Here is an 88880-nt window from a genome sequence, read left to right as displayed (position 1 = left end):
GAGACAGCACCACGACGCCCGCCGTCGCTCCCCCCAGGCTCTCGCCTGGCTGGCCCTGCTCGTCGCCAGCGTGTTCGAAGTCGGCTACGCCCTGAGCGTCAACGGCAGCGAGGGCTTCACGAACCCCACTTGGTCCATCGTCGCCATCGGGTTCTTCCTCCTCACACTGCTCTTCCTGAGCATCGCGCTCAAGCGCATCGATGTCGGGATCGGCTACGCGGTCTGGGCCGGGCTGGGCGCCGTGGGCGCCGCGCTCCTCGGTCCCGTGTTCTTCGACGAGACGATGACACCGGCAAAGGGGTTCTGGCTCGCCGTGATCGTCGCCGGTGTCGTGTGGCTCAAGCTCGCCGACCGGCCGAAGCGCGACACCCCCACAGCACCATCAGTCCTGTGAACCGCAGCGTCGTCCGCGGTCGACCATCCGGACCGGTTCTGGGCCTGAGCGGATATCACGAGGGCGCTTCCCCCTCCCGGAGGGGGAAGCGGAGGAGAACGGGGATCATCAGCCCGGAGGGCGCATCCACGGCGATGCCGATGTTGATGCGTTCGTGAAGGAGCGCCTGCCCACGGCCTTCGTCCGAATAGGTGGCGTTGATCTCGGGATGCTCTGCGAGGGCGAGTGCCACGGCGCGCACGAGGAAAGCGTTGACGGAGAGCTTCTCTCCGGAAGCCGCGATCCCATGATTGGCTTCGCGCCGCATATCCAGGAGCGCATCGACGTCAGCCGTCGTGGTGACGGTGAATGTCGGGATCGCTGCGCTCTCGGTGACCCCAGCCCGGCGCACCCCCTGACGCCTCGGATCTCACGATCGTCGTGGGCGGTGCGCCGTCCCCTCCGAGAGAAGGTGCTGGTGTGCGAGTCGACGCAGGGCGAGCATCAGCGGCTCGTAGAGGGCGGTGCCGAGCACCGAGTAGGAGATCGCGCGTGGAAGCGACATCTCCGAGAGCGGACCGACCTCCTCGAGGGCGACAGCCCGCATCGCATCCGCATAGCGGCGCAACGTTCCCGGGGTGGTATCGAGTCCCGCATGCTCGAGGGCGCGGATGGCGTCTTCGAGCTGTGGGACGGCGCTGAAGGCGGGATCATACGTGAGGCCGAGAGCCTCGATCACCGCCTGAGCGCGGGGATACTCGTCACGATCCCCGTTCACGTACGGCGGGAGCGCCCCGATGGCTCGACCCAGCACCGCGACAGGATCGAGATCCGGCTCATCGATCAGAGCGAGAATCTCCTTGACGCGACCGAGGGGCAGGCCGCGAACATCCGTCAGCGCTGAGATCAGTCGCAGGCGGGCGAGATGGTCGTCACCGTACTCCGCGCTCGTCGCGGAGGTCACCTCCCCCCGGGGGAGCATGCCCTCCCTGATGTAGAACTTGACCGTCGCGATCGACGAGCCGCTGCGTTCCGCCAACTCCGAGATGCGCATTCCTGCCTCTTTCTAGACGGACTGGACATTTGGATAGTTTAACTGTCTACTTAACTGGATACCACAACTATCCGAGGGAGCTCGATGTGGACCCGATCCTGACCGTCGTCGCCGGAGCGACGATCCTCACCGTCGTCGGAGTGATGTCCGGCGGCACGTTCCTGTTGCGGATCGCCGCCGGAGGCCTTCCCTTCAATGACCTGCAGAAGACCTTCTTCCGGGCCGGCCACGCGCATGCGGGGGTGCTGATCATCCTGGGGCTCGTCAGCGTGCTGCTGCAGAACGCGGCGGGAGTGACGAGCGATTGGCGATGGGCCGCCGTCGGAGTGCTCGCCAGCGCACTGCTCATCCCTGCCGGCTTCTTCCTCTCTGTGCTCGGACGCGACCCGCGGCGGCCCAATCGGCTCGTGGCACTCCTCTGGATCGGCGTCGTCGTTCTCGCTGCCTCGCTCGTCGCGGTCGGGCTCAGCGTGATCTGCGCGGGCGTCGGATCGCTGGCCTGAGGCGTCGTCATGGAACCGCTCCTCACCCTTCTGGCCGTCACGGCCCTTCTGCTCCTGATCGGCGCCCTCGGTGTGCGGGGGCTGCGCCGCCTCCCCGCAGCGCTCCGCGGCGGACTGTCGGCGATGTTCCTCCTCACCGGGGTCTCCCACTTTGCGGGCATGCGTGCGGAGATGATCGGGATGGTTCCCGATACCCTTCCCGCACCGGAGCTCATCGTCACCCTCACGGGCATCGCAGAGTTGGCAGGGGCGATCGGCCTGCTCATCCCACGGCTCTCCCTCATCGCCGCGGCCGCGCTCACCCTCCTGCTCGTGGTGATGTTCCCCGCGAACGTCTCGTATGCGCTTTCCGGCGCCCCGCTGCCCTGGTACGACCAGCTGCTGTGGCGAACCCTCATGCAAGCGGTGTACATCGCGGCCGGCGTCGTCGTGACGCTCGAGCGATATCACGCGTGGCGTGCCTCCCGGCGGCCCCAGCGGGCCGCTGCGGTCGGCCACGCGGACGGTGCGCGATCCGAAGCCGTCTCATGAGTTCCGACGACGCCTTCCGCCCGACTGCCGAGGCGGTGACGGCGGCACTTGCCGACGCGTTTGCGGACGACCCCTGGGCTCGGTACGCCCTCGGGTCACCGGGTCATCGAAGACAGCGCGCGTTGGCGCGCCTGATGAGCGTTCCCGTGTCGTGCGCACGTCTGTGGGGCGGAGTCGTGGCCACCCCGTTCGAAGCCTCGGACGATCGCGTCGACACCGGAGGGTCTGCGACTCATCGCCGAGGTCAGGTCGCCGCTGTGGGCGCATGGGTGCCGGCGTCGGCTCGACACGTCGGTCTGCGGACGGCGCTTCGGGTGCATGCTCTGAGCCTCCCGTTCGAGGTGGGATTCTCCACGATGGGTCGTCTTCGGCGTGATGATGCAGAGGTCACCCGCATTCTGGACGCGCATCTCACGGATCGGGATGCCTACCTGTGGGTGCTGGGAGTACGACGCACGGCGCAAGGCCGAGGAATGGGGCGCCGTATCGTCGACCGCGTCCTGAGCGACGCAGCCGCCTCGGGACATCGACGCATCGTGCTGCACACCGACACTTCCGGAAATGTCGAGATCTATCGTCGGATGGGATTCACGCTGGTCGACGAACAGATGCGGGACTCGCAGTTGCGATGTCATGTGCTCGCGATGCAGATCGGTGGCTAGCGTTCCGTCGGGCTGGCGCTGATCCTCCACCCGGAGTGAGGGGACGTTGCCGCCGATCTCCTCCACGTCGCGTCCACGAGGATGTGATCCTGGAGCCGTTCGATCGTGACGCGCAGACTTCCTCGTCCCTCGACGTCGACGCGATCGGCGAGATCGCCGTCCCTGCGCGTCACGATGAGCATGCGCACGGTTCGGACGCGTTGCAGGACGGTCACGCGCATCGCGCTCTTCTCGGGGCTTGCCGCGATGCAGTCGAGCACGAGATGGCCGAGTTCGTCAGCCGCCTGAGGATCGTCGATCTGAGCGTCCTCAGCATGCAACTCGAACTCGATCTGCCGTCTCCGTGCGTCGGCGAGCGCCAGGGCGAACCATCGACTCATGAGCGTCGCCGTCTGCGAGAGGGCGCTGATCTGCCGGAGGAAGGTCTCCTCGTCTCCGCAGCGCCGGCGCGTCTCCGGATCGTCTGGCGAGATCACCCCCGCGGCGATCTCCTGCAGCAACTCGAGCGAGCCATGCAGGCCGGAAGCGCTCCACTGCATCTGAACCTCCGTTGCCGCCTCGTGAGCGGCCGCTTCTCTCATTGCTCGATCCATGGTCTTCTGCGCGTGCGCGATCTCCACCTCAATGGATCGGAACTTGCGCAGGAGGATGAACCACATCGCGAGCAGGGCGACCGTGGGTGCCTCGAGCAAGAGGATCTCTGCATACCGACTCGTGTCGACGACACCCATTCCGAGGATCAGCATGCTCGCGACCTGCACGCCGACGGCGAGGAAGAAGGAGGAGAACGTCCGGCCGGAGGCATGGATGAGCACGGGAAGGACGGTGAGCGACACCGCTGGGAACAGATACGGAGCGTCGTTGCCGTAGCCGACGGATTCGAGCGCGCACCAGTTCGCTGCGGGGATGGCGACAAGCATCAGCGCAATCTGCCAGACAGGGAGTAGCCGATCGAATCGGCTCGAACTCCAACTGGCGCCGGCGAATGCGAGGAGGGCTCCGAGGAGCAGATAGGTGGCAAGGCTGGGCTCTCCCGGGCTGACGATTTCGAGGGAGATACCGATGGCGATCGCGTGAAGCGCCCAGGCGATGGACATCTTTCGCGTGAAATGACCCAGTGGCCGGACCTCGCCGCTCGGTGCTGCGGCTTCGGTCGGGGGACTCAGAGAGCAGGACAGCTGGACGGTCGTCCCCTCTCCGATCGCGGCGTCGAGTGCAACGGCGAGGCCCTGGAGCTCGCCCCGCGCGACGATCGATTCTGCGATCCCACGCTCGTCGATACTGGCTCGATCGAACCCACAGCCGTCGTCTGAGATCTTCACTCGCAGTTCGTCGTCGATGTACTGGGCATCCACGATGACGTGGTCGGCACCGGAGTGCTTGGTGGCATTGCGGACCGCCTCGGACGCGCACCCGCACAGGGCGTCGAGCACGGGTACCGGCAGCAGTGCTTGGAAGCGACGGAGATCGTCTCCCGACATCCCTGTCCAACGCACGGGGAGGCCGATTCGGTCGAGGTCCGTGAGGCTGGGCCTGGCCTGCCGTCCCGCGGCAGTGCTTCGCTGGAAGTTCCGGATGCGTTCCAGATCACGCCGGCATCGCTCCTGCCCTTCTTCGGTGTTCGTTCCCTGTGGCTGCTCCCGTGCGAGGGCTCCGAAAGTGTTCACGATGGTGTCGTGAAGGACCCTGACGTATTCGGCGGCCATTTCCTTCGAGGTGCGTCGCCGCACGACGCGGGCTTCCTCTTCGATCGCGGCCTTCTTCTGTCGGTCGAGAGATCCGGCGATCCCCCGCAGGAAGAAGATGAAGATCGCCGCGTTGACGATCAGGATGAGGTTGGTGATCAGCGAAGCGCTCAGCACCGCGCGATCCCACGTCGGGTGGGCGACGACGATCAGGGCCGCCGGGGTCGCGGCGAGCATCCCGGACACGAGGATCGGCCAGATGCCCGGCCGGAGCATGATCGGAAGAATCACGGTCCACGCGGTCAAAGGGATCAGCGCCCCGAGAAGCGGATCGTTCGGATCCATCGCGACGACGTAATAGAAACCGAGAGCGACGTAATAGGTCAGGATCAGCACCATCGGCAAAGATCTCAGCAGCAGAACGATGACTGCGGCGATGATGACGGCGCCGGCGACGAGCAACGCTGCGACCTTGGGCACGGCGAGCTCCGAGACGAGCGCCGCGACCAGCAGCACGAGCTGCACCAGAACGATGCCTGCGAGCTGGGCGCGACGCATCGCCCGAGCGAGGCTCGAACCGATCCAGCCTTCGTGATCGCTGAGTCCGCTCGGACGTGGCGCCCGAATTCGCACGAGCGAGCCATCACCTGGCGTTTCGGTGACCCCGGTCATGGGGAGATCCTTTCACGGTGGACCAACGGTGGATGGCCCGTCCGGCGAAGTGGCCGGACGGGCCATGGCGACGACGTTCCCCTGTGTCATCGGACACATCGGAGCGATTCCGATGTCTCTCTCTTCAGTTGTCGCATGTCTCCACCCTCCCCAGAATGGAGTCATGGGTGCCGGCATCGGAGCGGCCTCAGAGGGGGCGGCCGCTCCGACACCGACGCTTCAGCTCACCGGTGTACGTCGCCGACGGGAGATCAGCAGGAAGCCGCCTCCCGCGAGCAGCAGCAGGGCGAGAACCGGGATACCCCAGGCCAGCTCCCCACCGGTGGTGGCGAGCGATCCGACCGTGGTCCGTTCGTCGTCCCTCGCCTGGACGGGGTCGCCGCTGGGCGGGTCACCCGTCACCGTGGCGAGGTTGTGAACACTTCCGCGATCACGATCTGCACTCGTGACCGTGTAGTCCGCGGTCGCGGTGACGGATTCTCCCGGAGCAAGAACTCCGGGCTCGCTCGGCCAGGAGCCGTAGGTGATCGCCGACAGGCCCTGGAGCTTGTCGACGATCTCGACACCCGAGAGGGTCACGTTGCCGGTGTTGGTGACGAGGAACGTGTAGTCGATCTTGTCACCGCTCAGCGTGCCGGTCTTGACGATGCCGATCGCAGCGTGCTGCGGGAGAGGCGTGTTCACCTCGTCATCGTCCCGGACCGGGTCTCCCGTGGGAGGGGCTCCGGTCACGAATGCGTGGTTGTCCACGCTGCCCGCATCGACGTCCGCCTGCGTCAGCGCGTAGGTCGCCGTCGCGGTCACGGACTCACCGGGTGCGAGCACTCCGGTCTCTCCCGGCCAGGCGTACACGATCTCCGAGAGGCCCTTCAGCTCATCACTGATCGACACATCGGTGAGCGTGACGTTGCCCGTGTTCGTGGCGGTGAAGGTGTACTCGATGGTGTCGCCGACCGTCCCGGCACCTCCGTCCGCGAGTGCGCCGTCCTTGACCAGCTCGATGGCCGGGTCCTCGGGGAGCGTCACATCGGCGTCATCGGCATCCGTGACCGGAGGGCCGGTCGGAGGGTTGCCGGACACGGTCGCAGAGTTCTGGATGATCCGGTTGTCCCGGTCGGACTCGGTGACCTGATAGACCGCTGTGGCCGTTGCCGACTGCCCCGGCTCGAGCACGCCAGGCTCAGCCGGCCACGAGTATTCCAAGCTCGACAGCCCTGGCTTCGCGTCACTGATCACGACGTCGGTGAGTGTCTGGTCACCGGTGTTGGTCGCGATGAACGTGTATTCGACGGTGTCGCCGACGGCGCCGGTCGCTCCATCTGCGAGTTTCGCGGTCTTCTCGAGGTCGATCGCGGGTGCGGGCGCGACGGCGCAGTTCTCCCCGACGAGAGTGAGCAGCACATCGGCGAGGTCGCCGAAGTTGGTCGCCAGGTAGTCGCTGCCCTCGGTCGGACCCGAGATCTGCGACATGTGCTCGCGGAACTCGTCCATGTTGCTGATGTTGTCGGTCAGCCCGACTCCCACGACGCGGGTGCCCGCAGCCTTGAGCGCATTGGCGGAGTTCACCGCTGCAGTGATCGTGGCGGTGTTCGTCGAGCTCCCCGGGCCCTGAGCAGGGCTGCTGAACTGAGTGGGGTTGCCGTCCGTGACGAAGAGCAGTGCGTCGTATACCTCGGACGAAGCGTCCACGGCAGCGAATGCGCGATCCCAGTTCGTCCCGCCCTGAGCCGACGCAGGACGTTGGATGCCCTGCACCCAGCTGGTCACCGACGCCACGCCGGCACCGTCGAGGGTCGTCAGCGGCAGAGGGGCGTTACTGCCACCAGCTGTCGCCGGCGCGTTGGACGCGAAGTTGTGGAGCGATACCCTCACCGGGTACTCGCTCAGTGTCTGGGCGAGCTCTGCGACACCGTCGCGCATCTGCTGCAGCTGCGTGTCGTCCACCGAGTTCGACAGGTCCAGGCTCATCGCCAGATCGAGCTCGCACTGCGCGGGCATGGGTGGGTTCGGAGCCGGTGGGGTCGAGGACTCCACGGCATTCGCCGCACCTACGGCGCCGAAGGTCATCAGCGAAGCCACGATCGCCGTCGCGAGAGACTTCTTCCCCCGACTGTCGACCATGCGTCGGCTTCGACCGGGCCTCACCCCCTCTGAGCGATCCGAGCCGCGAAGGCCCCATCGGTTCTTCTCGTGCACGTCTAGTCCTCCCACCTGGCCACGAGACTCCCCGAGCCTCATGACGTCGATCGATACGAGGGACACACGTCGATTCGCGGCCTCCCTCATCTCCGAGCCAATCGCGGGGAGAGCAGTCGCGATCGCCGCAGATGAGAAATGACCACTCCGCGTGGTCATTCAGCTCGGAAATGACAACCCATCGTGGTCACGAAGACGTTGAGTCCAGGCGAATCAAGCGAGCGAGACGACACTGTGGGTCCGGCATCATTCGATGCCGGACCCACAGTGAACGAGCGGTCGAGAGCGGCTCAGCTCCCGGAGCGCGCTCGACGCATCCGGAGGAGCATCGCCCCGAGCAGGAGCAGGATTCCCGCTGCTCCCAGAGCGGCGACGGGAATCGTGGCCCCGGTGGCGGCGAGCTGCCCTGCCGACTGTTCCGGGTTGTCGGGCTGCGTCGGTTCCGGCTTGTGGGGCTGCGTCGGCTCCGTCAGGGCCTCTTCGATCGTGACCGTCTGCGCAGCGTCGTCGATGTCCTCGTGGACAGCGACCGGGTCACCCGTGGTGTCGCCCACGTACAAACGCTCGAACGCCACGAGAATCTCACCCGCGTACCCCTCGGGGATCACGAACGACACATCGACGCTGCCATCGGCCGTGCTCGGAGTGAACGTCGTGGACCCGGTGATACCGGTCGCCGTGCCGTCCGCCTGACGGATGAGCTCACCCGTCAGGATGTACTCCGTCCCCGGGATCAGATTCTGATACGCGACCGTGTCGATCACCGAGCCGCCATTCCATGGCAGCACCCGGTCCCCATCCGCCGAGTCCACCAACGACGTCCCGATCGCAGGGACCGGGAGAGCCGCCCACCCGACGGTCGCCTGCGCCGTCGTCGCCGTGTCGCTCGGGGTGACCAGGATCATGGTCTGCGCGTGATCGGCTTCGGTCGGTGTTCCACCGGTGACAGTGGGAACGGTGATGATCTTCCCCGTGTTGCTCGAGCCGTCGGCAGTCACAGTCAACGTGGCTGAGCCTGCCGTGCTCGTACCTCGGAGATCGAGGAAGAGTTCCTGTCCGTCGACCACAGCGTCCACGTCGATCGGGTTCCCCGCCGCATCGGTGATCGCCGCATCCGGGTCGCTGGCAACCGACACCGTCGGCTGGTCGGTTGCGACGACGAACGGTCCGATCAGAGAGTCGGCCGTCTGTGATGCGGCAGGTGCCGACACCGATGCCGTCACCTCGAGGTCTCCCGGTGTGAGGCCGGGAGAGGCGTTCGCGCCGTTGACCAAGTGCCAGTAGGCGTCTTCGGAACCCTGCGTCTCGAAGGGCCAGGACGCGTCGAAGGTCAGATCGGTGTAACGCCAGACCGCGTACTGCGTCGCCTCGATCGCGTCGTCGCGGGAGATGCCCGGAACGCCGGCAGCCGCGCCGAACTCCTCGAGGGAGAGAGCCGGATAGCTGTGGGCCAGCACCCAGAGGACCTTGCCCTGAACAGCGGGGTCCGTGAAGTAGTTGCTGCCGACGTAGTCGCTGAAGTCACCGACCTGTCCCGTAGCCCCGGTCCTGGCGGTGATCTGATTCTCCACGCAGTAGGCCCAGTACAGCGGATCACCGACCTGCGCGTCTCCCGGCCACAGCGGGTACATTCCCGTTCCGGGGTACCCCTGCTTGCCGCCGATGAAGACGGTGTCGCCCGTCTCCAGATCCACGGCTGGCGCGGCTATGGCGGCCATCGGGGCAGCAAGCACGCCGAGTGCGACCGCTGCCGTTGCGATCCAGGCCCCCGTCCTGGCCATTCCCCGTCTTCTCCTGCTGTGCGTCACCATCATGGCCTTCGTTCAGATTCTGCTCGACTGTGAGATCAGACATCGCGCGGAAACCTTCGTCCCCCTGCACACAAGAAGTGACGCGACGACCTTCAACTTATTACGCCGATGATCATCCGTCCTGCGGAGACGAGCCGGATCGGATCGACGGGTCTCCGCGTCAGAGGACGCCCCGGTGACTCCGCCTGAGACCGGGATATCCCGGACAGCACCGTCATTGCAGCAGGGCTGGCCGACGAGCGCCTCACCTCGGAGCCGATCGTGTGCGTACGGGCGGAGATCTTGGCGGATCTCATTTGACCACCTCGCGTGGTCACGTGATTCAGAAATGACAACCGGAGGATGTCAGGCTCACCCTGAAGTGCCCACCGAGGTGCCGCCATCGTGTCGCAGGGAGTATCCATCTCGAGCAGCCGCTCTGATCAGCTCCTCACGCGATGCGACCGGGCGATCCACCGCTGCGTACTTCTCCCGCACGCGGTGCAAGTACTTCTTCGCCGTGCCTGGTTTCACCCCGATCGACGCGGCAACCGAGTCGATCGACAGGCCGGACGCATAGAGGACCAGCGCGCGTTCCTCTTGATCGCTGAGTCTGGGCTGGTTCGGATCATGAGCGATCAGCACCGCGAGCTCCGGCGACACCCAGGACTCACCGGCGAGCACCGCGCGCAACGCGGCAAGGATGCTCGTCTCGCTGTCCCGCTTGCCGATCACGCCACTCGCCCCGGCCTGAATCATCTGCCGGGCCAAAGGCGGCGACGCCAGCGCGGAAAACAGCACGACGTGCATCCCGGACGCCACCAGGCGCCGTACATCTTCCGGGCTCGCGTTCGGACCGCGTTCCACCATCAGATCGAGCAAGACGAGCCTGGGCCGCGAGAATCGCGCGCTCTTGTCCAACCACGTCATGAAAGAGGGCAGATCCTCGCCGTCGTACACGACGGCCATATCCGACTGCGCGTTGATCAACGCCGTCGCATACTTGCGTTGCAGCAGATGGTCCTCGACGACCGCGACACGATACATGGCTCCCCTTGCCCGGCAGTGGCTGAGTGCACAGCCGATCACGCCCCAGTGAGATCCGTCGGCCACCGTTCGCGCACGCGGAAATGCACTACTCCCCCAGCATACGAAGTCGAGCGGCATACGAGTTGAACACCTCGCCTCCCATGAACCATGGTCGAAGCATGAGTCTTCCTCTCACCACCAGCGAGATCGGTGCAGATCCGCGCCGCAGCCGTGGCTGGCAGCTGTTTCTCGCCCTCTACGCTGCCCTCACCGTGTGGATCTTCGTGGGTCGTGAACTCGTCGCCGAGCCGGTATTCGTCGGCCTGAAGAATGCCGGCTACGTCAGCCTCGCCATCTTCGGGGTCTGGGTGTTTCGGGATGGCTTCGCGCGGAGCTGGCGGACGACGAAGCAGCGCCCACTCCTGGCCGTCGGCGCAGTTCTCCTCGGGCTCATCCTCATGGCCGTCGCGTCGGCCGCGAGCCATGTCGTGACGCTCGTCGTCGCAGCGTCCTCGATCGGCGAGAACCAGGCGGCGATATGGGCCGAGGCGCTCGTCGCATCGACGTCACTCGCCGGAGCCCTCGTCTTCGTCGGCATCGGCGGTGTCACAGCCCCGTCGTCGAAGAGCTGGTGTTCCGGGAGATCCCATTCGCTCGACTGCGACACGTGCTGTCGACACGAGTCGCGTTCGCGCTGTCCTGCCTCGTGTTCGGTGTCATCCACCTGCGGGGGCTGGACGAGTGGCCGCTCGCCATCCTGTACATCGGCTTCTCCGCGGCACTGGCGACGGCCTACCTGCTATCGAAACGGAACCTTCTCGTCTCGATCACTGCGCATGTCCTCTGGAACGGAACCGGCCTCGTCTCCCTGGTCTTCATGGCTGCCTGACAGCGCTTCTCGTCGACGTAGGCGCCAAGAAGCGAAAGTCCACCCCAGGCACGGAAGAGCCCCCGATCTCTCAGGGTCCGGCGAGGCACCCCTGGCTAGCGTCAGCAAGCCCAGGAGCGCACCTTGATCGGTCGCGACCTCAGCATCGAGAACGCCGCTGTCGCGCGGGCGACCTATCTTTCAGCTGCGCTCGAACTCACCGGGCCGGGTGCCGTGATCGTGATCGACAACGTCGTCCGTGACGGCGCCGTCGCCGACGCGAACAGCGAAGACCCTCGCGTGCACCTCAGCGCACGGACATCCGGCGAATCTCGGCGGCGTAGTCATCCAGGACCTCGAAGATGCCGCGGTGCTGCCAGACACGGCCGCGAGCCTTGCCCGTCGTCTCCGTCAGCACGCCACGACCGGTGAGCGCATCCAGCGCGCGAAGAGCCGCCATCTCACCGAAGCCGAGGGCGTTCATCAGGTACTTCGTGTTCACGGCGGGCTGGCCGACAAGGGCCGGAAGGACCTTCCACGCGGCCGCATCCGAACGGACGCCCTTCATCTTCGCGCGCGAATCCTCGAACTGCGCGACGAGATCGTCGACGAGCTTCGTACCTGTGGTCGCAGCGATACGACTCGCCAGCGCGAACTCACGCACGATCGGTCCGGCGTCCCCGCTTCGAAAAGAGCCCAGCGATGCGAAGTACCTCCCGACGTCGACGAGAAGGCCCGCCGAGATCGGCACCGCAGTCGATCCGACCAGCCCCTTGTAGCGGAGGATCGACTGGGCGAGAGCGCGTCCGGTGCGACCGTTCCCGTCGCGGAACGGGTGGATCGTCTCGAACTGCCCATGCGCGACTGCGACCTGAACGAGCACCGGGATGTCCTGGCGCCGGACGAACGCGACCAGGTCGTCGCTCGCGCCGGGGACGCGCTCGTGGTGCGGGGCGACGAAGCCTGCCGTTCGGGGACCGGCATCGCCCGGTCCGATCCACACCTGCTCAGAACGGAACTGCCCGGCGTCGACAGGGTCGAAACCCTGCTGGTGGAGCATCAGCGCCTTGTGCATGGCCAGGATCGAGTCTTCACTGATGCTGGTATGCACCCCTGATGCCCGCAGTTGCGGAACGGGTCGCAGAACAGATTTCAGAGTGTGCGGATGCGACGTCTGATTTCCGCCGGAACTGCGGGCCCGTCGCTGGTGGACTCCAGTCATGACTACAACCCGACGCGATCCTCTCCCGCGCGCGTTCACGCGCATCGCATGGTCGAGCGTGGCCACTCAGATGGCAGAACAGATCGCGCTGGTCGCCGTGCCCCTCGCGGCCGTGTTGATGCTCGGCGCCGGAGCAACGGAGACGGCACTGCTGCAGGCCGCCCAGACGCTCCCTTTCCTGATCCTCGCGCTGCCGTTCGGGCTCCTCATCGATCGCACGTCCCCCCGGCGAGTCCTCCTCGCCTCAGAGCTTCTGCGCATGGCCACGCTGGGCAGCATTGTCGTCTTGATCGCACTCGACGCTCTCTCCCTCGCCGCGCTCCTCGCCCTCGGCTTCATCGGCGCGATCGGCACCGTGGGTGTCAGCGTCGCCGTCCCCTCCTCGGTCCCCCGGCTCGTGGCGTCCGAACGGCTGATGGACGCCAACCGATGGTTGGAACTCGGACGAAGCACAGCTTTCATCTCCGGCCCGGTCCTCGCCGGCGCCATCGTCTCGGCAACCAACGCCAGCACAGCGCTCGTTGTCGCCACCATCGCCTGCGCAGCCGCGGCCGTGCTGCTGATTCGACTCGACATCCCCCGAAGCGCACGTGCCGGCCGCAGCTCACCCTGGCGTGACGCCGCTCACGGCATCCGCTACGTGCTGGGACACCAGCTGCTCCGGCCGATGATCGTCACCTCGACCATCTTCAACATCGGCTGGTTCTTGATCCAATCGGTCTTCGTCGTCTACGCACTGGACCAGCTGAGCATGACGCCCACCACGGTCGGAATCGCCCTGGGCGTCTACGGAGCCGGAATGGTCATCGGGGCCACGCTCTCCGCACCCCTGTCACGTCGCCTGCGGTTCGGCCTGATGACGGTGCTCGGCCCCGCCGGCGGGTTCATCGCCGCCACGCTGATGGCCACCACCCTGTGGATCCCCGCATCCACTTTCGCGTTCGCGTCGTTCTTCCTCTTCGGTCTCGGCCCCGTGCTCTGGACCATATCCACCACCTCACTCCGCCAAGCAGTCACCCCTGCCACGATGATCGGCCGGGTGTCGTCCCTGGTAGTGGTCTCCACCTACGGCGCACGACCCATCGGCGCAGGACTCGGCGCCGTCATCGCGGCCACGATCGGAATGTCCTGGTGCATCGCCGCAGCAGTCGTCGTCTTCGCCCTTCAACTGCTCGTCGTCCTGACATCCGCTCTGCCGTCGGTGCGAGCGCTGCCCTCCATGGCACAGCCCGTGGCTCGTTAGGCGCGGGAGCAAGAGGTCGTCTCGATCCCTGCCTCCGATCATCGGCCACAGCAGCACCGCAGACCGCGCCAGAGTGGTCCGGAGATCCGCGCCAAATGCCCCCGGATACGGGAAAAACCCCCTCACGAGGAGGGGGTTTCCATGGCGGTGACGGTGGGATTTGAACCCACGGTAGGGGGTTACCCTACACAACTTTTCGAGAGTTGCACCTTCGGCCGCTCGGACACGTCACCGCGGAATAGCTTACGCGACGCGGGGCCTGCACGCGAATCGGAGGACGCGGCTCACCAGGCTGCGGCGACCTCGGCATGCGTGCGCAGGATGCCCTCGGTCGAGCCGGCGGGCGCGCGGCCGATCCCACACTCCGTCGCGACGCCGAACTCCGGCGCGAAATGGAGCGCTGCGGCGATGCGTCGAGCGGCGCCCGCGGCGCCGTCCTCGCGATGCACGAGTCCCAGGTAGAGCTCGTCGACAGGGGTGAGACCCGCGAGCGGAGCGAAGTACGCCTCGTCGTCGTGGTCGATCGGCACCGGCAGGTGCAGCCAGGTGAGCGGACGGACGGATGCCGCCACGACGGCGTTCGCATACCGGACTAGGTTCGCGGCATCGCGGGGCTCGAAGAAGTGCTTCTCCCCCGCGTCGCCGTAGCAGAGGTGCACGCCCACCTCGACGTCGGCGGGCACAGCATCGACCAGCGCGGCCAGGCGCGCGACCAGACCGTCGAACGGGTCTCCGGACCACCACGCCTCCATGACCGCCCCGTAGCCGGCTGCGCGCTCGATGATGCCCATCTCGCTCGCGACGTCCCACTGCACCGCGAGGTCTTCGTGCGGGATCGCCGCGAGGATCTCGTTGAGGTCGCGCAGGATCGCGGCGGTGTAGACCGGCTCGATCGCCGCACGGTCGTCGCCGTGGAAGAACGAGGAGATGACGGCGAGCGGCGTCGGCAGCGACACCTGGAAGCGGACGCCGGCGGGAACCGCACCCTCGGCGCGGAGGCGGGCGAACACGGCGTGGGACTCGATCGCGGCAGCCGCGTACCCGAGCGGAGGAAGCTCGATGCTCGCGGCATCCACGCCTTCCCCGATGCGCAGGCCGCGGGCGTCGATCCCGGTGGGGAACGGGATCGGGTCGTCGCCGATGCGCTCGATGCCCTCCGCCTGTCCGATGACGTCGGGCTGGAACATGATCCAGTGGAACCGCTTGCCGACCTCCCCGTCCGGGATGCGGCGGAGTCGGGTGCCGAGCAGGTCCGCGGCCGTGCGGATCGTGGTCTCGGCATCGTCGTAGTTCACGCTGCCCACGAGGAGGGCGCCCTGAGGCTGGGTCATCTCCCCAGAATATCGGCGCTCGCTGACGGGCTTTTCTCCGGCATCCCCTCCGGCGCGAAGCGGGCATTCGAGTTAGGATGGCCTAAGAACCCGCCGCCTGTGGGGGCAGCGATGACGGGAAGGGTACTCATCATGGGCTTCATCACGTCCGAGGCACTGGCCGAGACCGGCTACGTGGTCCTCGACGACCACACCTCCACCACTGATCCCGCCGAATGGCTCGACCTGGAGTACGTCGGCTGGCGCTCCTCGGGCATCACACGCTTCGCCCCGCTCACCAGCTACGCCGGCGACGTCGACTGCAACGGCTTCTGGAACCACACCCCGCCCCGTGCCGACAAGGACGGCGTGTGGGTCGACTCGCAGATCGCGATCGCCCCGACGCTCCGGCGCCGCGCCCAGGAGCCGGGAGCCGGCATCGGCCGCTGCCGTGTGATCGAGCTGCAGCCGAACGAGTACGCCGACGCCGTCTACAACCTGCATCAGGACGACAACAACCGCCTCAACGAAGAGGGCACGGGCTGGGTCGTCCGCGGATTCTTCAACCTCTCCGACGACGCCGACTCGATGCTGATCCTGCGCTCGGACCGCTTCGACCCGGCGACCGAGATCCGCCTGCCGCTGCACGCGGGGTCGCGCATCGTCGTCGACACGCAGCGCTTCTGGCATGCGGTCTGGCATCGCGGAACCACGCCGCGATACGCACTCATCACGTCCTGGACCAGTGGTCCGGAACTCGACGCGTACATCGCCGCGAACCACGGCGACCCGCACCCGGCGACGGTCGACCTCGATCCGCAGTTCGTCGACGCCGCGCAGGTCGAGTTGCACCGCCGCATCGAGGAGCGTCGCCGGGCGTTCGAGGCCCAGGGCATCGTGATGGAACCGCCCGTCGACATGAGCGTCTGAGAGCGCGAGACCGCTCGCTCAGACGGTGCGACCGTCGTCGATCCGCACCGTGCGGTCAACCGTTCCCGCGGGCGGAGCCACGTGGGAGATCAGCAGCACCGACTGCTCTCCTGCGGCCTGCAGCAGATCCCGCAGCAGCGCATCGGACGCGTCGGGATCGACACCGGCCGTCGGTTCGTCGAGCACGAGCACCGGGAAGCCGCGCAGCAGGGCGCGCGCGAGCGAGATCCGCTGCGCCTGCCCACCCGACACCAGCGCACCACGGTCTCCGACCCTGGCATCGAGCCCACCGCGCTCACGCACCCAGGCGCCGAGCCCGACCCGGTCGAGCACGTCGCGCAGCTCGTCATCCGTCGCGGTGTCACGCGCGAACAGGAGGTTCTGGCGGATGTCCTCGTCGAACAGCTGCGGACTCTGCTCGCACAGACCGATCGCACGACGCAGCGCCGGACCGGAGAGGTCCGCCGCCTCGCGGCCTCCCACCTGATACTCGCCGTCGCCCCGCAGGAAGCCGACGAGGGCCGCCGCGAGCGAGCTCTTCCCCGCGCCGCTCGGCCCCGCGACCAGCACCCGCTCGCCGGGGCGGAGGTCGAGGTCCACTCCCTTCAACGCGGGAGCACCTCCGGGCCAATCGGCCCGGACGTCGCGCATCCGCACCGTGGGCGTGCTGGCGAAATCGACGTCATCGCCCGTGTCAGGACGCAGTTCCGGGGGCATCCGGTCCGGAAGCACGTCGACGATCCGCTCGGCGCTCGATCGGACGCTCCGCCAGGATGCCGCGGCCACCGGAACCGTCCCGAAGATCTCGAAGACCACCATCGGCACGAGCACCGCGACCGCTAGCCACGGCCCGTCGATCGATCCGTCGAGGAGGCCGGGAGCGGTGGCGGCGAGCGCCCAGACGGACGCCGCCCCCGCGACCGCGGAGACCATGCCGGCGGCGACCGCCTGTGCGAGGGAGGCGCGGTCGACCACGCGTCGCAACGCAGCATCCGCTGCGGCGATCCGCGCGCGCGCCTGCTCCTCCGCCCCGTAGGCGATCAGCACGTCGAGGCTGCCGAAATAATCGACGAGGGCCGCGGAGAGTTCCGCACGACGCGCGGAGACGAGTGCTTCGGCACGCGATCCGAAGACCCAGCCGAGTCCGATCGCGGCGGCCGCGGCCACCAGCAGGCACACGGCCAGGGTGAGCGCGGCGGCAGGCGAGACGAAGGCGATGAAGCCGACGGCCCCGACGGCGACGAGCGCGGCGACCCCGAGCGGTTGCACCACACGCAGCGGCAGGTTCTGCAGATTCTCGACGTCGTCGACGAGCGCCGTGAGCACCTGCCCGCGGTCGGTCGACCCGAGACCGGCCGGAGACAGCGGGATCAGCCGACGCACCATGTCGGCGCGGGTCGAGGCGAGCTGACGCAGCGCGGCGTCGTGGCCGCTCAACCGCTCCAGGTAGCGGGTGACCGCACGCGACACCGCGAAGAAACGCACCCCGACCACGGCGATCGACAGCGGCACGAGCGAGTCGACGATCGAGGCGCTCACGATCAGCCAGCCGCTGACGGCGAGCAGGCTCACGGCGGCCGCGGCCGAGAGCAGACCCCAGATGAGGCCGGGCACGAACCGACCGATCGGCGGCTGGGCGAGTCGCAGGATGTCGCGGACCCGGTGGCTGCGGGATTGCACGGTCTCGGCTGCTGCGCGGCGTGCGGTCATACCCTCACCCCCAGCTCGACGATCTGATCCGCGATCTCCCGCGCGGTCCGACGGTGGGAGACGAGGAGGATCGTCGCCCCGGCATCCGCCTTCTCGCGCAGCGACCGCCACAGCCGATCCTCGGTCTCGGGGTCGAGCGCGCTCGACGGCTCATCGAGCGCGAGCACGCGGTCGGAAGCGGATGCCTGGCGATACAGGGCTCGGGCGACCGCTACGCGCTGTGCCTGTCCGCCCGACAGCCCTGCCCCCTGCACGCCCAGTTCGAGCGCGGGGTCGATGGTCTCGGCGCAGGCGTCGTCGAGCGCGGCTCGCACCCGGTCGGCGTCCGGCTCCGGATCGCCGAGAGTGACGTTCGCCGCCACGGTCCCCCGTGTGAGGCCGGGTGCCTGCCCTGCCCAGGCGAGCCACGCCGACGGCGCGAGCTCCCGCAGGTCCGTGCCGGCGTACGAGGCCGTACCCTCGAACTCGACCGCGCCTCGAAGCGCCGCGAACAGTGACGACTTCCCCGACCCGCTGGGCCCTTCGATGACGGTGATCGTTCCTGGCGCTGCGGCGAAAGACACGGGCGGCAGATCGCGCACCCGCAGCCCGGCGACCACGAGGCTTCCCTCGCTCCCGGGGTCCACCTGCAGGACGGTTTCCCGGTTGTCGGGAGATTCGACGGCGATTCCTGCGGCATCCGTCCGCCGCTCCCGCATCCGTGTCCGCTCCCCCGCCGCGTCGAGCACCGCGAACACATCCTCGGTCGCGGCGACCCCCTCAGCCGCCGCGTGGAACTGCACCCCCACCTGCCGGATCGGCAGGAACGCCTCGGGCGCGAGCAGCAGCACGAACAGCCCCACCTCGAGCGTCAGGTCGCCCGAGAGCAGACGGAAACCGACCGACACCGCGATCAGGGCCACGGCGATCGACGCCAGCAGCTCCATCGCGAAGCCGGACAGGAACGAGAACCGCAGCACCTTCATGGTCTCGCGGCGGTACTCGTCGGCGGTGACCTCGATGCGGTCGGCCGCACGGCGGTCGCGCCCGAACAGCCGCAGCGTCGACAGTCCCTGCACCGTGTCGGCGAAGCGCGCGGCGAGGCGCTGCAGCGTCTGCCACTGCCGGGTCTGCACCGTGCGCGTCGCCATGCCGATCAGGATCAGGAACAGCGGGATCAGCGGCAGCGTGATCACCGCGGTGAGTCCGCTCGGCCAGTCCTGCCACCACATCACCGCGACCAGCACCGGCGTCGCGATCACGGTCAGCACGAGCTGCGGGATGTACCGGGCGAAGTAGGCGTCGAGCGCCTCGAGCCCGTGTCCCGCGGTGACCGCGAGCTCGGTCTGGTTCCGCTGCGCGAGCCACCCGGGTCCGAGCTTCCCGACCGCGGCGACCAGCGCCGCCCGCAGCTGCATCCCGGTCTTCGCCGCCGCCCGCGTGCCCGCGGCGTCTGATGCGGCGATCAGCAGCCCGCGCAGCAGCGCCGCCACCAGCAGCCAGAGCAGCGACGAGGTGACATCGCGCCCGGCGATGGCCCCGGTGATCGCATCCGTCAGCAGCCAGGCGAACGCGATCGTGACCGCGGTCTGGACGACGCCGATCAACGCGGATGCCGCGAGGAACCCCCTCGCGGCACCCGCGTATCGCAGCAGTCTCGGATCGACGGGTTTCACGCGTGCGCCGGAGCCCCCTCGATGGACTTGCGAGTGACGCGCTTGCGGAAGACCCAGTACGTCCACGCCTGGTATGCGAGCACGAGCGGCATCGCGATCAGGGCCGTCCAGCTCATGATCTGCAGCGTGTACGGGGTGCTCGACGCGTTCGCGATCGTGAGGCTGTACGCCGGGTCGATCGTCGACGGCATGACGTACGGGAACAACGCGGAGAACAGCATGACCACGGCGAACAGCACCGTGAGCATCCCGGAGAAGAAGGCCCACCCGTCGCGCCGAGCGAGCGAGAATCCGACCGCCGCGATCAGGCTGACCGCCGCGAGCGCGCCGGCGCCGATGACGAGCCAGAGCAGCGGAGCCTCACGCCCCATCGCGATCGCGACCGTCCAGATCACCGCTGCGGCCGCGACGAGGATCGTCGGGATCGCGGCCCTCTTCGCCAGCTTCTGCGCGTCTTCATGCACCTGACCGTCGGTCTTGAGCGCCACGAACAGCACCCCGTGCAGGAAGAACAGCAGCAGCGTCGTCACGCCGACCAGCAGCGCGTACGGGTTGAGCAGCGCGAAGAAGCCGCCGACGTAGATGTGGTTCTCGTCGATCGCCACGCCCTGCACGATGTTGCCGAACGCGACGCCCCAGAGCAGGGCGGGCACGACCGAGCCGATCACGATCATCCGGTCGAAGCCCTGCTTCCACTTCACGCTGTCGCGCTGGTGCCGGTATTCGAAGGAGACGCCGCGCAGGATCAGGGCGAGCAGGATCAGCAGCAGCGGCAGGTAGAACCCGCTGAACAGGGTGGCGTACCACTCGGGGAACGACGCGAACAACACGGCGCCGGCGACGATGACCCACGTCTCGTTGAGGTCCCAGACCGGGCCGATCGTGTTGATGACCTGGCGCCGGGAGACGTCGTTCTTGCCGAGGAATGGCAGCGACATGCCGACGCCGAAGTCGAACCCGTCGAGCACGAAGTAGCCCACGAAGAAGAAGGCGACGATGAAGAACCAGAGTGTTGCGAGATCCATGATGCTCCTCCCTCTCAGTAGACGACCGACGGCAGCTGGGCCGTCTCGTCATGCGGTTGCTCTTCGGTGTCCGGACCCTTCTGCGCTGCCCGGATGATGAGACGGATCTCGACGACGGCGAGGGCTGCGTAGATCGCGGTGAACGCGATCAGCGATATCAGCACCTCGAGCCCGCTGACGCCTGGCGAGACACCGTCCTGCGTGGTCATCAACCCGAACACGATCCAGGGTTGTCTTCCCATCTCGGTGAAGACCCAGCCCATGATGTTGGCGGCCAGCGCGAGCGGGAACGACCAGATCGCGAGTTTCCACATCCACGGAGCCGGAGCCTTCTTGGCGCCCTTGCGGGTGAGCCACAGACCGACGACGGCGACGAGCGCGGCGGCGATGCCCAGACCGATCATCCAGCGGAACGCCCAGTACGTGATCCACAGGATCGGGGCGAAGTCCGTCAGCCCGGTGGCGGCGTACGTCTGGGCGTACTCGGCGTTCAGGTCGTTGATGCCGTGCACGCACGCATCGAGCGTGTGCGTCGACAACAGCGACAGCAGATACGGGACGCGGATCGAGAACAGCTCCGAGCTGCCGTCCGGTGTCCCGAGCGTGAAGATGCTGAACGAGGCGTCCGGACCGCACACGGTGTTGAAGGTCGCCTCGGCCGCGGCCATCTTCATCGGCTGCGCGGCGTACATCGCGAGTCCGAGCTGGTCGCCCGTGAGCACGACGCCGGCGGTCGAGACGATCATGGCCCACAGCCCGAACTTGAGCGAGATGCGCATGGTGTCGAAGTGCTGGCCGCGTGAGAGGTGCCACGCAGAGACCGAGATCACGACACCGGCCGCGAACATGAACGCACCGAAGATCGTGTGCGGGAACGCGGCGAGCGCGACCGGGTTGGTCAGCAGCGCCCAGAAGTCCGTCAGCTCCGCACGGTTCGTCGCCTCGTTGAACGTGTAGCCGACCGGGTTCTGCATGAACGCGTTGGCCGCGATGATGAAGTAGGCCGACAGGATGCTGCCGATCGAGACGCACCAGATGGTGGCGAGGTGCAGCTTCTGCGGGAGCTTGTCCCAGCCGAAGATCCACAGCCCGATGAAGGTCGCCTCGAAGAAGAAGGCCAGCAGGCCCTCGAACGCGAGCGGGGCGCCGAACACGTCGCCGACGAAGCGGGAGTAGTCCGACCAGTTCATGCCGAACTGGAACTCCTGCACGATGCCGGTGACGACGCCCATGGCGAAGTTGATCAGGAAGATCTTGCCGAAGAAGCGGGTCAGGTGCAGGTACTGCACCTTGCCGGTGCGCACCCACGCCGTCTGGAAGATCGCGGCGACCAGCGCCATGCCGATCGTCAGCGGCACGAAGAGGTAGTGGTAGACGGTCGTCAGCCCGAATTGCCATCGGGCGAGAGCGAGCGGATCAAGCCATTCCATGCACGACTCCTGTTCTGTGGTGCCGCTGCTTCGTGCTGTGACGCAGCCGCTCCGTTCCCTCGATCAGCGGCGCGGTGGTGTCGCGCAGCTGCACGGTGCAATCCGATGGGAGCACAGCATCGCGTACGCACTCGGCTTCGAGTGGTCCGCCTGCCTCGTTCAGGACGCCTTGCATCAGTTCGAGATGCACACGGCACAGCATCGGGCGGTCCTCCGAGCGGCCGGCCGCGTGCGGACACGGGCTGAGGTCCACCGTGAGGCGCTGATCGTCGAGCAGGGGCTCGAAGCCGCTCTCCTCGAGATGCTCCACGAGCGCATCGAGCTGGTACGTGGCCTCCCGTCCGAGTCCGGAGGTCGCGCCGGGGAGCATGCTCCGCATCAGGTCGCCGCGGCGGGCGGCCGCCTTGGCCTTGTCCCTGGCGACCGGACTGGAGGCGCCCGGCGCCCCGGTGGCCGCGCTGTACAGCGTTCGCGGTCGGCCCCTCGTGGTGCGGTGCTCGATCGTCGGGATCACGTAGCCGCCCTCGATCAGGCGCTGCAGGTGCTCGCGGATGGTGTTGGGGTGGAGCCCCGTGGCCTCGCACAGCTCGGCGATCGTGAGCTCGGCTCGGGTCGTCGAGCTTCCCGCTTCGAAGAGCAAGTGCAGGATCTGCACCCGGGAGTAGCTCGAGATCGGCCCGCAGACGGGCCCGCCTTTGGCCATGAACCCAGTATCCCGCGAGACTGCGAGTTTGCCGAGAGCTGGGGCCGTGAATAAACACCTGGCCGATAGGGATGTCTGATCCCGCCGATAGCCTGGGAGCATGGCCACCCGGAAACCCGCTCCTCCCGCGTACGTGTGCACGGAATGCGGGTGGACGACCGCGAAGTGGGTCGGGCGCTGCGGCGAGTGCCAGCAGTGGGGCACGGTCCAGGAACAGGCCGCGCAGACCGGCATCCTGCGGAGAGTCGGTCCGGTCGCGCCGACCGCCGATCGCGCCGCTCGGCCGATCACGCAGATCACGACACAGGATGCCCCTCGACGTTCGAGCGGCGTCGGGGAGTTCGACCGGGTGCTCGGCGGCGGCATCGTGCCAGGGGCCGCGATCCTGCTCAGCGGAGAGCCGGGCGTCGGTAAATCGACGCTGCTGCTCGAGGTCGCCGCCCAAGCGGCGCGGGGTGGACGCCGGGTGCTGTACGCGAGCGCCGAGGAATCCCCCGGCCAGGTGCGGCTGCGCGCCGAGCGCACCGGCGCCCTGCACGACGAGCTGTATCTGGCGAGCGAGACCGACCTGGCGACGATCCTCGGTCACATCGATGAGGTGAAGCCGCAGCTCGTGATCGTCGACTCGGTGCAGACCGTCTCGTCGTCCCTGATCGACGGCGCCGCGGGGCAGCCGAGCCAGGTGCGCGAGGTCGCGGCGACGCTGATCCGCATCGCGAAGGACCGCGACCTGCCGATCATCATCGTGGGCCATGTCACGAAAGACGGGCAGGTCGCCGGCCCGCGGGTCCTCGAGCATCTGGTCGACGTCGTGTGCCATTTCGAGGGTGACCGGCAGACGTCGCTACGTTTCATCCGCGCGCTCAAGAACCGCTTCGGCCCGACCGACGAGGTGGGCTGCTTCGAGATGACCGGCGACGGGATCGCCGAGGTGCCCGACCCGTCAGGGCTGTTCCTCTCGCAGGGCGCGACCGAACCCGGAACCTGCGTCGCGATCTCGCTCGAGGGACGCCGCGCCCTCCCCGTCGAGGTGCAGGCCCTCACGGTGCCGAGCAACGCCCCCAACCCCCGCCGCATCGTGCACGGACTCGACTCGTCCCGCGTCGCGATGGTCCTGGCGATCCTCGAGCGACGGGCAGGCGTACCCACCGGCAGCCTCGACGTCTACGTGTCGACCGTCGGAGGAGTGCGCTTCACGGAACCTGCGGCCGACCTCGCGATCGCGATCGCCGTGGCGGGCTCCATCCAGCAGATCTCCGTCCCGCGCACGGTCGCGGCGGTGGGAGAGCTCAGCCTGGCCGGAGAGATCCGCCCGGTCACGCAGGCGGCGCAGCGGCGATCGGAGGCCGCACGACTCGGCTACGAGCAGGTCGTCGACGACCGCTCGAAGACGCTCCGGGCTGCACTCGGCGATGTGCGCGGACGCAACACCTCGCGGCGCTCCGACCGCGACATCCCACCGTTCTGACCGCGCGAGGTCAGGCGTCGAGCGCCTTGAGCAGCTCGGCAGGATCGGCCTGCATGGGGTGCGGACCGGCGATGTCGAGGAACACGGTCGTGATCGGGTGTGCCGCGAGGAACTTCCGCAGCCAGTCCGCCGTGTAGATGCCCACGCCCGGGGGAAGGTTGGCCGGCTTGTTCTTCGCATCACTGAACAGCAGCAACGCGAGGTCGCCGGTCTTCGGATCGCGGTAGGTCCACACCTCACCGCTGTCGAGCGGGTTGTCGCGCGCGCCCGGCTTGATCAGGGGGACCACGGTGGTCCCGTGACGCAGCGCGAGTGCGACCGCGGCGACATCCTGCTTCTCGAGCGCCTGCGCCAGAGCATCCGATCGGAAGTCCTCCGGCGCGGGCTTGTTCTTCGCGGACTTCGCCTTCTTCGCTGCCATGCCTCCAGCTTATTCACGGCGCACGGCGTCACGCGCCGAATCGGCCGTGGATACGATTGGGGCCCTCTCGAGTCCCACATTGGGGACTGGGGTACTCGAGAGGGCCCTCGGACTCTCGAGCGGCGGTGTCGAAGCGCTGGGGACGCTGTAGTTCGACGCCACTGGGGATGGCATGTGCCGCATGATGCGGAGAGTCGCTTCTATGGTATCCCAAAGACTCCGGGAAGTCAGCATCGCGTGGGGATCACACCCGACGTCGCACCATTTCGCGTCCGACGTCCGCGATCACGACGATTTTCGAAGTCGCTCCGTCGTGATCACTTCGAACTCCGCGCCGCCTAGTAGAGCAGGATCTGGGCCGTCGACAGGCTCGTGAAGCCGCCGATCGACACGGCGATGTGGTACGAGGCTCCCCCGCCCGGTGCACGCTGGCGGTTCTCCTGGGCGCAGGTCTCGACGCTCGAACGCGTGCGGTCCCAGGTGACCGGGTCCTTGCTCGTGACGGTCGTGCCCGCCGTGAGCGTCGCGATCATGCTGCTGGGGTTCTCCTGGCAGTCGGTCGAGCGCCACCATTCGTCGGCACCGCTCGAGATCGTGAACACCTGCGTGGTCGACCCGACGTCGATCGTGCAGTCCGTCGCGCCCTTGTTCGTCAGCGAGATCGAGAGCTTCGGCAGGACTCCCGCCGCATAGGACTCGGCGTCTGTCACCGCTGCGACCTCGATGTCCTTCGCCTCGCACGCCACGATCGCGGGCGTCTGCTCGACGGAGGGATCGGGCGAGGGCGATTCCGACTCGTCCGACGGAGGAGAACTCGGCGTCGACGATGCGGAGGATGTCGGCGGCGGCGTCTTGGGAGTGTCGGCGGCGGCCCACGGCCGCGCGATCAGGAGCCAGGCCCCGACCCCGATGGCGGCGACGAGCAGGACCAGGACGATGAGGACGACCAGTCGCCGACGACGGTAGACGGCGGCGGAACGACGACGGGGCATGCTTCCAGGCTAAGCGATCCTTCGTCGCCATCCTGGGAGGCGGGCGGTCGCGGTCGGCGGTGGGCTCAGAGCACCTTGAGCATGCGCGTGTTCCCCAGGGTGTTCGGCTTGACGTGGGCGAGGTCGAGGAACTCCTCGACGCCCGCGTCGCCGCTGCGCAGGAGCTGCGAGTACACGTCGGAGTCGACGACCTGCTCGCCGATCGGCGTGTAGCCCCGCCGTCCGAAGAAGTCGACCTCGAACGTGAGGCAGAACAGACGGGTCAGCCCGAGCGTCACGGCGTTCTCCTCCAGGCGGTCGACGATCGCGCGTCCGACGCCATGGTGCAGCCACTCGTCGGACACCAAGAGGGTGCGCACCTCGCCGAGGTCTTCCCAGAACACGTGCAGGGCGCCGCATCCGATCAGCACTCCGTCGGCCTCCGCCACGACGAACTCCTGCACGGCGCCGTACAGCACTGCCAGGTCTTTGCCGAGCAGGATGCGCTGCTCGACGAGCGGCTGCAGCAGGTCACGGATGCCGACGATGTCGGCGCTCCGCGCCGGACGGACGATGTACTCGCTCACGGGACAAGCCTAGAACCCACGGCTGGACACGCCCCTCAGCCTCGGCCGACCTGCGAGAACCCGCACCATCCGTCGCGACGGATGATCGGGGCTTCGTCCCGCGCCCGGGCACGAGAAAGGGGCGGATGCCGCAGCATCCACCCCTTCTCATGATTCAGCCGGAGGTCACTCCCCGCTGGCGACCGCCAGGTCGGGGGTGCCGGAGATCGCGCCGCCGCCGGTGTTGACGCCGACCGCGACGGGGCCGCCGTCGCGCGGGCCGTGCTCGAACAGGAACTCCCCGTCCTTCGCATCGACCTTCACGTGGTCGCCGGAGTTGAGCTCACCGTGCAGGATCTTCTCGGACAGACGGTCCTCGACCTCGTGCTGCATCGCGCGACGCAGCGGTCGGGCGCCGAGCGCCGGGTCGAAGCCGATCTCGATGAGACGCTCCTTGGCGGCCTGCGACAGCTCGATCGTCATGTCACGGTCCAGCAGACGCTCGCCGAGGCGCTTGGTGAACAGATCCACGATCTGCACCAGCTCGCTCTTGGAGAGCTGCGGGAACACGATGATGTCGTCGACACGGTTCAGGAACTCGGGCTTGAAGTGCCGCTTGAGCTCTTCGTTCACCTTGCCCTTCATCCGGTCGTAGCTGGTCGAGTCGTTGCCCTCGATCTGGAAGCCCACGGGACCGCCCGCGATGTCACGCGCACCGAGGTTGGTGGTCATGATGATGACCGTGTTCTTGAAGTCCACGATCCGACCCTGACCGTCGGTGAGACGACCCTCTTCGAGGATCTGCAGCAGCGAGTTGAAGATGTCGGGGTGGGCCTTCTCGATCTCGTCGAAGAGCACCACGCTGAACGGCTTGCGCCGCACCTTCTCGGTGAGCTGGCCGCCCTCTTCGAATCCGACGAACCCGGGAGGGGCACCGAACAGACGCGAGACGGTGTGCTTCTCACCGAACTCGCTCATGTCGAGCGAGATCAGCGCAGCCTCGTCGTCGAACAGGAACTCGGCGAGAGCCTTGGCGAGCTCGGTCTTTCCGACGCCCGTGGGGCCGGCGAAGATGAACGAGCCCGAGGGACGCTTCGGGTCCTTGAGGCCGGCACGCTGGCGACGGATCGTCTTGGAGAGGGCGGCGATCGCCTCTTCCTGACCGATGACGCGCTGGTGCAGGGCCTTCTCCATGAAGACGAGTCGGCTGGACTCCTCTTCCGTGAGTTTGAAGACCGGGATGCCGGTGGCCTGTGCGAGCACCTCGGCGATCAGGCCCTCGTCGACGACCGCGGAGGTCGCGACGTCGCCGGCACGCCACTGCTTCTCGAGACGCAGCCGCTCGGCGAGGAGGCTCTTCTCCTCATCGCGGAGGGAGGCGGCCTTCTCGAAGTCCTGCTCCTCGGAGGCGATCTCCTTCTGCTCGCGCACGGCGGCGATCTTCTCGTCGAATTCACGCAGCTCGGGCGGGCTCGACAGGATCGACAGACGCAGGCGTGCGCCGGCCTCGTCGATCAGGTCGATGGCCTTGTCCGGGAGGAAGCGGTCGGAGACGTAGCGGTCGGCGAGGTTCGCCGCGGCCACGATGGCACCGTCGGTGATCTGCACCTTGTGGTGCGCCTCGTAGCGGTCGCGGAGACCCTTGAGGATGTTGATCGCGTGCGGCAGCGTCGGCTCGTTGACCTGCACCGGCTGGAAGCGGCGCTCGAGCGCTGCGTCCTTCTCGAAGTGCTTGCGGTACTCGTCGAGCGTGGTGGCGCCGATCGTCTGCAGCTCGCCACGGGCGAGGAGCGGCTTCAGGATGCTGGCCGCGTCGATCGCGCCCTCGGCGGCACCCGCACCCACCAGGGTGTGGATCTCGTCGATGAAGACGATGATGTCGCCGCGCGTGCGGATCTCCTTGGTGACCTTCTTCAGGCGCTCCTCGAAGTCACCGCGGTAACGGGAACCGGCGATGAGCGAGCCGAGGTCGAGCGAGTAGAGCTGCTTGTCCTTCAGCGTCTCGGGCACATCGCCCTTGACGATCGCCTGCGCCAGCCCCTCGACGACGGCGGTCTTGCCGACGCCGGGCTCGCCGATCAGGACGGGGTTGTTCTTGGAGCGGCGGGAGAGGATCTGCATGACCCGCTCCGCCTCCTTCTCGCGCCCGATGACCGGGTCGAGCTTGTTGTCGCGCGCGGCCTGCGTGAGGTTGCGACCGAACTGGTCGAGCACAGCCGAGCCGCCCTGCGCGCTGGCCTGCGAGTCGTTGGTCTGTGCGCCGACGGATGCCGGCTCGCGGCCGGGAGCGCCGGAGAGCAGCTGGATGACCTGCTGGCGGACCTTGTTGAGGTCGGCGCCGAGCTTGACGAGAACCTGGGCGGCGACGCCCTCACCCTCGCGGATGAGGCCGAGCAGGATGTGTTCGGTGCCGATGTAGTTGTGGCCGAGCTGCAGAGCCTCGCGGAGGCTGAGCTCGAGCACCTTCTTGGCGCGCGGGGTGAACGGGATGTGCCCGGTCGGCTGCTGCTGACCCTGGCCGATGATGTCCTGCACCTGCTCGCGCACGGCGTCGAGGGAGATGCCGAGGCTTTCGAGCGCCTTGGCGGCGACACCTTCGCCCTCGTGGATGAGACCGAGCAGGATGTGCTCGGTTCCGATGTAGTTGTGGTTGAGCATCTTCGCCTCTTCTTGGGCGAGGACGACCACTCGACGGGCTCGGTCCGTGAATCTCTCGAACATGCTGTGACTCCTTATTCGCACGGGGCGAAGACGCGTGAAGCGCTTGTACATCGAGAGTAACCACCACATCGAGCCGGTATGCCCGTGTTCGCCGTGGGCATACCGAGGGTTGACCGTGTTATCGACAGTCGTTATGTTAACGACAGTCGATAACAATCCCGCTTCAGGAGGCAGCGATGCTCACCAGACAAGGACGCCCCTCACTCGCGGAAGGGATCGCTCTCGGGCTCATCGCGACCGGTGCGGTCAGTGTCGCCATCGGCGCGGTCGTCGCGGTCGCGTCCGCCGCATTCGAGGTGTTCGGGGCCGCACCGACGGTGTCGATGCCCGTCCACGATGTGCAGCTGACCGCGCTCGATGACGTCCCCGGTGTGAGCGCGGCCACGGTCGACTCCGCGCTCGTCACCGTGTCCGCCATGGCCGGCGGGGCTCGCTGGATGCTGCTCCTCGAGACCGCGCTCCCCGCCCTCGCCACCGTGGCGCTGTGCGCGGGCGTCTGGTGGCTGGGGATCTCCCTCATCCGCTCCCGCCCGTTCCGCACGTCGCTGGGGTGGATGTTCGGCATCGCCGCGTGCCTCATGGTCGCCGGATCCCTCTTCGGACAGCTGGCGGGCGGGATCGGGAGGGCCATGATCGTCCAGGACCTGGCGGACTCGGGGCCGGGAGTCGAGGACGTGCTGTGGACTCTGCTCGTGCAGTTCGACCTCGCGCCCGTGGGCTGGGCGTTCGCTCTCGCGCTCATCGCCGGCCTGTTCGAGATCGGCCGGAGACTGCAGCGTGACACGGAAGGACTCGTCTGATGACCACGACCACCAGGGCCACCCGGTCCGAGACGGCGGATGCCGTCACCGTGATCCTGTACGCCGCCGCTGCGCTGGTCACGGTCGTATTCGCCATGATCCTGCGTGTGGCGAGAACCTTCCGCGAGACGGGAATCGCCTGGACGGTGCCGATCGACCAGCAGCCGATATCGGCGACCACCGACTCCGGCGCCATCTCGATCGAAGGGTTCGCCGACGAGGCGATGATCATCGCGAACGGCGTGGATGCGGTATCGGTCGTCGCGATCATCGCCGCGATCGCGCTGTGGGCGCTCGCGGCGCTCCTGGTCATCGCCAGCGTGACCCTGGTGGCGTGGAACTTTCTGCGCGGTCGGTTCTTCGTGCGTGCGAACGTGTGGGCGTTCACCACCATCGGGTGGACGCTCGTCGGCGCGCCGATCCTCATCGTGATGCTGGAGACGATGGGACGCAACGGCGTCACCGCCGCCCTCGGGCTCGGCGAGGGTGAGCCCGTGCATCCTCTCGAGTTCTGGACGATCGCCCCGTTCTTCGCCACCGGGGTGACGGTCGGGCTGATCGCCGTCGCCTTCCGCCGCGGCATCCGCCTGCAGCAGGAGAAGGTCGCGCTCGAGAAGGAAACGGAAGGACTCGTCTGATGCTCACCTTCGGATCCGACGAGCTCTGGCCGTCGCTGCTCAACATCGGGATCGGGCTGGTCGTGATCACCCTGATCGTGGCGGTCGTCGTGTGGAACAGCCGCCGACGCGGAAGCCGCACGGTCGCACTCGATGCCGCACTCACCCTCTCCGGATGGTGGATCCTGATCGGGCTCGTCAGCGCCGTGACCATCATCATCAAGGCGTTCACGGTCGATTGGGCCGAGCTCGACGGCCAGACGTACGTGTACATCGACTGGCCGGCGACACTGCCCTGCTCCGAGTTCGGCGACAGCGGCACGACGATGCTCAGCTGCCGGGGAGAGAGCCTTACGGAGTTCACGGTCGGGAACGCCTCCCTCGGACTTCGGCTCCTCGCTGCAGCCGCCCAGCTGAGCACACTCGCCCTGACCACGATGCCCGCCGTGATCCTCGCGGTCATCTGCTTCCACACGCTGCGCGGACGCGTGTTCTCGCACACGGTCACGCGGGCCCTCGTCGGCGGCGCCGTCGCGGTCCTCGTCTTCGGTGTCGCAGCCGACCTGCTGGGCGGTATCGCCGCGACCACGGGGCTGCGCGAGGTGTTCCCGCCCGACAGCGAGTGGTACCCCTCCGCCTATCAGCTCACCGTCACCCCGCTCCCTTTCGCAGCGGCGCTCGGCCTCATCGCTCTCGCCGCGGTGTTCCGTCAGGGCACGCGCCTCGAGCAGGACCGGGCGCGCCTGCAGCAGGAGACCGCGCGTCTGCAGAAGGACACGGAGGGGCTGGTGTGAGCCCCGCCGAGAGCGACGACGAGTTCACCGGTATCCACTGCCGGCTCGACGAGCTGCTCGCCGACCGCGGGATGACGCTCACCGAGCTGAGTGCCGCGGTCGGCGTGAGCATCGTGAACCTCTCGGTGCTCAAGAACGATCGCGCACGCGCCATCCGCTATTCGACCCTGCGCGCGATCTGCGAGGCCCTCGACTGCGAGGTCGGCGACCTGCTGGTGCTCGCCCCCCGTTGAACGGGGTGACCGGAAGGAGATCATCCGCGTCTGTCATCCTTCGTCATATCCACCCAGGGAATTCTCAGGCAGCCCTAGCGTTGAGCCTCATGGCGTGCACCCGGCGCGCCGCGATTCTGGAGTCCCCCCCCCAATGAGCACCACCGCACGCGCCCAGAAGGCGCCTGACACCCGCGGACCGGTCCGGAAGCTGCTGACGTCGTTCGGCTTCCAGATCCTCGCGGCCCTCGTCCTCGGCATCGCCGCCGGTCTGATCGGCCGCCAGCTCGGCGCCACCGCCGAGAACCCCACGGGGCTTTCCGCGACACTCGACACGATCGGCAACTCGTATGTGACGCTGCTGCGCGCCGCCGTCGTCCCGCTGATCTTCACGGCCATCGTCGCCAGCATCTCGAACCTGCGCCGTGTGCAGAACGCCGCGCGCCTGGCCGGTCAGACGATCCTGTGGTTCGCGATCACCGCGTTCATCGCCGTGATCATCGGCATCGTGCTCGGCCTCGTGATCCAGCCGGGCAACCGCGCCGGTGAGGGCCTCGAGCCCGGCGACCCCTACACCGTGGGCACCTGGTGGAACTTCCTGCTGGGCCTGATCCCGCAGAACTTCCTGGGCCTCACGGTCAACACCTCGCCCGGCGCGGTCGAGGGCACCTTCTCGTCGAGCGTCGGTTTCAACATCCTCCAGGTCATCGTGGTCGCGGCCGTCATCGGCATCGCGGCGCTCAAGGCCGGCAAGAAGGCCGAGCCGTTCCTCGTCTTCACCGAGTCGCTGCTGAAGGTCATCCAGCGCGTGCTGTGGTGGATCATCCGCATCGCCCCGCTCGGCACCTTCGGCCTCATCGGCTCGGCTGTCATCAAGTACGGCTGGGAGAAGCTCGCCTCGCTCGGCTGGTTCGCCGCGGCGGTCTACATCGGCCTCGCGCTCGTGCTGTTCGTCGTCTACCCGATCCTCGTGCGCACGCACGGCCTGTCGATCAAGCAGTACTTCTCGGGCGTGTGGCCTGCGGTGCAGCTGGCCTTCGTCAGCCGCTCCTCGATCGGCACGCTGCCCCTCACCGAGCGCGTCACCGAGCGCAACCTCGGCGTGCCCCGCTCGTACGCGTCGTTCGCCGTGCCGCTGGGCGCGACCACGAAGATGGACGGCTGCGCCGCGATCTACCCGGCCATCGCCGCGATCTTCGTCGCCCAGTTCTTCGGCATCGAGCTGAACTTCGTGCAGTACCTGCTGATCGTGATCGTCTCGGTCGTCGGCTCCGCCGCCACCGCGGGGACCACGGGCGCGGTCGTCATGCTCACGCTCACACTGTCGACCCTGGGGCTGCCGCTCGAGGGCGTCGGCCTGCTGCTCGCGATCGACCCGATCCTCGACATGGGCCGCACCGCGGTCAACGTCGCAGGGCAGGCGCTGATCCCGACAATCGTCGCGAAGCGCGAGGGCATCCTGAACGAGGAGCTCTACAACGCCCCGCGCGAGGGGCTGCCCTTCGCCGACGATTCCGGTGACGACGACGCTCCGGAGCCGGATGCCGTCTCCGACAGCGACAAGGAGCCGGTCGGCGCCCGCTGACCTCGACCCCGCTACGCGCAGAGCGCCTCGCCCATTCCCGGGGCGAGGCGCTCTCGTCTCCGCGGGTCAGGCGCGGCCGGGTTGGCGGGTGGCGCCACGGGTGTCGAGCGCGAGCTCCTCGGCATCCATCGCGGCGATCAGCTCGCGCATGACCTCCTCGTCGAGGTTCCCCGCGTCGCGTTCGGCGAGGAGGATCTCGCGCCGCACCTGCAGCCATCCCTTCGACAGCGCGACGAGGTCCTCGAAGGACGGGCGGCTCGCGGCATCCTCCACCTTCTGTGCCTCGTCGGTGTCCTTCTCGACACGGGTCATGCGCTTCGTGAAGGCATCGAACACGCCGAGGTCGGCCTCGCCGTACTTGGCCTCCCACTCGACGCGCTTCTCGGCGAGGAACGCCTTGCCTGCCTCGCGGCTCTTCTCCCTCACGGCGGCGAGCGCGATCTGGTCCTCCTGCTCATCGACGTCGCGGGCGATGCCGAGGCTGCGGATGAGCAGCGGCAGCGTCAGCCCCTGGATCAGCAGCGTGCCGACCGTGACGATGAAGGCCACCACGACGATCGCATGCGACGCCTCGGTGTCGAGCGTGGCGAGGTCGGCGGCGGCCACCGCGATCGCGAGGGTGACCACGCCGCGCATCCCGGCCCACGAGATGACGGCGCTGTCCTTCCAGGTGAGCGTGAGCCCCGCCATCTGCTCGCGCACGATGTGACTGCGCAGTTCGTCCGCGGTGTAGTTCCCCCAGCGGCGGGACTTCCGATGCCGCTTGTCGAACTCCCCGGATTGGACGCCGCGATCCCAGCGTTCGAGACGTCTGCGGTCCTGGAAGTTCGCCCACGCACTGGTCGGGTAGATGTAGAGCGGTCGCACGATGACGACGACGAGCAGCACGACTCCGGAGAGCAGCAGGATCTCCCCGACCGACTCGCTGCCCAGATCGCTGAGCACGCGGGGGAACTGCAGCCCGATGTAGGCGAACACGAAGCTCTCCAGCAGCAGATCGGCCGAGAGCCAGAGCGGCTTCTCCTGTTGACGCGTCGTGTAGTCGGTGCGCGGGGAGTTGTAGCCGACGTACAGACCCATCGCGACGACCGCGAGCACTCCGGATCCGAGGAGGTGCTCGGCGATCGCATAGGCGCCGAACGGGGCGAGCAGTCCGAACGTGCCGATCACGACCGGATCGCTGATGCGGGTGCGCAGCTGGTGCAGGACGATGCCGAACACGAGGCCGACGGCCACACCGACTCCGACCGCCACCAGGAACTGCCAGATGCCGCCCCAGATCGACACCGTCGCGCCCGCGATCGTCAACGAGGCGAACACCCGGTACAGCGTGAGCGAGGTCGCATCGTTGATGAGGCTCTCCCCGGAGAGCACGGTCATGATGCGACGCGGCAAGCCGAGCCGACGGCCGATCGCCGCAGCGGACACCGCGTCGGGCGGCGCGACGATCGCGCCGAGGAGCAGGGCGCCGGGAAGGGTGAGCGCCGGGAAGATCCACCAGGCGACGAACCCCACGGCGAGGGCGGTGAGCAGCACGAGCCAGATGCCGAGGCGACGGATCTGCGGCAGGCTGCGCTTGAAGCCGACGAACGACACGTCGAGCGCGGCCGAGTACAGCAGCGGCGGCAGCACGAGGCTCAGGAGCACGTGACCGTCGATGTCCAGATCGGGCACGAACGGCAGGAACGACGCGGCGAGCGCGACGACCGTCACGAGCAGCGGGGCGGGCCACCCCCGCCAGCGCGCGAACGCGGCCACGGCGACCGACCCGACGAGGACGTAGAAGATTCCTGCTTCCATGTCCCCACGGTAGCGGGGGGGAATGGCACCGTACGGGCGCGCGTTACAGGAAGGGATGCCCGATACAGCTCTCTCCGTCCTCGATCTCGCTCCGGTCCGCACCGGCCAGACCAGCGCCGAGGCCATCGCCGCCTCCCTGGCCCTCGCGGAGACCGCCGACCACCTCGGCTACCGCCGCTACTGGTTCGCCGAGCACCACAACATGCCCTCCGTGGCATCCACCACTCCCCCGGTGCTGATCGCCGCGGCGGCCACGCGCACGTCGCGCCTGCGCCTCGGGTCGGGCGGCGTGATGCTGCCGAACCACCCGCCGCTCATCGTCGCCGAGCAGTTCGCCGCCCTCGAGGCGATCGCCCCAGGGCGCATCGATCTGGGCCTCGGCCGGGCTCCGGGCAGCGACCCGGTGATCACGCAGCTGTTGCGCGGCTCGGGCACCACGAGCGACGTCGAGCAGTTCCCCCGTCATGTGCAGGACATCGCCGCGCTGCTCTCCGGCGAAGGTGCGACCGTGCGCTTCACCTCGGGCGGCGAATACACCGTGCGCTCCACGCCCGCGGCGACCGGCTCGCCCGAGGTGTGGCTGCTCGGATCGAGCGACTACTCCGCGCAGCTCGCCGCCACCCACGGCCTGCCCTACGTCTTCGCCAACCACTTCTCGGGCCAGGGTCTCGAGCGCGCCCTCGATCTGTACCGCACCGGCTATCGCCCGAGTGACGAGCACCCCGAGCCGCGCACGTTCCTCACCGTGAACGCGGTCGCCGCGCCCACACAGGAAGAGGCGGAGGCCCGTGCGCTCCCGCAGCTGCGGATGATGGCTCGCCTGCGACTGAACCAGCCCCTCGCAGCGCTCGAGACCGTGGAGCAGGCCGCCGCCGCGGTGACGGATACCGCGACCGACGAGGTCGTGCAGGCCGCCCGCTCGCGCTGGTTCGTCGGCACGGGGGACAGCGTCGCCGCCGAGGTGCGCGCCTTCGCCGAGCGCTACGGCGTCGACGAGGTCATGCTCTCGCCGGTCGCCGGCGCCTACGACGCCGAGCCGAACGACGCCCCGGCCGGTCGCGCCCAGACCCTGGAGCTCATCGCCGCCGCGCTCTGACCTCTGTCAACCCCTGGCTTTCCCCGCGGCACAGGCGTAGCGTCACGAAGAGTGCCGTCGACAGGGGCGCGGCCCCTTCGGCGAACGCACTGTCGGCAGCAGCAGAAGGAGTTCGACGATGAGTACGACCAAGACTCTCGCCCTCTGGGTCGCCTACGGACGCAACGGCGTCGTCGGCAGCATCCGCCACGACGAGGACGGTTACACGGTCACGATGGTCGGATCGGATGCGGTGACGGGAACCTACCCGAGCCTCGCCTCGGCGAAGGGCGCCCTGCATTCCCACATGGCTCCGGGCAGCGACTGGCCGCGCTTCCAGGAGCACTGAACCACGGCATCCGCCCGGTCGCGCTGGGCGACGGGGCGGGTGGCGTCAGTCTTCGGGCTCGCCGGAGAGGATGCCGCGCAGCCAGTCGCGCGCCTCGACGAACACGTCGTCGGAGTAGCGGTCGGGATACTGCACGATCTGGTGATCGGCGCGCGGGTAAGAGCCGAGGAAGACCACACGGGGGCTGAACCGGCGGATGCCGAGCAGCGCGTCGGCCATGCGCTCGTGCTCGATGTGGCCGTCGGCGTCGATCACGAACCGGTAGCGGCCGAGCTCGTCGCCGATCGGACGCGATTCGATGAGCGACAGGTTGATGCCGCGGGTCGAGAACTGCTCGAGCATCTCGAGGAGCGAACCGGGATGGTCGTGCGGCAGTTCGACGATCAGTGACGTCTTGTCCGCGCCGGTCGGTTCGGGCGAACGCGTGGTACGGGTGACCAGCACGAAGCGGGTCACCGCCTGTGCGTTGTCGCCGATGCCCTCCGCGAGCACGTCGACGTCGTAGTGGTTCACGATGCCGGGTGCCGCGATGGCCGCCTGGGCGGGCAGGGTGCCGTCGAGCACGCCGATCGCGGAGGCGACGTTGCTTGACGCGGGCACGTGCGAGTGCGACGGCAGGTGCGCGCCGAGCCAGCCGTGGCATTGCGCGTAGGCGACGGGGTGTGCGGCGATCACCTCGACGTCGTCGAGCGTGGTACCCCGCGGGGCGACGAGCACGAAGTTCACCCGCACCAGGTACTCGCCCACGATGCGCAGACCGGGGAGCGTCGCGAGCGCGTCCTGCGTGGTGGAGACGCCGCCTTCGATCGAGTTCTCGATCGCGATCATGGCGGCGTCGCTGCGCCCCTCGAGCACGTCGGCCAGAGCCTCGCCGACATTGTGCACGGAGCGCCAGGTCTGGCCACGGGCCTCCGCCACCTGATCGAGCGCCGCCTCCGTGAAGGTTCCGGCAGGGCCGAGATAGCTGTAGGTACGGCGTTCAGTCACGGGTTTCACCTTAGTCCTCGGCGGGACGGCCGATCTTCGCATGACTTCTCGGATGCGATCGTGCCGATCAGGGGGCAGACTGAGGGGATGACCAGCCGTGCCGGCCTCCCCGCGGAGGAAAGTGACCTGATCGACGTCGACGAGCTGATCGCCGCGTACTACGACCGAAAGCCGAACCCGGAGAACGCCTCCGAGCGGGTCGTGTTCGGCACCAGCGGCCATCGCGGGTCCTCCCTGACGAACAGCTTCAACGAGAACCACATCCTCGCCACGACCCAGGCGATCGTGGACTATCGAGACGCGCAGGGCATCACCGGTCCGCTGTTCCTCGGCCGTGACACGCACGCGCTGTCGCTGCCCGCCGAGCGCAGTGCGATCGAGGTGCTTCTCGCGAACGGCATCGACGTGCGCGTCGACTCCCGCGACTCGTGGGTGCCGACTCCGGCGCTCAGCCACGCGATCCTGACCTACAACCGCGGACGATCGGTCGACGACCCCGGTCGTGCAGACGGCATCGTCGTGACCCCCTCGCACAACCCCCCGCGCGACGGCGGCTTCAAGTACAACCCGCCGCACGGAGGCCCCGCGGACACGGATGCCACGGGCTGGATCGCCGACCGCGCGAATGCGCTGATCGCGGCGGGGCTCGAGGGCGTGAAACTCGAGCGCTTCTCCGACATCGACTGGGATTCCCTCACCGGCTACGACTTCCGCGACGCCTATGTGCGCGATCTGCCGTCGATCATCGACATCGATGCGATCCGCAACGCCGGGGTCAGCATCGGCGCCGACCCGCTGGGCGGGGCTTCGGTCGAGTACTGGGCGCTGATCGCCGAGATGCACGACCTCGACCTCACGGTCGTGAATCCCGAGGTCGACCCGACGTGGCGCTTCATGACGCTGGACTGGGACGAGAAGATCCGGATGGATCCGTCCTCGCCCTCCGCGATGGCGTCGCTGGTCGCGAAGAAGGGCTCCTACGACGTCCTCACGGGCAACGACGCCGACGCCGACCGGCACGGCATCGTGACCCCGGATGCCGGACTGATGAACCCGAACCACTACCTCGCCGTCGCGATCGACTACCTGTTCTCGCACCGTGAGGGCTGGCCGCGCGACGCCGCGATCGGCAAGACGCTGGTGTCGTCGATGATCATCGACCGCGTCGCCGAGTCGCTCGGGCGGCACCTGCTGGAGGTGCCGGTCGGATTCAAGTGGTTCGTGCCGGGGCTCCTCGACGGCTCGGTCGCTTTCGGCGGCGAGGAGTCGGCCGGTGCTTCTTTCCTCCGCAAGGACGGCTCAGTCTGGTCGACGGACAAGGACGGCATCCTGCTGTGCCTGCTGGCCGCCGAGATCATCGCCGTCACCGGCAAGACCCCGTCGGAGCGCTACCGCGAACTCGAGGCCGCCTTCGGGGCGTCGACGTATCAGCGTGTGGACGCCCCCGCGACACCCGAGCAGAAGGCGACCCTCGGCAAGCTCGCTCCGGAGGCCGTGACGGCGACCACTCTCGCGGGCGAGGACATCACCGCGAAGCTGTCGCACGCCCCCGGCAACGGCGCGGCGATCGGCGGCCTCAAGGTGCAGACCGAGCACGCCTGGTTCGCCGCTCGCCCGTCGGGCACGGAAGACGTCTACAAGCTCTACGCCGAGAGCCTGCGCGGGCCGGAGCATCTCGCCGAGGTGCAGGCCGAGGCGCGAGCCGTGGTGTCCGCCGCGCTCGGCGGCTGACGCCCGTCCAGAGACGCGCCGCCGCTGCGGAGCGGTGGCGCGTCTCTGGACTGTCGCATCCGGATCCGGAGGCGGTCAGACCCGCACCTCGAACACCGGCTCGCCCCATCCGATCGTCCGCTCCTCCGCGACCGTGAGGCCGGCCAGGTCGATCAGTGCGAGCACCTCCTCGCGGGTGCGGAAGCCGGAGCCGTAGGTGCAGAACAGCTGCAGGTCCTCCGCCGCGTCATGGTCATCGATCTCGTCCGGCACGAGGAGATGCTCGACCACCAGCATCCGCCCACCGGGGAGTGCGGCGGCGTGCGCGCGCGTCAGCGCCTCGACGGCATCGGCGTCGGACAGCACCGCGAGCGCGCCTCCGAGCACCACGGTCTCGCCCTCCGGCCATTCCTCCGCATCCGTGTCGAGGTGCGCGCGCACGTGCGCGCGGGCGTCATCGGGGAGGGTCGTCCGCGCCGCGTCCGCCCTGGAGGGCCGCACGATCAGGGTGACCTCGGGCGCCGCCTCGGCGCCGAGTGCGTCGGCGAGGAGCGTCGCCGCACCGGGTCCGACCGCCGTCACCCGTTCACCCGGGCGGAAGGAGTACTCTCTGGCGAATGCCGGCCGCAGCCACTCGAGCTCGGTGGCCGCGGCCTCCTCCAGCGCCGTCGCGACCTCGGCGGAATCGTCCGCGAGCTGATCGACGCTCCCACCGATGGTCGTCCGGGCGACTGGAGCCCCCGTCTCGACCGCCTGCAGCAGCGCATCGAAGACCCGCACGAGTCCACCGATCGGATGCCGGAGATCGAGCTCCTCGCTCACCTCCTCGTCGTCGAGCACCGCCCCGAAAGGCGTCACGGCGAAGACCCCGTCCTGTTCCTCCAGCACCTCGATCGTCGTGAGGTACCGCAGCAGCTTGTACAGCGCCGCGGCATCCGTCCCGGTCGCCTCGGCGAGACCCGCAGCGGTGTTCCGTCCCTGACGGATCAGGGGGACGAGCCCCAGCGTCGTCGCCACGCGGATGGCGCGAGCGGGCACCGGATCGACGAGCTCGTGCATGCGGTCGATCAGATCGACCTCACTGTCCGGATCGGGAAGACCCCCGGTCCCCTCCAGCTCCTCGACCTCGGTGCGACGCCAGTAGCCGGTGACCTCCACCCGCTCGGGCGACAGGCCGCGTTCCTCCCGGAGCCAGCGGCGGATCGGCTTGATCGACAGGGTCTCCCCCGCCACCCAGGCGAAGGGCTGTCCCTCGCGCCATGACACGGCGCGCACGGCATCCGCCAGGTGCGTGGTGGTGCCGGCGGGAACCGGGCCGCGATGCACCCAGGTGATCGATACGCCAGCGCCCGCCTCGATGGCCTGCTCGTCGCCGGGTCCGCCGACCTCGATGAACACCTCCGCCGCCATCCCCTCCGGCAGCTCCTCCACCCAGCGCGCGATCGCCGGGATCGCCGTGTCATCGCCCGCGATCAGCAGCCAGTCTGCGCCCAGCGGATGCAGCAGCGACATCTTCGGACCGGCGATGTGCACGCGGTCGCCGACATCGCATCCCCGAGCCCAGGTGGAAGCGACGCCGGTCCCGTGCAGCACGAAGTCGAGTTCGAGACGCCCCCGCTCCGCGTCGAAGGATCGCACGGTGTAGGTGCGCGACACGGGACGCGGATCGCGCGGCCACTCGATCACCCGGTCCCGCTGGATCGGCAGATGCAGCTCGCCGCTGAGCGGATCGGGGAAGAACACCTTGATCTCGTCGTCGAATCCGCTCGTGACCAGCGCGGGGAGCTCATGCTCGCCGGAGCGGAATCCCGCCAGCTGCGGACCGCCGAGCACGATGCGGCGCATGCTCGCCGAGATGTCGAACGCGTCGATGACCGAGAGCTCCCGGAGGGTGATCGGCTCGATCACCGAGGGACGGATGCTGCGTGCCATGAGCTCTCCACCCCCTACTTCGCGGCCGCGGCGGCGGCGAGCACGGGCACGACGCCGTCGAGCGCCCACGGCAGTCCGAGCGGCGACGGGTAGGCGATGGGCGAGGCGACGTCGTCTCCGATGACGCCGTAGGCGCCGCGTCGGACGACATCGAGGCTCTGGAACAGCGGGTCGGACTCCAGCTCGCCGCGGGTGAGCAGCCCCTCGTCGCCGAACGGGTATCCGATCACGAGCACGTCGGCTTCGAGCTTGTCGATGTTCTCCTTGCTGAGCCCGGCGTTGTCTCCGGTGAACTCGGCGGCGGTCTCGGGCAGCGTGAAACCGAGGTCGGTGAAGAAGCTGACGTCGCTGCCTACATACGACGAGTAGGTGATCTGGTCGGGGTGGATGACCGCATAGGTGATGCTCTTCCCGGCGAACTCCGGGTGGGCGGCCGCGGCCGCGGCGAACGCGTCGCCGACGCCGTCGATGGCGGCGGTGGCCTCATCGGACATCCCGAGTGCGCACCCGGCGAGCTCGGTGCGATCCGCCCACGACATCGCGTCCAGTCCGTCCTCGCTCGTGTACGCGATCACGGGGGCGATGGCCGAGAGCTTGGCATAGTCCTCGTCGAGGCTCCACCCGCTCGTGGCGAGGATCGCGTCGGGCTTCGACGCGGCGATCGCCTCGAAGTCGATGCCGTCGGCGGGATCGTAGCTGTCGAGTTCGAGATCGCGCTCCGCGAACGCCTCCTCCTGCCAGGCGCCGAGTTCGTAGCCGGGATAGATGACCGGTTCGATGCCGAGGGCGAGCGCGATGTCGAGGTCGACGTCCGTGACGACGGCGATGCGCTCCGGGGCGTCCTCGAACGTGCTGCTCCCGAAGGCGTGCGACAGCGTGTAGGGGAAGACCCCGCACTCGCCGGACACCACGGTCTCGGCGGATGTCGTGCAGCCGGCCAGGGCAGCGGTCGAGACGAGCACGGCTGCCGAGGCGGCGGTGACGCGGATCAGGTTTCTCATGGGTTCTCCTGGGGTGTCGGGTTCGACGTCGATGTGTGCGACGAGATCGACGGCGAGGAATGCCGTCCACGGGGAAGGATCAGCGGCGCTCCGGTGTCCGGATCGGGGATGATGCGCGAGCGCAGACCGAACACGTCGAGCACGAGCCGCTCGGTCAGCACGTCGCCGGGCGGGCCCTGTGCCACGAGCCGCCCCTCGCTCAGCACGAGCAGACGGTCCGCGTAGGCTGCGGCCTGCTCGAGGTCGTGCAGCACCATGACGATGGTCTTCGCCGAGGAGGCTCGCAGGTCGGCCAGCAGATCGAGCACCTCGATCTGGTGCGCGATGTCGAGGTAGGTGGTCGGCTCGTCCAGCAGCAGCAGCGACGTCTCCTGGGCGAGCGCCATCGCGATCCACACCCGCTGACGCTGTCCGCCGGAGAGCGCGTCGACGGGACGGTCGGCGAGTTCCGCGGTCCCGGTGGCGACGAGAGCGCTCGCCACGACGCGCATGTCGTGGTCGAGCGTGCGGCGGAACAGGCGCCCGTGCGGATGGCGTCCCCGCGTCACCAGGTCGGCGACGGTTATGCCCTCCGGGGCGAGCGGGCTCTGTGGCAGCATTCCGAGGCGCTGCGCGATCGCTCTGCTCGACATGGTGTGCAGCGCCGTGCCGTCGAGGAGCACCTGGCCCTCCTGCAGCGGCAGGAGCCGTGCGAGCGCCTTCAGGAGCGTCGACTTGCCGCTGGCGTTGGGCCCCACGAGCGCGGTGATCGACCCGGCGGGGAAGCCGACGTCGAGGCCGTCGATCACGGCGTGCGTGTCGTAGCCGACGCGGATGCCCTCTGCGTGCAGCACATCGGGCCGCTGCGCATCCGCCTCGGGGTCCGGCGGGAACGGGATCTCGGTCATGATGTCCTCCGACCGCGGACGAGCAGGTAGATCAGCGCGGGAGCGCCGATCACCGCGGTGATGCTCCCGGTGGGCACCGGGGAGATGAAGGGCGCGGTCTGCGCGATCAGGTCGGCACCGACCACGATCACGGCTCCCACGAGCGCGGCCGCGACCGCGGCATCCGTCCGCCGCACCAGCCGCGCCGCGAGCGGACCGGAGACGAGGGCGACGAAGCCGATCGGCCCCGTGATGCTCGTCGCGACGGCGGCGAGCCCTGCGCCGAGCAGCAGCGCTCCGAAGCGCAGACGGGAGACGCGGGTGCCGAGCGCGGCGGCGAGGTCGTCGCCCAGCGCGAACGTGCGCAGCCCGCGCGAGCCCACCGCCAGCAGCACCGACCCGACCACGAGGGTCACCAGCAGCACCCGCACACCGCCCCAGTCCGCCCCTCCGAGAGAGCCGATCATCCAACGCAGTGCCCGCTCGACGCTCATCTCGTCCGCGCGAGTGACGAGGTAGGTGGTGATGGCGCTCGCGCAGGCGCCGATGCCGATGCCGACGAGCACGAGGCGGTAGGGACTGACGCCGCGGTGCCAGCTGAGCAGGAAGACGAGGGCGGCGACTCCGAGCGCACCGGCCACCGCGCTCACCTGCACTCCGATCCCTGCGACGCCCAGGGTGAGCACGGCGGTCGCCGCGGCCGACGCCCCGGCGGAGATGCCGAGGATGTCGGGGGTCGCCAGAACGTTGCCGACCAGGCGCTGGTACAGGTGACCTGCGAGCCCGAACAGCGCACCGGACAGGAGCGCCACGAGCGCTCGCGGAACCCGCGTCTCGAACACCACGTACGCGGCCAGTCCCTCGCCGGCGCCGAACGCGGCCGGGATCATGTCGGCCAGGGCGATGTCCGCGGACCCGGCGATGAGGATCTCGGCCGCCGCGAGCAGCACGATCGCCGCGCACAGGGCCGCGCACACCGCGAGGGACCGGTTCCGCTCCCTCCGGCGTCCCCGGACGAGCTCGGGCAGCAGCACATCCGTCACGCCGGCACCACCCTTCGCCCCCGCGCGAGCACGACGAACACGGGAGCGCCGATCACCGCCGTGGCGATGGCGACCTGCAGCTCGCCGTTGCCGGGGAGCAGCCGGCAGGCGACGTCGGCGAGGAGCAGGAGCACCGCGCCGCACAGCGCGCCGTAGGGCAGCAGCCAGCGATGGTCGCCGCCGACGAGCAGTCGGGCCGTGTGCGCGCCGAGCAGGCCGACGAACGCGACGGGTCCGACCGCCGCCGTCGCCGCCGCGCACAGCACCACCGCGACCGCCGCACCGGAGAGCTGCCACCTGCCGACGGCGAGGCCGAGGCCCTCGGCGACCTCCTCGCCCAGCGCCAGCGCGTTCAGCGGGCGCCCGAGCGGCACCGCGAGGAGCAGCCCCACGAGCGCGAACGGCCAGATCTCGTCGATCACTCCGGCGCGCCCGTTGAGCTGCCCGATCGACCAGTAGTTGTAGTGCGCGTACACGGCCGTGTCGCGCACGATCAGCAGCGTGATCAGCGAGCCGAGGATCGCCGAGAGCGCCGCCCCCGCGATGATGAGGCTGATGGTCGCGCTGGCGGCGAGTCGGGCCAGTCGGGCGATCGCGAGCACGATGACGGCCGTGACCGCGGCGCCGGCGAGAGCCCACCAGAAGTACGACGACGCTCCGCGCACCCCGAAGAACAGGATGCCGAGCAGCACGGCGAACGCCGCCCCCAGCTCGATCCCGAGCACGCCGGGGTCGGCGAGGGGATTGCGGGTGAGGGCCTGCATGATCACCCCGGAGCACCCCAGACTCGCGCCGACGAGAAGCGCGAGCAGCGCACGCGGCATCCGCTCCGTGACGACCACGAGCGTCTCGTAGTCGTCGGCGGGGCGCAGGCCCAGGAGGGACTCGACGACCACGCCGGGAGCGATGTCGCGCGCCCCCAGCGCGAGGCTGAGCAGCACGCCGATGACGGTGAGGGCGAGCAGGCCGATCAGACCGAGGATCCGCCGCCGCCCCCGGGTGCTGACCTGCACGTTCAGACGGTCGTCGAGGGCCGTCGGGTCCGACGGTTTCTGGGCAGGGACAACGGGCACGAGTTGAGCGTAGGCTAACCTAAATACTCGTCATCCCACTCAGCGATCGAGGAGTCCCATGGAGCGCTCAGCCGTCGTCGAGCCCGACCTCGACGAGGTGGAGCACTGGGGACACCCGCCGCACGTGCACGCTCGCGGCCAGCTGGTGACGGCGATCACCGGATCCGGGGTTCTGCGCATCGACGACCGGGATTGCCCGTTCGATGCGGCGACCGGCATCTGGGTTCCCCCACGCGTGCTGCACTCCGGCGTCTTCGCCCCCGATCTCGTGCCTCTCGCCATCGATCTCGAAGACGACGCGCTCCCGCAGCAGGCCAGGCTCGTCACGATCGATGCGCAACTGCGCGCCCTCCTCCTCGCCTGGGCGCGCGATCACGACGACGAGCGCAACGCCACCCGGGGGCGGCAGATCGCGGCCGCCGTGCACCGCGCCCCGGCGCTGCGTCATCCGCTCCGACTCCCGCACGGCCCGCTGACCCGCCCCGTGCTGGAGCACCTGCGTGTCGCGCCGGCCGTCGTCCCGCCGCTGGAGGAATGGTCGCGGAAGCTGCACGCCTCGGTGGCGACGATCCGGCGGGCCTTCCTCGCCGAGACCGGGACCACGTACTCCGAATGGACGACGCTCTTCCGCCTGGAGCTCTCCATCGCCCCGCTCTGCGCGGGCGAGACCGTCGCGACGGTTGCACGCACCATGGGCTTCAGCCCCAACGGCTACACCCTCGCGTTCCGCCGCTGGACCGGGCAGACGCCCTCGGACTACCGCTCGCGCCTCACGGTGTGACCCGGAGGCACGTCTGCGGAGCGAGCATGCGCGGCGCGTGCCAGCACCGCCCCCGCGTCGCGGAGCCATCGAGCAGGCTCGGCGAGGGCGGCATCCGCGGAGCCGGCGAGGTCGGTGAGCGAAGCGGATGCCGCGAACAGCGCGGTGTCCGCGTCGGGTGTGATGCGGCCGGCGGCGAGCATCGCCTGTGCTCCCGCGGCAGCGGCGAGGCCGGCGAGGAAGGACGGCACCTTGCCGTCGCCGGACTGCCCGTCGTACGAGCCCTCGCCGGTGATGACGACATCCGCGTCGGCGATCGCGTCGGCCAGGCCGATGAGCTCGGCCACCTCGGCGGCGCCGGGCGCGAGCGTGCCGCCCCACACCGCGAGCGCCGCTCCCGTGCCTCCGGCCGCGCCGTTGCCCTGCCCCGCCGGATCGATGCCCAGCAGCTCCGCGAGCCGGCGCAGGCCGCCGTCGACGAACGCGATGTCGTCGTCGCGCAGGCCCTTCTGCGGACCGAACACCGCAGCAGCGCCGCGCGGACCGGTGAGCGGATTGGTGACGTCGGTGAGCACGCGCACGTCGGGTGCGGCCCGCAATCCACTCACGTCCACCGATGCGATGTCGGCCAGCCCGCGCGCACCACGGGCGACCGGAGCACCGGAGGCGTCGAGGAACCGCGCGCCGAGAGCGGCGAGCATCCCGGTACCGCCGTCGGTGGACGCACTGGAGCCGATGCCGACGACGAGGCGTGAGACGCCGTGGTCGAGGGCTGCGGCCATGGCCTGACCGAAGCCGGTGGTGTCGGCATCCCAGGGGCGCAGTTCGTCCAGCAGCTCGATACCGGAGGTCGAGCCGATGTCGACGACGGCCGTCCCCGCCGGTGCGTCCTGCGTCGGGGGCAGCAGCAGCCAGGAGGTGTCGATGGGCTTCCCCGCGGGACCGTCGACCGTCACCGGCATCCGCACCGCACCCGGCACGGCAGCCTCGAACGCCGCGACTGTGCCCTCGCCGCCGTCCGCCATGGGCCGGTGCACGAACTCGGCCTCGGGGTCGACCGACGCCCACCCGTCAGCGAGCGCCGCCGCGGCATCGGCCGCGGTGATGGTCCCCTTGAAGCTGTCCGGCGCCAGCACGACGCGGGTCATCGGACGATCCCCGGAGTGCTCGCGCGTACGACGACCTCGAGCGGGAGCGGCGCCTGCTCCCAGTCGGCGTCGACCGTCGCGCGGAAGGCCTGGTAGCCGACCTCGCTCAGCGGCACGCGGACGGTCGTCAGAGCCGGGGCGACATCGCTGCTCGCCGGAACGTCGTCGAAGCCGCACACGGCGATGTCAGCACCGACCTCGCGGCCGGAATCGCGGATGGCGGACATCGCGCCGATCGCGACCACATCGCTGATCGCGAAGACCACCGTTCCGGTCGGCACGCCGTCGGCGAGGGCGTCCGTCATGTCCGCCGCCCCCGATTCACGTCGGAAGTCTCCACGTCGCACGGCGGCGACGACGCCGCCCGCTCCCTCGAAGCCGGCACGGAATCCGGCCAGACGGTCGTCCGAGGTGCGCACACCCTCCGCCGCGCCGAGCGCGATCGCGGAGCGGTACCCGAGTTCGGCCATGCGTCGTCCGAGCGCCTCCGCCCCGGAGCGGTTGTCGATCTCGATGCGACGGTCGGCATCCCCGTCGGGCCCGAACGCGACGATCCTGCCGCCGAGTCGTGCGAACTCCGCGAGCTCGTGCGCGGTGTCGGCCTCGATCGGCTCCTGCGTGCGGGAGGCCGCGAGGATCAGTCCCCGAGGACGCTGTCCGCGCAACGCGCGCACGATCCGCGCCTCGCGCTCCTGGTCGCGCTCGGTGATCGCGATCGTCACGACCAGCCCGTGCTCATCGGCGCCGCGCGCGACCCCGGAGGCGATCAGGCCGAAATAGGGGTCCGCGATGTCGGCGACGAGCAGGGCGATCACCGGCGAGGTACCGCGCGCGATCGACTGGGCCGAGACGTTCGCCGTGTACCCGAGCGTCGCCGCGGCCGCCTGCACGCGCTCGCGGAACGACTCGGCGACCTTGCGCTCGGAGCCGTTGAGCACACGCGAGGCGGTCGCGAGCGAGACACCCGCGTGACGCGCCACATCATGCAGCGTCGGTGCAGGGCCCCGTGGATGACGCGGGGCCCGCGCCGGGGAAGGGCTTTCCGGCAGACTCATGCCCCGAGCATACTGGCGCGCTCCGGCGGACGATCGATGCGGAGAGGAATGGCAATCGTTTGCCGCATCACGCCATGCGCGCCAGCGCCGTCGGCTCCACACGGTGACGCAGCGGAAGGCCGTTCACGAGCTGACGCAACTCGGCCGCGACGAGCTCGCCCATGGCCGCGCGGTCGGCGCCCGTGGAGCCGGCGACATGCGGCGTCAGCTCGACGTTGTCGAGGTCCCACAGCGGGGAATCCGCCCGCGGAGGCTCCTCCGCCGTGACATCGAGGAGCGCGGTGAGATCGGGACGCGCGGAGAGGACGGCGACCAGTGCCGCCTCGTCGAGGACACCACCTCTGGCGGTGTTGATCAGCGTCGCTCCGTGCGGCAGGCTGCGCAGCAGGCCCTCCCCGACCATGCCCGCCGTGCTCGGCAGCAGGGGCGCGTGCAGGCTGACGACCCTGGACCGCCGGAACAGTTCCTCCAGGTCGACCAGCTCCACGTCGAGCCCCGCCGTCGTCTCCGCCGAGGCGAACGGATCGGCGGCCAGGATCCGCACCCCCGAGCCCTGCAGCCGTTCGGCCACACGACGCCCGATCTCGCCCAGCGCGACCAGGCCGACCACGGCCCCACGGGCCCCGGCGGCCGCCGCCGACGCCGTCAGCTGCCGCTCCTCGCGATACCGGCGGCGGGCGGCGGGCACCCCGCGCGCGGCGAGCACGATCTGCGCTGCCGTCATCTGAGCGACCGGCTCGGCGTTGGCCCCGGCGGCGGAGACGACCTCGACACCGCGCTCCCAGGCCGCGTCGGTCACGATGTGCTTGACCGATCCGGCCGCGTGCAGCACGGCGCGCAGCTTCGGCGCACGGGCGAGGAGAGACTCGTCGATCACGGGTGCGCCCCACCCCGTGAGAAGCACTTCGGTATCGCGCAGAGCGGTGGGATCGGCGGCGAGCTCGGCCGCCGTGAGGAACGGGCGCTCGAGGTCCGCGATACGGTCGATGTCGGCCAGTACCTCCGCGGGGAACACATCGTTCCTCCGCCGCTCCTCCATCACCAGGCGCACTTTGGTGCGCGTCTCCCCGTCGACCACGTCGTCTCCTCATCGTTCACCCATGGAAAGCGAAACATCCGATCAATGATTGACAGTGCTCGCGTCCCTAGGTTAGATTCACGAACGACGTCTTGCAAAGTGGCAAGCGTTTGCCAAACTGGAGATCACATGCACACGAAGATGAAAACAGCAGCAGTCCTGGGCGTCGTCACGCTCGCTCTCGCCGGCTGCTCCAGCACTGCAGCCCCCGCAGGCGGCTCCGCTGTCGAGCAGGACGAAGAGGCGGTCCTCGAGATCTGGACCCGCACGACACCCGGCAGCCCGAGCGAGGAGGCCACCCAGCGTCTCGTCGCCGCCTTCGAGGAGGCGACCGGGTACAAGGCCGAGGTCACCGCGATCTTCGACGATTTCGAGACCAAGCTGGCCCAGCGCGCCGGGCAGCGCGATCTGCCCGACGTCGTGCTCAACGACGTCAGCCAGCTGGGCACGATGCAGACCCAGGGCATCCTCCGCGAGATCGACCTCGACGAGGTCCCGAACTCCGCCGATCTGAGTCCCCAGGCGCTGGAAGCCGGCAAGGCCATCGACGGGAAGACCTACGGCATCCCCTACTCCGCCCAGGCGAACGCCCTCTATGTGCGCAGCGACTGGCTGAAGGCCCTCGGCCTCGAGGCGCCGACCGACTGGGACGAGATGCTCGAGGTGGCCACCGCGTTCACCGAGAACGACCCGGACGGCAACGGCCAGGCCGACACCTACGGACTCGCCGTTCCCGGATCGACCAAGCGCGGCTACGCGTCGTGGTACTTCTCCAACTTCCTGTGGTCGGCCGGCGGCGACTTCATCACCAAGTCCGGCGACGGGTACCTCCCGTCGATGAGCGAGCCCGAGGCGGTCGAGGCCGCGACGTGGTTCCGCGACCTGCAGTGCAAGGCCGGCGTCATCCAGCCCGGCGCGGCCAGCATGGACACTCCCCCGACCAATGAGGCGTTCGAATCGGGCGTGGCCGGGATGTACGTGACCGGGCCCTACATGCTGCCGCGGTTCGACGGCGTGCTCGGAGCCGACAAGTACGAGGTCGTCCCGGCACCCGAGGGCCCGAAGGACTCCACGGTCCTCGCCGAGGGCGGCACCGTCTACCTGATGGCCGGATCCGACAACGAGAAGGGCCAGACCGCGTTCGCGGACTACTACATCAGCCCCGACGCGCAGACCTACGGCATGGAGGGCGAAGAGGCCTTCGCGATCCAGCTCCCCGTCAACGAGAAGGTCGACATCGCCGACGTCCGCGACGACCCGCGCTGGCAGACCTTCGCCGAGGCGTACAAGACCAGCGGACGCTATGCGCCGACCATCCCGAGCTGGACGCCGATCCGGCAGATGAGCGCCGACACCGTCAACGCGCTCCTCGCCGACTGCAGTCTCGACGTCGAGGAAGAACTCGCCGCGCTCGACGGCAAGCTCACCGCAGAGCTCCTGACCCAGGGAATCCTCGACCAGTGACACTCGACACCGCCGACGCCGTGAACACGGTCGACGCTTCCGCTCCGGTGGCGGGGACCCCCGCATCCCCGCCACCGGCACGCCGACGCCGCAACCGCACGCAGGGCCAGTGGTGGGTCCCCTGGGCCTTCCTCGCCCCGGCGCTGCTGCTGTTCCTCGTCTTCCGCTACATCCCGATGGTCCAGGCCGTCTCGATGTCGGTGGAGAACGTGCGGCCCTACCTCGGCAACGAGTTCGTGGGGCTGGCGAACTACCAGACGATCCTCTCCGACCCCGCGTTCCGCGACGCCACGGTGAACACCCTCGTCCTCGCGTTCGGACAGACGGCCGGGTGCCTCGCACTCGGATTCCTCCTCGCCCTCCTGCTGGAAGGGCAGACCAGGAAGCTCTCCTTCATCCGCTCGGCCGCATTCCTGCCGGTCGTCGTCCCGATGGCCGTGGTCGCCGAGCTGTGGCGGATCATGTACTACCCGTCCGCCGACGGTTTCCTCAACTCGATCATCGGCACGATCGGCCTCGGCCCCAGCGAGTACATCAACAGCCCCGACTCCGCCATGTGGTCCATCATGCTGATGGGCATCTGGCGCGGAGCCCCCTACGACATGATGATCATCCTCGCCGGACTCGCCGGCATCGACCGCGGACTCTACGAAGCCGCGACGGTCGACGGCGCCAACCGCTGGCAGCGCATCGTGCACGTCACGATCCCCGGACTCCGACCGGTGTTCGCGATCCTCTTCATCCTGGCCGCCGTCCGCGGCTTCCGGGTGTTCACCGAGGTGTTCCTGATGACCAACGGCGGCCCGAACGGGGCGACCGAGGTGGTCATGACCCTCCTCTACAAGCTCGGCCTGGAACAGGGGAAGCTCGGAGTCGGCTCGGCCGGCGCCGTGCTGCTGTTCCTCGCCACGCTCCTGCTGACCGTGATCGTGCAGCTCCTGGTGCGAAGGAAGAAGGACGCATGACCGCCGGAACCGATACCGCCCTCGGACTCACCGAGAGCCGCACCGTCCTCGCCATCGGCGCGAAGGTGCTGCTGTACGCGGTGGTGGTCGCGCTCTTCGCCGGCCCGCTCGTCGCTCTGCTCGTCGGTGCGTTCAGCGAGGTCTCCGACCCGACCGAGCTCAGCGTCATCCCGACCCGGCCGACGCTGGACAACTTCGCCATCGCCTTCGACTACGGCGTGCTCGGGTACCTCGCGAACTCCTTCTTCGTGGTCGGGTTCGGACTGCTGCTGCAGGTGATCGTCTCGGTGCTCGCCGGTTACGCGCTCGCCCGCAAGCGCTTCCGCTTCTCGGCGCTCGTGCTGGTCGCGATCCTCGCGACCATGATGCTGCCGGAGGAGATCCTGGCCCTGCCGCTGTCGATCCTGCTCTCCGATCTCCCCCTCGTGCACATCAACCTGATGGGCACGCTCGCCGGCATGATCGTGCCGCTGGGCGCCTGGGCCTTCTCGATCCTGGTGATGACCGAGTTCATGAAGGACGTGCCCCTCGAACTCGAGGAGGCCGCGCGCATCGACGGCGCCAGCGAGCTGCGGGTGTTCGCGCAGATCATCGTCCCGCTGTGCAAGCCGGCGCTCGGCGTCATCGGCGTGTTCGGCTTCACGATGATCTGGGACCAGTACCTGTTGCCCCTGCTGGTCTCCCAGAGCAGCGACACGTACACCCTGCCTCTCGCGCTGCGCACGCTGCGCATCGATCCCGCGGTGACGCCCGGCGTGATCATGGCGGCATCGCTGCTCGCCCTCGCCCCGTCCGTGATCGTGTTCCTCCTGTTCCAGCGGTCGTTCGCGCGAGGGCTCACCTCGGGCGCCCTGAAAGGGTGAGCGCCGTGATCGAGGTCGACGGCGTCACCGGGTTCCGCGACGTCGGCGGCACCCCGACGGCCGATGGCGCGATCAGGCGCGGACGGCTCTTCCGCTCGGGCCATCTCGGGGGGCTCCGCCCGCGGGGCGCGCAGACGCTCCGCCCCCTGGTGCGACGCGTGGTCGATCTCCGCTCGGACGAAGAGGTCGCGGACGACGCCGGCGCGCTCATCGGGGCGGAGACCGTCCGCCTCCCCCTGTATCTGGGATCGCCGCGATCGTTCTTCCTCGAGGACCTCGATCTCGGGGAGATCTATTCCCGTCTGCTCACCGAATCGTCCGCGCCGCTCGTCGCCGCCGTGCGGGTGATCGCCTCCGGGGCGCCGACCCTCGTGCACTGCACGGCCGGCAAGGACCGCACCGGGATGGTCGTCGCGCTGGCGCTCGCAGCCGTCGACGCCGATCGGGAAGCCGTCGTCGCCGACTACGCGCTCACCGCCTCCCTCATCCCCGCCGCGCACCGCAGGGCCACCTCGGAGCGCCTCACGAAGAAGTACCCCGCGTCACGGCACGCCTGGATGCTGGCCACCGAATCGCCGCCCGAGGTCATGCGCGCCGCGCTGTCCGCCGTCGACGAGCAGTGGGGTTCCGCCGCCGGCTATCTGCGTCATCACGGCCTCACCCCCGGAGAGCTCGCCGCCCTGCGCGAAGCCCTCGTGGACACCGCCCCGGCCACTGCTCCGGCCACTGCTCCTGCCCACCACTCCTCCCCGCGCCACCCCGTCTCCCAAGGAGCAGTGTCATGACGGCACCCGCCGACCTCGCCTGGTTCACCGAAGCCCGTCTCGGCATGTTCGTGCACTGGGGGCTGTACTCGCTCGCCGCCCGACACGAATGGGTCAAGAGCCGCGAGCAGCTCACGGATGCGCAGTACGAGCCGTACCGCGCGCACTTCGACCCCGACCGGTACGACCCTCGTGCGTGGGCGCGCACCGCGAAGGCGGCGGGCGCAGGCTACGTGGTGCTCACGGCCAAGCACCACGACGGCTTCTGCCTGTGGGACTCGTCGCTCACCGACTACACGGTCATGAACACCCCGTTCGGTCGCGATGCCGTGCGCGAATTCGTCGACGCCTGCCGTGCGGAGGGCCTGCGCGTCGGCCTCTACTACTCCCTCATCGATTGGCACCACGAGGGCTTCCCCGTCGACGGCACCCACCCGCAGCGCGACGACGAGGAATTCAAAGCCGCGACGGCTCACCGCGACATCCGCGACTACCAGCCCTACCTGCACGGACAGGTGCGCGAACTCCTCACCGACTACGGCCGGATCGACTACCTCTTCTTCGACTTCTCCTACACGCACCGTCCCGACTACTGGGCAGGGAAGGGCGCCGAGGACTGGGATGCCGTGAACCTCCTGGCACTGGTCAGGGAGCTGCAGCCAGGGATCATCGTGAACGACAGGCTCGGGATCCCGGGCGACATCGTCACGCCCGAGCAGTACCAGCCCCTCGAGCCGATGCGGCGCGACGGCGTCCCCGTCCCGTGGGAGGCGTGCCAGACCCTCGACGGGAGCTGGGGCTACGACCGCGACAACCTCGACGCGAAGAGCTCCGAGTCGTTGATCAAGCTGCTCGTCGACGGCGTGTCCAAAGACGGCAACCTGCTGCTGAACATCGGCCCGGACGGGCGAGGACGCCTCGACCCCACCGCGCAGCGCACCTTCTCCGACATCGCGGCCTGGATGGACGACCACGCGCGATCCATCCACGGCGCCGGCCCCGCACCCTGGTCCGCACCGAGCGACACCCGCTACACCCTGCGGGGCGATCGCCTCTACGTGCACCTGTTCTCGTGGCCTTTCAAGCACCTGCACCTGCCCGGCCTCGCCGACCGCGTGCAGTACGCGCAGCTGATGTCGGACGCCTCCGAGCTCGTGCCGCTGCGCATCGACCCCGCGCGTCAAGCGCAGAACACGCTCATGGGCGGCCTGCCGGAAGGCACCCTCACGCTGCAACTCCCCGTGCAGCGTCCGGAGGGTCCGGTGCCGGTCATCGAGCTGTTCCTCTCCGCGGAGCCCTGACGCACCAGCCTCTCCCCTCCCTCCGTCCCCTGAACCGTCACCCCATCCCCACCATCCGCTCATCCCTCAACGAGGAGGAACCCATGAAGCGCCGTACCTTCATCCTGTCCGCCGTCGCCGGCGTCGCAGCCGCCGCGATCCCGCAGCAGGCCACCGCCGCCGTGCTCGACCGTCCGCTCACCGCGGCCGCCGGACGCCGTGCGCCGATGCTGCCCGGCCGCGGACCGTACACGCACGTCGCGACGGTGGACGCCCTCCGCGCGGCGATCGCCGCCATGACCAAGGGCGGCACCATCATCGTCGCCGACGGCACCTACGCGGTGCCGGACGGAGCACCGATCAGCCTCGCCGGTGCGGGCGGGCGGGGGAACAAGCCGCTGACCATCGCCGCCGCGACGATCGGGGGCGTCACCTTCACCGGCGCCGCGAGCTTCGTGTTCGACGCGACGCACGACGTGGTCCTGAGCGGCTTCGTGTTCACGCAGTCGACGACCCTCGAGATCGCCGCGAACTGCCAGGCGATCACTCTGAGCCGCAACGAGTTCGTCCTCGCGGACATCGAGGGGCTGCACTGCGTGATGGTGCGCGCGGACGACACGGTCGTGGAGTACAACCACTTCCACAGCAAGTCCACGCTGGGCGTCTTCCTCGGCGTCGAAGGCGCCGGATCGACCGAGATGGCCTCCGACGTGCACATCCATCACAACCACTTCTCCGACCATTCCTTCGCCGGCGACAACGGCGGCGAGCCGATCCGCCTCGGTGTGAGCCCGCGGGCGCTGCGCAGCGCGAACGCGATCGTCGAGGACAACCTGTTCGAGCGGACGAACGGCGACCCGGAGGCGATCTCGGTCAAATCCAGCGACAACATCATCCGCAGGAACACGATCCGCGACAGCGGCGGCGGCATCGTGCTCCGCCATGGCAACCGCACCAGGGTCGAGTCGAACCACATCATCCGGGGCCTGCGCGGCATCCGCGTCTACGGCAACGACCACGTGATCGTGAACAACTACATCGGCGAGACCGCGGACACCGCGCTCGTGCTCGGCGCCGGCACGGTGCGCGACCACTACGAGGGCGAGCCGTCGACCTCCCGCACCAAGAACGATGCCGCCGACCGCATCCGCATCGCCCTGAACTCCTTCATCGGCAACGCGGGCGGTGTGTCCGGCGAGACGCATCGGCCGCTCGAGCCCCACGACTGCGTCATCGTCGACAACATCATCCAGGGCGATGTCGGGCTTCTCGCCTCCGTCCCCATGTCACAGGGCTTCGTCTGGAGTGGCAACATCCTCTGGGGCGCCGCCGCGGACGGCGATCTGCCGACCACCGGCTACTCGCGCATCGATCCCCAGCTCATCAGGGACGGCGCCGACGTGCTCCGCATCGGCCCGTCGAGCCCGGCCGTGGACGCGGCGACGCAGGACCACGCGCCGTACGTGCGCGATGACATCGACGGGCGCAAGCGCATCGGCACCGCCGACGTCGGCCCGCACGAACTGACCGCTGCTGCCGCCCGCCGCGCCCCGCTGACCGCGGAGGATGTCGGCCCGCTCGCACCCTGATCACCCGCAGCGGCCGCCCGTCGGCCCCGGCGCACCGTCCCGACGACCTCGGGACGGTGCGCCGGGGTCAGCGGGCGGCCGTTCCGGTGGAGCCGCGGACGATCAGCGTCGTGGCCAGGTCGAACCCGGCCAGCGGCGCCCCGGATCCGGTCACCCGGCCGAGCATCTCTCCCATGGCATGGTCGCCGCCCTCGCGCAGCGGCGACTTGATCGTCGTGAGCGGCGGCGAGGTGAAGTCCGCGCCGAAGATGTCGTCGAAGCCGATGACGCTGATGTCGGCGGGGATGCGGATGCCCGTCTCGACGAGCTCCTGCATCAGTCCGATCGCGATCAGGTCGTTGTAGGCGATCACGGCGGTCGCCCCGCTGTCGCGCACCGCGACGGCGGAGCTGCGTCCGCCGGCCACGGTCGGCGCCACCGCGTCGAGGTCGACGAGCTCGATGTGCGCCCACTCGCAGCGCTCCGCCAGCAGTTCGCCGCGACGGCGCGCCATCCATGACAGCGGCGGGCCGGGGACGTACGCGATCCGGCTGTGCCCGAGTCCGCGCAGATGGCGGACGGCTTCCGCGATCCCCTGCTGGACGTCGGGGACGACCGAGAGCACGTCGTCGACGAGTCGGTTGACGACCGCGATGGGCTTCTGCCGCGCGAGGGCGCGGATCTGATCGTCCGACATGCGGGGAGTTGCCAGCAGCAGACCGTCGACCATGCGCATCATCTGCTGCGCGCGATCGTACTCGCGCTCGTCGGACTCCTCCGATTCCGTGAGGACCAGGGTGTAGCCGGACCTCGCGGCCGCGGCCTCGGCGCCGCGGATGACGTCGAAGAACACCGGGTTCGTGATGTCGGAGACGACGATCCCGACGATCGAGGTACGACCGGTGGGCAGCGCCCGTGCCATCGGGTTCACGTGATAGTTCAGGGTCTCGGCCGCGGCGCGGATACGGCGCTCGGTGAGCGCGTTGACCCGACCGGGACGGTTCAGCGCCCGGGAGACCGTGGACGGATTGACGCCGGCGAGCTTCGCGACGTCGTAGATCGTCACGTTCTCCTGGCCGCGTCCCGGTGAGTCCTCGACGGCCGCGTCGACGGCGGCGGGTTCGCCCGGTGCCGCACCCCGGGTGGCTCCGTCGTCACTCATCGGTCTCCGTCTCATCTTCGGATCAGATCGCCCCGCCGCCGCGCACGGCGCCGACGGGATCGGACTCCAGCCTACGGATTCCGCGGGCGATGGCGGCGCGCATCGCGGGAAGCACCGCCGAGTCGGCGACGCCGTCGAGCAGGCGTTCCACGGCGTCGTCGCCCTGTCCGCTCCGGACGGCCCACGCGGCGATGGCGGATGCGGGGGCGGAGGCCTCCCCGCCCGCACGGACCGCGTGCGCGAGGACCGGAACGATGCGATGCGGCAGCTTGTGCGCGCCGTCCATCGCGATCTGCGCGAGGGTGTGCCCGATGCGGGCGTTCGCGAAGCGCTCCCTGGTGGCGGCGACTGCCGCGGCCAGCTCGGACGGGGGCAGCCGACAGCTCGCCGCGGCCTCCACCCAGTACTCCTCGACGAGATCGCGCAGCGCAGGATCGGCGAAGGCGGTCGCGACGTCGTCGAACCCGCGCCGCAGCCCCTGATACGCGAGCAGGGAGTGGGCGCCGTTGAGGATGCGCAGCTTCCGCTCTTCGAAGCCCGCCAGGTCGGACTCGAAGCGCACGCCCACCTGCGCCCACGCGGGACGGGGGCCCGCGAACCCGGCCGGGGACGGCTCTTCGATGATCCACTCCGAGAAGGGCTCGGCGACGACCGTGCCCTCATCGCGGATGCCTGTGCGCCGCTCGACCTCGTCGATGTCGGCGGGCGTGGTGCGCGGCGTGATCCGATCGACCATCGACGAGAGGAAGGTGACGTGCGCATCGATCCAGTCGACGAGCGTCGGATCCCACTCGGCGGCGGCGGCGCGCACGACCGCCCGCGTGATCGCCCCGTTCGCCGACAGGTTGTCGCAGCTGATCACCGTCAGCTCGCCGGCGCCGGACGCACGCCGGGCCGCGAGGCCCGCCGCCAGTCGCACGGGCGCCGTCGCCGCGGGGGCTGTCGCGTCGGTCCTCGCGCTGCCCAGATCCGCGGCGACGTCGGGCGCAGCGGTGTCGAGTCGGCCACGGCCGTTCAGACGATAGCCCGCCTCGGTGATGGTCAGAGTCACCACCCGGGTCGAGGGGCGGGAGACGACCGCTCGCCACGACGCCTGGTCCGCCCCGTCGTGCACCTCGCGGATACTCGTGATCTCGGAGAGCTCGTCGGCGTCGGCGCCGCGCGTCACCAGGGTGTACCTACCGCCCCTGGCGCGCAGCACGTCTGCCTGCCGGGACGACCGCCCGGTGAACGCCACGATCCGCCACGGCTGCCCCACGACGGATGCACGGTGGGTGTACCAGGCCTGGTGCGCGCGGTGGAAGGCGCCGACACCCAGATGCGCGATCGTCGGGGTGTCGTCCGTGGCACCGTCTCCGTGCGCGTTCCGCATGCCGTGCTCCTCTTCTCCGCGTCGGGATATCCATCGCTATCCCGCAGTCTATGGCAAGCGATTGCCAATCGTCGTGCCAGCAAGTAACCTGCCACGGAGGGACGAGTGCGCTCCCCTCCCCGCACGATCGCCGAAGGACAGCATGCCGACCACCACGATGCATCCGGATCGCCTGTTCCCCAGCGACCCGAAGACCCGCGAACTCGCCCGCGAGCTCTACCTCGAAGTGGCGGATGCGCCGATCTGCTCGCCGCACGGACACGTGTCCGCGAAGCTCCTCGCCGACGATGCGCCGTTCGCCTCCCCCACCGAGCTGCTGCTGACCGGCGACCACTACGTCACCCGCGTGCTGCACGGTGCCGGCGTCCCGCTCGCAAGAGTGCAGGCCCCGGTCGGCGGGTCGCCCGTCGATCCTCGGGAGGCGTGGCGCGTGCTCGCCGCGCACTGGCACCTGTTCCGCGCGACCTCGGTGCAGTACTGGCTGGAATATCAGCTCGGCGAGGTGTTCGGCGTCGAGGCACGCCTGTCCGCCGACACCGCCGATCGCATCTACGACGAGGTCGCCGAGCGCCTCACGGAGGAGGCCTTCCGCCCCCGCGCCCTGTTCACGCGATTCGGGGTCGACGTGCTCGCCACGACCGACGACCCCGCCGCCGACCTCGCGGATCATCGAGCACTCGCCGCGGATCCCGGTTTCGCCGGACGCGTGCTCCCGACGTTCCGTGCCGACAGGATCATGGACCCGTCGGCCGCGATCTGGCGTTCGGCTCTCGACGGACTCGCGTCGTCGGCCGACATCCCGTGCGACACCTACGAGGGACTCCTCGCGGCCCTCCGCGCCCGACGCGCGTACTTCCGCAGCCTGGGCGGCACGGCCACCGACACCGGCGTCCCCGACGCCTGGGCGCTGCCACTCGATCCTCACGAGGCTGACCGCATCCACGCCGCCGGCCTCCGCGGCACGGCCACCCCGTCCGAGGGCACCGCGTACCGGCGTGACATCCTCTACCGACTCCTGGAGATGTCCGCCGAGGACGGCATGGTGATGCAGCTGCACCCCGGCGTGCACCGCAACCACCACATGCCCACGCTCGAGCGGCACGGCGCCGACACCGGCCACGACCTGCCGCTGCCGACCGCTTTCACGGAACCGCTGCGGCGGGCGCTGAACGACTTCGGAACGGGAACGGCCCTGCGGCTCGTGCTCTTCACCGTGGACGAGACCGCGTTCTCACGCGAGCTCGCACCGCTCGCCGGTTTCTACCCGAGCGTCTACGTGGGTGCGCCGTGGTGGTTCCTCGACACTCCGGACGCCATGGAGCGATACCGCCGTGCCGTCACCGACAGTGCGGGTTTCGCGAAGACCTCGGGGTTCATCGACGACACCAGGGCGTTCTGCTCGATCCCGGCCAGACACGACATGGCCCGCCGCGCGGATGCCACCTATCTCGCCTCCCTCGTCGCGACCCACCGCCTGACGGATGCGGACGCCGTCGACATCGCGCACGACCTCGTGGAGCGCGTCCCGTACGACACGTTCCGCATCCCGCGCCCCTGACGCCACGCCCTCTGACACCACGCCCTCTGGCGCCACGCTCTCTGGCACCACGCTCTCTGGCGCCACGGCCACCAGGCACCACGGTCCTCCGGCACCACGGCCCTCCGACACCGCTGCCCTCCGATACCACGGCCCTCTGACGCCGCTGCCCCTCCGCCCTGTTCACGAGGGGCGGAGGGGCAGCGGTGCCGGCCGGTACTACGGAGCGCTCGGGCCCACGTCGGCGACCGTCAGCGGTGCGCGGGTGGCCGCGCCACCGTTCACCTCGTGCGCACCGACGTCGAAGACACCCGCGCGCGTGCGCCCGTCGATGTCGTCCGTCACCCAGTTCGCGTGATTCGTCTGATTCGCGGCATCGACCACGGGGCTCGTCGACCCCGGACGCCAGGTTCCGGCGGCGTCCAGCGACAGCTGCGGATTCACCTTCGTGTAGCCGACCGTCGGGATGTTGCCGTTGGCGGCCGCTCCCCAGAGGATGTTGCCCCGCCAGTAGAAGTCCTGCATGAGCGGCACGTCCGCGAGCTTCCCGGTGGCGCCCTGGATGACGTTGTCGACGATCGTGACGTCGAGCGGCGGGACAGTCCGGTTCGTCTCGCCGGCGATGCCGTCGCCGTTGTTCACGAAGGAGTTCAACGCGATGCGGATGCGGTCAGGGGCGTCGTTCTTGGTGCGCGAGGTCGAGGGCTCACCCTCGTAGTGATCCCGCAGCGTGCCCGATCCGATGATGAGCGCCTTGCCGCTGATCCCGGCGACATAGTTGTTGATGATCTCGTGATCGTTGCCGTAGATGCGGATGCCGTTGTCGCCGCCGATGATGCGGTTGCCGACGACGGTGTTGTCGTTGCCGTGGCGCAGCACGATGCCGCCGAGGCTGCTGCGGATGGTGTTGTACCGGATCGTGTTGCCGCTCGATTTGACCGAGATCGCCTCGGGGTCGCCGTTGGCCTCCTCGAACAGGTTGTGCTCCACGACGGCGCCCGCCACGCTCAGCGCCCGCGGGCTGACCCCGAGCCGGATCGACTCCCCGCCGTTCGCGCCGGCGAAGTTGTGATCGGAGAAGTAGTTGTGCCGCACCTTCACCCCGGTCGCCATGTCGGTCGACCCCGCCCCCTCGATGCCGAGGTAGACGCCGAGGGTCGTCTTGCCGTGGAACCAGCTGTATTCGACGACGGAGTCGTCGGCACGGACCATCACGTTGTGCAGGCCCTCGACGTCGGCGAAGGCGAACTCGTCACGCCGGAGGGTGATGGCTCGGCTGTCCGCCGGGATCTCCAGGGTCGTCGATTGCGTGAACCGGAAGCCCTCGATCACGACATCATGCGCGCCGGCGAAGACGAAGCTCTTCGTGCCGGTGAGGGTGACGCCGCCCACGCTCTCCGCGGCGATCGTCACCGGCGCGGCGCCGGTCCCGCCGCCCGAGATCGTCAGCGGTGAACTGCTCGACACGGTGTACGTGCCGTTCTTGAGAATGATCGTGTCGCCCGCGCCGGCGGTGCTGATCGCCGACTGCAGCTGGGCCAGGGAGGTCACGGTGGAGGTGGCCCCGACAGCCGCATCCGCCATCGTCACCCCCGTCAACGTGAGCACCGCCACGGCCGCGGCCGCGAGGAGGCGTTTCTTCGTGCCAGACATCTTTCTCCGATCGTCGTTGATTCGAGACTCACCGCGAGGAGGACGCCTGCTGTGGCAAACGTTTGCCACGCGGTGCCACCCACTATAGGGGCGAGCACCGCTCGGCGCCAGAGCGGCGGGGGGACGACGTCGGATGCTAGACGGAGAGGTACTCGCGCAGCGCCTTGGCCTCGGTCGGGAGCAGCGCCGGATCGTCACCCGGGACGAACTCGAGCAGGGCGTCGCGGGGCGGGCGCTCCGCGCCGCGGGCCGCGGCGAAGAACCGCGTCCAGAGGGCGTCTCGCGCCCGCAGCGGCAGCCGCTCCGTGGTCGGCCACCACGAGAACACATGGGCGGCCGTCGTGTGCGCCGCGACCGCGCGGTACTCCTCCAGCGCCGCGTCGACCGAGGCACCGACCGTCGGCTGCCAATAGGTCGACAGCGCCGGACTGCCGACCTCGGCCAGCAGCCGGAGTGTGGTGGGCGCGGTGTCCGCGAGCGTTCGGGAGTGGAACTCCAGTGCGAGGCCGATCCCCCGCGACGCGGCCTCGTCCGCCGCAGACCGCAGACGCGTCACCACCGCGCTCCAGTGTGCGTCGTCGGCGGCCTCCGAGCCCGTGCCTCCGGCCCAGATGCGGACGCGATCGGCGCCCAGGGCCTCCGCGCTGTCGAGGATCGCCGTCAGCGACTCGTCCCCTCCCGCGCGGAAGTAGGAGCCGTACGAGGCGACGGCGAGCCCGGCGTCGGATGTGGCTCGAGCCACCGCCGCCGCGCGCCCGACGTCGCCGGGCGGCACATGCACGTCGCCGCCCCACTCGATCGCCTCGAGCCCGGCCGCAGCCGCGATCTCGACGATGCGCTCCGGCTCGAGAGCGCGGAAGGTCACCGAGCACAGCCCTGCACGGATTCGGGTCATGTTCTCATCCTCTCAAAGCCCTCCCGCGCGCCCTCAGCCGAGGTGCGGGGAGACGGCGGCGGCGAAGGACTCGCCCGTGCGGCGCACGACGCGCTCCGGGGCATCCGCCCAGATGTCGGCGTTGAAGATCTCGACCTCGATGTCGCGGTCGTATCCGGTCGCGACCACCGCACGGGTGAGCGAGCCGAAATCGATCACACCGTCGCCGGTGTAGTGCCGCGAGAGCAGCACGTCGGCGGCGAGGGGCGTCTTCCAGTCGCACACCTGGTACGTGGCGATGCGGCCTTCACGCCCGGCCCGGGCGATCTGCTCGAGCACCTGCGGATCCCACCAGATGTGGAAGGTGTCGACGGCGGCGCCGACCACGGCGGCGTCGAAGTCGGCGGCGATGTCGAGAGCCTGGCCGAGCGTCGAGACCACGGCACGGTCCGACGCGTACATCGGATGCAGCGGCTCGATCGCGAGGGTCACCCCTGCGGCCTTCGCCTCGGGAGCCAGCACGCCGATCGCATCGCGCACGCGCTCTCGCGCCCCGATCAGATCGCGCGATCCCACCGGCAGACCACCCGCGACGAGCACGAGCACCGCGGTCGACCCGGACGCGCCGGCGGCGGCCAGGGTCGCGGTCTCCTCGATCGCCCGGCGGTTGTCGTCGAGCGCGGCATCGCGCTCCGCCCCGGCCGGCAGCGTGAAGAACCCGCCGCGGCAGTGGGTCGAGAAGCGCAGGCCCGAGTCGCCGAGCATCCGCGCCGCGACGTCGAGGCCGACCTCGTTCACCGGCTCGCGCCACAGTCCGATGGCCTGCACCCCGGCCTCTGCCGTGACCCGCAGCGCGGTGGCGAGGTCGGCGTGCTTGATGGTCGCCTGGTTGATCGACAGCCGCGGATCGGGCGTCGAGGAGAGAGGGCTCACGCGTCCACCCCGTTCAGGCGCAGCATCCCGTGCCAGCGCTCGCGCGCGAGGTCGGGCTGCTCCAGGGCGAGAGAGGCGTTCGCGAGTTCGACGATGCGGCTCAGATGCGGCAGGCTGCGCGCGGAGTGCAGACCGCCGACCATCTGGAACGCGGGCTGGTGCCCGTTCAACCAGGAGAGGAAGGCGACGCCCGTCTTGTAGTAGAAGGTGGGCGCCGCGAACACCTGGCGGCTGAGCCCCTCGGTCGGACCGAGGATGCGCAGGTATGCTTCCGGATCGCCGGCATCCAGCGCCTGGATCGCCGCGGAGGCGACGGGCGTGATCGCCGCGAACGCGCCCAGCAACGCGTCGGAGTACGCGCCCACACCCTCACCCTCGCCGCCGAGTGCACGGCTTGTCGTCGAGTGCACGGCTTGTTCGCCGGAAGAAGCCGTGCGCTCGGCAGCATCCGGTGCACTCGGCGAGTTGTCGGGGGTAGCGGCGATCAGGCTCACGTAGTTGAAGTCGTCGCCGGTGAACATGCGGACGCCCTCGGGGAGACGGCCGCGGACCGAGATCTCGGACTCAGCGTTCAGCAGGCTCATCTTGACACCGGCGACCTTGCCCGGGTTCTCCTCGATGACCTGCAGCAGCACCTCGGAGGCCGTCTCCCAGTCGTCGGCGCCGAAGTAGCCGGCCAGCTCGGGATCGAAGGCCGTGCCCAGCCAGTGCAGCACCACCGGCACGGTCGCGCGCGAGAGCACCTCGCGGTAGACCCGGCGGTAGTCCGCGGCACCCGTCGCCACACGGGAGAGGTGACGCGAGGCCATCAGCACGGGCCCCGCTCCCTGATCCTCGGTGAAGTGCAGCTGCTCGGTGTAGGCGGCGATCACCTGGTCGAGCGAGATGTGCGTCTCGGCGATGTGGTCGGTGTTGACGCCGACCACGACCGAGCCGCCCTCCTCGCGGGCGACCTCGGCGCTGCGGGCGATGAGCTCGCGGGTGGCTGCGGCATCCAGCCCCATGTTCCGCTGCGCGGTGTCCATGGCGTCGGCGACGCCGAGTCCCCAGGAGTAGACGTTGCGGCGGAAGGCGAGTGTCGCGTCCCAGTCGATGTCGGCCGGCTGCCCCGGAGTGTTGTCGGCGTAGGCCTTCGGCACGACGTGCGCGGCCGCATAGGCGACGCGGCTCCGCAGGGCGGCGGACGGACGCGAGTACGAACCGCCCTCGTGCAGAACGGTGTCGGTCGCCGTTCCCTCGGCGGTGAGAAGTCGGAGCGTGCTCATCGTGTCAGTCCAGGCTCAGCGCCGACAGCGAGACCTTGCGGCCCTCGGCGCTCGAGGTGAGCCCGGCCTCGGCGAACTGCACGCCGCGGGCGCCCGCGAGCAGATCGAACGGGTAGTCGGTGCCCTCGACGTACGAGACCAGGTACTCCTCCCACTGCTGCCGGAAGCCGTTGAGGAACACGTCGTTGGTCGGCACCTTCTGCCAATCGGCGTCGTAGTCGCGGGTGTCTTCCAGGTCGGGGTTCCACACCGGCTTCGGGGTGGCGTTGCGGGGCTGGATCTTCGCACCGAACAGCCCGACGACGGCAGAGCCGTGCGTGCCGTCGACCTGGAACTCGACGAGCTCGTCGCGGTTCACGCGCACGGTCCACGAGGAGTTGATCTCGGCGATCACGCCGCCCTCGATCTCGAAGATGCCGTAGGCGGCGTCCTCGGCGGTGGCGGTGTAGTGCTCGCCCTTCTCGTCCCAGCGGTCGGCGATGTGCACGGCCGCCTGCGCGTAGACGCTCTTGACCTCGCCGAAGAGGTTCTCGAGCACGTAGTTCCAGTGCGGGAACATGTCGGTGATGATGCCGCCGCCGTCTTCCGTGCGGTAGTTCCAGCTGGGGCGCTGCGCGGGCTGCCAGTCGCCCTCGAAGACCCAGTACCCGAACTCCCCGCGGACGGAGAGGATCCGGCCGAAGAAGCCGGAGTCGATCAGGCGCTTGAGCTTCTGCAGACCCGGGAGGTAGAGCTTGTCGTGCACGACGCCGGTCTTGACGCCGGCCTGCTGCGCGAGGCGGGCGAGTTCGAGCGCCTCGTCGAGCGACTCGGCGGTGGGCTTCTCGGTGTAGATCGCCTTGCCTGCGGCGATCGCCTTGCGGATGGCGGAGGCGCGGGCCTTGGTCACCAGGAAATCGGCGTAGATCTCCCACTGCGGATCGGCGAGCGCGGCGTCGAGGTCGGTCGTCCAGTCCTCGATCCCGTGCTTCGCCGCCAGCTCGGCGAGCTTGGCCTCGCTGCGTCCGACGAGGAGGGGCTTCACCGTGACGCGCGAGCCGTCGGGAAGCTCGATGCCGCCCTCCTCGCGGATCGCGAGGATCGAGCGCACCAGGTGCTGCCGGTAGCCCATGCGTCCGGAGACGCCGTTCATGATGATCCCGATCTCGCGGGTGCTCGTGTGTGCCATGGTGTTCCGTTTCTGTCGCGGGAAGCTGATCGCGCTTTCTCCCGCCGATACGGGAAAGCGCTTTCCGAGATCATGTCACGAGACACGGGAAGATCGCAACCGCGGAGCGATGTTCAAGTCTGTTCACCTGTTCACTGTTGTGCGACTCCAGCTGCGAGCATGACCACGTCGCCGCAGATGCGGCGACGTCCGCGTGCGATTCGAGGAGGAATCACGTGCACAGGAAACGATCGAAACTGCTCGCCGTCCTGGCGGTGAGCGCCTTCTGCTTCACCGCGGCCCCGCTCGCCGCCGCCGCTGCGGACGGCCTGGCCGGCGGCGTCCACCACGCCAGCGACCTCGACTGGGTCATCGGCGAGAACGGCTGGGGTCCCGTCGAGCGCGACTTCAGCAACGGCGCCCGTGCCGTGCCCGACCCCGACCGCAAGCCCCTCTCGATCCGCGGCACCACGTACCCGAAGGGACTCGGAACCCATGCGCCCGCCCGCATCGTCTACGACGTCGGCCAGGAGTGCACGCAGCTGCTGGGGTACGTCGGCATCGACGACAGCCAGAGCGGGAAGGGCCGCGTCGACTTCGTCATCGCCGTCGACGGCGTGGAGAGGTTCCGCGAAGCGCGCACCGGAACCGACCCCGCCGCCCGCGTGAACCTCGACCTCCGAGGCGCCGACCTGGTCGAGCTGCGCGCCGAGACCGGCCCCGAGGGCAACGGCAACGACCACGCCGACTGGGCGGACATGCGGTTCAACTGCACAGACACGTTCCTCGCACAGCCGTTGACCCTCACGGCGCAGGGCACCGACCTGTCGCTGCTGTCCCCGGGTGCCCCGGTGACCATCGCCGTCGAGGGCGCGAACCCGCTCGCCCCCGTCACCGTGCGCTTCGGCGACACCTCCGTCGTGGCCAACGCCGACGACACCGGCCGCGCCGTGGCGACGTTCACGGTGCCCGCCGGCGCCTCCGCCGGCGAGTACACGATCACGGCCACCGGCGCCGCTCCGTTCGGCGCCACCGCCGAGGGAAGCATCGCCGCGCGCGTCGTCGCCGTCTCGTCCACGAGCTACCACGTCGACTGCTCGGCCCCGTCCTCCGGCGACGGCAGCGCGGCGGCACCCTTCGGGTCGCTCGCCGCTCTGGCGACCGTCGGCGCGTTCCAGCCGGGAGAATCCGTGCTCTTCAAGCGCGGCGCGGAGTGCGTCGGCACCTTCGCCCCGCAGGGATCCGGCCTCGACACCGCGCCGATCGTGGTCGCGCCCTACGGCGACGGCGACGCCCCGGCGACGATCAACGGCGCGGGCGCTCTGGCCGGGATCCACCTCCTGAACGCGAGCAACTGGACGATCGACGGCATGCACGTGATCAACCCCGGGACTCCCGATCAGCGGCGCGTGGGCATCCTCGTCGAGATCAACGACGGCACGGTCCGCGGCGGCGTCGTCCTGACGGACAACCACGTCGAGGACGTCGCCGGGTGGTCGGACAAGACCACCCTCGGCAACGCCTTCTCCCGTTCCGCCGGCATCTCGGTGCTCGGGGACGGCATCGGGGCCTTCGACGGCATCACGATCACCGGCAACACCGTGAACGACACCGCCGCCGGAGGCATCAAGCTCTCCGCCCCGGACAGCACACGTCGCTACAACACCGACGTCTACGTGGCGCGCAACAGCATCCATGACGTCGGCGGCGACGGGATCGTCATCCACAACTCCGACAAGCCGGTCATCGAGTACAACTCGGCGATCGATCTCGGCCACGGGAAGTACCCGTTCCTCAAGGGCAACTTCGCGGGCATGTGGCCCTACAACTCCGTCGACCCCCTGTTCCAGTACAACGTGGTGGGCAACAGCACCGGCTCCACGTACGACTCGACGGCGTGGGACTGCGACATGAAGATCAAGGGCTCGTGCACGTTCCAGTACAACTACTCCTACGGCAACGCGGGCGGGTTCTACCTGGACTGCATCTCGGGCTGCGGCACCGCCTCCACCCCGACGAACGCGGTCCTGCGCTACAACGTCTCGCAGGACGACTGCCGCATCGCCGGTTCGAGCGGGGGACCAGGACTCCACCTGATCTACAACAACACCTTCTCGTGCACCCGCGCGTTCGAGGACGACATGACCGCCCCGCGGGAGATGACGAACAACATCATCATCGCGCCGAGCGGCACGCTCAAGACGACCGATGCCGTCTACGCCCGCAACGCCTACTTCGGTGGGATCACCCCTCCCGCGACCGAGACGGGAGCGATCGTCGGCGACCCCGGCCTCATCGCCGCGGGCAGCGGGCAGCAGACCAGGGAGCTTCCGGGCTACCAGCTGGCGGTCGGGTCGCCCCTGCTCGGCGCCGGCCTCCCCGTCGCCGACGCCGGAACCCAGGACTTCTTCGGAAACCCCCTCCCCGCCGGCGCCCCGAACATCGGCGCCTACCAGGGAACCGGCGTGGAGCGCGCGGCGCTCCCGTTCGCGAGCCTCGTCAACCAGACGGCGGTCGCCTCGACGGCGAATCCTCGCAACGGCCAGTTCACCGCCGATCACCGCATGCTCTCCGCCGCCTCGCTGGCGGACGCTGGCCTCGAGGTGGGCTCTCCCGCCACCGCGTTCGGCGTCGGCATCGACTGGCATCCCCGCACCGTCGGGACTCCGGACAGCATCAAGGTGTCCGGTCAGGAGGTGGCGCTCGCCGGCTCGGCCGATGAGCTGGTGATCCTCGGGTTCTCGGCCGGGTCGATCTCGACGGGAACCGCCACGGTCCAGTATCAGGACGGCAGCAGCGGCGACGTCGACTTCCGCCTGCCCGCGTGGTCGTCGACGTCGGCGCCGGCAGCGGACACCGTCCTGGTCGCGACCGCGGACGACCACCTGCAGCGCAGCCGCCCGTACCTCGGCGGCACGGTGTCGACGGTCGACGCGACGGTATCCGTCTTCGCACAGCGCATCCCGCTGTCGGGGAAGCCCGTCGCGAGCGTGACGCTCCCGCCCGGGAGCACCATGCCGGGAGAGGGCATCACGCTGTTCGGCATGGCGCTGCACGGCGAGGGCGAGCAGCCCGCTGGCGCCGTCTCGCTGTCGGCCTCCGCCGTCGATGCCGGGGAGACCGTGCAGGTCTCCGGATCCGGCTTCGCCGCCGGTGAGAGCGTGCGCATCGAGCTCCACTCCGATCCGGTGCTCCTGACGACGGTGGAGGCCGATGCCGCGGGAGCGTTCGCCGCGACCGTCCGGATCCCCGCCGACACCGCGACCGGGCCCCACCGGATCGTGGTCACCTCCGCCTCCGGCATCACCGCGGAGGCCGCACTCACGGTCGGCGCGGCATCCGGGGGCGCCACGACGCCGGGCGGCGCCGGCCCGAACACGGGGGCGGTCGCGGGTGCGGTCGCGGACGGCGACCTCGCCCGCACGGGAGGGGCGCTGCCGATCTGGGCGCTCGGTGCGGCGGGTGTCCTGCTCCTCGCCGGGGCCCTGATCGTCGCGCGACGCCGCGCGCACGCCGGATGATCCTCGCGGGGGTCGGACGGGGCGCCCGCCCCGTCCGACCCCCGCGTCGGCTCCCGCCCTGCACCGCGTGTCCGTCCGGCATCCGCCCTCTCGATAGCCTGGCACCGTGATAGCCGAGGAGCGACGCGAACGGATCCTCCGCGAGATCGTGCTGCGCGGACGACTCGAGGTGAACGACTTCGCGGAACGGCAGGGGCTCTCGGGCATGACGATCCGGCGCGACCTCGCTGTGCTGGCCGAGCGCGGCCTGATCCGTCGAGTGCATGGCGGAGCCGTGCTCCCCGACAGCGCCGACGCCCCGGCCACCGGCGCACGCGCCATCGGTTCCCCCGGTCGGCCGCTCGCGACGATCGGGCTTATCGTGCCGGACACCGGCTACTACTTCCCTCCGGTCATCCGCGGCGCCAGCGAGGCCGCCCGTGCCGCCGGCATCCGCCTCGTCCTCGGCGCCACCAACTACGACGCCAGGGAGGAGGCCAGCCAGCTCGCCCGCCTCAGCGCGAACGGCGTCGACGCGATCATGCTGGTCACCGCCCGCCCCCGCATCGACGACCGGGCCACGTGGGACACCATCGCGCGGATCGGCACCCCCGTGGTGCTGGTGGAGCGCGCGGTCGACGGCGCCCCCAACGCGCTGCGCATCGACGCGGTCCGCAGCGACCACAGCTACGGGGCCGAGCTCGCCGTCGACCACCTCGCCGAGCGCGGGCATCGCGGAGTCGGCCTGCTGTGCCGGGAGAGCGCGACGGCGCCGTGGATCATGGACGGGCACGCGCGCGCCCTCGAACGGTGGGGAATGGACCAGGGCGCCCCCGTGGTCACGGCCCCCTCCCCGCGGTGGGGCGACGGATCGACCTCCGAGGTGCTCCGGCGCTTCCTCGACGACTGTCTGGCCGCCGGTGTCCGCGCGGCGCTCGCGCTCCCCGACGAGCTCGCGATCGGGCTGCTCGGCATCGCCGAGGAGCGAGGCCTGCGCGTGCCGGAGGACTTCGCGATCGTCGCCTACGACGACGAGACCGCCTCTCTCGCCGCGGTCCCGCTGACCGCGGTGGCTCCGCCGAAGCTCGCCGTCGGTCGACGCGCGCTCGAGATGTGCTTCCGTCGGCTCGAGGAGCGCGACGAGACGCCGTCGCAGCGCACGACCCTCGCGCCCACCCTCGTGGTCCGCGAGTCGACCTGAGCCTGCGCCCTGCGGGGTGCGGTGCTACTCGATGTGCGGCACCGTCGACTCCCGCACGTGCAGCGCGGGGATGACCTGCACCCGCTCCACCGGGCGCCGCGGCCCCTCCGTGAGGCGAGCCAGCATCACCTCGACCGCCCGCCGTCCGACGTGCTGCTTGGGCGGGCGCAGCGCGGTGATCGGCGGGGACCCGTTCTCGGCGACCTCGTCGTCATACGCGATGATCGAGAGGTCCTCCGGCAGCGACCACCCCCGGTCGAGCGCGTACTGCTGCACCAGCAGCGCCTGCGGGTCGGAGTGGATGAGCATCGCGGTGGTCCCGGACTCGCGCACCTGCTCCAGCAGCGAGGTGACGAACTCCCCCCGGTCGGCACCTTCGAGGTAGTCGAGCGAGGCGTTGCGGTCGACGGTCGGCGTGAGTCCCAGCTCCTCGATCGCGCGGGACCAGCCGCGACGCAGCTGCCACGAGGTCGGAGACTGCGAGGAGGTGAGGATGCCGACCCGGCGATGTCCGAGCCCGGCGAGATGGTCGGCCGCGAGGGCTCCCCCGAAGACGTGATCGGTGGTCACCCACTCGAGGCTGGTGAGGGCGAGCGAGGTGGGGGCGCGCCGCTCGATCAGCACGACGGGGAGCGGGAGGGACTCCAGCCACTCCAGCAGCGCATGGCCGTCGGGGCCGAGGTTCTCCGGGGCGACGATGAGGCCGTGGATGCTCCCGGAATCGACCAGCGAGCTGATCTGTCGTCGCTGGTCGCCCGCGGAGTAGCTCGCCCCGCGCAGCGCGAGCTGCACGCCGACCTCGGTGGCCGTGGCGCGGGCCCCGATCACGACCTGCGGCCAGTAGTAGCTCAGCGACGGCACGACCATCCCCACGCGGAAGCGCGCCGCCGCGGGGGCCGCCCGGGCGACCGTCGTGTCGAGCGTGCTGCGCAGCGTCGCGCCGCCGTGCACCCGGGTGAGCAGTCCGCGATCCGCGAGTTCGCCGATGTCGCGGCGGACGGTGAGCTCGGCGACCTTCAGCTCACGGGCGAGGTCGGCGACGCGCACCGAGCCGGTGCGGCGCAGCTCGTCCATGATGCGCTCCCGGCGCGAGATGCCGAAACTCGACGTCTGCTCGTCATCGGTCATGCGAGTGCCCCTCTCATCTCCCAGGTCGTCGCGCCCGACGCGGGTGCGAACAGGATGCGTGAGACCTGTCGACCCCACGAGCGCTCCAGGTACGGGTCGTCCACCGCGCGGGTCTCGATCTCGACCTCGGCGTCGTCGTGCGTCAGCAGCAGGTCTCCCGATCCGTCGCGCCCGGGGATGCGGATGCCGTCGGCACCGCGTCGCGGCGCTCCCGCGCAGACGACGGCGATCCGCGTGTCCGGGTGGCCGACGGCGGCACCGTCGTCCCGCACGGTCACGACTCCGTCCACGAGTCGCACGGTGCGGATCCAGGACTCGGATGCGGACGCGGACTCAGACACCGACGCCGACGCCGACTCCGGCTCACCCGGCCACGGATACGCCGCGCTCAGGTCGATGCGCCACCCGTCGTCGAGCACACGCACCGGCGCGTGCCATTCGCGTCCGGGAAGCTGCTCCCGCCCGGACGGCAGGGGCGTGCTGTGCCAGCCGCTGGTGACGTACCAGAGGTCGTAGCGCGTGTCCGAGAAGGTCTGCGCGGTGTAGGTCGCCCTGCCGAGGTCGGCGAGCAGGGGCACGCCGTCGACCGCCACCGCGAAGGATCCGAGGTCGTTGTGGTTGTGGTTCTCGGCGTTGTGCCCGCCCTTGACGGCCACGGTGAGGCCCGCCGTCGTGCCCGCCTGCTCGCGACGGAGCCCGAAGCCGATCGAGGGCAGCTCCGCCGACGACGGCAGCGGCGCGGACCCGCGCTCCGCCTCCTGCCATGACCGATCGAGGAGTTCCGTCGTCATGCGCCCCAGACCGGCGGAGACATCCGCTCGCGCTCCGCACAGCACGCCGTCTTCGCGATGACGAGCGGCGAAGGCAGCGGTCTCGGGCAGACGGCACAGACGTGCAGCCCGGAACAGCGCGTGCCACGGCGTCCCCGCCTCGAGCCGTGCCTCGGCATCCGAGAAGCTGACCGTCCACCCGTCCCCGAGCTGCATCCGCTCCGGGAACCGGGCGAGCTCGCGCAGACCGGCGAGGGAGCCGCCGTCCACGGCCGCGGACACCTGCCCCGCCGTGAGCACGTCGAGCAGCGCGAGCGCATCGAACGCCCTCGCGGCGCCCTGCCACCAGTAGGCGAAGCCCTCGTCGATCGCGCCGTCCGCCGGCAGCTGCGCGAGGTAGCGGTCGAGTCCGTCGACGCACAGCTCCAGTACCTCCGCGCGGGCGGCCCCGTCGGTGAACGCCAGCGCGGCCGGGATGAGGTTGCCGTGGATCCAGGGTGCCCAGTTGTGCACGTGGTCCTCCGTGCCCTCCCACGCCCAGTCGCGGCGACGCGCGAAGGGCTCCAGCACGCGCTGCTGCGTCTCCCGGCGCAGGCGCGCGAGGAGTCCGGGGGCGACCTCGTCGAGCGCTTCGCCCAGGATCAGGACGGACCACGCGGCGAGCGCCGCTTCCTCCCCCGCTCCCAGATCGACGAAGGGGCGGTCGACATCGGGGACCCGCAGTCCGCGGGCGAAGGCGTCGTCGTGCGCGGGCCAGCACCAGGTCGACTGTTCGCAGAGCAGGGCGAGACCGTCCGCGGCCTCGGTGAGGCGCGCGGGCGACGGCTCGAGGGCGGCGGCGAGCACCGCTGTCCGAAGCCGCCGATCGCGCGCGAAGACGCTCGCCTCGTAGGCCGCGCGATCGCCGGTGCGCGCGTAGGCGGCCCACTGCGAGAGCAGCGGCTGCGGCCAGGGAAGGCCGAGTGCACCGTCGGCGGCTGTGAGAATGAACGAGCGCAGATCAGGGTCGAGCGCGTCCCAGACGGCGCGATCGCGGGAGGACGGGACGAGCGGGGGTGGCGCCGCGGCTGCCGACTGCTCCCAGATCTCTCTGACTGCTCCGCGCGGAATCAGCATGCCCATCTCTCTCCGATTGTTCGTCTATGTTCGAGTCTGATCTTTTGGCTTCGATTGAGTTGCCAATGTTTGAACGCACAGTCTTCACTGTAAGGACAGCTCAACGCAACCGGATGCCCCACTCGGGCAGCCTCGACATCTCGACGGAGAGACGCATGCCAGTACGACCCCGGGCGCTCGCAGTGATGGCCTCGGATGCCTATGCGATGCTCTTCGACGAGGCCCGCCGAGACCGGCTCGCGGCACTCGCCGACCTCGGCGGGATCCCGCACGTGGCCGACATCGACGATCCGGCGCTGGACGGGACGCTGGCCGAGGTCGAGGTGCTGGTCACCTCCTGGGGCGCCCCCGCATTGGACTCCCGACGTCTGGCCAGGATGCCGCGGCTGCGCGCCGTCTTCCACGCGGCCGGCAGCGTGCGCGAGCACGTGTCGGACGAGTTCTGGGAACGCGGCATCCTGATCACCTCCGCCGCCGATGCCAACGCCGTGCCGGTCGCGGAGTTCACGCTCGCCGCCATCCTGCTCGCCGGCAAGCGTGCGCTCGTGCATCTGCGCACTCCCGCGGCGCAGCGCAACGAATGGCAGAACCTGCTGCGGCATGCCCACGTCGGCAACCTGGGTCGCACGGTCGGTATCATCGGCTTCTCCCGGACCGGTCGCCGCGTCGTCGACCTCCTGCGCCCCTTCGAGGGCATCGAGGTGCTGGTCGCCGATCCGTTCGCCGACCCCGCCGCCGTCGAGGCGGCCGGTGCCCGCCTCGTCCCCCTCGGCGCGCTGCTCCCCCTGGTCGATGTGCTCTCCCTGCACGCGCCGGCGCTCCCCTCCACTCGGCACATGGTCGGCGCCGCGCAGCTCGCCGCCCTCCGCGACGGGGCGACCGTCATCAACACCGCTCGTGGTTCGCTGCTGGACCATGACGCCCTGCTGGCGGAATGCCGCACCGGACGGATCGACGCCATCCTCGACGTGACAGAGCCGGAGCCCCTCCCCCTGGGATCCGAGCTGCTGCAACTGACGAACGTCGCCGTCACGCCGCACCTCGCCGGTTCGCTCGGCACCGAGACACGGAGGCTCGCGGACGCCGCGCTCGACGAGCTCGAGGCCTATGTCGCCGGAGCCCCGGCGACCCATGGCGTGGAGATGGCCGATCTGGGGAAGAGCGCATGAGCGCCCTGCTACTCCCGGCCGAGGACCCGACCCTCTCCCCGTACACCGGATGGACGCGGGAGCATTGGCTCGCCGTCGCCGATGCGATCCTCGACGGTGCCGCCCGGCACGCCGGTCCTGCGCAGTCGCTCATCCGGTACCCCGGGCGCTCCGGCGGGTACGGCGCGGACGTCGACGCCCTGGAGGGCTTCAGCCGCACCTTCATGCTCGCCGCCTTCCGCATCGCGGGAGATCCGACCGGCACGACGGCACTCGCGGAACGCTACGCCCGCGGATTCACCGCCGGTGTCGATCCGCAGAGCCCGGAGCGCTGGCTGCGCCCCGACGAGGTGGACCAGGCGAAGGTCGAGGCCGCCGCCCTCGCTCTCGGCCTGCACCTCACCCGCGACACCGTCTGGGCGCAGCTGAGCGACCGCACGAAGGCGCAGACGATCGACTACCTCGGCGCGTTCGTGGGCGGGAGCTATCCGCCCAACAACTGGGCCTGGTTCCGCCTCATCGTCGAACAGTTCCTGCACAGCGTCGGTGGCCCGTTCTCCGCCGCCGACCAGGCGGAGGACTTCGCCCTGCTCGACTCGTTCGACCGCGAAGGCGGCTGGATCGCCGACGGCGCCGGACGCGCGTTCGACCATTACTCCGGCTGGGCGCTGCCGTTCTATCCGATGATCTGGGCCGACATGGTCGCGGGCGACGCTCGCCATGAGGCGCGGATCGCCCGCTACCGCGCGAGACTCGACGACTATCTCGACGACGCGCTGCATCTGATCGGCGCCGACGGCGCGCCGCTCTTCCAGGGCCGCAGCCTCACCTACCGCTTCGCCTCGGCCGGCCCCGCCTGGGCGGCCGTCCTCTCCGGCACGTCGCGGCATGATCTCGGGATGCTGCGCCGCGCGGCCAGCGGACAGGTCAAGCACTTCGTGCAGCACGGCGCCCCGGGCGCCGACGGCATCCTCTCCCTCGGGTGGCACCACCCCTGGCGCCCGATGGCGCAGAACTACTCGGGCCAGGGCTCCCCGTACTGGGCCGCGAAGGGGATGCTCGGGATCGCCCTTCCCGCCGCCCACCCGGTCTGGGCCGCCACCGAGTCCGCGCTGCCCATCGACACCGGGTCGTTCACACGGCTCCTCGCCGTCCCCGGCTGGCTGGCGTCGGGAACCTCCGAGGATGGCATCGTCCGCGTGGTGAACCACGGAACGGACCACCGCCTCGAGGGCGACCTCCAGCCCGACGCCCCGCTGTACGCCAAGCTCGGCTACTCGACGGCGACCGCCCCCGTGCTCGCCGGTCCGGGCGTCGCTGATCCGCTCGACGGCGTGGTGGCGCTGATGCGCGGCGGCCGGCCGAGCCACCGTTCGGGCTTCACCGTCGGCACCCTGCGCGAGGAGGACGGCACGCTGCTCGGCGCCTCGGGGGGACGCGCGCACTGGCCTCTCGAGCTCGACGCCGGCCCCGACCACGGCGTCGGCACCACCGCCGTCCGCACCGAGACCGGGCCGATCATCGACATCGTGTCGGCGGTGCGCGGCCCGTGGGAGGTGCGGTTCGTGCGCATCCGCGAAGAACCCGGCGCCCTGCAGGACGGCGACGAGCTGCGCATCGGCGGCTGGGCGCTGTCCGCCGAGGACGTCGCCGCCGAGGACGTCGCCGCCGAGCCTCTCGCCGGGGGCGGCGCCGGGGCGGCCGACCGCTCGCGCCGCAGCCGCATCCTCGCACTGCACGGACTCCTCTCGGCGTCCACCGGCGTCCACATCGAGGACGAGGCGACCCCGCTCGCCACGCGGACCGCGATCCCGTGGGTCTCGGCACCGCCGCAGACCACGACCTGGATCGCCGTCGCGGTGCTGCTCGGCACCGAATCCGCGGCGCCCACCCTCAGCACCCTGACCGACGACGCCTGGCGTATCGGCTGGCCGGACGGCACGCAGCTCGTCGTCCGACCCGACGACCTCGCCGCACCGGTCACCCCCTCACCCGTCTGACCCATCCCGACAACCCGACCACCCCGCAAGAGAGGCAAAACGCAATGAAGCGCTCCATCATCGGCGGCGCGGCCTTCATGGCCGCCACCGCCCTCGTCCTCACCGGCTGCTCCGGCTCCGGAGCCCCGGCCTCCCAGGAGACCCTCGACCCGAACGAAGAGGTCACCCTCACGGTCTCGGTCTGGAACTACGACCAGACTCCCGAGTTCCAGGCGCTGTTCGAGGCGTTCGAAGCCGAGCACCCGAACATCACCATCGAGCCCGTCGACATCCTCGCCGACGACTACCCGGAGAAGGTCACGACGATGCTCTCCGGTGGCGACACCACCGACGTCATCACGATGAAGAACGCGATCGACTACGCCCGCTACGCGACGCGCGGACAGCTGCAGGACGTCAGCGACCTCGCCGACGGCTACGGCGAAGAGCTGGCGGGCCTGGAGACGTTCGACACCGAGGGCAAGTACTACGCCCTCCCCTACCGCCAGGACTTCTGGCTGCTCTACTACAACAAGGACCTCTTCGAGGCCGCCGGTCTCGACGCCCCCGACAACATCACGTGGGACGAGTACGCCGAGTACGCCGAGAAGCTCACGGACGCGAGCGGCTCGCAGAAGGTCTACGGCACCTACCAGCACTACTGGCGCTCGGTCGTGCAGGCCATCTCGGCCGCCCAGACGGACGGCGACCTGCTCAGCGGCGACTACGGGTTCATGAAGGACCAGTACGACCTCGCGCTGGGGCTGCAGAACGACGGATACGCGCTCGACTACGCGACGGCGAAGACGCAGCAGATCAGCTACCGCACGATGTTCGAGACCGGTCAGGCGGCCATGCTGCCGATGGGGACCTGGTACATCGCCGGCATCAAGCAGGCAATCGACGAGGGCAAGTCCAGCGTGAACTGGGGCGTCGCCCAGATGCCGCAGATCAAGGCCGACGGCGACATCACCACCTTCGGATCCCCCACGGCCTTCGCCGTGAACAAGAACGCCAAGAACTCCGCTGCCGCGAAGCTGTTCCTCGACTTCGCCGCCGGCGAGGAGGGCGCCAAGGCCATCGCCGCGATCGGCGTGGTCCCCGCCTACTCCTCGGATGCCGTCACGTCCGCGTTCACCGCCCTCCCCTCCGACGACCTGTCGGTGGAGACCTTCCAGGGCGACAAGAAGGTCGTGCTGGAGATGCCGGTCAGCGACGACACGGCCGACGTGTCGACCATCCTCGATGAGGAGCACGACCTGGTCATGGTCGGCGAGAAGTCGGTGGACGACGGCATCGCCGAGATGGAGGATCGCGTGACCAGCGAGGTCCTCGAGTAATCCCGCGAGCACCCTGCCGGTCCCCCGGCTCATCGAGGGGACCGGCGGGGTGAACCGCCCCACCCCTACCCGCATCCGCATCCGCAAAGGAGCCACGATGACATCGGCGTCAGCCCCCACGCGCCCCGGCGCGAAGCGTCGCGCACGCCGCAACGCCCTCGTCGGCTGGAGTTTCATCCTCCCCAACTTCCTGGGCTTCGCCCTGCTCACCCTCGTACCGCTGCTCGGCGCGTTCGGGTTGGCGTTCATGGAATGGGACGGATTCACCGATCCCGAGTTCGCCGGGCTGTCGAACTTCGCGCGACTCTTCCGCGACTCGTCGTTCGGGATCGCGCTGCTCAACACCCTCTACTACGCGGCCGGTCACATCCCGCTCACGATCGCTGCCTCCCTCGGACTCGCCCTCCTGCTGAACCGCAAGCTGCGCGGCGTCGGGTTCTTCCGCACCGCGATGTTCTTCCCGTACGTCACGTCGCTGGTCGCCATCGCCGTCGTCTGGAACATGCTGTTCAACCCCGAATACGGCCCCATCAACCAGTTCCTGTCGTTCCTCGGCGTGCAGGACCCGCCCGGATGGACATCGAGCTCGGCATGGGCCATGCCCGCCGTGATCATCACCAGCGTGTGGCGCGACATGGGCTACTACATGGTGCTGTTCCTCGCCGGCCTCCAGGCGATCCCGCAGGAATACTACGAAGCCGCGAAGGTGGACGGCGCGAACGCCTGGCAGCGCTTCTGGAACGTGACCATCCCGTCGCTGCGCCCCACCACCTTCTTCGTCCTGGTGATGGTCACGATCGCCAGCTTCAAGGTCTTCGACCTGATCGTCGTGATGACCGACGGCGGTCCGGGCCGCGCGACGCTCGTGCTGTCGCAGCTCATCTACCGCGAGGGCATCAGGGAGAACGACTTCGGCTACTCCTCGGCGATCTCGCTCGTGCTCTTCCTCATGGTCCTCGTGTTCACGGTCGTGCAGTTCAAGCTGCAGCAGCGGAAGGAAAGCTGATGACTCTCACCGCTCCGCCGGAGATCCCCCTCGACACGCGGGCGATCGTCGCACCGGGTGCCCTGCGCGGCGCTCGCCGGGACGGCCGCCTCCGCGGCATCCGCGCCGTCCTGCTCTACACCGGGCTCATCATCCTCACGGCCCTCATCTTCGTGCCGTTCCTGTGGATGGTGTCCTCGTCACTCAAGCAGAACAACCAGGTGTTCTCGATCCCGATCCAGTGGATCCCCACCGACTTCGTGTGGTCGAACTACGTCGACATCTGGACCCGTGTGCCGATGCTCACGTACCTGAAGAACTCCGCGTTCCTCGCGATCGTGATCACGTTCCTGCAGGTTCTCACCGGCAGCTTCGCGGCCTACGGGTTCGCGAAGATGCAGTTCAAGGGACGAGACGTGCTGTTCGTCGCCTACATCGCCACGATCGCCGTCCCCTGGCAGGCGTACATGGTGCCGCAGTACATCATGATGCAGAAGGCCGGGTTGGTGAACACCCACCTCTCGATCATCCTGCTGCAAGCGTTCGGCGCCTTCGGGGTGTTCCTGATGCGGCAGTACTACCTCACGATCCCCGACGATCTCAGCGAGGCCGCGCGCATCGACGGACTCAACGAATACGGCATCTGGTATCGGATCATCCTGCCCCTGACCAAGCCCGCGATCGCGAGCCTGGCGCTGCTCACCTTCGTGAACACCTGGAACGACTACATGGGGCCGTTCATCTACCTCACCTCGAACGATCTGTGGACGGTGCAGCTCGGGCTGAGGCAGTTCGTCGGGCAGTTCGACGCCGAGTACGCGATGATCATGGCCGGCTCCGTCGTCTCGGTGATCCCGATCGTGGTCGTGTTCCTGTTCGGCCAGCGCTTCTTCATCCAGGGCATCGCGACCAGCGGCATGAAAGGCTGAGGACCGTGAGCGCGGAGGTGACGAGGACGGATGCGGGCAGGCGGCGCGCCCCGTGGGGGCCGGGCTTCGACACGTGGCAGTCGCTGTTCGCCTTCGCATATCGGGGGTTCGCGACCGGGCTGTGCGTCGCCGTCTTCGCACTCCCCCTGTCCGCCGCCCTGATCGGCATCGCCCACCCGCTGTCGGCCATGCCTTTCCTGCTCCTGTGCGCGCTGCCCCTCGGGCCCGCCCTGAGCGCGGCTTTCCATGGTTTCGATGCCGCGCGACGCAGCGGTGCCGCCACCCCGTTCGCGCACTTCTGGCGCGGGTTGCGGGCCACCGCGTGGCGCGGTCTCGGCATCTGGGCGCTCACGCTCGCCCTGCTGCTGTTCCTGTACGTCGACGTGGTCGCGGTGTCGGGCACGCCCTTCGCCGTGCTCCTCGGGCCGCTGTTCGCCGTGCTCGCGATCATCGTGCTCGCCACCGCCCCGGTGGCGCTGACCGTGGTGTCCCTTCCCGCCGGTCACGGGATCCTCGCCGCTACGAAGGCCGGCCTCTACACCGCGATCCGCCGCCCGCTGCTCTCACTGCTGACCCTCGCCGTGCTCGCCGCATGGATCCTGATCATCCTCGCCCAGCCCGTGATCGGCGCCCTCGCCCTCGGTGGATTCGCTCTGTCCCTGATCTGGATGAACGCGTCGGGCCAGCTCGCCGCCATCGGCGTCGGCGTCGGCTCCGACGTCAGCACCGGCGTCTGAAGGCGCGACGGCACGTTCATCGACCCGCTCAGCGCGACGCGGTGCTGGCGCGTTCGACGAGCGACGTCGGGATGACGGCCGGCTCCCCAATCTCCGGGGCACCCTCGATCGCTCCCACCAGCGCCGACACCGCACGGTGCGCGAGCGCGGCGAAGTCCTGGCGGATCGTGGTCAGCGGGGGTCGGTAGTTCGCGGCATCCGGCATGTCGTCGAAGCCGATGACGCCGACGTCTTCCGGCACGCGGCGACCGGACTCGGCGAGAGCCCGCATCAGCCCGAGTGCCATCTGGTCGTTGGCGCAGAAGACGGCGGACGCGACAGTCAGCGCCTCCCCGGCGGCGAAGCCGGAATCCGCACTCCAGTCCCCACGGACGATGGCCGGCGGACGGATCCCGGAGGCGGTGAGCGTCTCGCGCCAGCCGCGCTCCCGCTCGGACGCGGCGAAGGACCCCGCGGGACCCGCGAGGTGATGCACCGTGTCGTGCCCGAGCGCGAGCAACCGCGCCGTGGCGGCGGCCGCGCCACCCGCATGGTCGCTGTGCACCGAGGTGAACCCGGCCTCGGTCGGGGCATCGACCACGACCAGTCGCAGACCGGGGGGACGCTGCGCATCCGGCACCAGAGCCGACGCCTCGTTCAGCACGATCGCGCCGTCGACCTCCTGCTCCGCGAGCCGCTCGAACGCCTCCGCGACGCCGTCGGCCGCGGTCACGAGGGTGAGCGCGTATCCGCGTTCCGCCGCCGCCTCGGCCGTGGCCTGCAGCATCCGGGAGTTGCCGACCGTGGCGAGCGTCGTGACCACGAGACCGATGGTCTGCGAGCGCCCGGTGCGCAGTGCCCTGGCGGCGCGGTGCGGACGGTAGCCGAGTTCGGCCATCGCGCTCTCGACGCGGATGCGGGTGGCGGGGTCGACGCGAGGGCTGCCGTTGACGACGCGCGACACGGTCTGCCCCGAGACTCCGGCGCGGGCGGCGACCATGGCCATCGACACGCGTCCCGAGGGCCGTCGCCTCCGGCCACGGCCCGGTTCGCCGGTACGCGCACCCGGATCACCGGCGAGATGACCCGGCCTCTCGGCACGATGATCCGGACTCTCGGGGAGATGGTGGTCGTTCTCGGTCACCCGGATCCTCCGTCCGCCGCCCCGGCCGTACGCCGTGCACGACTCCTCGATGTTGACGTTACCACGGCTGTGCGCGTACCATGTTTACGTGAACACGCACGATCTCCCTGAGCTGCGCACCGAAACGCTCGGCGCCGGCGTCGTCAAACGCGCCACCACCCTCGCCGACGGCCGCGATCTGATCTACTACGACGATCCCGGCACCACACTCGGAGCGGAGCGTGCCGTCGATGTGCGCACGCTCGACCCGCGCCCCGACACCGCGACCATGCGACTCGACGTGCTCACCGGCGACTGGATCACGGTCGCCGCGAACCGCCAGAACCGCGTCATGATGCCGGGCGCCGATGCCGACCCGCTGGCGCCGCAGACTCCGGGCAACCCGTCGGAGGTGCCGTCGCGCTATGACGTCGCGGTGTTCGAGAACCGCTCGCCCGCATTCGGTCCCGCGCTCGCGCAGGCCGTCGGGACCGCGCCGCAGGCCTCGAACGCTCCCCGTGGTCTCGACGATCTCGCCGCCCTCGGCCTCGGCCGCACCCGCACGTCGGTCGGACGCTGCGAGGTCGTCTGCTTCAGTCCCGAGCACACAGGCTCCTTCGGCACGCAGACCGTCACGCGTGCCCGCACGGTGATCGAGGCATGGGCCGATCGCACGGCGGCGATCTCGAAGCTGCCCGGCATCGAGCAGATCTTCCCGTTCGAGAATCGCGGCGAGGCGATCGGCGTGACACTTCCGCACCCGCACGGGCAGATCTACGCCTATCCGTACGTGACCCCGCGCACAACGCGCGTCCTGGAGTCGATCGACCGCACCGCTCCCGACCTGTTCCAGCACATCCTCGAGTCCGAACAGGATTCCGAGCGCGTCGTGTTCCGCGGCGAGCACTGGACCGCCTTCGTCCCGTTCGCCGCACGCTGGCCGCTCGAGGTGCACCTCATGCCGCACCGCCACGTGCCCGATCTCGCCGAGACGACCACGGCCGAACGCGACGAGCTCGCACCGCTTTACCTGCGCCTGCTCCGCGGCGTCGATGCCCTCTACGACACCCCGACCCCCTACATCGCGGCCTGGCACCAGGCCCCGGTACACGTGGGACGCGACACCGTGCGCCTGCACCTGCAGCTGACGAGCCCGCGCCGGGCCGCCGACAAGCTGAAGTTCCTCGCCGGCTCCGAGGCCGCGATGTGGGCCTGGGCGGCAGAGGTCCCGCCGGAGTCGGGTGCCGCCCGCCTCCGCGAGGCGATCGAACGCGCATCGCCGGACACGTCCCCCGAGGGAGCCACCGCATGACCGCCGCCCACGACGCCGCCCGCGCCCTCTTCACGACGCTGACCGGGCACGAACCGGACGGACTCTGGTCTGCGCCGGGTCGCGTCAACCTCATCGGCGAGCACACCGACTACAACGACGGCTTCGTCCTGCCGTTCGCCATCCCGCAGCGCACGGTCGCCGCTGTCGGCCTGCGCGACGACGACCGCGGTCGGATCCTGGTCGGCTCCACCTTCGCCGACGAGCCCGTGGAAGTCGGACTCGACGAGCTCGACCGGCTCTTCCCCACGCCTTCCGGCGCGCATCCGGCCGTCCCGGAGTGGGCCGCCTACCCGCTCGGCGTCGCCTGGGCGCTGCGTCAGGCCGCACCCGGTGCCGGCCCGTTCGGCGGTGTCGACATCGCGATCGCCTCCGACGTGCCCGTGGGCGCAGGGCTCTCCTCCTCCGCCGCGATCGAGGGGGCGACGGCATCCGCCCTGAACGAGCTGTGGGGCACCGACCTCGACGGCACGGCGCTCGCCCGGATCGGACGGCGCGCCGAGAACGAGGCCGTGGGGGCGCCCACCGGGATCATGGACCAGATGGCGTCGATGCTCGGAGAGCCCGATACCGCGATCTTCCTCGACTGCCGTTCGCTGGAGACCCGGCCGGTGCCGCTCGGTGTCACCGAGGCCGGACTGGAGATCCTCGTGATCGACACCCGTGTGAAGCATGCCCACTCCACGGGGGGTTATCGCGAGCGGCGTGCATCCTGCGAGCTCGGCGCCTCGATCATGGGCGTGCCGGCCCTGCGCGATGTCTCGATCGCCGACCTGCTGCGCGCCCAGGAGCTGATGGATGACGTCACCTTCCGGCGCGTGCGCCACATCGTCACCGAGAACCAGCGGGTGCTCGACACGGTGCAGCTGCTCCAGGAGCACGGCGTCAGGGCGATCGGCGACCTCCTCGTCGCGTCGCACGCGTCGATGCGCGACGACTTCGAGATCTCGACGCCCGAGCTCGACACGGCTGTCGAGACCGCGTTGGCCGTCGGCGCCCTGGGCGCGCGCATGACCGGCGGGGGCTTCGGCGGTGCCGCGATCGCCCTGATCGAGGCGGACGCGGTCGAGGCGGTGTCGGATGCCGTGAACGCCGCCTTCGCCACGGCCGGGTTCGCGGCCCCGCTGCTGTTCACCGTCTCCCCCGCTGCGGGTCCTCACCGCGACGCCTGACAGAATGGTCCATCGGGCCGCGACGAATCCGCGGCAGGAGAGGAAACCCATGTCCTGGATCGTCACCGGCGGAGCCGGCTACATCGGAGCCCACGTCGTTCGCGCCCTCGCGGACGCCGGCCTCACCCCGGTCGTGCTCGACGACCTGTCCAGCGGCGTCGCCTCGTTCGTGCCCGAGGGCGTCCCGTTCGTGCAGGGCAGCATCCTCGACCGAGAGCTCGTCGAGAAGACCCTGCGCGATCACGACGCGGACGGCGTGATCCACGTCGCCGGGTACAAGTACGCGGGCGTCTCGGTGCAGCGCCCCCTGCATACGTACGCGCAGAACGTCGAGGGCACCAGGGTCATCCTGGAGGCCATGGAGGCCGCAGGCGTCGCCCACATCGTGTTCTCCTCGTCGGCCGCGGTGTTCGGCACCCCCGATGTCGCACTCGTCGTCGAAGACACTCCGAAGAAGCCCGCCAGCCCCTACGGGGAATCGAAGCTCATCGGCGAATGGCTGCTGCGCGACCAGGCGATCGCGACGGCCGACTCCGACCGTCCGCTGCGTCACACGTCGCTGCGATATTTCAACGTGGTCGGCTCGGCGGACCCGACGGTCTACGACGTCAGCCCGCACAACCTGTTCCCGATCGTGTTCGAGGCGCTGCTCGCGGACAGGATCCCCAAGATCTTCGGCGACGACTACGCCACCGAAGACGGCACGAACGTGCGCGACTACGTGCACGTCGGCGACATCGCGGCGGCCCACGTGGCGGCGGCGCAGCGCCTCGCCGATGGACGACCGATCGAGGCCGCCTACAATCTCGGGTCCGGCGATGGACTCAGCGTGAAGCAGATCATGGATGCCGTCGCCCGTGTGACCGGCATCGACTTCACCCCCGAGATCGGGCCGCGGCGTCCCGGCGACCCCGACCGCATCGTGGCCACCGGCGAACTCGCGGCGCGCGACCTCGACTGGACGATGCGGTACTCGGTCGACGAGATGGTGCGCACGGGGTGGGAGGCGCGGCAGGCGGCTGCGGTCTAGCCGGTCTCAGAGGTCGCGGGTGCGGATGGGGTAGAGCCAGAAGCACAGCCAGGCGAGTGCGGTGAACCCGAGCGGGATGACGGCGAGCATCAGGCGGATGCCACCGTCGACGCTTTCGGGCTGTGCGTCCTTGAGCGCGGCATCGAAACCGGACCCCGTGAGCACCAGCGCGGCGACGATCGCCTGCAGCACGACGGAGCCGCGCACCACGAAGCCGTTGACGCCGAAATAGGCCCCTTCGCGTCGGTGCCCGGTGCGCACGGCATCCTCGTCGATGATCTGCGCGAGCATGACCTCGAGCAGTTGCAGCAGTCCGCCGACGCCCACGCCGACCGCCACACCGACGAGAGCGGCGCCGAGAACGTTCGACGGTGCGAGATAGCCGAGCACGGCCACGCCGAAGATCGCGACGCTCCACAGCACGGCGGTGCGCGGCGAGGTGCGTCGCACGACCGCGCTCCACAGCACGATCGAAGGGATCGCGGTGACGAAGATCGCCCCGAGCAGCAAGCTCCCTTCCCCCTCGGGCGCGTGCAGGGAGTAGCGCACGTAGAACGGGATGGCGGCGAGGATCACGGCGATCGAGGTCTGCACGAACAGCGATCCGAGCACGTAGGGAACGAAGGCCCGGTTGCGGAACGTGTACTTCAGCTGGTCACCCCAGGCCATGGCCTCTGAGGCCGCCTCCGGGACCCGCCTCTCGATCATTCCCCCGAAGAACGACCACACGAGCAGCACCAGGCAGACGACGGCGAGCACGATGGCCATGCCCGGCCAGCCGAGCGCGCTGTAGAGAGCCGGCGCACCGGCGGTTCCCAGCACCATGCCCAGGATCGCGAAGATCTGCCGTGGCACGTTGCCGCGGGCGCGCTCCTCGGTGGTGCGGAAGATCTCGGGGAACAGTGCGGAGATGTTCAGCACGACGACGACGAAGGCCACGTCGTACACGGCCACGACGACGAGGAACCAGACGATGAGCCCGGCGGCCGGGAGCTCGGGCGGCATCCAGATCAGCGCGAACGCGACCACGAGCGGCACGATGCCCAGGCCGATCCAGGGAATCCGCCGCCCCCACGGGGTGCGGATCCGGTCGGACAGCGCGCCGACGACGGGGTTCAGCACGGCGTTCAGGATCCCGTGGGCGATCATCGCCGCCGCGACCCACCCGGCGGGCACGGCGAGGTGGGAGACGTAGAAGTAGACGACGAAGGCCGAGAATGTCTGCGCCATGAGCTGGGTCGGGAAGCCGGAGGCCCCGAACGCGATGGTCTGCGCCGTCGTGGGTGCAGCGTCCAGACGGCGGTCGCGCAGGCGTTCGTTCAGCGAGGTCATCGCGCGATCGCCCGCTGCAGGTCGCGGAGGTCGCGCCAGCCGATGCGGACGAGGGCCTCGTCTTCGATCGCCTGCAGGACGATCGGATCGCTGAGCAGCCGCAGCTCATGGCCGCGCTTCGCGGCGCTGAAGTCGACGGCCGCGCGGAGTTCGTCGTCGTCGACCATCGGATGCAGGTAGATCTCGGTCACGCCGGCGGGCGCGGCGCGCAGCAGGGCGACGAAGCCGTCCCGCACCTGCTCGTACGTCTCCTCATCGGGGGTGCCCTCGCCGAGGAGCTCGAAGGGATGCGACCACAGGCGATCGACGATCACGACGCCCAGCGCATCGGCCGCCGCCGCGGCGTCGTCGAGTTTGGCCTGCAGCGCGGAATCGTCGCCCACGCCGTCCATGCTGCGCGGCAGCCGGAACGGGAGACCATGGCGCGCGGCGAGCTCGAAGACCGGACGGAGGAAGTCACGGCCGGTGACGAGTCCGTAGACCGACCCCATGTGATTGTCGAGGTGGGTGACATCGACGCCGGCATCGAGCGCGGCCTGAAGCTGCGCGGCGAGCTCGGCCGCGACCTCGTCTTCGGCTGCATCCCGTTCGACGGCTGCCACCTCGGTGGGGAAGAATCCGGCCTCGTCGACGAGACTCGTCGCCGTACCGGTGAGTGGACGCCACCGATACCGCGCCCACTCGCTGGTGAGCACGAGGTGCACGCCGATGTCGAGGTCGGTGCGGGATGCCGCGAAGGCGAGCGCCTCCGGCGACCATGAGCACGGCACCATCACGGTCGACGAGTCGATCCGTCCTTCCCCGAGCAGGTCGACGATGGCGGTGTTCGCCGCATGGCACATGCCGAAGTCGTCCGCGTTGAGGATGATCGCCCGGGTGCCGGGAGCGAGGCCGAGGCGGTCGGCGAGGTCTGAGGGTGCGGTCATCGGAGGTCCTGTCGGGTGGGAACTGCGCGGGAGATCAGCGACCGGCCTTGGACGCTGGGGTGAGGATGCGGGTGAAGAGTTCGCCCCGGAGTGCGGATGCGGCTTCGTCGACCGCGCCGACGAGCGAAGCCTCCGGCCCGAACGAGGAGACGAGGAAGCGCAACGGCAGCTGTGCCGCGTAGTCGCCGGCGATGTGCCCGATCGCCTCGACGAGTGCGGGATGGGTCGCCTTTCCGCCGAGGATGAATGCTTCGGGATCGAGGACCAGACCCACGCTGCCCGCGACGAGCACGATGCGGCGGCCGATCTCGGCGATGATCTGCTTCGCGGCATCGTCGCCGCGAAGGGCTGCGTCGAGGTGCTCCGTGAGGGAGGTCCCGGCGTCGCAGCCCAAGCCGAGTGCGAGATCGCCGACGACCGCATCGCTCACGATGGGAGCGCCGATCGGAAGGGGCGTCTGCGGCAGATACATCACTTCGCCGGCGACCCCGGAGAACCCGCGGTGGAGTGCACCGTCGATCACGATTCCGGCACCGAGTCCATCGTCGAGAAGCAGTAGCGCGAAGCTGGCGAGGGTCGTACCCGCGCCGCTCGTGAGCTCGGCGAGGGCGGCGAGGTTGACGTCGTTCTCGATGCGGACCGGGCAGTCGAGTTCCGCGGACAGGGCGGCGCGGAAGGCGCCGCCGTCTGGTCCGAGGTCGTCGCGGATGCCGCCGTCGGCGGTGACGATGCCGGGGACGCCGACGACGGCGAGGTGCACGGCGCCCTTCGCCGCCTTGACCGTGCGGCGACAGCGGGCGACGAGTTCCGCGATGTGCGCGACGCGATCTTCGCTCGTAGGGAGGGCGTCGTGCTGCTCGGCCCGCACCGCGCCCATGGCGTCGACGAGCACGACGTGCGCAGCGTGGTGGTCGACGTGCACGGCGGCGGCGAATCCGAGCCGCGGATGCAGGGCGACGCGGCCGGCCGCCGGCCCGCGCGTGTCACGGTCGACACCGGCGGCGGCGACAGCCCCCGCGCTCTCCAGCATCCGCAGCACCTGGGTGACCGCCGTGCGGGACAGGCCTGTGGCGGACATCAACTCCGTGCGGGTCTGTGGACCGCTGCGTGCGAGGGACTCCAGGATTGCGCGGCCGTTGAGCGTGCGGAGCAGGCCCTGTGGTCCCGCGAGTGGTCTGGACATATAGGCGGAATACTCCTCTGGCCGTGTCTGTGCACGCGTCGTGGGTCGGTGTGCGAAAGCATGCCACATCGTGTCGCACTAGTCGACACTTCATGTCGCACTCGCGACTGTCGCGGCGTGACCCTCGCGGGCGTGACCCTCGCACTCGCGACCGTCACACTCGCGACCGTCACACTCGTGACCGTCACACTCGTGATCCTCGCACTCGCGACTGTCACACTCGTGACCGTCACACTCGTGATCCTCGCACTCGAGATCGGAGCCGGCGCCGCTGCGCTCGGACTGCATCGTGGCCTTCATGTACGGAGCGGACCCGCGTGGCGCGTTCGCCCCACGGTCGTGGATCGTGGCGTGCGTGACCGTGACGCGGACGACGGCGGTGCGGGCGACGGCGGTGCGGTGGACCGTGGCGCGGGCTGCCGTGGCGCGGTGGATCGTGGTGCGGGTGGTTGTGGGGTGCGCCATTGTCGGGTGGGGTCCCACCAGGCGGGTCCGCGGACGT

At 69.5% G+C, this 88880-nt stretch carries 76 protein-coding genes and 1 tRNA gene; 36 read left to right on the top strand and 41 right to left on the bottom strand.

Going from position 1 to position 88880, the window contains the following annotated elements:
* Positions 1-49 precede the first annotated feature (49 nt).
* Complete coding sequence (locus CQ042_RS14470; protein ID WP_105671159.1) at positions 50-394, top strand: multidrug efflux SMR transporter; 345 nt, start codon at positions 50-52, stop codon at positions 392-394.
* 55 nt (positions 395-449) lie between these two features.
* Here the strand turns inward: CQ042_RS14470 and CQ042_RS14465 are convergent, their stop codons facing one another.
* Positions 450-785, bottom strand: coding sequence for a 2-oxo acid dehydrogenase subunit E2 (locus tag CQ042_RS14465; protein WP_105671150.1), 336 nt, complete (start codon positions 783-785; stop codon positions 450-452).
* 18 nt (positions 786-803) lie between these two features.
* On the bottom strand, positions 804-1427 hold the full coding sequence (locus tag CQ042_RS14460; protein WP_105671149.1) for a MerR family transcriptional regulator: 624 nt from the start codon (positions 1425-1427) through the stop codon (positions 804-806).
* Between the two features lie 86 nt (positions 1428-1513).
* On the opposite strand from CQ042_RS14460, the gene CQ042_RS14455 reads away from it, so the two are divergent.
* The 3 genes from CQ042_RS14455 (at position 1514) to CQ042_RS14445 (ending at position 3123) form a co-directional block, all read left to right on the top strand.
* A complete protein-coding gene (locus CQ042_RS14455; protein ID WP_105671148.1) occupies positions 1514-1930 on the top strand; it encodes a hypothetical protein in 417 nt (138 codons plus the stop codon).
* Between the two features lie 9 nt (positions 1931-1939).
* A complete protein-coding gene (locus CQ042_RS14450; protein WP_105671147.1) occupies positions 1940-2461 on the top strand; it encodes a DoxX family protein in 522 nt (173 codons plus the stop codon).
* 134 nt (positions 2462-2595) lie between these two features.
* The gene (locus CQ042_RS14445) at positions 2596-3123 is read left to right on the top strand and encodes an N-acetyltransferase (protein WP_181157582.1); all 528 of its coding nucleotides are present in this window, start codon (positions 2596-2598) and stop codon (positions 3121-3123) included.
* Here CQ042_RS14445 and CQ042_RS14440 read toward each other — a convergent pair.
* The 4 genes from CQ042_RS14440 to CQ042_RS14425 all read right to left on the bottom strand — a co-directional run bounded on the left by CQ042_RS14440 (position 3120) and on the right by CQ042_RS14425 (position 10513).
* On the bottom strand, positions 3120-5366 hold the full coding sequence (locus CQ042_RS14440) for a sensor histidine kinase (protein WP_146115409.1): 2247 nt from the start codon (positions 5364-5366) through the stop codon (positions 3120-3122). The two genes, CQ042_RS14445 and CQ042_RS14440, sit on opposite strands and share 4 nt — an antisense overlap.
* A gap of 333 nt (positions 5367-5699) precedes the next feature.
* On the bottom strand, positions 5700-7601 hold the full coding sequence (locus CQ042_RS14435) for an LPXTG cell wall anchor domain-containing protein (protein WP_181157581.1): 1902 nt from the start codon (positions 7599-7601) through the stop codon (positions 5700-5702).
* Between the two features lie 365 nt (positions 7602-7966).
* On the bottom strand, positions 7967-9457 hold the full coding sequence (locus tag CQ042_RS14430) for a VaFE repeat-containing surface-anchored protein (protein WP_181157580.1): 1491 nt from the start codon (positions 9455-9457) through the stop codon (positions 7967-7969).
* A 381-nt stretch (positions 9458-9838) separates the two neighbouring features.
* On the bottom strand, positions 9839-10513 hold the full coding sequence (locus tag CQ042_RS14425) for a response regulator transcription factor (protein ID WP_181157579.1): 675 nt from the start codon (positions 10511-10513) through the stop codon (positions 9839-9841).
* A gap of 520 nt (positions 10514-11033) precedes the next feature.
* On the opposite strand from CQ042_RS14425, the gene CQ042_RS14420 reads away from it, so the two are divergent.
* Positions 11034-11384, top strand: coding sequence for a CPBP family intramembrane glutamic endopeptidase (locus CQ042_RS14420; RefSeq protein WP_105671141.1), 351 nt, complete (start codon positions 11034-11036; stop codon positions 11382-11384).
* 286 nt (positions 11385-11670) lie between these two features.
* Here CQ042_RS14420 and CQ042_RS14410 read toward each other — a convergent pair whose 3' ends face one another.
* On the bottom strand, positions 11671-12474 hold the full coding sequence (locus tag CQ042_RS14410; RefSeq protein ID WP_219844863.1) for a Fic family protein: 804 nt from the start codon (positions 12472-12474) through the stop codon (positions 11671-11673).
* 109 nt (positions 12475-12583) lie between these two features.
* Here CQ042_RS14410 and CQ042_RS14405 point away from each other — a divergent pair, with 109 nt between their 5' ends.
* A complete protein-coding gene (locus tag CQ042_RS14405) occupies positions 12584-13828 on the top strand; it encodes an MFS transporter (RefSeq protein ID WP_105671140.1) in 1245 nt (414 codons plus the stop codon).
* A gap of 142 nt (positions 13829-13970) precedes the next feature.
* Here the strand turns inward: CQ042_RS14405 and CQ042_RS14400 are convergent.
* Positions 13971-14061 (bottom strand) — tRNA-Ser (locus CQ042_RS14400).
* Between the two features lie 51 nt (positions 14062-14112).
* A complete protein-coding gene (locus CQ042_RS14395) occupies positions 14113-15159 on the bottom strand; it encodes a hypothetical protein (RefSeq protein ID WP_105671139.1) in 1047 nt (348 codons plus the stop codon).
* Positions 15160-15291: 132 nt separating this feature from the next.
* On the opposite strand from CQ042_RS14395, the gene CQ042_RS14390 reads away from it, so the two are divergent.
* A complete protein-coding gene (locus CQ042_RS14390; protein WP_308736984.1) occupies positions 15292-16068 on the top strand; it encodes a hypothetical protein in 777 nt (258 codons plus the stop codon).
* Between the two features lie 18 nt (positions 16069-16086).
* On the opposite strand, the gene cydC is transcribed toward CQ042_RS14390, so the two are convergent.
* The 5 genes from cydC to CQ042_RS14365 are packed head-to-tail and all read right to left on the bottom strand — an operon-like array spanning position 16087 to position 22591.
* Positions 16087-17778: a thiol reductant ABC exporter subunit CydC gene (cydC, locus tag CQ042_RS14385; RefSeq protein WP_105671137.1), complete on the bottom strand. Its 1692-nt coding sequence runs from the start codon at positions 17776-17778 to the stop codon at positions 16087-16089.
* A complete protein-coding gene (gene cydD / locus CQ042_RS14380; RefSeq protein WP_105671136.1) occupies positions 17775-19433 on the bottom strand; it encodes a thiol reductant ABC exporter subunit CydD in 1659 nt (552 codons plus the stop codon). Before cydD ends, cydC begins: the two co-directional genes overlap by 4 nt.
* Positions 19430-20458, bottom strand: a complete 1029-nt coding sequence (gene cydB / locus CQ042_RS14375; RefSeq protein ID WP_105671135.1) for a cytochrome d ubiquinol oxidase subunit II — start codon at positions 20456-20458, stop codon at positions 19430-19432. The genes cydD and cydB overlap by 4 nt, the downstream gene beginning before the upstream one ends.
* 14 nt (positions 20459-20472) lie before the next feature.
* Complete coding sequence (locus CQ042_RS14370) at positions 20473-21888, bottom strand: cytochrome ubiquinol oxidase subunit I (protein WP_105671134.1); 1416 nt, start codon at positions 21886-21888, stop codon at positions 20473-20475.
* Positions 21875-22591 (bottom strand): ArsR family transcriptional regulator, encoded by a 717-nt coding sequence (locus CQ042_RS14365; protein WP_105671133.1) that lies wholly within the window; start codon positions 22589-22591, stop codon positions 21875-21877. Before CQ042_RS14365 ends, CQ042_RS14370 begins: the two co-directional genes overlap by 14 nt.
* A gap of 100 nt (positions 22592-22691) precedes the next feature.
* Between CQ042_RS14365 and radA the strand changes: the two genes are divergently transcribed.
* A complete protein-coding gene (radA, locus tag CQ042_RS14360; protein WP_105671132.1) occupies positions 22692-24059 on the top strand; it encodes a DNA repair protein RadA in 1368 nt (455 codons plus the stop codon).
* 10 nt (positions 24060-24069) lie between these two features.
* On the opposite strand, the gene CQ042_RS14355 is transcribed toward radA, so the two are convergent.
* The 4 genes from CQ042_RS14355 to CQ042_RS14340 all read right to left on the bottom strand — a co-directional run bounded on the left by CQ042_RS14355 (position 24070) and on the right by CQ042_RS14340 (position 28738).
* On the bottom strand, positions 24070-24480 hold the full coding sequence (locus CQ042_RS14355) for a dehydrogenase (RefSeq protein WP_105671131.1): 411 nt from the start codon (positions 24478-24480) through the stop codon (positions 24070-24072).
* Positions 24481-24818: 338 nt separating this feature from the next.
* A complete protein-coding gene (locus tag CQ042_RS14350) occupies positions 24819-25472 on the bottom strand; it encodes a hypothetical protein (RefSeq protein WP_105671130.1) in 654 nt (217 codons plus the stop codon).
* 65 nt (positions 25473-25537) lie between these two features.
* The gene (locus CQ042_RS14345; RefSeq protein WP_105671129.1) at positions 25538-26038 is read right to left on the bottom strand and encodes an amino-acid N-acetyltransferase; all 501 of its coding nucleotides are present in this window, start codon (positions 26036-26038) and stop codon (positions 25538-25540) included.
* A 165-nt stretch (positions 26039-26203) separates the two neighbouring features.
* Positions 26204-28738, bottom strand: a complete 2535-nt coding sequence (locus tag CQ042_RS14340; RefSeq protein ID WP_105671128.1) for an ATP-dependent Clp protease ATP-binding subunit — start codon at positions 28736-28738, stop codon at positions 26204-26206.
* A 176-nt stretch (positions 28739-28914) separates the two neighbouring features.
* On the opposite strand from CQ042_RS14340, the gene CQ042_RS14335 reads away from it, so the two are divergent.
* The 5 genes from CQ042_RS14335 to CQ042_RS14315 all read left to right on the top strand — a co-directional run bounded on the left by CQ042_RS14335 (position 28915) and on the right by CQ042_RS14315 (position 32746).
* Entirely contained in the window at positions 28915-29538 is a 624-nt protein-coding gene (locus CQ042_RS14335) for a hypothetical protein (RefSeq protein WP_105671127.1), read from the top strand.
* Positions 29538-30176 carry a hypothetical protein gene (locus tag CQ042_RS14330; protein ID WP_105671126.1) on the top strand — a complete coding sequence of 213 codons (639 nt, stop codon included), beginning with the start codon at positions 29538-29540 and terminating at the stop codon, positions 30174-30176. The genes CQ042_RS14335 and CQ042_RS14330 overlap by 1 nt, the downstream gene beginning before the upstream one ends.
* Positions 30176-30949: a hypothetical protein gene (locus CQ042_RS14325; RefSeq protein ID WP_105671125.1), complete on the top strand. Its 774-nt coding sequence runs from the start codon at positions 30176-30178 to the stop codon at positions 30947-30949. The genes CQ042_RS14330 and CQ042_RS14325 overlap by 1 nt, the downstream gene beginning before the upstream one ends.
* A complete protein-coding gene (locus CQ042_RS14320) occupies positions 30946-31182 on the top strand; it encodes a helix-turn-helix transcriptional regulator (RefSeq protein ID WP_105671124.1) in 237 nt (78 codons plus the stop codon). Before CQ042_RS14325 ends, CQ042_RS14320 begins: the two co-directional genes overlap by 4 nt.
* Positions 31183-31315: 133 nt before the next feature.
* Complete coding sequence (locus CQ042_RS14315; RefSeq protein ID WP_181157577.1) at positions 31316-32746, top strand: dicarboxylate/amino acid:cation symporter; 1431 nt, start codon at positions 31316-31318, stop codon at positions 32744-32746.
* A 66-nt stretch (positions 32747-32812) separates the two neighbouring features.
* On the opposite strand, the gene CQ042_RS14310 is transcribed toward CQ042_RS14315, so the two are convergent.
* Entirely contained in the window at positions 32813-34546 is a 1734-nt protein-coding gene (locus CQ042_RS14310) for a sodium:proton antiporter (protein WP_105671123.1), read from the bottom strand.
* 55 nt (positions 34547-34601) lie between these two features.
* Here CQ042_RS14310 and CQ042_RS14305 point away from each other — a divergent pair, with 55 nt between their 5' ends.
* Both CQ042_RS14305 and CQ042_RS14300 read left to right on the top strand, forming a co-directional pair.
* Positions 34602-35642 (top strand): LLM class flavin-dependent oxidoreductase, encoded by a 1041-nt coding sequence (locus CQ042_RS14305; RefSeq protein WP_105671122.1) that lies wholly within the window; start codon positions 34602-34604, stop codon positions 35640-35642.
* A gap of 118 nt (positions 35643-35760) precedes the next feature.
* Positions 35761-35970, top strand: coding sequence for a methyltransferase (locus CQ042_RS14300; protein WP_105671121.1), 210 nt, complete (start codon positions 35761-35763; stop codon positions 35968-35970).
* Between the two features lie 45 nt (positions 35971-36015).
* Here CQ042_RS14300 and pheA read toward each other — a convergent pair whose 3' ends face one another.
* Positions 36016-36999 (bottom strand): prephenate dehydratase, encoded by a 984-nt coding sequence (pheA, locus tag CQ042_RS14295; protein ID WP_105671120.1) that lies wholly within the window; start codon positions 36997-36999, stop codon positions 36016-36018.
* 45 nt (positions 37000-37044) lie between these two features.
* On the opposite strand from pheA, the gene pgm reads away from it, so the two are divergent.
* Complete coding sequence (pgm, locus tag CQ042_RS14290; protein ID WP_105671119.1) at positions 37045-38688, top strand: phosphoglucomutase (alpha-D-glucose-1,6-bisphosphate-dependent); 1644 nt, start codon at positions 37045-37047, stop codon at positions 38686-38688.
* Between the two features lie 75 nt (positions 38689-38763).
* Here pgm and CQ042_RS14285 read toward each other — a convergent pair whose 3' ends face one another.
* Genes CQ042_RS14285 through CQ042_RS14265 form a run of 5 tightly spaced genes read right to left on the bottom strand, consistent with a single transcriptional unit; the run spans position 38764 to position 44582 of the window.
* Positions 38764-40599: a siderophore-interacting protein gene (locus tag CQ042_RS14285; protein WP_105671118.1), complete on the bottom strand. Its 1836-nt coding sequence runs from the start codon at positions 40597-40599 to the stop codon at positions 38764-38766.
* A gap of 14 nt (positions 40600-40613) precedes the next feature.
* Positions 40614-41600, bottom strand: a complete 987-nt coding sequence (locus CQ042_RS14280; RefSeq protein ID WP_105671117.1) for an ABC transporter substrate-binding protein — start codon at positions 41598-41600, stop codon at positions 40614-40616.
* Positions 41597-42487 (bottom strand): ABC transporter ATP-binding protein, encoded by an 891-nt coding sequence (locus tag CQ042_RS14275; RefSeq protein ID WP_105671116.1) that lies wholly within the window; start codon positions 42485-42487, stop codon positions 41597-41599. The genes CQ042_RS14280 and CQ042_RS14275 overlap by 4 nt, the downstream gene beginning before the upstream one ends.
* The gene (locus CQ042_RS14270) at positions 42484-43509 is read right to left on the bottom strand and encodes an iron chelate uptake ABC transporter family permease subunit (protein WP_181157576.1); all 1026 of its coding nucleotides are present in this window, start codon (positions 43507-43509) and stop codon (positions 42484-42486) included. Before CQ042_RS14270 ends, CQ042_RS14275 begins: the two co-directional genes overlap by 4 nt.
* Entirely contained in the window at positions 43506-44582 is a 1077-nt protein-coding gene (locus CQ042_RS14265) for an iron ABC transporter permease (RefSeq protein WP_219844862.1), read from the bottom strand. The genes CQ042_RS14270 and CQ042_RS14265 overlap by 4 nt, the downstream gene beginning before the upstream one ends.
* A gap of 58 nt (positions 44583-44640) precedes the next feature.
* On the opposite strand from CQ042_RS14265, the gene CQ042_RS14260 reads away from it, so the two are divergent.
* Positions 44641-45363, top strand: coding sequence for an AraC family transcriptional regulator (locus CQ042_RS14260; protein ID WP_105671114.1), 723 nt, complete (start codon positions 44641-44643; stop codon positions 45361-45363).
* On the opposite strand, the gene CQ042_RS14255 is transcribed toward CQ042_RS14260, so the two are convergent.
* From CQ042_RS14255 to CQ042_RS14245, 3 genes are all read right to left on the bottom strand, one after another.
* The gene (locus CQ042_RS14255) at positions 45339-46490 is read right to left on the bottom strand and encodes a glycerate kinase (protein WP_105671113.1); all 1152 of its coding nucleotides are present in this window, start codon (positions 46488-46490) and stop codon (positions 45339-45341) included. The two genes, CQ042_RS14260 and CQ042_RS14255, sit on opposite strands and share 25 nt — an antisense overlap.
* A complete protein-coding gene (locus tag CQ042_RS14250; RefSeq protein ID WP_258132263.1) occupies positions 46487-47470 on the bottom strand; it encodes a LacI family DNA-binding transcriptional regulator in 984 nt (327 codons plus the stop codon). The genes CQ042_RS14255 and CQ042_RS14250 overlap by 4 nt, the downstream gene beginning before the upstream one ends.
* A gap of 142 nt (positions 47471-47612) precedes the next feature.
* On the bottom strand, positions 47613-48623 hold the full coding sequence (locus CQ042_RS14245; RefSeq protein WP_219844861.1) for a hydroxyacid dehydrogenase: 1011 nt from the start codon (positions 48621-48623) through the stop codon (positions 47613-47615).
* A gap of 129 nt (positions 48624-48752) precedes the next feature.
* Here CQ042_RS14245 and CQ042_RS14240 point away from each other — a divergent pair, with 129 nt between their 5' ends.
* The 6 genes from CQ042_RS14240 to CQ042_RS14215 all read left to right on the top strand — a co-directional run bounded on the left by CQ042_RS14240 (position 48753) and on the right by CQ042_RS14215 (position 55548).
* Positions 48753-50087: a sugar ABC transporter substrate-binding protein gene (locus CQ042_RS14240; RefSeq protein ID WP_105671111.1), complete on the top strand. Its 1335-nt coding sequence runs from the start codon at positions 48753-48755 to the stop codon at positions 50085-50087.
* Positions 50084-51052, top strand: coding sequence for a carbohydrate ABC transporter permease (locus CQ042_RS14235; protein ID WP_258132262.1), 969 nt, complete (start codon positions 50084-50086; stop codon positions 51050-51052). Before CQ042_RS14240 ends, CQ042_RS14235 begins: the two co-directional genes overlap by 4 nt.
* A complete protein-coding gene (locus tag CQ042_RS14230) occupies positions 51049-51915 on the top strand; it encodes a carbohydrate ABC transporter permease (protein WP_105671110.1) in 867 nt (288 codons plus the stop codon). The genes CQ042_RS14235 and CQ042_RS14230 overlap by 4 nt, the downstream gene beginning before the upstream one ends.
* Positions 51912-52700, top strand: coding sequence for a tyrosine-protein phosphatase (locus CQ042_RS14225; RefSeq protein WP_258132261.1), 789 nt, complete (start codon positions 51912-51914; stop codon positions 52698-52700). Before CQ042_RS14230 ends, CQ042_RS14225 begins: the two co-directional genes overlap by 4 nt.
* Positions 52697-53980: an alpha-L-fucosidase gene (locus tag CQ042_RS14220; protein ID WP_105671109.1), complete on the top strand. Its 1284-nt coding sequence runs from the start codon at positions 52697-52699 to the stop codon at positions 53978-53980. Before CQ042_RS14225 ends, CQ042_RS14220 begins: the two co-directional genes overlap by 4 nt.
* An 83-nt stretch (positions 53981-54063) precedes the next feature.
* The gene (locus CQ042_RS14215; RefSeq protein ID WP_105671108.1) at positions 54064-55548 is read left to right on the top strand and encodes a polysaccharide lyase 6 family protein; all 1485 of its coding nucleotides are present in this window, start codon (positions 54064-54066) and stop codon (positions 55546-55548) included.
* 67 nt (positions 55549-55615) lie between these two features.
* Here the strand turns inward: CQ042_RS14215 and CQ042_RS14210 are convergent, their stop codons facing one another.
* Both CQ042_RS14210 and CQ042_RS14205 read right to left on the bottom strand, forming a co-directional pair.
* Positions 55616-56689 carry a LacI family DNA-binding transcriptional regulator gene (locus tag CQ042_RS14210; RefSeq protein ID WP_105671107.1) on the bottom strand — a complete coding sequence of 358 codons (1074 nt, stop codon included), beginning with the start codon at positions 56687-56689 and terminating at the stop codon, positions 55616-55618.
* A 22-nt stretch (positions 56690-56711) separates the two neighbouring features.
* Positions 56712-58061: a mannitol dehydrogenase family protein gene (locus tag CQ042_RS14205; protein ID WP_105671106.1), complete on the bottom strand. Its 1350-nt coding sequence runs from the start codon at positions 58059-58061 to the stop codon at positions 56712-56714.
* A gap of 142 nt (positions 58062-58203) precedes the next feature.
* Between CQ042_RS14205 and uxaC the strand changes: the two genes are divergently transcribed.
* Complete coding sequence (gene uxaC, locus CQ042_RS14200) at positions 58204-59619, top strand: glucuronate isomerase (RefSeq protein WP_105671105.1); 1416 nt, start codon at positions 58204-58206, stop codon at positions 59617-59619.
* Between the two features lie 198 nt (positions 59620-59817).
* Here uxaC and CQ042_RS14195 read toward each other — a convergent pair whose 3' ends face one another.
* From CQ042_RS14195 to CQ042_RS14175, 5 genes are all read right to left on the bottom strand, one after another.
* Positions 59818-61251, bottom strand: coding sequence for a polysaccharide lyase 6 family protein (locus CQ042_RS14195; protein ID WP_105671104.1), 1434 nt, complete (start codon positions 61249-61251; stop codon positions 59818-59820).
* A 136-nt stretch (positions 61252-61387) separates the two neighbouring features.
* The gene (locus CQ042_RS14190) at positions 61388-62146 is read right to left on the bottom strand and encodes a sugar phosphate isomerase/epimerase (protein WP_105671103.1); all 759 of its coding nucleotides are present in this window, start codon (positions 62144-62146) and stop codon (positions 61388-61390) included.
* A 33-nt stretch (positions 62147-62179) separates the two neighbouring features.
* Complete coding sequence (locus CQ042_RS14185; RefSeq protein WP_105671102.1) at positions 62180-63058, bottom strand: sugar phosphate isomerase/epimerase; 879 nt, start codon at positions 63056-63058, stop codon at positions 62180-62182.
* On the bottom strand, positions 63055-64323 hold the full coding sequence (locus CQ042_RS14180; protein ID WP_105671101.1) for a dihydrodipicolinate synthase family protein: 1269 nt from the start codon (positions 64321-64323) through the stop codon (positions 63055-63057). The genes CQ042_RS14185 and CQ042_RS14180 overlap by 4 nt, the downstream gene beginning before the upstream one ends.
* Before the next feature lie 4 nt (positions 64324-64327).
* Positions 64328-65491, bottom strand: a complete 1164-nt coding sequence (locus CQ042_RS14175) for a Gfo/Idh/MocA family protein (protein ID WP_105671100.1) — start codon at positions 65489-65491, stop codon at positions 64328-64330.
* 215 nt (positions 65492-65706) lie between these two features.
* Here CQ042_RS14175 and CQ042_RS14170 point away from each other — a divergent pair, with 215 nt between their 5' ends.
* Both CQ042_RS14170 and CQ042_RS14165 read left to right on the top strand, forming a co-directional pair.
* Positions 65707-68991, top strand: coding sequence for an NPCBM/NEW2 domain-containing protein (locus tag CQ042_RS14170; RefSeq protein WP_146115407.1), 3285 nt, complete (start codon positions 65707-65709; stop codon positions 68989-68991).
* A 106-nt stretch (positions 68992-69097) separates the two neighbouring features.
* Positions 69098-70171 (top strand): substrate-binding domain-containing protein, encoded by a 1074-nt coding sequence (locus CQ042_RS14165; RefSeq protein ID WP_105671098.1) that lies wholly within the window; start codon positions 69098-69100, stop codon positions 70169-70171.
* Between the two features lie 24 nt (positions 70172-70195).
* On the opposite strand, the gene CQ042_RS14160 is transcribed toward CQ042_RS14165, so the two are convergent.
* Both CQ042_RS14160 and CQ042_RS14155 read right to left on the bottom strand, forming a co-directional pair.
* The gene (locus tag CQ042_RS14160; RefSeq protein ID WP_105671097.1) at positions 70196-71299 is read right to left on the bottom strand and encodes a substrate-binding domain-containing protein; all 1104 of its coding nucleotides are present in this window, start codon (positions 71297-71299) and stop codon (positions 70196-70198) included.
* Positions 71296-73185 (bottom strand): heparinase II/III family protein, encoded by a 1890-nt coding sequence (locus tag CQ042_RS14155; protein WP_146115406.1) that lies wholly within the window; start codon positions 73183-73185, stop codon positions 71296-71298. The genes CQ042_RS14160 and CQ042_RS14155 overlap by 4 nt, the downstream gene beginning before the upstream one ends.
* Before the next feature lie 155 nt (positions 73186-73340).
* On the opposite strand from CQ042_RS14155, the gene CQ042_RS14150 reads away from it, so the two are divergent.
* The 6 genes from CQ042_RS14150 (at position 73341) to CQ042_RS14125 (ending at position 80303) form a co-directional block, all read left to right on the top strand.
* Entirely contained in the window at positions 73341-74354 is a 1014-nt protein-coding gene (locus CQ042_RS14150; protein WP_105671152.1) for a hydroxyacid dehydrogenase, read from the top strand.
* Positions 74351-76333 carry a DUF2264 domain-containing protein gene (locus CQ042_RS14145; RefSeq protein ID WP_105671095.1) on the top strand — a complete coding sequence of 661 codons (1983 nt, stop codon included), beginning with the start codon at positions 74351-74353 and terminating at the stop codon, positions 76331-76333. The genes CQ042_RS14150 and CQ042_RS14145 overlap by 4 nt, the downstream gene beginning before the upstream one ends.
* A gap of 44 nt (positions 76334-76377) precedes the next feature.
* On the top strand, positions 76378-77652 hold the full coding sequence (locus CQ042_RS14140) for an ABC transporter substrate-binding protein (protein WP_105671094.1): 1275 nt from the start codon (positions 76378-76380) through the stop codon (positions 77650-77652).
* 97 nt (positions 77653-77749) lie between these two features.
* Entirely contained in the window at positions 77750-78658 is a 909-nt protein-coding gene (locus tag CQ042_RS14135; protein WP_105671093.1) for a carbohydrate ABC transporter permease, read from the top strand.
* Positions 78658-79566, top strand: a complete 909-nt coding sequence (locus tag CQ042_RS14130) for a carbohydrate ABC transporter permease (RefSeq protein ID WP_105671092.1) — start codon at positions 78658-78660, stop codon at positions 79564-79566. Before CQ042_RS14135 ends, CQ042_RS14130 begins: the two co-directional genes overlap by 1 nt.
* A 5-nt stretch (positions 79567-79571) precedes the next feature.
* Positions 79572-80303: a DUF624 domain-containing protein gene (locus CQ042_RS14125; RefSeq protein WP_105671091.1), complete on the top strand. Its 732-nt coding sequence runs from the start codon at positions 79572-79574 to the stop codon at positions 80301-80303.
* 28 nt (positions 80304-80331) lie between these two features.
* On the opposite strand, the gene CQ042_RS14120 is transcribed toward CQ042_RS14125, so the two are convergent.
* Positions 80332-81288 carry a LacI family DNA-binding transcriptional regulator gene (locus CQ042_RS14120; protein WP_105671151.1) on the bottom strand — a complete coding sequence of 319 codons (957 nt, stop codon included), beginning with the start codon at positions 81286-81288 and terminating at the stop codon, positions 80332-80334.
* A gap of 226 nt (positions 81289-81514) precedes the next feature.
* Between CQ042_RS14120 and galT the strand changes: the two genes are divergently transcribed.
* Genes galT through galE form a run of 3 tightly spaced genes read left to right on the top strand, consistent with a single transcriptional unit; the run spans position 81515 to position 84937 of the window.
* Entirely contained in the window at positions 81515-82717 is a 1203-nt protein-coding gene (galT, locus tag CQ042_RS14115) for a galactose-1-phosphate uridylyltransferase (RefSeq protein WP_105671090.1), read from the top strand.
* On the top strand, positions 82714-83907 hold the full coding sequence (gene galK, locus CQ042_RS14110) for a galactokinase (RefSeq protein ID WP_105671089.1): 1194 nt from the start codon (positions 82714-82716) through the stop codon (positions 83905-83907). Before galT ends, galK begins: the two co-directional genes overlap by 4 nt.
* 49 nt (positions 83908-83956) lie before the next feature.
* On the top strand, positions 83957-84937 hold the full coding sequence (galE, locus tag CQ042_RS14105) for a UDP-glucose 4-epimerase GalE (protein ID WP_105671088.1): 981 nt from the start codon (positions 83957-83959) through the stop codon (positions 84935-84937).
* Between the two features lie 6 nt (positions 84938-84943).
* Here the strand turns inward: galE and CQ042_RS14100 are convergent, their stop codons facing one another.
* From CQ042_RS14100 to CQ042_RS14090, 3 genes are read right to left on the bottom strand one after another with little or no spacing between them, the layout of a single operon-like run.
* Positions 84944-86269 carry an MFS transporter gene (locus tag CQ042_RS14100; RefSeq protein ID WP_105671087.1) on the bottom strand — a complete coding sequence of 442 codons (1326 nt, stop codon included), beginning with the start codon at positions 86267-86269 and terminating at the stop codon, positions 84944-84946.
* Complete coding sequence (locus tag CQ042_RS14095; RefSeq protein WP_105671086.1) at positions 86266-87195, bottom strand: polysaccharide deacetylase family protein; 930 nt, start codon at positions 87193-87195, stop codon at positions 86266-86268. Before CQ042_RS14095 ends, CQ042_RS14100 begins: the two co-directional genes overlap by 4 nt.
* Positions 87196-87229: 34 nt before the next feature.
* Positions 87230-88378 (bottom strand): ROK family transcriptional regulator, encoded by a 1149-nt coding sequence (locus CQ042_RS14090; RefSeq protein WP_105671085.1) that lies wholly within the window; start codon positions 88376-88378, stop codon positions 87230-87232.
* Between the two features lie 132 nt (positions 88379-88510).
* Here CQ042_RS14090 and CQ042_RS20510 point away from each other — a divergent pair.
* Positions 88511-88880: hypothetical protein (locus CQ042_RS20510; protein ID WP_181157575.1), on the top strand; the 370-nt coding region annotated here is incomplete at its 3' end.

Origin of the sequence: Microbacterium sp. MYb62, from assembly GCF_002979475.1 — a bacterium.
In the GTDB taxonomy this organism is placed as follows: Bacteria; Actinomycetota; Actinomycetes; order Actinomycetales; family Microbacteriaceae; genus Microbacterium.
Note: the sequence above shows the minus strand (reverse complement) of the source record. Positions and strands in the feature narration are given on the sequence as shown.

Bases quoted from the DNA above. Each gene is read 5' to 3' on its own strand.
- CQ042_RS14460 (WP_105671149.1), bottom strand. From the start codon at position 1,427: ATGCGCATCTCGGAGTTGGCGGAACGCAGCGGCTCGTCGATCGCGACG.
- CQ042_RS14450 (WP_105671147.1), top strand. From the start codon at position 1,940: ATGGAACCGCTCCTCACCCTTCTGGCCGTCACGGCCCTTCTGCTCCTG.
- CQ042_RS14445 (WP_181157582.1), top strand. From the start codon at position 2,596: ATGAGCGTTCCCGTGTCGTGCGCACGTCTGTGGGGCGGAGTCGTGGCC.
- CQ042_RS14440 (WP_146115409.1), bottom strand. From the start codon at position 5,366: ATGCGTCGCGCCCAGCTCGCAGGCATCGTTCTGGTGCAGCTCGTGCTG.
- CQ042_RS14435 (WP_181157581.1), bottom strand. From the start codon at position 7,601: ATGGTCGACAGTCGGGGGAAGAAGTCTCTCGCGACGGCGATCGTGGCT.
- CQ042_RS14430 (WP_181157580.1), bottom strand. From the start codon at position 9,457: ATGGCCAGGACGGGGGCCTGGATCGCAACGGCAGCGGTCGCACTCGGC.
- CQ042_RS14425 (WP_181157579.1), bottom strand. From the start codon at position 10,513: ATGTATCGTGTCGCGGTCGTCGAGGACCATCTGCTGCAACGCAAGTAT.
- CQ042_RS14420 (WP_105671141.1), top strand. From the start codon at position 11,034: ATGGGCCGAGGCGCTCGTCGCATCGACGTCACTCGCCGGAGCCCTCGT.
- CQ042_RS14405 (WP_105671140.1), top strand. From the start codon at position 12,584: ATGACTACAACCCGACGCGATCCTCTCCCGCGCGCGTTCACGCGCATC.
- CQ042_RS14395 (WP_105671139.1), bottom strand. From the start codon at position 15,159: ATGACCCAGCCTCAGGGCGCCCTCCTCGTGGGCAGCGTGAACTACGAC.
- CQ042_RS14390 (WP_308736984.1), top strand. From the start codon at position 15,292: ATGGGCTTCATCACGTCCGAGGCACTGGCCGAGACCGGCTACGTGGTC.
- cydC (WP_105671137.1), bottom strand. From the start codon at position 17,778: ATGACCGCACGCCGCGCAGCAGCCGAGACCGTGCAATCCCGCAGCCAC.
- cydB (WP_105671135.1), bottom strand. From the start codon at position 20,458: ATGGATCTCGCAACACTCTGGTTCTTCATCGTCGCCTTCTTCTTCGTG.
- CQ042_RS14370 (WP_105671134.1), bottom strand. From the start codon at position 21,888: ATGGAATGGCTTGATCCGCTCGCTCTCGCCCGATGGCAATTCGGGCTG.
- CQ042_RS14365 (WP_105671133.1), bottom strand. From the start codon at position 22,591: ATGGCCAAAGGCGGGCCCGTCTGCGGGCCGATCTCGAGCTACTCCCGG.
- radA (WP_105671132.1), top strand. From the start codon at position 22,692: ATGGCCACCCGGAAACCCGCTCCTCCCGCGTACGTGTGCACGGAATGC.
- CQ042_RS14355 (WP_105671131.1), bottom strand. From the start codon at position 24,480: ATGGCAGCGAAGAAGGCGAAGTCCGCGAAGAACAAGCCCGCGCCGGAG.
- CQ042_RS14350 (WP_105671130.1), bottom strand. From the start codon at position 25,472: ATGCCCCGTCGTCGTTCCGCCGCCGTCTACCGTCGTCGGCGACTGGTC.
- CQ042_RS14340 (WP_105671128.1), bottom strand. From the start codon at position 28,738: ATGTTCGAGAGATTCACGGACCGAGCCCGTCGAGTGGTCGTCCTCGCC.
- CQ042_RS14335 (WP_105671127.1), top strand. From the start codon at position 28,915: ATGCTCACCAGACAAGGACGCCCCTCACTCGCGGAAGGGATCGCTCTC.
- CQ042_RS14330 (WP_105671126.1), top strand. From the start codon at position 29,538: ATGACCACGACCACCAGGGCCACCCGGTCCGAGACGGCGGATGCCGTC.
- CQ042_RS14325 (WP_105671125.1), top strand. From the start codon at position 30,176: ATGCTCACCTTCGGATCCGACGAGCTCTGGCCGTCGCTGCTCAACATC.
- CQ042_RS14315 (WP_181157577.1), top strand. From the start codon at position 31,316: ATGAGCACCACCGCACGCGCCCAGAAGGCGCCTGACACCCGCGGACCG.
- CQ042_RS14310 (WP_105671123.1), bottom strand. From the start codon at position 34,546: ATGGAAGCAGGAATCTTCTACGTCCTCGTCGGGTCGGTCGCCGTGGCC.
- CQ042_RS14305 (WP_105671122.1), top strand. From the start codon at position 34,602: ATGCCCGATACAGCTCTCTCCGTCCTCGATCTCGCTCCGGTCCGCACC.
- CQ042_RS14300 (WP_105671121.1), top strand. From the start codon at position 35,761: ATGAGTACGACCAAGACTCTCGCCCTCTGGGTCGCCTACGGACGCAAC.
- pheA (WP_105671120.1), bottom strand. From the start codon at position 36,999: ATGCGAAGATCGGCCGTCCCGCCGAGGACTAAGGTGAAACCCGTGACT.
- pgm (WP_105671119.1), top strand. From the start codon at position 37,045: ATGACCAGCCGTGCCGGCCTCCCCGCGGAGGAAAGTGACCTGATCGAC.
- CQ042_RS14285 (WP_105671118.1), bottom strand. From the start codon at position 40,599: ATGGCACGCAGCATCCGTCCCTCGGTGATCGAGCCGATCACCCTCCGG.
- CQ042_RS14280 (WP_105671117.1), bottom strand. From the start codon at position 41,600: ATGAGAAACCTGATCCGCGTCACCGCCGCCTCGGCAGCCGTGCTCGTC.
- CQ042_RS14275 (WP_105671116.1), bottom strand. From the start codon at position 42,487: ATGACCGAGATCCCGTTCCCGCCGGACCCCGAGGCGGATGCGCAGCGG.
- CQ042_RS14260 (WP_105671114.1), top strand. From the start codon at position 44,641: ATGGAGCGCTCAGCCGTCGTCGAGCCCGACCTCGACGAGGTGGAGCAC.
- CQ042_RS14255 (WP_105671113.1), bottom strand. From the start codon at position 46,490: ATGACCCGCGTCGTGCTGGCGCCGGACAGCTTCAAGGGGACCATCACC.
- CQ042_RS14240 (WP_105671111.1), top strand. From the start codon at position 48,753: ATGCACACGAAGATGAAAACAGCAGCAGTCCTGGGCGTCGTCACGCTC.
- CQ042_RS14230 (WP_105671110.1), top strand. From the start codon at position 51,049: ATGACCGCCGGAACCGATACCGCCCTCGGACTCACCGAGAGCCGCACC.
- CQ042_RS14220 (WP_105671109.1), top strand. From the start codon at position 52,697: ATGACGGCACCCGCCGACCTCGCCTGGTTCACCGAAGCCCGTCTCGGC.
- CQ042_RS14215 (WP_105671108.1), top strand. From the start codon at position 54,064: ATGAAGCGCCGTACCTTCATCCTGTCCGCCGTCGCCGGCGTCGCAGCC.
- CQ042_RS14210 (WP_105671107.1), bottom strand. From the start codon at position 56,689: ATGAGTGACGACGGAGCCACCCGGGGTGCGGCACCGGGCGAACCCGCC.
- CQ042_RS14205 (WP_105671106.1), bottom strand. From the start codon at position 58,061: ATGCGGAACGCGCACGGAGACGGTGCCACGGACGACACCCCGACGATC.
- uxaC (WP_105671105.1), top strand. From the start codon at position 58,204: ATGCCGACCACCACGATGCATCCGGATCGCCTGTTCCCCAGCGACCCG.
- CQ042_RS14195 (WP_105671104.1), bottom strand. From the start codon at position 61,251: ATGTCTGGCACGAAGAAACGCCTCCTCGCGGCCGCGGCCGTGGCGGTG.
- CQ042_RS14190 (WP_105671103.1), bottom strand. From the start codon at position 62,146: ATGACCCGAATCCGTGCAGGGCTGTGCTCGGTGACCTTCCGCGCTCTC.
- CQ042_RS14180 (WP_105671101.1), bottom strand. From the start codon at position 64,323: ATGAGCACGCTCCGACTTCTCACCGCCGAGGGAACGGCGACCGACACC.
- CQ042_RS14175 (WP_105671100.1), bottom strand. From the start codon at position 65,491: ATGGCACACACGAGCACCCGCGAGATCGGGATCATCATGAACGGCGTC.
- CQ042_RS14160 (WP_105671097.1), bottom strand. From the start codon at position 71,299: ATGACCGATGACGAGCAGACGTCGAGTTTCGGCATCTCGCGCCGGGAG.
- CQ042_RS14155 (WP_146115406.1), bottom strand. From the start codon at position 73,185: ATGCTGATTCCGCGCGGAGCAGTCAGAGAGATCTGGGAGCAGTCGGCA.
- CQ042_RS14150 (WP_105671152.1), top strand. From the start codon at position 73,341: ATGCCAGTACGACCCCGGGCGCTCGCAGTGATGGCCTCGGATGCCTAT.
- CQ042_RS14145 (WP_105671095.1), top strand. From the start codon at position 74,351: ATGAGCGCCCTGCTACTCCCGGCCGAGGACCCGACCCTCTCCCCGTAC.
- CQ042_RS14140 (WP_105671094.1), top strand. From the start codon at position 76,378: ATGAAGCGCTCCATCATCGGCGGCGCGGCCTTCATGGCCGCCACCGCC.
- CQ042_RS14135 (WP_105671093.1), top strand. From the start codon at position 77,750: ATGACATCGGCGTCAGCCCCCACGCGCCCCGGCGCGAAGCGTCGCGCA.
- CQ042_RS14130 (WP_105671092.1), top strand. From the start codon at position 78,658: ATGACTCTCACCGCTCCGCCGGAGATCCCCCTCGACACGCGGGCGATC.
- CQ042_RS14120 (WP_105671151.1), bottom strand. From the start codon at position 81,288: ATGGCCATGGTCGCCGCCCGCGCCGGAGTCTCGGGGCAGACCGTGTCG.
- galK (WP_105671089.1), top strand. From the start codon at position 82,714: ATGACCGCCGCCCACGACGCCGCCCGCGCCCTCTTCACGACGCTGACC.
- galE (WP_105671088.1), top strand. From the start codon at position 83,957: ATGTCCTGGATCGTCACCGGCGGAGCCGGCTACATCGGAGCCCACGTC.
- CQ042_RS14100 (WP_105671087.1), bottom strand. From the start codon at position 86,269: ATGACCTCGCTGAACGAACGCCTGCGCGACCGCCGTCTGGACGCTGCA.
- CQ042_RS14095 (WP_105671086.1), bottom strand. From the start codon at position 87,195: ATGACCGCACCCTCAGACCTCGCCGACCGCCTCGGCCTCGCTCCCGGC.
- CQ042_RS14090 (WP_105671085.1), bottom strand. From the start codon at position 88,378: ATGTCCAGACCACTCGCGGGACCACAGGGCCTGCTCCGCACGCTCAAC.